Here is a 115,343-nt window from a genome sequence, read left to right as displayed (position 1 = left end):
GGGCGGATATTGCTTTCTGAACTCTTCAATACGTCCAGTTTTATTGGCTTCTTTTAATTTTTGTACTACAGTATCAGCTAAATGGTCACGATTGTCTTCTGGCTCTTTACCTTTCCAGTTCTCCCAACCATGTTCTTCACCAAAAGCAACCATTTTGTTAACCTCAGTAGCGTATGTTTCGCCAATGTTATACCACTCTTGTTGTATTTTTTTGTCGTTTGCGTTACTAGTTTCCATTATATACTTTTAAATATGTTTTTACTTTCTTAAAGCCAATCAGCTTCAATTCCTTTTTCTTGAAAATCTTCTAAAAGTGATTCATTCTCGCTATAAAGAAGAGAGACACTTTTTAAGTTAGGAAGTAGTTTAGCATCAACAGCAGAGTTTACACTAAATACATCATCTTCACCATCCCAAAAAGGAATGATTTGACCGTAAATTTCATCACCTCCATCCATGTGTAACTCTTCAATGTTTTCAACCATTTCAGAAGTAATTTCTAAGTTTTTAAAGTATTGTAATACCTCTGGAATTATTTCATAGCCTTCTTCTTCAATAATATCATAAGCTTCTGAAGAAGTTAAGTTCCGCTGTTTTTCTATAAACTCATATACCTCTAATTTAGGTTGTAACACTTCTTGAACGTACATTAACTCGTTAATTATAGCTAGTTTAAAGTTTAATTCTTTAAAATTTAATTGATTGTTCATAGTCTACTTTTTATATTTATTTAATGAGAAGTTAAGTGTAAGAAACACTTAATAGCTTTTTTTGGTGAAATTATTTACAAAAGAAAAAGTAATCGATATGAAATTTGTTAAAAAAAGTATAAGGTTGGTTTTTGGGAAATAATTGAAGTTTTGAAAGAAACGCAATAGTGAAAACAATCACTATTGCGTTTTAGGTTTATTTAGTTATTTGATGTGTCCAAAACGCACCACTAATATCTGTTATTTTTACGGTATATGTTCCGTTAGAAAGGTTTGAGAAGGTAGGGTTTTTAAAAGTCATTTTTGCTTTAGCTCCCAAAGGAACAATTAAACTATGTTTACCAGGTTTTATTTTAGCAACGTAATAATTTAATATATTTTGATTAGCTAAAGAAGCTAATTCTTTTTGCGAATATTGAGCAATACTATTGTTATTCTGATCTAATAAATCTATTGCAATAACCCAAGAACCATATACATCAACTCCTTCTGTTCTAAAAACATCAAAAGAAAGTGTATCGTTATTAATTTTTCCTTTTGTTATTTCTAATTTAGGTTTAACCGATTTATTATGAAGCGTTCCCCAAACTCCACCATGAAATACTTGATTTGTAAATAAAGTTATTCCTAAAATTGCTAAGGAACCTATTAAAACAAATCTTGGGAAAAGATGGTTTTTAATCGGTAAAATACCTGATCCTAACCATGCAAACCATTTCTTTTTAGTGAAGTATAAGTTGTTTTTTATAAAGTAGTTATCTAGTGAGTATTTACCGCTTCCTGTTAAAAAGAGTACATGTCCTGTAGCTATTCCAAGCACACCAATTTGCCATTCGTCAAGGCATGTTGTTCCTATCCAACCAGAACCCAAAAGAATTCCCATAGCAAGACCGAATACACCAATACTCATTATTCTGGTAAATAAACCAAAAATGATGAATAGTCCTACAATTCCTTCAATAATGGTAAATATTACCATATTTAACCATAGAATGTCTGGGTTTTCTACTAAATATTGAATTAGAGGTTTAATACCTAATGCATTAGGGAGGAAATGGTTAAACTTCTCTCCAATGTATCCTGCTACTTCAGGATCAAGTTTATCGGCTAAAACTGTTCTTCTCCAAAAAGCAGAGAAGTAGGTCCAACCAATAACTAACCGTATTGCCAGAGCCAAAAGCCCTGAATCGTTTTTTATATTGTTGTTAATCATTATATTTTTGTATTAAGACTGATACTATTTGTAGTTTTATAGTACAAGTGATAGCTACATAAGTAAGTATTATGTAGGTTATTATTTTTATTTGTTAAGAAGAGGAGGCTAAAGGTGGGCTTTAAAGTTTTTAAATAAAATATAAAGAGGAATTAAAGATGTTACATGTCTCTTTTTTTGATAATTGCTTATTGTTTTTCTAGGGAGGCTCTCAATAAGGCGAGGAGAGAAGTTAAAAGCTTTATTCAGAAAAGCTGGTGAAGTTTTACTATAAGATACTATTTGTACTAATGAAGCATCAGTAATTTCACTATCATAGCAGTTTATTTGACTGTGTGTTGTTTGACTTTTGTTAGAAACCTCTGTTTGAGGAATATTAAGTTCTGCTTGTATAAAGTTTCTAACTTTACAAGGAGAAAACAGTAATAAAATAACTAACCCTATTGCAGAGAATAGAGTAGATATATTAAAAGTTTTGTAAAGTTTTCTCATATTGTTGTAAACTTATAAAATAAACCGAGTGTAGTTTGTTATAGTTTTCTTAATAAAGTTATTGTATTTGCAAATGTTCCATTTCTTTACCTGCTAATACTTTTTCACCAACAACTTTAAAGCCAAGTTTTAAATATAATTTTCTAGCATTAGGATTTTCTTTATCTACTAAAAGACCTAATGTTTCGTTCTTTTTATGGACATATTCATTGATTAAGAATTGTAATATTTTAGAACCAATGCCTTTACCTTGGTAGTTAGGGTTTACACCAATACAATCAATATAATATTCTCCAGACTGGGTTTCGTCTTCATATGTTAGTTCTTGGTTAAACATCTTTTTTAGCAATGAAGCTACTGGTTTTCTCAGCTCTTTTAAATCTGCACCATTATAGATGTTAGTTGCGGCAATAGTTTTATTGTCGCTATCTATAACCCAACAGTTTTCGTAAGAGTACTGATTGTTTTCTTGAATAATTAACGATTCTAAAAAATGAAGTGCTTTCTCTGTAGAACTTTCTCCTATAAATTTATAAACAATGTCTTCCATTGCTAATAACATATAAGAAGCAATTTCTTTGGTGTCTTTGGTAGTAGCTTTTCTAACAATCATTGTGAATATTTTAATTGACTTTATTTCTAACTAATCTAACACTCATACCAAACGATTTTCCTTTATCCTTTTTTGTGTATGTTATAATTTTTTCTCTGTTTCCAGATACAGCAAACCCTTCTTTAAAACTTATGTAGCTGGCAGTGTTTTTATTAGGTGTTGTTGAACTCCAGAAAGCATAAGCTCCTTTTCCCCAAAAAAAAGTAGAGTCAATTTCTGTAAATACTTGTTTATAATTAATTCTGTCTTTTTTATTTTTATTGATAGATCGATATTCTTTTATACTAGGAACTCTCCAGTCGCTGAATCCTGCATAGTTAATAGAGTTCATTTGTTCTTGCCACTCAAAAACTTCATTCCATTTATTTAAAAACCTTTTCTCAATTGTACTAAAATCTTTTTTCATCCAAACCAAGTTTGTAGTAGAGTCTAGCACAATTAGAGTAGAATCAATAGTCTTTTGGTTGTTATCAGCAGTAACTTTTTCTACTTTTACTTCAGGTTTCTTTTTAGCTTCGTTATTTTCTTTTTTAGAGTTCTTACATGAAGAAAAGTTAAGTAGTAAAACAGCAAGGATAAGTATTCTCATTTTCTTAAAATTTCAATTTTTACAAATTTATGAGTCTATAAATTAACTTCTCTTGTTTTATTTAAGTTTATGTGCTAAGATCGGTATCTTCCCATTCAGTACCGTTAGAAAGCATCCATGTTAATGAATGTCTACGTTCATGTATAACTCCTCCATTTCCAATAGGGTCGAAGCTATCAGGAGCAGTGTTTCCTCCTAGTTGAGCACTTCTTACTGCATTGTGTAAGCAGTAAAATAAATCCTCTTTTTCTACCAGTTTTTCTTTCTCTAGAGTGTGTTGCTGAGGAAGCCAATCACTAATTAAAGTATCAAGTGAGCATGTATGATTTATTAAGATTTCCTGCATTTGCTCTCCTGTCATCATTTGACCAGAGATCTCAGGTTCATCATAACCAAAGTACCAAGCAAGTGGCCATGTGTTTTCAAACTTCCAACCAATAGAACTTCTTAACTCAATATCATTTCTAGAAGCATCAAGTATTTCTTTTTCTTCTGTGGTCATGTAACCAAGAAGTTTATTTTGATTAATGAAGTTAATTATTTTTTCGTCAGGTAAGTTTTCTGAAGGCACCATAAGCCATAAAACAAGAGCTTTTATAGCGTGGAGTCTTCCTGCAATTTCGTCAGCAGGTCTTAACTTTGTTTCTCTGATTGTAGGAAGAGAACTTGCAGGACGAAATCCAGCGTCAAGACAAGTAGCAATTGATTGAGATCTAATTGTTGAAGAATCTCTTTGAGTTACTTTAGGTTTAGGGGTATTATTTTTTGAAGTTTTTTTCCTGTTAAACCATCCCATAGTTTGTTTTTTTATGTTTTAAAATTATAGCTTATTTTTTGGTGAAAATATTTATAAAAGCAACAGGTATTGATATAAAGTTTGTTAAAATATAGCAAAGATTGATAAGAATTTTGTGTTACAACTGCCTTTATAAATTGAGATTATTTGGTTACATGCTTTTATTCGTATAAACAAAACTTAAGTTATTTTGCTTGTAATTAGATTAATGTGTTGAAAATGATAGTTCTATGGTTTTAGGAGGATTTACAGTTTCGAGAAAAGTTTGACGCGCTTGTTTAAAGTATCTATATTTGAGCTCTTAATGAAAATGATTTTAGATGTTAGATTTTGTGATTATAGGTGGTGCACAAGCAGGCTTATCCATGGCTTACCACTTAAAAAAGATGGAAAAAAGTTTTATAGTAGTAGATGGAGAAGAAGAAATAGGAGCCTCTTGGCTAAATAGATGGGATTCTTTAAAACTATTTACACCAACAGAATATAATCACTTACCTGGTTTAAAATTTAACGCTCCTAAAGGGCATTATCCATCTAAATATGAGGTTAGCGATTACTTTAAATCGTATGTGAAGAAGTTTGACATTCCTGTACAACTAAACACATTAGTTACTTCTGTAAAAAAATCGACTAAAGGATTTCATGTAATCTATAATGAAGGAGAAATTCTAGCTAAGAATATAATTGTAGCAACCGGACCATTTCATATACCGTACACACCTCCTTGTCATACTAAACTATCTGAAGAAGTATTACAAATGCACAGTAATTACTATAAAAATAGTAAACAGTTACAAGAAGGAGATGTTTTAGTTGTTGGAGGAGGAGATTCTGGATACCAAATTCTGGATGAAATATCTAAGGATAAAAAATCAAAAACGGTTTATTTTTCCGGTGATACAAAGGTGAAAACCTTACCTCAGCAATTTTTAGGTAAAACTCTATGGTGGTGGTTTACGCTTATAGGCTTTTTAAAGTTTAACAAGTACAGTTGGATAGGAAAAAAAATAAGCACATCGTTGCAACCTGTAATTGGTACTGATGTAAAAGAAATTTTATCCCGTGAAAATGTAGTTACTGTAGGAAGAACCAAAGATGCGTTAGATAATGAAGTTGTTTTTGAAAATAAAAAAGTAACATCAATAAAAAATATTATTTGGGCAACAGGATATCGTCCTAACTTTAAATGGATAGAAGGTTTGGAGTTAGATTCAGATAATTATCCAAAAAATTATAGAGGAGTAAGTAATATTGATGGATTGTATTTTATAGGTTTACCTTGGATGTATACACGTGGTTCTGCTACTCTGGGAGGTGTATCAAAAGATGCAAGTTATTTGGCTGATGTAATTAGTAAAAAATAAATTTTAAGTATAATAACAAAACCACTAAAAGTATTATTTAGTGGTTTTGTTAGATAGGTTTATAAAATTAAGGATACTTCTCTTAAAAATAAGTCTAATTACTTAATTAGAATATTTAAAATCTTTGCACTTAAAAATAATCCAAAACCAAATACGGTATGTGTAATTAAGCTCATTACTCTAGCTTTGATTGGGTCAGGAACATTAGAAGCGGCAATACCTAGTCCGAAAGCAGGTTGCATAAAAAAGAAAGGAGCTATAACAGTTACTATCCCTATGATTAAAGCTGGTAAAAGAGTAGGGTTCTCAAGCCATTTTTTATCAAAAATAAGTACTAAAAGTAAAGCGAACATAATTCCAATCGTATAGTGTGCAATCCAGCCAATTATATGTTCGTGTTTTATAGAGGGAGCGGTAAATATTGTATGGTGAGAAAACTTACCATCAAAAAAATATCCAATCCAGCGGCCTAGAAACTTGTAGTTAAGAGTTTTTATACCAAAGTAATTCAAGATTATGGAGTAAATATCCATAGTTGCTGTTGCTCCAATACCTATTAAAATTGTTTGAAATAAATTATTCATGTTGTTTTTTTAGACAAAAGTAAAATGGGTGAAGAATGTGGTGATAGGACAAAACGGAGAAATAATAGGATAAATTAATACAACTTAACTAAATTTAGTAGCTTCTCTTTACTGTTTTGGTTGTTAAAACAAACCAAAATCTTATTACATTCGCAGTATGCAACAAACAACAAATACAATAGTAATGGTTCGTCCTGCAAGTTTTAGGATGAATGAACAAACAGCAGTAAATAATTATTACCAACAAGAATTGTCAGGAATGTTACCTGCATCAATTAATGCTAAGGCACAAGAAGAATTTGATTCTTTTGTAGAAAAGTTGGAAGCTATTGGTGTTACTGTAGTAGTTGTTGAAGATACTAAAGAACCAAATACACCCGATGCATTGTTTCCAAATAATTGGATTTCTTTTCATGAAAATGGAGATGTTGCTATCTATCCAATGTTTGCAGATAATAGACGTTTAGAGCGTAGAGAAGATGTACTAGAGATTTTGGAAGAAAAAGGGTTTGTAATAGAAAATGTTGTAGACTACTCTGAAGCAGAAGAGGAGGAGGTTTTCTTAGAAGGAACTGGAAGTATGATCTTAGATAGGCACAACAGAAAAGCGTATTGTGCTTTATCTCCTCGTGCAGATGAAGAGCTGTTTATTGAATTTTGCGAAGATTTTGAATATACTCCTGTAATTTTTACAGCAAACCAAACAGTTGGGGGAAAGAGAGAAGCTATTTATCATACAAACGTAATGATGTGTGTTGCGGAAAGTTTTGCGGTGGTATGTTTAGATTCGATAGATGATAAAAAAGAAAAGAAAAACTTATTAAAGCACTTAAAGTCGGATGGAAAAGAAGTTATTGCCATCTCAGAACAACAAGTAACACAATTTGCAGGAAATATGTTACAAGTTAAAGGAATGAACGATGAACGTTACTTAATAATGAGTTCCTCTGCTTTTAATTCGTTGAATTCTAATCAAGTTAAAGCTATAGAAAAGCACAGCAAAATACTACACAGCTCTCTAGAAACTATAGAAACCTGTGGTGGTGGAAGTGCTCGTTGCATGATGGCTGAGGTTTTTTTACCAAGAGCCTAAGCAACCATTGTATTTGAAACTTTATAGTTTTTATAGTACTGCATTAAGATAAAAGAACAGATTACTGAAGAAGCAATCCCTTCAATAGCTAATGCAAATACAACTAGTGGTAAACTTAAGTTCTGCCCCCAGAAAGAAGACTGTTCAAGTATTGTCATAAAACCAGCATCTATAAAATCTACATATATAATAAGGCCTAAAATGGTTAAGGCTACAGCAATTATAGAGGTTCCAATTCCTAATAAAAAATTGCTAAAATATAACGATTCGTGGTTTATAATGATATTGGTTTTTATAGCTCTGTTAATACCATAAAGAACGAAAGCAAAGTTTAAAAAACGCAGTTCGGAAACATCTTCCAATCCAAAAATTTTCATAATTAGAAAGAAGCCAACAATGCCCGCAAAAATTAGCAGCGCATTGCTAAATATGATTTTATTGCTCGCCATAATAGTACATTTTAAGAGTTAATCGTCTTAAAAGTACAAAATAATGATATGAAAATCAATTATTTATAGTAAAGCTTCTCTTAAAATTGTTACTGGGTGTTTTGCTATACGCTTTGTTCCGTCATAAATTTGATGGCGGCAACTCGTACCAGCGGCTACTATTTCAGTATCAACCGAACAATTTCTAACTTTAGGAAACAACGTATCTTCCCCCACTTGCATACTTACTTTATAATGCTCTTTTTCATATCCAAAAGATCCAGCCATACCGCAACAACCGGTATTCATAATTGTTACTTTATAGTTCTTAGGAATATTTAATATAGAAAAAGAAGCATGTGTACTAGACAATGCTTTTTGATGACAATGCCCATGTATTTTAAGTTCCTTTGTTTCGTTACTAAACTTAGTTGTATCTATAGAACCATTAGCATGTTCGTTCGCTAAAAACTCTTCAATAGTAAAACAATTTTCAGAAAGCTTTTTGGCAGATACTTTATCATCTGCTAAACGTAAGTATTCATCTCTAAACGTTAAAATAGCAGAAGGCTCAATTCCAACGAGTGGTGTTTCTTCAGAAATTAATTCTTTAAAAATCGTAACATTCTTATTAGCAATTTCTTTAGCATCCTTTAAAAAACCTTTAGATATATAACTACGTCCGCTTTCTTCATGATCTACAGTTTTTACTTCGTATCCTAGCTTTTCTAACACAATTACAGTGTCTTTACCAATTTCAGTATCGTAGAAGTTGGTAAATTCATCATTAAAGAGATACACGGTTTTTTTTGAGTTTGTCGATTGGTATTTTTTCAACCAAGTACTTAATGGTTGTTTAGCTAATTTAGGAACAGAACGTTCTGTAGCAACTCCCATAACTTTTTTAGCTAGGGTAGTATTGGTAAAGAAATTCGTTAGCACAGGGAACTTACTTCCTAATTTATTGTATTTGGAATTGTTAGCAAACAATTTACTGCGGAAAGAATACCCGTTTGTTTCTTGATATTGGTATAAGAATTCTGCTTTCATCGAAGCAATATCTACATTACTCGGACATTCACTAGCACAAGCTTTACAGCTTAAACATAGGTCGAGAATATTTTTTAATTCTTTAGAATCGAACTTGTTTTTACCAGTATTATTGGTTAATACTTCACGTAATGTATTGGCTCTTGCTCGCGTAGTTTCCTTTTCGTTACGAGTAGCTCGGTAACTTGGGCAGAGTGTTCCCCCAGCTTCAGGAGATTTACGACAATCACCTGAACCGTTACATTTTTCAGCTAGTTTTAAAATACCTTCGCTATCTGAAAAATCTTGAATGGTTTCTATCTCAGGTTCATTTCTGTCAATTTCATAACGTAAACTTTGATCCATCGGAAAAGCATCCGTAATTTTTCCTTTGTTGAATACGTTATTTGGATCGAATGCCTTTTTTATTCTTCGTAATAGTTGATAGTTTTTATCACCTATCATCAATGGAATAAACTCTGCACGCACAATACCATCACCATGTTCACCACTAAAGGATCCTTGATATTTCTTAACTAACTCAGCAGTTTCAGTAGTTATTTTCCTAAAAAGTACTACATCTTCCTTTTTCTTTAAATTCAAAATAGGACGTAAATGTAACTCACCAGCTCCTGCATGTGCATAATACACTGCTCTTTGTTGATATTTATCCATAATTTTAGTGAATTCCTCAATATAGGTAGGTAAATCTTCTAGGGCTACGGCAGTATCTTCAATACAAGCTACTGCTTTATCGTCTCCCACTATATTTCCTAATAATCCTAAACCAGCTTTTCGTAGTTGATGTACTTTAGCAATGTCTTCACCATACACTTTAGGGTAGTGGTATCCAAAGTTGTTTGCTTTTAAATCTTCAATAAGTTTATCGGCTAGTATTTCTGCTTCTTCAATGGTATCGGCAGAAACTTCTAACATTAATACAGCTTCAGGATCACCTTGTAAAAAGAAACGATTCTTTGCTTGTTCGCGATTGTTTTTAGTGCAGTCTAAAATTACTTTATCCATCAATTCACAAGCATAGAGTTTGTGTTTCATGGTAGTAACGGTAGCTTTTAAACTTTCATTTACACTAGTAAAATGTGGACACACCATAATACTTTGGATAGGAGGTAAGTCGTCTAGTTGAATGGTAATAGCGGTTGAAAATACTAAAGTACCCTCACTTCCTGATAAAAACTTAGCAGGGTTGATAGTTGGTTCAGTTCCGCCAAATAAATCGGAAGTTAAAAACTCATCAACAGCATAGCCTGTATTTCTTCGGTGAATGCTTTCCTTTGGGAATTCTTTTTTAATTTCTTGCTGAATAGCTTCTTGAGAAAGTTCAGTATAAATAGCACGATAGATGTTTCCTTCTAACGAATTTTCTATTTTCTTTTGGTTGAATTCTGCCGAAGTAATTTCAGAAAAAGTAATTTCACTTCCATCACTTAACAAACCTTGAATAGCAATGACTTTATCACGGGTAACTCCGTAACGAATAGAAGTACTTCCTGAAGAGTTGTTACCTACCATTCCACCAATCATACAACGGTTAGAGGTTGAGGTATTCGGACCAAAAAACAATCCGAATGGTTTTAGGAAGCGGTTTAAATCATCACGAATAATTCCTGGTTCTACGGTAATGGTTTTGTTAATTTCATCAAAAGCCAATATGTTGGTAAAGTGTTTAGAAACGTCAACAACAATTCCATCTCCTACACATTGTCCAGCTAACGAAGTTCCTGCAGTACGAGGAATTAAGGTAATATTGTTCTTGGTAGCAAAATCAATTAACAGTTGAATATCTTGTATATTCTTAGGGTAGGCAACAGCTAGTGGGATTTTACGATATACTGAAGCATCGGTTGCGTAAATGTTTTTATGTAGGTCGTCAAAAAATAGTTCGCCAGTTAATGATTTTTTGAACGTTTCTAGTTGTGTAGTTTGTACCATTATCTTAAATGCCTAAAATGTGGGTAGTGTTGTTAATTATTCTATTGGAATGTGACGCTTAAAACAGGTATCGAAACATATAAAAGTATCGGTTCCTGCCACTCCTTTGATTAAATGTACGTTATCGTATAGTATTTTTTGTAAATGTTCATTGTCTCTAGCAAAGATTAAAATAAAAATAGCGTAGTAACCGGAAACAAAGTTACATTCGGTTATTTCGGGTATTTTTTCCAACTCATGCATTACTTCTTTAGCAAAGCGAGCTTCACGTAATCGGATACCTGTGTATGATTTGGTTTTATAACCTAAGTTCTTTTCTTCTAAAACAAACTCAGCATTTTTAATTACCCCTTCGGCAGTAAGCTTTTTAATGCGTTGATGAATTAAGGAGTTGGAAACTTTTAATTCTTCCGCAATTTGTGAATAGGCTTTACGAGCGTCTAAACGTAATTTTGAAAGTATTTGTTTGTCTATATAATCAAATTGATTTTCCAAAAATAATTTTGTTAGAATAAACTTAATATAAGCTACAAGATAAACAATCGTTTTTAACGAAAAAAAGTGTAGCCGATAATGCAAATATACGGCTACACTTTTTCAATATTCTATTTTATGATTAAGCATTTATTACAGCTAAGCAGTTTTGTATGCTTTCATTTTGCATATCTTCATACCATTTTGTTAACTTATAAACAGGTTCACCTAAATCTTTTTCAAATAATGATTGATTAGAAGTGCCTTCATATTCACGCTTAGCATCATCTGTACCTAAGTTTGAAGCAAAAATTCCTGCTGCACTTACAGGTAAGAAGTCTTCGTAAACCATAGGTTCTATGCTTAAATAACCATCCTCTAATAATTGGTTTACATCTTCTTTTGTGTACACTTTATCTTTAGGTAAGGTTTTTACTTTATCGGTGGTAAAGTAATGGAAGTAAGCCAATTTTTTTGATTGTAACTCTTCGTAGTTATCAGGGAAAACTTTAAAATTTTCTGCTAATAATTTATTGTATTCTGAGGCATTTTCGGCAGTTGGTGATCCACCAATGGCTTTACGTGTTTTACCTAACAGTTCATGATACAAATCAAGTCCTTTTTGAGTTAACGCTACACCACGTTGTTCAATCTCACCAAAACGAGCTTTGTGTTCACCTATTTCCTCTTTTTCAACATTGTTTTTAAAAGTTACTTTTTCGGTCAATGCCTTAAAACTTGTTTGACGTAGTAAAATAGGGCATTTTCTTGCAGGAGGTCCTTCTATATTGTCTTTTGGTGGAATATTACGATCCTCCATACTTACTTGTACCTTGTCTATGTCTAAAGTTCTAGGGGTTAGATGGTTGATGTGAGGTCCTTTGAAAGCAACAACATCAGCAATTAATCTGTGTTGATTTAGTAAAGCTTCGTACATTTCATAATCTACAGTAGCAGTATCGTGCCAACGAAAAGTTTCTAATGCTTCTTGAACAAAGGTTTCGGCATCTTCTTTATTTAAACCTCCTTCTTTTTCGGATTTATCAATGAGTTTTAAAACTTTTTCTGTAAAAATTTGACGTTTTTCTAAAATAGTTTCAACATTGTTACGAAGCTGAGCATCATCAATTAAATCTAAACGTAATAAAGAGGTGAAAACTCTGAATGGAGCTTGGTTAAGAGCTGTACTTTCAATAGCTCTAAACGCCGTAGAGTGAACAGGAACACCAGCTGGGGCTAAATCATAGTAACCAACAGAATACATTCCCATAACCTTAAACAGACGTCTCATTGTAAATAGTTCATAGGGTTTGCCTAGACGGATTGCTCCGTGACGTTCCATATTTAGTCGAGTTAATTCTCCTGTATGTGCTAACTGTTCTTCAATTTCTTTAGACTCTGAAAGAACGTTTTCATTTATGTCATGAACCAAATCAAGTAGATCACCATAAAGTGGTACCTCTTTCTTGTACATATCAGACATAATTTTAGAGAAACGGTTACGAATGTACTCTGGAGAGACAAGTCCTTCAGCCGTATTAGTAAAACTTTCTAGTTTATTTTTTGATGACATAGTTTATTGAGATTTGCTACAAATTAAATGAATTTAATTTTTTTTAGTGTCAATAAAAATGAATTTTGTTTTATTGGTGTTTATTTTGAGTTGATTTGCTTTTGTTAATGCTTTTTTTAAAACCAAAAAGACAACTTTTTACTAAAAAGTGTTTTTTAAAAGTCAATTTGACTTTATTCCAGTTGTATGAGTCTTAGTGAAATATTCTTGAGTTTTTAATTCTATTAGAGAATAAGCATTGAGTGTATGTTGTTAAACAGTAAATTAAATGTTTCTTACCATTGTTAACTTTCAATGATATACGATGTTATTAATTTTATTTTAGCACCTTTTGCCCCTTTGAAAAAATAAAAGTTAGAAAAAGCATACTCTTTTTTTGTTTTCTGTTTTAGTGATTCCATTTACAGCCCCTTCTTTTCCGTGAGATAAGATTTGTTTAAGTGTTAATTCAGTTACATTTTTCTCTTTTGTTTTTTTTAACTCTTTAATAAACTCTTTCTTTCCTTCAATTTTTCTATCGCCAACTATATTCCAAACTATTTCATCGGTAACACTTTCGGTAAGAAAATCCAGTTCTCCTTTTGCTAGGGCGATATTGAATTCTTTTAAGAATGTCATTTTAGGTGAATTTCCGCAGTTAGGGCTTGAAATAATTTTAAGCATAATGTTATTTTTTATGAATAGTCTATGTTATTTCTCTACTTTAAATATTTTTTCAAAAGCATTGTACACGGCTTCATGTAAAGCATCTCCATGGGTTTTGTCTTCTAAAAAATCGAAATAAAGCTTCGTCTTTTTAGTTTTTTTACTCAGTAGTTTATCATGTAGTTCTTTGGCAGTTCTTTCCATGATTGGCCCTTCTTTACCAACTGCAATATATATACTCTTCTTAGTGTCGTACTTTACTGGTGTAAAGATTAAAAGTTTTTCAGCATCCCACCAAAGACTGGGGCTTACAATTATATAGTTATTAAAAAGGTTAGGGGTTTTAAATAAAACTTCTGTAGTTAAAAGTCCTCCAAGTGATTGTCCAATTAGTGTTTTATTATTTGTAGTTCTGTAGTTAGTATCTATAAAAGGAAGGAGTTCTTTTTTAAGAAATTGAATAAACTTTTCAGATTTCCCTGAAGTAGGAAATTCTTTTTGGTCAATTTCTATAGAAGAAGGATATGTAAAGTCTCTTTTTCTATCTACATTTCCAATACCAACTACTATAGCTTCAGGAAGCATATTTATCCATGGAAAAGAACCAAATTGTACAATTCCAGCAATGTGAATAAAGTCTTCATCTTTAGAACCATCTAATAAATAAATCACTGGATACTTTTTTGATTTATCAATAACGTAGCTTGTAGGAAAATAAATATTTAGTGTTCTATCTTCTTTTAAAATAGTCGATTTTATTTGAACAGTTTTTCCGATGGAAAAGTCACTCTCATTAATTTTTTTAGGAATATTTTGAGCAAAGGTTGAAAAAGCGATTAATAGAGCAACAAGTAATAAAGTTTTCTGTTTCATATTGCTAATAATAATGGTTATTGTACAATTATGTAAATATAACAGACTTTTACTCAATAGATACTATATCACCATCTTCAGGAAGGTAAACGTTATAATATAAGTTATTTTGTTTCAATATAGTTTTGAGTTTTTCTCTAGTTAATGGGCAATGATTAATAGCTTCCATATGATTAGCAACTACTAAACCCGATGAATTTCTTATAAATTTTAGAATATCGTCTACGCTCATAATAAGTTGCTTGAAAAGGTCAAATTGAGCAGCTCCACAGGCTAATAAATTAATATCTGGTTTATAATTAGTCAATACTTTATGCACAGCGTCAGTATAAATAGTATCAGAGCTGAGGTAAATAGTTTTTTGATCAGGAAGTTTTATATAGAAACCTAATACATTTCCCATTAGTTTAGCTACAAATCCGTAACCATGTTTTGCAGGAATACCTTCTATTTCTCCTTCTAAAAAGGGTTGTTTTTCCCAGTATTTTAAACTTTGAACAACATTTAGCCCTCTCTTTTTAAAAGCCTTCTCATCCTTTACACTACAGGTAACAGGAATGTTATTTTTGATTAAAAACTCTACACCAGCATTATCTATATGATCTGGATGTTGATGAGTTATTAAGCAATGAGTTACTTTTTTTAGTAGTGCGTGTGTTTTTTGGGGAAGTGGAACAGTTGGGTTTTTTCTAGCTTTATGTCTAAAGAGAGTAAATGGAGGCATAATTCCTTGGTTACCGAGCATTGGATCAACAAGAATAACCTCTTTTTCAGTTTCAATAATTATAGTAGCATTTCTTATTTGGTGTATATGTAACATGGTATAACTTTTTAGTTATACAAATGTCTTTTTTACACTATTTATTTTCATTGATTCAAATCAAGAAATACGTTTTTTAATTCTGCTTAACGTTTCTGGTGTTACGTTTAAGTAAGAAGCTAAATGATATTGAGGTATGTTTTGTATCCATTCGGGTTTGTAAATAAATAGCTCGTTATACAATTCCTCAGGTGATTTTGTTATACGATTAAACTCTAGTTTTTCTTTTTGTTTTAAAAGCTTTTGAAAAGAAGCTTCAACAAAGGTTTTACCACATTGATATTTTTCTAGTAAATCAAAAAAGGGCTGTCTTTCAATACTTAAAATTTCTACAGAGGTTAAGGTCTCTTGGTTTTTCTTGGTAGTGGTATTTTGACTAAAAGTTAGTAAATCGGAAATAAACTGAGGTTTTACATAAAAGTTAATATTGATTTCCTTGTCTTCATTTGCGTAATATTCTCTTACAATCCCGCTATTTAAAAAGCGGAGTTTTTTTTCTTTAGAATTTTCTTGAAGTAAAATAGTTCCTTTAGTATGTTCTTCAACTTTAAATAAAGTAAATAATTCATCAAGCCCATGTTGATTTAAAGGAAACTCAGTTTGGAAGAATTTAGAAATTTCTGAAAATTGTTTCATTAATCGTGTTTTTCGGTTCCAAATGCTAATGGTTTAGAATCTTTATCTAACAAAAATAAAGAAAGGTTTACAAATGAAAATATTATGCTAATAACTGAGAAAAAAGTTAATGACATGTTTATATAGTTTAAGTTGTCAACTTTAAAAGTTATTGCGATTACAGAAGAAAGTCCAATAACATAAACTATTAAACAAAGAAAGTAGTTGAAAAAAGAAAAAGTAGTGTTTTTTAATCTCATATAAACCAATTTTAAATACCATATAAAAAGTATACATATTACAATTAAGGGAGGTAAAAAAATGCCGTAACTTAAAGTAGTTATATTTTTATTAATGCCAAGTAGTAGGGTAATTATGATAAGACCAAAAAGTATTGCTATGTACCATATACCTAACTGTTTAATGAATTGATTAATAGTTAAACTTCCTTTTTTATAAATATCTTTTATATAAGGTTTAGTCCCTTTAAGGATAGAAAGGAAGAGTATTGAACTTATTCCTAAAACAACATAAGAAAGGATGTTAAATGCATGAAAAGCCTTTATTTGATTATCAATTTCTATTTCCATTAAGTCAGAAAATACCCCTAGGCTAGTGGTTGGTTTTAAAAAAACAACATCAAAAAGAAGAAAAATAAGTATTCCAACTAAAGCACCTACCCATAACTTAGAATTTAAGTCTTTTACTCTTTTAATAGTTAAAGTTAAAACACTGTAAAATAAAATAAAACCTACAGGTAAGCTAGGTATAGTAAATGGTCTTATAACTTTATGTGTAGCTAATAGCAGAGCACCTTTTGAGCTTATAATCGACGTAACACTATTAATTATAGTAAAATCAAGAATAAAAATAAAAGCTAAAAAGAATAGAACTATTATCCCAAATAAAAACTCTTCTTTATTAATAGTTTCTCTAGGGTCAAATAGTAGTTTTATTATTTTGTAATTCATAACTGTTTTATTGGGGTTTGACTAAACAGGCTGTGGTTTGTTAAAGTAAAAACTAAATGTTGTTTGTGTTGGCTAGATTATTTTCATTCTTCTCATTTAATTCTAAATAATTATCTTTTCCGAATGATATATAATACAAAGGGTATAGAATGATAATTCCTGCAAGGATTAGAAAAATAAGACTTTTAGAAAACATAAATAAAGCAACAAATACCATCATAACAGCTCTTATAATTCCTTCATATTTAAAACTATTAAGAGTTAAAGTTACGGTTTGATCGTCAGTAACATTTATGTTGATTTTTTGACTACCACACCAAGAGGCTTTGGCGTAAACTTCATATTCACCATTTTCTAACTCATATTCTTTATCTTCCCTTTTTATTAAACCTAGTTCTTTTTCGTTAGCATAGATTTTAGCACCAACTGTGCTCTCAATTTTAATTTTTCCCATTTTAATTTTTAAGTTGTTTAATGTATTGTGTGTTTCTTTTTATAGAATTATTTAACTAATTCTTTTGTTTTGTTCCAGAGGCTCTTTCCTTTATTCTTTAGGTCTTCTGTACTGGCATACTCTTTTAGGTTGTCAATAAAGCTTTTTAGATTATCAATAGTTTTAAATATTTCATTTGTATGTGGTACATTTTGTTCTTTCATTATTTTTTTCCAATTCACCTTTGATAAAATTGAGTACATGTATTTTGTAGCGATTTTACTCAAAAAGAATTTATCATAAAAACCATTTAAGACCTTACCTGACTCTCTGTTCTTAACATATTCAATAGATTCATCTATTCTTTTTTTATCTTCTGAAGAGAGCAGGGTACTTGTTTTAAGTTTGGATAAAGAAGCAATTGCTTTTTTGTTTTCTTCGGTTTTTAAATATAAATAAGTTTCTATTGACCAAGTAATTTCATTATTTAATCCAATTTTATTAGCATCTTTTAAAAATGCTTCAAAATCTTCAAGAGCACGTTTTTCATCAATTTCTCTATCCATCATCAATCGGTCAAAACCTCTGAATAAATGATTTAATGAATGAAGCCCTAAATGAGTATTTTCATTATCTAAATTTCCCCATTGAAAGAAAGCTCTTGTGTAGGGTAAATCCACCTCTTTATTGTTGTTTAACCAGTTAATATTTCTTGAAATTTCATCTTCAGATAAATAATAAAGGCCTTTTTCGAAAAACAAAAATCCTCTAAAGTATTGTAGCAATGTTTTAATTTCAGAATCTGGAAGTAATTCAGGATTTGTTTTTGTGCATTCGTAAAGTGATACTTCCTTACCCAAGTCTTTACTTAATATTACAACTGCACTTAAAATAGCATGCTCTATATTTTGAACATATTCTTTTTTCTTCCCTTTATAGTACTCTCTTTTTTTACTGATAGAATCTCCGTAAATTAGATTAAAAGAGTCTACTAATGTTGGAAAAATATCTTCATCAGTTTTCATAATGAAGTCTTCCATTCTTTTATAGTCACGGTATATTAGAATGTAATCTATGAGTGATAAACTTTCGGGGTTTTCAACATCATATTTTACAACTTTATTAAAAATCCTATCAAGATCTTTTTTAAAAGACTGAAATTCTGTAGAAATAGTATCTTTTTCAGCTGAAGATCTGATTAGAATTTTACCAAATTTATAAGTGGTTATTTTGTATGAATCTAAGTTTTCTTTTAACTCTATTTTGTCTTTTTCAAGTAGTTCTTCGTCTGTTTTTTCTTTGTTAAAGCAACTAACTGTTAAAAGGAATAATAATAGTAAATAGGTGTGTTTTAAGCTCATTTTAAGAAGTATTTAATAGGAGGGAAATGGTTTGAAACTAGGATAAACCTTTCTTTTTTTGCTAATTTTACTTTAAGTTATGTATGGTTAGTTATTAACCTAACTCTTTTGTTAAATAGTGAGAAGAATGTCCTTTAGGTCTATCGTTAATTGTTGCAATATGTTTGTAGCCAACCTTTTCATAAAAAGGTTTAGCTTGCCAACTAGTAGTTTCAACAAAGACTTTTTCGCAACCATTATCTTTTGCGAAGTTTTCAGCAGATTCAATTAACTTTTTCCCTGTTCCTTTTCCGCGGCAATCTTCAGATAACCAAAGTAGCTCAATGTGCAAGGTGTTCCAAAAGCATACAGCTCTTATTCCGCCAACTACATCTCCATTTTGATTTCTAGCAAAAGTAAAAAACTTGATTTCTTCTTCTATTGGTTCAAGATCAGGAATTTTTGAATGATTAAAATCTACAATTCCTTGACTAATAGTCTTAGGGTCTTGCTCATTTGGAGTTGTGGTAGTTTCTATAGTCATTTTTTATTCTTTTTCAATTTTCAAATATAATAAAAACATAAAAGGATAATAAAATTTAACCCGCAGTAAAAAAGAAACCTTTTAATCCACTTAAAATACTTTGTACAGCATAAGAAGCCAAGATAAGCCCCATTACTTTACTAATAACTGTAATACCATATTCGCCAATCCTTTTCTGTATACGACTAGCTAATAAAAGAATTATCATAGTGAGTACTACTACAAAAAGAACGAGTAGGGTAGTAATGGTTTGTTGTTGAATAGTATATATATGGTTGTCAGTTAATAATACTACTGCCATAATAGCACCTGGTGAAGCAATTGAAGGAATTGCTACAGGGAAAATAGTAACATGCTTGTAGTCTGAAATTAAATGTTTTTCAGACTCTGGTTTTCCTTCACCAAAAATCATAGTTAAGGCGAAAAGAAAAAGAATAACACCACCAGAAATTTGAAAGGCATCTAAAGTAACTTTCATTCCTTCTAAAATAATTTGCCCTACTACAATAAAGAATAATAGAATTAAAAAAGCAATGAATGATGCGCGGATAGCTACTTTTTTCTTGTGGTATGTATCTAATTGTTTGGTAGCTTCTAAATATACAGGAACTGTTCCTAAAGGATCAATAACCGCGATTAAAAAAAGGATAGTTGTAATTATTTCTGCTACCATTACTAAAACTTGTCAAATAACGAAGTTACTTTTTTTGAGTGTAGTATCAAATATAAAAAAGAAAAAGCCAAAGCTGTGTAGCTTTGGCTTAACTAATAAAACCAAGTATTAGTATCATCGGAGTTAGCTAAACCAATGAACTAATGTTGTTAGTATCAACTATATTTTTAATGTAGGCTAATAATTTTTGTCATTAACCACTTTGCGTTTTCTTTTTTCCAGATAGCAATAAACTTACTAGGGATAGATTTAGCGTTAGGTTCTCTATTATTAAAAAACTTATGATAACCTATTTGCACTGCTCCATACTTATTAATAGGATATACTTCAATACTTCCTTCTATTAATTTACGAGTAACCTTACCACAAATATTTCTTTCAGTAGCGGCTATAATTTCACTTTTTGAAGTAGATAAGCCTCCTTTATCATGAAAGAACTCAATATCATCACTTAAAATATCTGCTTGTGCTTTCATGTCACAAGTATTGTAAGCGTTAAAAAATATACTATCCATTTTTACAATTTGCTTGTGCAAGTCGATGTCAACAGGTTTATAGTTTGGAATTTCTTGTACTTGTCCATTCATTACCCATGATAGTAAGAGTGTGTATAGCAGGGTAATTATTTTTATAAAAAAGTTACCTTTAAAGAAGAAGTCAAATAAATCGTTCATAGTTTTTCAGTTTATGCACTTACCAAGTTTTAAAGCTCAAAGCTCCTTCTTCATTATACAGTCTACGGAAACCTTTAGATATATTATCTAATGTACCGTTTGAAATAGCTATACTTCCTACATAGCCATCGTTACAATCAATTTCTAAAACGAGATTACTAATTGTTTTATCACTATTAAATTTTGAGTCAACAATATCAATATCTATGTTTTTACGATCTTTAAACCAGTCAATTAATTTGTTAAGCTCATCTTCAGTAGTTGTTTTAGAGATGATAAATTCAGCTTTTACATTATTAATTGTACTATCAAATAAGAAACTTACTTCATCATCATTATCAGAATCCCAATCATCAGAATCTTCATTATTAATGTCTTCTTTATCACAATCTAAACAATCAAAACCTTTAGATGTCATTTTGAAATGATGATTGGCCATGTCACGATCGTATACGTTTTGAACGTTTTTTACATCATCTAAAAAGTTACGAGACGAACCTTCAAAATATACAGTTGTTCCTTCTGGGATGTATAAAACAGCGTCAATTTCTTCATCTTTCCACATGTTTTTGTATTCACTAATAAAAAAGGCGTCAAAAACAATTGTGTTGTTTGCTGTTTTAAAGTTATACAGAATAGCTTCTGCATTACTATTGGCATTATGACGTTTTCTTCCTTCAGAAGTTTTTTTGATTTCTATATAAGCATTACCAGTTTCACTCTTACGAACATCAATATTTATATCATTAGAGTACTTCATTTCTTTATCATTTACATGAACAGATATTGAATTATCTCTATTGCGTAAATTGTGTTGATAGTAAATATTATCATCGTTTACTACTCGTATTTTTAAAGGTTCTTCTTGGTTGTATGTAATACTATGTTTAGAAACATGTGCACCATCGTAAGCATGTGTAGTAAAATATTCAATACCAGAGAATCCGATTGCTAATAAAGAGATTAACCAAAGTCCAAACAATGTTAAAACAGTAGCAATACCAAGTCTTTTAACATTAGGAGATAAAATTCGTAATCCTAAAATAAATAGAACAACAAAAGGAATTCCTATCAAGAAAAATACAAATGTCATTAACAACCATTTAGGCATAGCTGAATCGTAAAAGAAAGGAGGATAATGAATCATGTCTCCATCAAAATTTAAGATTTCTAAGCTACCTACTGAAAATAAAGTTAGTAGTAATGAAATGATTGTAATACCAGCGATAAATATTAATAAAACGCCCATGAACTTACCAAACACTTTGAATATGGCTAGTAAAATTTTACCCATAGTGTCTATGAAATCCTGAAAACCAGATTTAGTTTGGTTGCGTAGTTTTTGATAATCAGCATTTGAAATTTTATCCGATAAATCATGGGCGCCTTCCTTTACCTTTGATGAAAGGTTTTCAAACTCATTACGAATTTTTTTTTCAATGTTATCAATATTTACAGCTTCACCCTCCATTTGCAACTTTTCAGAAGTGGTTTTAGCTTCTGGTAGAATAACCCATAAAATGATGTATCCTATAATTCCAAAACCAAACCCAGCTAGTGTTAAAATTAGAAAGGCTAAACGAATCCAAACAACATCTACATTAAAATAATGTCCAAGTCCAGAACAAACTCCTCCTAAAAACTTATCGTCACCATCTCTAAACATTTTTTTGTTAGAGGTGTTTCTTTTATAGTTGTAAGAAGTATTTTCGTTATAAGCTTCTTCGGCTTCTGCATAATCTTCTGGTTGCCCCATGATAGCAATAATTTCTTCAATATCGCTTTCATTTACTACTTGACGAGCATCGGTAATTCTTTCAGACAATAATTCGCTAATACGAGCTTCAATATCTGCTATGATTTCATTTTTACCTTGCGGGTCATCACTTAACGAACGAGCGATGGCGTCTAAGTATCGTTTTAATTTCTGATAGGCAGTTTCATCTATATGGAAGAAAAATCCGCCTAGGTTTATATTTATTGTCTTATTCATCTTTAGTTGATTTTGTACTTGTTACTTGGTTTACTGCGTTTACTAAATTATGCCATGTTTTGTCTAATTCTTTTAAAAACATTCCGCCATTTTCTGTGAGTACGTAATATTTTCTTGGAGGTCCAGAGGTTGATTCTTCCCATCTGTAACTTAATAATCCTGCATTTTTTAAGCGGGTAAGTAACGGATAAATGGTTCCTTCAACCACAATCATTTCTGCACTTTTTAGGTTAGAGAGTATTTCAGAAGTATAGGCATCTCCTTTTTGTAAAATTGATAAGATGCAATATTCTAAAACTCCCTTACGCATTTGTGCTTTAGTGTTTTCTATCTTCATGTAATGCGGTTTATGGGTTATTTTATAAATTTTATTGTAAGTGGATAATGATACATTTCACCTTTGTTAGCTTTCATAGCCGCTATAATTATCAGCGCTATTTTAATAAGAGCAACAATACTTACTATTGAAGCAAATCCAAAAAAACCGAACAATCCTCCATGTCCATGGTACCCACCAAAGTCAATATCTATACCATCAAATCCGTTAAAAATTCTTCCGAAGAAAAAAGGAATAAAAGAAAGACCTAGTATAAAAATATATAGACTATAGCTTATGTTAAAATTAACAGCTTCTTTACCATGCTCATCTAAAAAAGTACTTCTCTCTTTTAAGGTTTGCCATAATATAAGAGGAGTAATAATACTGCCTAAAGGAAATAAATACCCTGCAAAAGCAGAAATATGTATTAAAAAAGCATTGGTGTTTTGATTGTTATGTTGCATAGTGAAATGATTTATATAATACTTTACATTGCAAATATATATCTTTTAAAAGGTATTATGCAATACATAGTACTAAAAATTAACAAAATTTAACATTTGAATCTAATGATATAATTAAAGAAAAAGCTGTACATTGCTTGTAAATACTGAAAAAAATGAAGTTTACACCTCGAAAAGTTAATATCTTTTTATTATTTAAATTACCATCAGCTTTTTTTACAGGAGTGCGATTAAAGTCTCTTACTAATAATACAGCAGTGGTTAAAGTAACCCATAGATGGGTAAATCAGAATCCTTTTAAGTCTATGTTTTGGGCAGTACAAGGAATGGCATCAGAGTTATCGACTGGTATTTTGGTGATGAAAGAAATAGATGCCTCTAACAAAAAAATTTCGATGTTGGTAACTAACATGAATGGAACTTTTACAAAAAAAGCAGTGGGGAAAGTTCGTTTTGAATGTAATGATGGAGAGTTGATAAGAGAAACAATACAAAAAGCAATTGATACAAAAGAGGGGCAAACGGTAATTGTTAGGTCGGAAGGTTTTAATGAAGAAGGTATTTCTGTTTCGAAGTTTGAATATGAATGGAGTTTAAAGGTAAAATCGTAACAAAAAGAAAGTTTTGATGTCTAATAAATAGAAAAAACAAAAAATTATGAATGCACACGAAATAGATTATCGCATTTTTGGAGAAGAAATGCAGTATGTAGAAATAGAATTAGATCCGCAAGAAGGAGTAGTTGCCGAAAGTGGTAGCTTTATGATGATGGATGCTGATGTAAGGATGAATACAATATTTGGAGATGGATCTAATCAAGAAAAAGGCTTGTTAGGAAAGATTTTTTCTGCAGGAAAACGAATCTTAACAGGGGAAAGTTTGTTTATGACGGTATTTACAAATGATGGTCAAGGAAAAAAGCAAGTTTCTTTCGCATCACCATATCCAGGAAAAATAATTCCGATTGACTTAACTGAGTTTGGAGGTAAGTTTATTTGTCAGAAAGATGCTTTTTTATGTGCAGCTAAAGGTGTGTCTATTGGTATAGAGTTTTCAAAACGTTTAGGAAGAGGTCTTTTTGGAGGAGAGGGATTCATTATGCAAAAAATGGAAGGTGATGGTATTGGTTTTGTTCATGCAGGAGGTACTATGGCAAAAAAGGTTTTACAACCTGGTGAAGTTTTAAAAGTTGATACAGGTTGTATTGTAGGTTTTACCCAAGATGTTGATTATGATATTGAGTTTGTAGGCGGTATAAAAAATACCATTTTTGGAGGTGAAGGATTGTTCTTTGCAAAATTAAGAGGTCCTGGAACGGTATATATTCAATCATTACCATTTAGTCGATTAGCAGGTAGAGTGTTGGCAATGGCTCCACAAACAGGAAAAGGTGATAGAGGAGAAGGAAGTGTTTTAGGAGGCTTAGGAGATATCTTAGATGGAGATAATAGATTTTAAAATTATTGATTTGATTATATAAACTAAAAAAAGCCGCTAAATTTAGCGGCTTTTTTTAGTTTATGATAATAAGGTTTAGATACCTAACTCTTCAAACATATTAATTAATCTCTCTCCTTCTGATGGTGCAGGAGCGTTTGGACTTACAATATTACCATCAGGATCAATGATGATAAATCTTGGTAAACCTTTAATTAAGAAATTTTGAGCCCAGTCTAAATTTAAGTGACTATCTCCAGCCATTAACTGTATACCAGTCATTTCTCTATCTTGAATGGTTTCTTTCCATTTTTCGTCATTCCCTTTAGCATCAACATTAATACTTACAAACTCAATGTTTTTACCATGGTATTCTTGCTCTAATCTCTTTAATAAAGGGATTTCTCTTTTACAATAAGCACACCAAGTAGCCCAAACATCAATATATAAGTACTTTCCGTGGCCTAATAAATCATCTAAAGAAGTTGTACCACCATCATAGTTTACATAATCTTTAAACTTAGGAGCAGGTTGTCCTTTAGCAGTGGTTTTTAATAATTCATAATCTTCAGTAATTTCTTTTTTATGTACTTCATTAGTAGAGTAGGCCATAAACTTTCTATAAAACTCTTTTAAATCACTAGTATATGTAATACTATTTTGAGCACTTTTATATAATAAATCGTTTTTAGCGATAGTATCAGTTACTTCAGTATGAACAGTTTCTAAATAAGTTAAATATAAATCTTCACCTTCTTTGTTTTCTTCTTTAGCTATTTTAGAAAGTTGGTCTCCTAACATTGCTCTGTAGAAGTAAGAAGTTGCATAGTCACCTCCACTGTAGTTAAAGTTTTCTAATGGGTCAGGAAAATCTTCTGAAATTTCAAAGTCTTTATTACCTGTTAATGTTCTATGGTAATCTTGATAGTTGTACAAGTTTCTTAAACATTCATAATCAATGTTTTTAACTTCTTTTTTTAAGAAATCTGCAGGTAATTGTTTAGAAATAGAAGCTTCAGTTACTGCATCTTTGTACTCATTGGTTTTTGCTAAAAATTCATCTTCTTCTAAAGCAAAGTATTTGTTAGCACTAACAAGTATTTCAGGCCAAGTCTTTTGCTTTTCATGAAGATAACTATTAATTTTTTTGTTAGTACCTTCAAAGTTAATGAAGTCAGGGTTATCGTAATCAAATACAATACCTGCATCATCTGTCTTCGTTAAATATAAATTGACAGCTTTAATAGGTTTAGTATTATAAACTAAGGTATAATAACCTTCTCTATTAATTCTAAGGGTATCAACAAAAGAACCAGTTTTTCTGTCAAATTTAATTTTCTTTTCAAATTGAAAACCATTTAGAGTAATATTTCTTTTTTTAAGGTTATCAATTTTACCAGTTAAAACTAAGTAGTCTTTAACAGGTTTTTCTTCTTTTTTACATGAAATTATCGTAACTCCTAAGAGGACTAAAAGTACTAGTTTTTTCATTGTTTAATGTTTAGTGAGAATATGGTGTTTAAGGCGCCGAAGTTACTTTTTTTAACTTTTTAATCAAAAAAATTAACATTTTATTTAAACGATACTCTATTTTTTACAATAAATCACCTTGAAGTTTTATCTTTTTTTTGGTTCTTTGTACACCTTAAAAATATTAAAATGGATACTACACATATAATAAATTCACAACCAGTTGGTTTAGAAGATATTCATAGTATTGTATTACTAGATAAAAAGCTTTCTTTATCAGAAGAGTCAAAAGAGAAGATCTTAAAATGTCGTACATATCTTGATGAGAAAATGAAAACTCATAGCGACCCTATTTATGGAATTAATACTGGGTTTGGTTCGTTATGTAATGTTAAGATTAGTGGAGATAATTTACAACAGCTTCAAGAAAACTTGGTAATGAGCCATGCTTGTGGAACAGGAGACGAAGTACCACAAGAAGTTGTGAAATTAATGTTGTTACTAAAAATACAATCATTAAGCTATGGTCATTCAGGAGTTCAATTGGCAACTGTAGAGCGTTTGATAGAGTTTTATAACAACGATATTTTACCAGTTGTATATACGCAAGGTTCATTGGGAGCTTCTGGAGATTTAGCACCGTTAGCTCACCTTTCATTACCGTTAATTGGTCTAGGAGAGGTACACGTTGCAGGAGAACGAATTTCTGGAGAAAACTTATTAGAAAAATTTGGTTGGGAGAAAATAAACTTACAATCAAAAGAAGGTTTAGCGCTATTAAATGGAACTCAATTTATGAGCGCCTATGGTGTGCATAACTTATTAAAGGCTTATAAACTTTCTTACTTAGCAGATGTTATTGGATCTGTTTCTTTGGAAGCTTTTGATGGAAGAATAGAACCATTTAATGAGTTGATACATTTGGTACGTCCACATAACGGACAATTAGCTACCGCTAAACGTATTAAGGAAGTATTAGAAGGAAGTGAGTTAATTCAACAACCAAAAGAGCATGTGCAAGATCCTTACTCATTCAGATGTATGCCTCAGGTTCATGGAGCAACAAAAGATACATTAGAGTTTGTGAAGAAAACATTTATTACAGAAATAAACTCGGTAACAGATAATCCGAATATTTTTGTAGATGAAGATATTATTGTTTCTGGAGGAAACTTCCACGGACAACCGTTAGCTTTGGCATTAGATTATTTAGCTATTGCAATTGCTGAATTGGGAAATATTTCAGAAAGAAGAACTTATCAGTTAGTCTCTGGTTTAAGAGGGTTACCTGACTTTTTAGTATCTAACCCAGGATTAAATAGTGGATTTATGATTCCACAATATACTGCGGCTAGTATTGTAAGTGCAAATAAACAATTCTGTACACCATCCAGTGTAGATTCTATTGTATCGAGTAATGGACAAGAGGACCATGTAAGTATGGGGGCTAATGCTGCTGTTAAAGCTAAAAAAGTAATAGATAATGTATGTTCAGTATTAGCTATTGAGTTAATGAATGCTTCTCAGGGGCTTTCTTTTAGAGAGTATAGTACTTCTGAGTTTTTAGCTTCTTTTGTAAGTATGTTTAGACAAGATGTGCCTGTAGTGAATGACGACAGGGTGTTGCATAATGATATAAAGAATGCAGAAAACTTTATCAATAACTTAACTATTGAGGTTGATGAACTATTTTAAGTAATCATCAAATAAATTAATATAAAAAAGCTCAAATTGTAAATTTACAATTTGAGCTTTTTATTTGTACTGCTTACACCATAGATTTATTACAATAAGTAGCTTTTTCAAAATCTCTAATATTAATAGAAATAATTGGAACTTCAGGAAACATTAATTTTAATTCAGTAACAATCTTTTCTGAAAGATTCTTTTTTTGAGCAGTGTTTCTTCCTTCCATAATATTAGCAAAAATATGGATAAAATCATCACTAGTATTTCCCACAGTATAGTACTCAAAAGGGTTAATTCTTACCTTAATATCTCTTTTATCAAAAAGATTTGTTGATTCTGCTGTATCATAAACTTTTTGAATAATCTCTTTAGGTGATTTTAATTTGATAATGTTTTCAGAGCAATCAATTACAAAATGTGGCATAATTATTTTTATTTAGTTGTATTGTATAAGGTTATGAATCAAATAACTTTTAGCTACATACTATGTGGCAATTTAATAGTAACTTCAAACGAAGTTGAATCTGTTATAATTTAGGTTGTAAGTGGCTAGATAATTTTTTCTGCTAATAGTTTATTTTTTAGCACGTTCTACCAATTCTAACTGTTCTATTTTAGCTTCCGTAGTAAACAAACCGTAATTAATAAACGCTTTCTTCTTTTCTATTTTATCAATGGTTCCTACAGCGTTTCCGTCAATTAAACGAACTCTGTCATTTACTTTAAAAATATAGGCAGCTCTTTCTTTTGCAATTTTTTCCGCTTCTTTTTTCTTTTCTTCTCGAACCTTTACAACTTTTTGAAGCACTTCCTTTTCTACTTTTTTAATTGCCTCCTGTTGTTTTTGTGTAGCAACTTTGTCTTCTTTCTTTTCTGTTTTGGTTTTCTTTTTAGGTGGATTTTTCTTTATATACTTGGTCTTTTCTGCCATTGCCCATTTAAAAAAACTAGCAGAAAGCTCTTTTTTATTATTTGTTTGGAAGTATTTATTAAGCATTTCATTAATATTCCTTCCTAAAGATAACATACGTTGGTTGTTATCGTATAATTCTTGAAAACCTTCTAGCTTTTCACGTATTTTAAGCTCTTTCTCTTGTAAGTTTTCAATATGCTCTTGTCCTTTAGATTTTTGTTTGTTTAAACTTTCAGAAGTTTTTTGCAAACGATTTCGCTCCTTTTGAAGTTTAGAAATTGTTTTGTCTAAACGAACTTTTTCAGTTTCAACGCGCTTTTTAGCACGGTTAATTAAACTATATGGAATTCCGTTTTTCTGTGCTACCTCAAACGTAAAAGAACTTCCTGCTTGCCCTATGTACAATTTGTATAAAGGTTCTAAAGTACGTTCGTCAAACTGCATATTAGCATTGGTAACATTATCTAACTCATCTGCCAATACTTTTAGGTTGGCGTAGTGAGTGGTTATAATTCCAAAGGCTTTCTTTTCATAAAACTCTTCTAAGAAAATTTCAGCTAAAGCACCTCCTAATTCAGGATCTGAACCCGTACCAAATTCATCAATTAAAAACAAGGTGTTATCGTTACACTTTCTTAAAAAGTAACGCATGTTTTTTAATCGATAACTATAGGTACTTAATTGATTTTCGATAGATTGATTATCACCAATATCAGTTAAGATAGTATTGAAAAGAGTGGTTTCACTACGTTCATGAACAGGAATCAATAACCCACTTTGTAACATGACTTGTAACAAGCCAATTGTTTTAAGTGTAATACTTTTACCACCAGCATTTGGTCCTGAAATAACAATAATTTGTTGTTGTTCACTTAATTGAATGGTCTGCGGAATAGTTTCAATATCCTTAGCCTTATTTTTTTGCCATAAAATAGGATGAAAAGCATTTTTTAGAAAAACCTTTTTTTCCTTCGTAATTTTAGGAAGTAGTCCGTTGATGCTCTTAGCATATTTTGCTTTAGCACCCACCACATCTAAATGTGTTAAAAACGAAACATACTCATTTAATAGCGGAGTATAAGGGCGTATTTCAGTAGCTAGACTCCTTAGTATGCGTACTACTTCTTGCTTTTCTTCATACAAAAGGTTTTGTAATTCTCTACTGTAAGCCAACGTGGCTTGTGGAGCGATATATACAATGTTTCCTGACTTAGAAGAACCTAATAAACTTCCTTTAACCTTACGTCTGTGCATAGCTAAAACAGCTAACACACGTTGATTGTCAATAACGGTTTCTTTAATATCATCTAAATATCCACTCGATATATTTTTACTCAAAGCGCGAGAAAAGCTTTCAGAAATTTTACCTCTTACGGAACCAATTTCTTTTCGTATTTGTTTTAAAGCTGTAGAAGCATTATCCGCAACCTCACCATAGGGGGTAATAACTTTTTTAATATTATCTACAATAACCGTGGTGAACTCAACTTCATCACTTAGAGAAAATAGCGTAGGATAGTAGGTTTGAAACTTCTTTAAAAACTTCTTTTGTTCATTTACTGTTTCTGAAACTGATGAAACTTTTAAGAAACCATCTGTTTCTAAAAAACTATTTTCAATAGCAAGTCGTTTAATTTCCTCAGAAATATCTTCAAAATAATGATTCGGAATTCTGTTTTCGTTTTCAAAAGAAGACAGATATTCATTCACCATATTCAACTCAAAAAATAACTTTTTTTTGTTTGAAATAGGCTGAATTAGCATTGTTTTTTCTTTTCCTAAATTTGAAATACAATGCGTTGCAACTTGTTCTAAAACTGTTGTAAACTCTAAATCTTGAAGTGTTTTTTCTGTAATGTTTTTAGTCAAAATAGTATATTTGAAACCACGACAAAAATAACAAACAATGCAAGTAAAAATTAATGATAGCTGGAAAAATATTTTACAACCTGAATTTGAGAAACCATATTTTGAAAATCTTACTGAATTTGTTAAAAATGAATATTCAAACCATATGTGTTACCCAAAAGGATCAGATATTTTCGCAGCGTTTGATTTTTGTGCGTTAGATGATTTAAAAGTGGTGATTTTAGGGCAAGATCCATACCATGGAGTAGGGCAGGCAAATGGATTGTGTTTTTCGGTACATGATGGTATTACACATCCACCATCATTAATTAATATTTTTAAAGAAATTGAAAAGGATGTAAATATTCCATACCCAAAAAGTGGCGATTTATCCCGTTGGGCAAAACAAGGGGTGTTGTTATTAAACGCAACTTTAACCGTAAGAGCAGGGGAGGCAGGAAGCCACCAAAAGCAAGGTTGGGAACAATTTACTGATGCCGTAATTCAGAAAATTTCTGAAGAAAAAAAGGATGTTGTGTTTTTACTTTGGGGAGGTTTTGCTAAGAAAAAAGCAAAGCTTATTGATAAAAATAAGCATCATATTTTAACCTCGGGCCATCCATCACCATTAAGCGCTAATAGAGGATATTGGTTTGAGAACAAACATTTTTCTAAAACCAACGATTTTTTACAAAGTAAAGGTACATCAACTATTCAATGGTAATTTCGGGTAAAATAGTTTTGTTGTAGTAGGGTAAAATAATAGCATCTAACATATCTTCAGTAACATCAGGGTAATGAACTTCAACAACTTTGTTAGTATTAATCCATTTTTCAATTTTAGGAAGCTGTTTTCTACTCAATTTTTTTACAACAGTAACTCCCATTTCTTTTAAAGTAACAGCATTACATTGTTGTTCGTATTGATTTTTCATAGGAATAACCAATAGTTTTTTACGTAAATACAACGCTTCAGTAGGTGTTGCAAAGCCTGCTCCGCAAATTATTCCTTTTGAAGAAGCCATACTTCGGATAAATGCATCGTCGTTAATTGGTAGGATTGTAATATTATGAAAAAATTGATGTTCTTTTGTTTTCTTAGAAAAGACTTGCCACTTTATGTCTTTTATTTTTGAAAGTACTTTGACTATTTTTTCATCGCTATAAGAAGGTAAATACACAGTATAATGTCCTTTGTTTGTAATATTTCTATAGCGAATTTCTTTACGGATTATAGGCAAGAAAGTAGAAGACGAGTGTGTTTTAAAATGAAAACCGAATTTATTTTTTGCGGGTGCGTAATATTTAATGATTAAACGTTCTAATCTAAACTTTTTAAAAGCTGAGTTTTTCTCATTTAATAAAGCATTTTGGTTGCTTAATGAAATAATAGGTACATTTCTAAAAAGACATGCCCAAGCAGATATTGGTTCAAAATCGTTAATGACCAAATCGTATTCTTTTACAGGTAACGTTTTAATTTCTTTGTAAACTTTCTTTAGGTTTAAGTCTTTTAAGGTGCTAATTAGGTCGATTCCACCCTTTTTACCAAAAACGAAGCCTAATCCATGTAATTTATATTTTATGTCGAAAGGAAGCTCTATTTCGTATTGAGATCCACTAACCAGTACATCAACATCACCACGTCTCTGTAAATGTGGGATTATCTCTAAGGCTCTACTTGCATGTCCATTTCCAGTTCCTTGGAAGGCGTATAATATTTTCATCTTTTTTAATTTTTTATTATTGGTTGTTTTCAGAAAATTACCTATTAAGTAGGTACTGACTATTTCCTAACATAATGCCCATTATTGGCTTCATAGTTATTGGGTTTTAATATTAAACTCTTTGAGGAGCTCTGTAAAAAGTTCGCTATTATTGTGTTCAGAACTAATTAGCTCTAAATCTTTTACAGGGTAGTCTAAATGAATATTTTTAGCTATCTCATCTTTTTCGTATTCATATAAAGACCATGTTTTGTTTTTATATTCTAAAGCTGTTAAATTTTCAATCCAATCGCCAGAGTTTAAGTAAGTGGTGCTTCCTTTTTCAGTTTCGATAGTTCTTATTTCTGGTTGATGAATATGTCCGCAGACTACATAATCATACCCTTCATCAATAGCAATATCAGCAGCAGTAGTTTCAAAATTATTAATAAATTTAATGGCACTTTTTACGCTGTTTTTAATTTTTTTGGAGAAGGAGAGCCTGCCGTATCCTAGTTTATGACTTACCCAGTTTACAACCGTATTAATAAGGATTAAAAAATCATAACCCATTCCGCCTAATTTCGCAAGCCACTTAGAATGTTGCATGGTTACATCAAAAACATCTCCGTGAAAGAACCATCCCTTTTTACCATCGATATCAAGTACTACCTTATTCACAATTTCAAAGCTTCCTAAGCGAAAACCTTTAAACCTGCGTAACATTTCATCGTGATTTCCTGTGATATAGTAAACTTTTGTTCCAGAGGTAATAAAGTTCATCAGTTGCTTGATGACTTTCATGTGAGGTTTAGGGAAGTAACGTTTGTTAAACTGCCAAATATCAATAATATCACCGTTTAGAATCAATATTTTCGGATTGATGGTTTTTAGGTAATTATGAAGTTCTGTAGCTCTGCAACCAAAAGTTCCTAAGTGAACATCTGATATTACAGCAATATCTAATTTACGTTTTTTGTGTTTTTTCATTCTAAGTATACTTCGATATGTATCAAAGTTACTTTTCGAATGTTTTTAAAAAGTGAAGTGATTATAAATTATTGGTAATGAAATCTTTACTAAAAAGTGTGGTAAAGGTTATGTAAAAGTAAAAAGCTCGGTTTTACCGAGCTTTTTATATATAGTTTGTTTAAAAAAGATTACTTGTTGTACAATACCCATTCTCCTTTTTCTAATAAAGGAATAGCTTGCTTGTACTTAACCTCTTTTTCTTCACCAGACATTACATTTTTGATAGTAACTTTTTCGTTACGACCAATTTTTGGTTGTTCACGAACAATAGTTTCTACAGCTTGCTGTTCTTGTGTTTGTTGATTACGAGCATTGCTAATAGCTTGCTGTGTTGAGTTTTGAACCTCGTCTTTACGTAAATCTAATTGCTCACGTTGTTGTTCACGAGCTTCTGATACTTGTGAAGCTTCTTGACTTGGTAATTTTCCTTTGAATAAGAAAGATAATACCTCTTTGTTGATTTTATCAATTGTTTCTTGGAACAATTCGAAAGCCTCAAATTTATAAACTAATAAAGGATCTTTTTGTTCGTACGTAGCATTTTGAACAGTTTGTTTCAACTCATCCATTTTACGTAAGTGATCCTTCCAGTTTTCATCAATAATCGCTAAAGTGATGTTTTTTTCAAAATCATTAACTAATGACTTACCTTCACTTTCGTAAGCTTCTTTTAAGTTGGTAACTACTTGTAGTGTTTTAGAACCATCTGTAAAAGGAACTACGATGCGCTCATAACGATCACCTTCATTTTCGAAAACATTTTTAATTACAGGGAACGCATTTTCAGCATTTCTTTCAGCATCGTTTTTGTAGTGTTCTGTTACTATTTTGTATAGCTTGTCAATTAAATCTTGCTCTGATGTTTTATTGAATTCTTCTTCAGAAAAAGGAGAAGTCATTGCAGAGAAACGGATTAATTCGAATTCAAAGTTTTGGAAGTCTTTTGCTTCTTTGTTTTTTCTGATAATTGAATCACAAGTATCATAAATCATATTTGCAATATCAATTTGTAAACGTTTTCCATCTAAAGCATGACGACGACGCTTGTATACAAACTCACGTTGTGCGTTCATAATATCATCATACTCTAATAAACGCTTACGAATACCAAAGTTGTTTTCTTCTACTTTTTTCTGAGCTCTTTCAATAGATTTTGAAATCATAGAGTGCTGAATAACTTCGCCCTCTTTTAATCCCATTCTATCCATCATCTTCGCAATTCTTTCTGAACCAAATAAACGCATTAAGTTGTCGTCTAAAGCTACATAGAATTGAGAAGAACCTACATCCCCTTGACGTCCTGCACGACCACGTAACTGACGGTCTACACGACGAGAATCATGACGCTCTGTACCAATAATAGCTAAACCACCTGCAGCTTTTACTTCCTCAGATAATTTAATATCGGTACCACGACCAGCCATGTTTGTTGCAATGGTTACCACTCCAGGTTTACCAGCTTCAGCAACTACATCTGCTTCTTTCTTGTGTAATTTTGCATTTAATATATTGTGAGGAATCTTACGGATTTGTAACATTCTTCCTAATAATTCAGAGATTTCAACAGAAGTAGTACCTACTAGTACTGGTCTTCCTTCTCCAACTAATTTTACGATATCTTCAATTACAGCGTTGTACTTTTCACGAGTAGTTTTATAAACTAAATCTTGTTTGTCGTCTCTTTGAATTGGTTTGTTTGTTGGAATTTCAACAACATCTAATTTGTAGATTTCCCAGAATTCACCAGCTTCTGTAATTGCAGTACCTGTCATACCAGATAGCTTACGGTACATTCTAAAGTAGTTCTGTAAAGTAACGGTAGCAAACGTTTGCGTAGCGTCTTCAATCTTCACATTTTCTTTAGCTTCAATTGCTTGGTGTAATCCGTCAGAGTAACGACGACCGTCCATAATACGACCAGTTTGCTCGTCTACAATCATTACTTTGTTATCCATTACCACATATTCCACATCTTTTTCAAAAACAGTGTATGCTTTTAAAAGTTGGTTCATGGTATGAATTCGCTCACTTTTTACACTAAACTCACGGTACAATTCCTCTTTTTGATCAGCTTTTTCTTCAGGAGTAATGTCGCTATTATCTATTTGACCAACTTTTACACTAATATCTGGTAAAACGAAGAATGTTTCATTTTTTGTAATATCAGAAAGGTGTGCAATACCTTTATCAGTTAAATCAATTTGGTTGTTTTTTTCTTCAATAGTAAACCATAATTCTGCATCAACTTCAGGCATTAGCTTGTTGTTGTCTTGCATGTAAAAGTTTTCAGTTTTTTGAAGGATTTGTTTAACTCCTTCTTGAGATAAAAACTTAATTAAGGCTTTATTTTTAGGAAGACCTCTGTAAACTCTTAATAATAAGAAACCACCTTCTTTAGTGTCTCCTTCTTTAATTAAACGTTTAGCTTCTGCTAAAACACCTACTAGATATTTATTTTGAAGTGAAACTAAATCGGCAACTAGAGGTTTTAATTCATTAAATTCGTGACTATCTCCTTGTGGTACTGGTCCAGAAATAATTAACGGCGTACGAGCATCATCAATTAAAACAGAATCTACCTCATCAATAATAGCATAGTTTGGTGCACGTTGTACTAAATCTTTTTTAGAGTTAGCCATGTTGTCACGTAAGTAATCAAAACCAAATTCATTGTTGGTTCCATAAGTGATATCGGCATTATAAGCTTCTCTACGTGCTTCTGAGTTTGGCTGATGGAAATCAATACAGTCAGTAGACAACCCGTGGAACTCAAAAATAGGAGCCATCCACGCGCGGTCACGTTTTGCTAAGTAGTCGTTTACTGTAACAACGTGAACTCCGTTACCTGTTAAAGCGTTTAAGTATACAGGTAGAGTAGAAACTAACGTTTTACCTTCCCCTGTCATCATTTCAGCAATTTTACCTTGGTGTAAAACTGACCCACCAATTAACTGAACATCATAATGAATCATGTCCCAAATAACCTCTTTACCTGCAGCATCCCATGAATTAGCCCAAAAAGCTTTGTCGTCTTCTAGTGTAATATGTTCTCTAGTAGCAGATAACTCTCTATCGAAAGGAGTAGCAGTTACTTCTAATTCTGTGTTTTTGGTAAAACGCTTCGCAGTTTCTTTTACAACTGCAAAAGCCTCAGGCATGATGTCTAATAAAACAGCTTCTGAAGCTTCGTAAGCTTCGTCTTTTAATTTATCAATTTCTGTATAAATGTCTTCTTGACGATCAATATCTGCACTTTTAGCTTCTTCCTCAAGTTCAGTTATCTTATCGTTAAAAGATTTGGTAGCGTCTTTAATTTTCGATTTAAATTCGATTGTTTTTGCCCGTAATTCATCATTTGATAAACTGTTTAATGAATTTTCAAAAGATCGTACCTTTTCGACGATCGGTTGTAGTGATTTTAGGTCCTTTTGTTGTTTGTCTCCAACAAATAGTTTTATAATCGAATTTAAAACGCTCATTTGTAAAATATTGTTTTATAGCTAATTAAGTTGTTTTTAATTAGCGTTTTTTGTGTTTTTTATTGAGTGCTTAAAAGTAAGCAAAAAAAAAGCCTCTGTAAAAGAGACTTTTTATTATTTATTTTTTCTAGTATTCATCTTCATTCCAAAGATAATCTTCTTCAGTAGGGTAATCTGGCCAGATTTCAATAATAGAATCGTATGCCTCACCTTCATCTTCGATATCTTGTAAGTTTTCTACCACTTCTAACGGTGCTCCAGTACGAATAGCGTAATCAATTAATTCGTCTTTAGTTGCAGGCCAGGGTGCATCTGCTAAATAAGATGCTAATTCAAGTGTCCAATACATTTCTTTATCTGTTTAATAAGATTTTCCGCAAAAATAATTTTTTTTTGTAAAAAGTCAAGTTTTTTTTAAAAAATGTGAAATCAATAATTAAAGAACTTAGTTAAAGCTTTTCAGGAATCCATTTAATTTCCTCAGCTTGTAAGTCTTGAGTCAACTTCCGTGCCAACACAAAAAGGTAGTCAGAAAGTCGGTTTAAATACTTTAAAACAGTATCGCTAATTGTTTCTTCTTCGTTTAAAGCCACGGCTAATCGTTCCGATCTACGGCATACGCAGCGTGCTATGTGACAAAATGACACGGTTTGGTGACCGCCTGGTAATACAAAGTGTGTCATTTGAGGTAGATCCTTATTCATAAGGTCAATTTCGTCTTCTAAAAACTGAATTGAGTCTTCATTAATTTTAGGAATGTTTAAGCGTTCTTTACCACTTTTTAAAGTTTCCTTTTCTGGTGGTGTAGCTAACATTGCACCTAATGTGAATAAATCGCTTTGAATTTTTGTTAATTTCTTTTTTAGAGCGTCATCAATGTTTTGATCTCTAATTAAGCCAATATATGAGTTAAGTTCATCAACAGTTCCATAGCTTTCTATTCTTAAATGGTGTTTTGGTACTCGAGTGCCACCAAATAGGGCAGTGGTACCTTTATCACCTGTTTTTGTATATATTTTCATATGTTTTTTACTAGTTTGATTATTTTTTTAAGACAGCTAATTTATCTAAAATATAATCAGGACAACGCATAGGTTTTTTTGTTTTATTGTTAATAAATGCTAACACAGTATTTCCAGTTGAAATTAGTTCGTTATTTTGATTGGTAATTTCATAGTCGAATTCAATTTTTACTGAAGGTGTTTTTTTTAAAATGGTTGTAATGGTTAACTCATCGTCATATAATGCCGACTTTTTAAAGTTACAAGATAAAGAAATAACAGGCAACATGATTCCTGTTTTTTCCATATATTTGTATGTAACGCCCAGAGAACGTAGCCATTCGGTACGACCAATCTCAAAAAATTGTGCGTAGTTTCCATGATAAACTACTCCCATTTGATCAGTTTCAGCATACCGAACACGTATAGATGTGTGATGTTTTTGCAAAAGAATTTTTTGTTTTAATTGCATTAACGATACGCAAAAAAAAAATAAAAGTCAATAGTGATTTGATTTTTTTATACTAAAATTTATTCACACTTTTGTTCGCCCAGACTTTCATGTTTGGTGTCCCCTAAACCTGAATAAAAATTAACAACTAAAATTGTTTTTTACCAATATGACTAAAACAGCCGATTCAGTTTGGATGGAATGCTTGTCTTTTATTAAGGATAACATTAAGCCACAGGCATATAAGACTTGGTTCGAGCCGATAAAGCCTATTAAATTGGCAGGGGAAGCTTTGACAGTTCAAGTACCAAGTAAGTTTTTTTACGAGTGGTTAGAGGAGCATTACATAAAACTGTTAAGAGTAGCTTTGGTTCGTCAGTTAGGAAATGATGCTAAATTAATTTACGATGTACGTATGGAGAATACGTATAGTAGCAATAGCCCTCAGACTGTAAAAATACCTAGTTCAAACCGTAATCCTTTAAAACCGCAAAAGGTAACAGTTCCGTTAGAGTCAAAACGAGAACTTAAAAACCCATTTGTTATTCCGGGGTTACAAAAGGTGAAAATAGAATCTCAACTAAATCCAAATTATAATTTTGTGAATTTTGTTGAAGGAGATTCTAACAGATTGGCACGTTCAGCAGGTATGGCTGTAGCAAATAAACCAGGTGGAACTTCATTCAACCCATTATTAATATATGGAGGGGTTGGATTAGGAAAAACACACTTAGCACATGCTATAGGTGTTGAAATAAAAGATAAATACCCAGATAAAACGGTACTGTATATTTCTTCTGAAAAATTTACACAACAGTTTATTGATTCTGTAAAATCAAATACTAGAAATGATTTTATTCATTTCTACCAAATGATTGATGTCTTGATTATTGATGATGTGCAGTTTTTATCAGGAAAAGCAGGAACACAAGATGTGTTCTTTCATATTTTTAATCACCTACATCAAAATGGAAAACAGGTTATTTTAACTTCGGATAAAGCACCTGTTGATATGCAAGATATCGAACAACGTTTACTTTCTCGTTTTAAATGGGGATTGTCAGCTGAACTACAAGCACCAGATTACGAAACAAGAGTTTCTATTTTACAAAACAAATTGTACAGAGATGGTGTTGAAATGCCTGAAGAAATTGTTGAGTATATAGCAAAAAATATCAAATCTAATGTTCGTGAGCTAGAAGGAGTGATAATTTCAATGATAGCTCAAGCTTCTTTTAATAGAAAAGAGTTTACAATTGAATTAGCAAAACAGATTGTAGACAAATTTGTTAAGAATACGAAAAAAGAATTGTCTATTGATTACATTCAAAAAGTAGTATCAAAATACTTTGATATGGATGTGGCAACCTTACAATCTAAAACACGTAAACGTCATATCGTACAAGCGCGTCAGTTAGCTATGTATTTTGCAAAACGTATGACAAAGTCATCATTAGCAAGTATTGGAAGTCAAATAGGAAAAAGAGATCACGCTACTGTGTTACATGCGTGTAAAACTGTTGATAATTTGACTGAAACTGATAAGCAGTTTAAAAAGTACGTAGAAGACTTAACAAAAAAGTTAACTTTATAAACAACGAACCTCACCTAGTGAGGTTTTTTTATGAGTATGAAAAAAATATTAATGGTTTGTTTAGGAAATATTTGTCGATCTCCTCTTGCTGAGGGAATTTTACAATCTAAATTATCCTCAGAAAATTTTACAGTAGATTCGGCTGGTACTTCGGATTATCATGTAGGTGAATTACCTGATGGTCGCTCTATTGAAGTAGCTAGAAAATACGGGATTGATATTACAAATCAACGTTCAAGAAAGTTTGTAAAAGCTGATTTTGATAATTTTGACATGATTTTTGCTATGGATCAAAGTAATTATGGTGATATTGTAGCTATGTCTGAAAATCAAGAGCAGCATGAAAAAGTAAAAATGATTTTGAACGAATTACATCCTAAAGAAAACAGGAATGTTCCAGATCCGTACTATGGAGGAGATCAAGGTTTTGAAAATGTGTACAAAATGTTAGATGAAGCGTGTGAAATTATAGCTTCAAAATTAGAACAGAAATAATGAAAGGTAAATTATACTTGATTCCTACAACGCTAGGGGATACTGAACCATTGGAGGTAGTGCCGTTATCAGTAAAAAAGGTGGTAGAACAATTAGATTACTTTATTGTTGAAAACGAAAAATCAGCTAGAAGGTTTATTAAAAGAATTACACCAACAAAATCGCAACCTTCATTGGAGTTGATGTTATTAGATAAGTATTCAGATGATTTAGAAACCAAGAATTACTTAGATGCCTGTGAAAAAGGAATATCTGTTGGTTTACTTTCTGAGGCAGGAGTACCAGCAGTGGCAGATCCAGGTGCAAGTATTGTGAAGTTAGCGCATCAAAAAGGAATTCAGGTAGTTCCATTGGTAGGACCTTCTTCTATTTTGTTGGCAATTATGGCTTCTGGTATGAATGGGCAGAGTTTTGCGTTTAACGGATATTTACCTATTGATAAGTCAGACAGAAAAAAAGCAATTAAAGATTTAGAGAAGCTTTCAAAAGAAAAAAATCAGTCACAGCTTTTTATCGAAACTCCTTACAGGAATGAAAAAATGTTAGATGATTTACGCGCTACTTTATCTCCTGATACAAGGGTTTGCGTGGCGTGTGATATTACACTTCCAACAGAGTATATTAAAACACTAACGGTAAAAGAATGGAAACATGTAAAAACTGATTTACATAAACGACCAGCAATCTTTATCATCCATAAATAAAAAAAAGCATCGATTTAATCGATGCTTTTTTTTATTTGTTTTCTTATTAATTAAACCGTTGGTTTTTTATTGGCTTTGATGTTGGAAACATCATAACCAGCAAACTTTTTAAGGTATGATTGTATAGAGGTTCCATAGGCATCATTAAAACGGATAGACCCGTTTGAACGTAAGAACTTTTTTACATTACCTGCACCACTTAAATGTGCTGCTGCTAAAATACCAGATTCGGTTATTTTAACACCATTAATGGTTTTGCCAACACTTCTCTTAATGTCTTTTCTTAAAATCCATTTGTTTAATTTACAATAAGCAACAAATGTACGTTCTTGTAATTCAGGGTTTTTAAGAAAATGAGTGGTGTTGTAAATTCTAAATCTTTTTAGGGTTTCTTTACCAAATTGGTATTTCCCTAAATATCCAAGTGTGTTAACTACTCTATACTTACCTTGTGATTCTTTAAAAGCTAAAGCTTCTTTAAATCCTACAAAATCATTTAATAAAAAAGGAATGTTAACCTTTTCTACCTTATGAATTGGTATTGGCGTTGTTGTAGTAGTTTTTTCTTTTTTAGCTGTAGCCTCTGTAAAACTGGTTAATAATACAAATCCTAAAAATACTAATACTAAATGTCTGATAATTAAATACTTTCTGTTTAGCGCTGCAAAGATACGGCATTTTTTTACAACAGACTATAAATCAATAATTTACAGTTTTTTAACTATTGATGATAAAGTTGTTTTCCTGTGTTTTTTTTAGGTAAAAAACAAAAATAAATATCTTTTATTAATCTTTTGGTAATGTTTTGTTGAAATTGATAAGAATAAAATTTTGTTAATTTATCTCTTTATACCTTGTTGATTTATCCATTGTTGATATTTCACTGCATTTCTATTATGTTGTGCTAAAGAATTCGCAAATTCATGAAAACCAATCTTATCAACACTTGCGCACATATAGTAATAATTGTGTTTTTGATGGTTTAAAACAGCATCAATAGATGAAATATCTGGCATTGCAATCAGAGTAGGAGGAAGTCCTGTGTTTTTATAAGTATTGTAAGGGGAGTCTATTACTAAATCTTTGTTTAAAACCCTTTTTACAACAAAATCTTGCCCTTTAACTTCTTTAATTGCATATATAACTGTTGGGTCGGCTTGTAAAGGCCAATTATCTTTTAATCTATTTAAATATAAACCAGCAACAATAGGACGTTCTACTTTTTTAGCTGTTTCTTTCTGAACGATAGAAGCTAGAGTAATTACTTCTTCTTTTGAAAGGTTTAGTTTTTTAGCTTTATCTAATCTAGCAGAAGTCCAAAAACGATTGTATTCGCGTAACATTTTATCACGGAAGTTTTCAGCAGAAGTATTCCAATAAAACTCGTAGCTATTAGGGATGTACATTCCTAATGCAGATTTTTTAGAAAACTTATTGGTAGCTAAAAAAGAAGGATCTTGCATAGCTTGTAATAAAGCAATAGAGTCTGCTTCAATTTGTTCAGCAATTCTTCCTGCTAATTTTTCTAAAGTATCTTGATTATTGAATGATAAGGTAATTGGAGTTTGATTTCCACTACGTAAAAGGTTTACAACATCATTCATGTTCATCCCTTTTTTTAATAGATATTTTCCACCTTTAGGTTTGGTGAATTTTTTCTTTTCTGCAACCCAAACAAAATTTTCAGGATGTTTAACAAAATCAGAAAGTTGTTTTTTTACATCTACAAAAGAAGCATTAGAACCTATATATATAGCCCCATCTTTAGTAACTGCTTTACCAAATATTTTTTGATAGTAGTTAAATCCAATAATTCCACCAATTAAAAAAATGGTGGCAATACCTCCTAAAATAATTTTCTTATTCATTTATTAATTGAAATAATAGTTCGTCTTTGTATGTTCCGTTGTAAAAAATCCAATCTTTCTTTACTCCAATTAGCTTAAAATTTTGCTTTTCAAAAAGGTGTAAGCTATTGGTATTATCATTTGTAATGTTTGCATATAATTGGTGTAAATGCAAATGTGTAAAGCAATAGTTAATTAGTAATTGTAAAGCTTCAGAGGCAAATCCCTTCTGCTGAAAGTCAGGATGGATCAAAATTCCGATACCAGCTCTTTTATGTTGCGGGTTAAAATCGAACAAATCTATCATCCCAATAGATTTACCAGTCACTTTATCTTCGATAACTAATCGTAACTGTTTAGCTTCAAAAATATCTAAGTGAGCGTTTTCTAAATATTGTTTTAATAAAAATTTAGAAAATGGAGCTTGTGTATGACTTACTTCCCAAAAAGACTCATTGTTTTCTATTTGAAATAAAAACCCTAAATCTTCAGGTTCTAAAGCTCTTAACTTGATATATGTTCCAGTTAACGTATGCACTAAATATTTATTTTGCCTTTAAATACAAAAGTAGCTGGTCCTTTTAAAAAGACCTCAGAATAGATTCCGTTTTGTTCTTTAAAAGAAACTTCTAATTCTCCACCCTCAACAGGTAAAATAATAGAAGAGCTATTTGTTTTTTTGGTTGCATGCATGGCTATGGCAACGGCAGTAACACCAGTACCACAAGCTAAAGTTTCATCTTCAACTCCTCGTTCGTAGGTACGTACTTTAAAAGTGTTGTTAGCTATTTGTTGTACAAAGTTAATATTACTTCCTTCAGAACCATAAATTTCATTTCTAATTTCTTTTCCGTTTGAAAAGACATCATAATTAGCAAGATCGTTTACCAACTGAACATGGTGTGGAGACCCTGTATTGGTAAAAACGTATTTGTCAAAAATATTCACCTTGTCAACATCAATCATTTGTAAAGAAACCAGGTCGTTAGAAATAGAGGCATGATGCAATCCATCAATAGCAATAAAAGTAGTTTCAGTTTCGAAAAGTCCAAGTTTATGAGCAAAAGCTACAATACAACGACCTCCGTTACCACACATAGTACTTTCATTACCATCAGAGTTGTAATATACCATCTTAAAATCGGTAGTATTATCTTCTTCAAGTAAGATAAGACCATCAGCTCCGATACCGAAATTTCTATCACATAATTTTGCAATTATGTCAGTTTTATTTTTTGGAAAGGTTTTTGAACGATTATCAATCATGATAAAATCGTTACCAGTTCCTTGGTATTTGTAAAATTCTAAATCCATAATAATGGACAAAGATACATATTTTATGAAGTAAAGAGGATTGTTAAATAGCGGTTAAAATCAGTTAAATAGAAGTTAAACACATTTACTTGAAATGTTAAAATTGTATATTTGGAGTATAAAATTTTGTAAGCATATGAAGAAAATTATTGGAACTTTAGGAATTGCGATTTTAGGAGGCGCAATAGCACTTGCAGGATATAAAGCATTGATAGAAGAACCGCAGGTGATTGTAGAAAAAGCGGTAGAACCAACAATGCAAACCGTAAAGGCAAGCTATACGCCAACAGTAATAAACTCAACATCAATACCAACCGATTTTACAGAAGCAGCAGATAAAACAGTACATGCGGTGGTACATGTTAAAAATACCTCAATAAGAACACAACAAAACCCGTTAGCAGAATTATTTTATGGTAGAGGAAGTGGAACGAGAAAGTACCAACAAGTAGGTACAGGAAGCGGCGTAATTATTTCTCCTGACGGGTATATTGTAACCAACAATCATGTAATTGAAGGAGCAAGCGATATTGAAATTACGTTAAATAATCAGAAAAAGTTAAAAGCAACTTTAATAGGAGCAGATAAAAGTAACGATATCGCTTTATTGAAAGTAGAAGCTGATTTTGAATTGCCTAATTTACCTTTTGGAAATTCTGATAATATTAAGGTAGGAGAATGGGTCTTAGCAGTAGGGAATCCTTATAATTTAACATCTACTGTTACTGCAGGTATTGTAAGTGCAAAAGGACGTGATTTGGATGGAAACACCAATATAGACTCGTTTATTCAGACAGATGCAGCTGTAAATCCTGGTAATAGTGGAGGAGCATTGGTAAACACACGAGGTGAGTTAATAGGAATTAACACAGCTATTTCATCAAGAACAGGTTCTTTTATAGGGTATTCGTTTGCTGTGCCGTCAAACATAGCTAAAAAAGTAGTAGATGATTTGTTAGAGTTTGGAGCGGTACAACAAGCTGTTTTAGGAATTAGTATAGATCCAGGAACAAAAGACATTGAAGGAGTAAGAATAGGGGAAGTTTTAGAAGAAGGAGGTGCTAAAAAAGCAGGATTAAAAGAAGGAGATGTTATTACGAAAGTAAACAATGTGAAGATTTCTAAGTTCTCAGACTTAAAAGGACAGTTAACAGCAAAAAGACCTGGAGAATACGTGAATGTAATAATTGACAGGGATGGAGAAGAGCTTACCAAAGTAGTTAAGTTAACTAAACTTATAAAGTTGCCTGTAAGTAGAGTTTTAAAAACCGAGTTTGAAGATCTTACAAAAGAGGATAGAAAAAAGTTTAAATTGGACGGAGGAGCGAAGATAAAGAGTACTCAAAATATGGCATTCAAACAGTTTGAAGTTGGAAAAGGGTATATTTTAACTAAAGTTAACGGAAAGAAAGTTATGTCAGCAAAAGAGGCTGTTAATATGTTAGATAGTGTGTACGGAAGTGGAAATAGACTTTTGTTAGAAATGGTTAGCCCTTCTGGTCAAATAGAAAGATTTAGATACTAGTTACAGGTTAAAAAACTCTAGAATATATATACTTAAAGAAAAAGCCTTGTTAAAATCGTTTTAACAAGGCTTTTTCTTTTATAAAACCAACAAAAAATAAAGAAGAAATACCTATTTTTGCACAAATTTTTTAATTTTAGTTAACACACAACTATGTCAACAATAACAAATTACGAAAAAGAAGTAGTAAATCAAGCGCAAGTTCGAAGAGCTACGGTTGAGTTTATTAATATCGTTAACGATTTATGGTACGATAAATCTATCGAGTTAGTATTATTTAGAAATCCATTAGTAGATAAAAGAGCTAGTGAGGTTTTAAACTTAATCGATTACGCTAAAGAGTTTGTAGCGAAGCCAATAACAATAGAAGATGCTTTAGAAATAGCTAAAGCAATTCAATCGATTGATTTACCACCATCAAAATTAGATATTGGTAAATTAGCTTACGAATTTCACTTACAAGATGATGCATCAGCAGATAAGGTAGCTTTTGTAAAAGAGCAACTAAAAGATGCAACTGAAGCAGAAAACATTCAACCAAAAGATGTAGTATTATACGGTTTTGGACGTATTGGTCGTTTACTAGCTCGTGAGTTGAGTAGTAAGATGGGGAAAGGTTCTCAATTAAGATTAAGAGCAGTAGTTACTCGTGGTAAAATAGATCAAACAGTATTAGAAAAAAGAGCTTCTTTATTAAGTGTAGACTCTGTTCATGGAGATTTCTTAGGAACAGTTCAAGTAGATGCTGATAATAATGCATTAATCATTAATGGTACAACTGTTTACATGATTTCTGCAGCACAACCTGAAGATATTGACTATACGAAATATGGAATTAACGATGCGTTAATTATTGATAACACAGGAGCTTTTAGAGATGAAGAAGCATTAAGTCGTCACTTAAAAGCAAAAGGAGCAAGTAAAGTATTATTAACAGCTCCAGGAGCAGGTGTGCCAAACATTGTGCACGGAGTAAATCATGAAGAAAATAATCCTGATAATATAGATATTTTCTCAGCAGCTTCATGTACAACTAATGCTATTACACCAGTATTAAGTGTGTTAGAAGATAACTTCGGAATTAAAAAAGGACACTTAGAGACAATTCATGCATATACAAATGATCAAAACTTGGTTGATAATATGCATAAGAAATACCGTAGAGGTAGAGCAGCAGCTTTAAATATGGTAATTACCGAAACAGGAGCAGGTAAAGCAGTAGCAAAAGCATTGCCAGCATTAGCAGGTAAATTAACTTCAAGTGCCATTCGTGTACCAGTACCTAACGGATCATTAGCTATCTTAAACTTACAATTAAAAACTCCGGCAACAGTTGAATCTGTTAACGCTATTATGAAGCAATACGCTTTAGAAGGAGATTTAGTAGAGCAAATTCAATACTCATTAAGTAATGAATTAGTGTCTTCTGATATTGTAGGGACAACAGCTCCTTCTATTTTTGATAGTAAAGCAACTATTGCTGATGGAGATACTATTGTAATCTACGTATGGTATGATAACGAATATGGTTATTCACACCAAGTAATGCGTTTAGCAAAGCATATTGCTAAAGTACGTCGTTATACTTATTATTAAAATAAAGTTAAAAACAGATAAAAAAAGCCGAAGCATTGATTTGCTTCGGCTTTTTTGCTATATTTGACTAAGAGTAACCCCTTAAACATGTCCCCTCAATGAAAAAAGTAATAATATTACTGTTCCTACTACTTGGCACTACTTCGCTAAGTTATTCTCAAGAATTAAAAACACTAGTTTCTGGAAAATGGTTTGTAGATTCAATGAAAATTGGAAATGAAAAATTTGAGTTCTCAGAAGGAAAGAATTGGTTAGAACTAAGTCCTGATGGAAGGTATCAGGTTGTGATGAGTAATAAGGAAGAAAACGGGACTTGGAAATTAATTACAGAAGCAAAGGAGTTAGAATTTGACAACGAAAGCTTTGAAGAGAATTTAAAAATTGAAAAAATTAGCGAAACAATGTTATTAGTTTCAGCAAGAAATAAAGAAACCATCTATACTATGTGGTTAAAAAAATAAACTATCATTCATAGTTTGTTTTTTAACGACCGAGGTAAGGGATTGCCTCGGTTTTTTTATTTTAGTAGATCATACTTTACATGTATTACTCATAAATCTTTTCCTTAAATTAGCATCAAAAAATAAGATTAAATGAGAGCAGTACTTACACCAATATTATTGCTATTTGCAGCATTAACAACAAGCGCACAATCCAAATTACCATATTACGAAATACCAGAAGAAGCTGAAGAGTTTACAGCAGGAACCATTGTGAGTAGGATGATTGATGGATTAGGGTTTCGTTATTACTGGGCTACAGACGGTTTAACCGAAAAAGACTTAGAATATAAACCGAGTAAAGACGCAAAAACTACCGAAGAAACAATAGATCATGTGTTAAGTTTATCGCAAGTAATTAAAAATGCAGCATTAAAAGTTCCTAATAAAGAAGCAAAATCAGGAATGACATTTGTTGAAAAAAGAAAAGCAACTTTAGAAAACTTAAAACAAGCTAGTGATATTTTAAGAAGTAGTGATGATGTGTCACAATTCAAAATAATCTTTGGAGAAAAAGAATTTCCTTTATGGAACGCTATTAATGGACCTATTGCTGATGCTATTTGGCATGCAGGTCAGTTAGCTTCATTTAGAAGAGCCTCAGGAAACCCAATCAATTCAAAAATCAATCATTTTACAGGTACCGTTAGAAAATAATTTAATGACAGTTAAGGAGAAGATACAACAGTTAAGAGAAGAGTTACATACACATAATCACAGTTACTATGTGTTGGATGCGCCAACTATATCAGATTATGAGTTTGATATTAAATTAAAAGAGCTTCAGCAGTTAGAAGACGAAAACCCAGAATATTTCGATCCGAATTCACCTACGCAACGAGTAGGAGGAGAAGTTACTAAAAACTTTGAAACGGTTACTCATAAGCATAGGATGTATTCATTAGATAATTCATACTCTAAAGAAGATTTGTTAGATTGGGAAAAACGCGTTCAGAAAATTTTAGGAACCGATCAAGTAGAATATACATGTGAGTTAAAATATGATGGAGCTTCTATAAATCTTACTTATGAGAATGGTGAGTTTGTACAAGCAGTTACACGTGGAGATGGATTTCAAGGAGATAATGTAACAACCAATATCCGCACCATAAAATCTATTCCATTATTACCAAATAACGACTTTGTTTCTGATTTTGAAATGCGAGGAGAAATCATTTTACCGTTAGATGGATTTCACAAAATGAATGAAGAGCGTGTTGCAAATGATGAAGAACCTTATAGAAATCCGCGTAATACCGCTAGTGGAAGTTTGAAGTTACAAGATAGTGCAGAAGTAGCGAAACGCCCGTTAGATTGTTTGTTGTATCAGTTAGTAACTAGAGAGCGTAAGTATGCTTCACATTTTGAAAGTTTAGAAGCGGCAAGAAAAGTTGGATTTAAAATTCCAGATACAATTGTTTTAGCCAAGTCGATAGAAGAGGTGTTAAACTTTGTAAATGAATGGGATGTTAAGCGTCACACATTACCTTATGAAACAGATGGAGTAGTGGTAAAAGTAAATTCGTTTCAACAACAAGACGAACTAGGGTATACTTCAAAAGCACCTCGTTGGGCAATTGCTTATAAATTTAAGGCAGAGCAAGTTTCAACTGTGTTAAATGAAATTACTTACCAAGTAGGTCGTACAGGAGCCATTACTCCTGTAGCAAACTTAGAACCTGTGCAATTGGCAGGAACAATTGTAAAAAGAGCTTCACTACACAATGCTGATCAAATAGCAAAATTAGATGTACGAATAGGAGATACGGTTTTTGTAGAAAAAGGCGGAGAAATTATCCCGAAAATTATTGCTGTTGATTTAACAAAACGACCAGTAGATTCTGTTCCTACAGAGTATGCTACACATTGCCCTGAATGTAATACTGAATTAGTCAGAACTGAAGGAGATGCAAAGCATTATTGTCCGAATGAATTTGGGTGTGCACCACAAATTACTGGAAGAATCAAGCATTTTATCAGTAGAAAAGCGATGGATATTGATGGCCTAGGAGGAGAAACTGTAGATTTATTGCGCAAAGAAGGGTTGATTAAAAACTATGCGGATTTATATGACTTAACGGTAGAACAAGTAATCCCGTTAGAGCGAATGGCGGAAAAGTCAGCGCAAAATATGATTGAAGGAATTAAAAAATCAAAAGAAATTCCGTTTGAAAAAGTATTATTTGCGTTAGGAATTCGATTTGTAGGAGAAACTGTAGCAAAAAAACTAGCCAAACATTTTAAATCCATAGATAATTTGATGCATGCAGATTTTGAAACATTGATTGCAGTTGATGAAATTGGAGATAGAATAGCACAAAGTATTATTGATTTTTCGAACAATTTAGGAAACATCGATTTAATTAACCGATTAAAATCGCACGGAGTTCAGTTAGAGGTCTCTGCAGAGAGCTTAGAAGGACAGACAGATAAGCTAGCAGGAAAAGTATTTGTGGTTTCAGGAGTTTTTCATCAAATGAGTAGAACTGAACTAAAAAAAGCAATTGAAGATAACGGAGGGAAAGTATCGAGTTCTATTTCTAAAAAGACAACATACATCATTGCTGGTGATAATATGGGACCAAGTAAACTTACAAAAGCTGAAAGTTTAGGAATTCCAATTATCTCAGAACAAGAGTTTATTGATATGATAGCTTAATTTTTAATTAAAAAAGGAAAACATGACCAAACAAACTAAAATAACTTTAGCTTCTATCTTTTTTTTATTGGTTGCTATTGCTGATGTGTATGCAGTAATTACACAAAATAAAACAATAGAAATGATTTTTAAACCGTTATTAATGACATCACTAGCGGTAGTGTATTTAGTATCGGTAAAAAAGCCTAGTTTTTGGTTGTTATCGGCCTTGTTTTTTTCGTTTTGGGGTGATGTTTTCCTGCTAGATAAAACAAACTTTTTCGTGTTTGGTTTAGCCTCGTTTTTAGTAGCACATGTTGTCTATATTAAAATAACGACAAGCTTTTTGTATAAAGATTCAGTAGTTAAAATACTAACATCAGCAATTCCTTTTGTATTGTTATTTGTGGGACTCTTAGGTTTAATTTATAATAACTTAGGAGATATGTTGCTACCTGTTATGGTGTATGGAATAGCTATTTCAACATTTGGAACAGCAGCATTACTAAATTATCGTCAGCAAAAAAACACAGCTAATTCATGGTTATTATTAGGGGCTATTTTGTTTATTGCTTCTGATAGCCTTATAGCTTTAAATAACTTTTATACACCTAAAAGGTTGTTTGATATTGCTATAATCATCCTATATATCGTTTCTCAATACTTAATTGTTAAAGCAATCATAGCTAAAGAAAATTAAAAGCCCCTGACATAGCGTTGACACAACGGGCTTTATTTTTGTGTAAAACTTAAAAATAAAAGATGAATACAGAACAAAAAGAGCCGTTTTACGTTGTTGGTATCTCGGTAAGAACTACCAACGAGAATCAACAAGCAGCAAAAGATATACCTGCTTTATGGCAACGATTCATGTCTGAAAATATAGCCGAGAAAATCCCGAATAAATCTTCGAATGAAGTATATGCTGTGTATACCGATTATGAGTCAGACCATACGAAACCATATACAACAATCATTGGCTGCAAAGTAAACGAGGTAGATAATGTACCTGAAGGGTTTGTGAGTAAAAAAATAGAAGCACCAAACTATAAAGCATATGTAGCAAAAGGAAGTTTAACTGATAATATTGTTTACAACAAATGGTTAGAGATTTGGAATGAAGATATAAATAGAGCATATACTTCCGATTATGAGGTGTATGAGGCAAGAGCATCAGACCCAGCAAATGCAGAAGTAGAAATATTTATAGGAATAAACTAATAACAAAAAGAGCAGTTTTAAAACTGCTCTTTTTGATTTATAAAGTTATAATTTGTCCCCAACTATTGGAATGTTTTTTCTGTTGAAAATTAATAAAATCACTCCAGAGATAAAAGTTACGATAGCACTTATAAACAAAGTACCACCGTCTTTGTTATGTTCAATACCTAAAATAGTTAAGTGACTCATAATTGCTCCAGTCATTAAACCTGTAGTTAGCAAAGCACCCAACCAAGTTTTTTTTGGAGTAAATAAAAGTATAGAAGCAATTAATTCAAAAACACCAGTTCCTATTCGCATATAAGCTTCATTATTTCCGGCTATTTTAGTAAATAAATCAATACTTTCTTGTGCGCCAGTAAATTTAAAAAACAGTGTCTGAAGCATTATAATAGCCGCTATCAGTTTTAAAATTAAAAGAATATATTTTTTCATGATTAATTGAATCTATTAAGTTAGACGTTGCAATTTTTAATGCTTACATAAACTAAAAACAATACTTTTGTGTTTATGAGAAAAATAGCATTTGTTTTATCGGTTGTGGGTTTGGTAGCTTGTAAAAAGCAAACAGTTTCACTTAAATTTTTAAATGAATATGTGGTAAAAGATTCTTTGATAATCGATAATACTGTTGTTGGAGGAATTTCTGGAATCGATTTTTACAATAACAATTACTACATGGTAGTGGATGATGCTACAAATCCAAGAATACTAATAGGTGATATTATTGTTAAAAGTGACTCAATTCAATCGGTAAACTTTGAAAAAGTTATTGTAGTAGATACTACAAGTCAGTTTACTAAAAACCATGTACTAGATTTAGAGTCTATTTTTGTAGATAAAGGAACTATAAATTTAGTAAGTGAAGGATCTATTCGGTATAAAAAAGACCCAAGTATATTTGAAATTAATGCAGATGGAAGTTTTAAAAGTCAGGTAGAAATACCGAGTTACTTCAAAGCAACATCAAAAGCAAAACCAAAACATAATGGTGTTTTTGAAAGTTCTTCAAAAAGTTTTGACGGAAAAGGCTTTTGGGTAGCAATGGAAGCTCCTTTAGAAGCAGATGGAGAAGAACCAACATTCCATGAAACACAATCTCCTATCAGAATTACCTATTTTGATAACGAATCAAAAAAGGCGACGAAGCAATTTGCTTATCAGTTAGAAAAAATTGATAAACCTGCGAAAGGAAATGTAAACCTAAACGGAACAACAGCTATTTTAGAATATCAAAAAAATCACTTTTTCATAATTGAAAGAGCTTATCAAAGTGGTTATGGAAGTCATGGAAATGTAGTTAGAATTTTTAAAGCATCTATTAATGATACTTCAACAAATACTTTGGAAATACAATCTTTAAAAAACGAAAAATATACACCGTTAAAAAAAGAACTATTATTAGATTTTAGTACTGTTGAAAATCAATTAACAGATGGAATTATAGACAATATTGAAGCAATTACTTTTGGACCAATATTGCAAAACGGAAACAAATCGTTAATCTTAGCGGCTGATGATAACTTTCAGTTGTATGGAAAGCAGTTAAATCAGTTTTTATTATTAGAAATTGAAGAGAAATAATATAAATTAGCTATTCGTAATTTTTACAGATGATAAGTACCCTAAAGAAAAAATCTATTCAGAAAGTATACGACAAACTTGTTGTAAAAAAAGAGAATACCCCACATAAAGAAACCAAAGTTAAAAATGTAGCAATTTTGCTAGATAATGAAGCTTTAGTAAATGTAGTAATAGCCAATTTAACAAACATTTTTCCTTTTCAAAAAACTGACATAAGAGTACTAGTTTACAAAGAATACTCGAAGAAAGAAGAGCCATCTCCAGAGTTCTTTACCGAAAAAGATTTTGGTTTCAAAGCGAGTTTAAAATCCGACAATTTAAAAGATTTCGTTAAAAACAAATATGACCTACTCATAAACTATACAAAAACGTCAAACTTATTAACGAATATGGTAACTTTGTTGTCGCAAGCAGATTTTAAAGCTGGTTTTGCAGAAATTGATGACAGATTGTACGATATAGTAGTGTCTGATACTAGTTTTAACGAAGCAGTTTTAAATCAAGAATTAAAAAAATACCTAACGATTTTAAATAAAATATAATGCAAAAGTTTGTAGGAACTGGAGTAGCTTTGGTAACTCCCTTCAATGAAGATTTAAGTGTAGATTTCGAAGCACTTAAAAAGTTAGTAAATTACAATATTGAAAACGGTACAAACTATTTAGTAATAAATGGAACTACTGGAGAAAGTGCAACAATTACTAAAGAAGAAAAAATAGAAATAATTAAAGTAATTGCTGAAGAAAATAAAGGACGTTTACCTTTAGTTTTAGGAGTTGGAGGAAACAACACACAAACTGTTGCAGAAGAATTACAATCTTTAGACTTATCTGAAATAGATGGGGTTTTATCAGTAGCTCCATACTATAGCAAACCAACGCAAGAAGGATTCTATCAGCACTATAAAGCAATTTCTTTAGCGAGTCCTAAGCCAATTATTATGTATAATGTTCCTGGCAGAACAGCAAAAAATATGGAGCCAGCAACAACTTTACGATTAGCAAGAGATTTTGAAAACATTGTTGCAGTTAAAGAAGCAGGAAACAATCAACAACAATACTATGAGTTGTTAAAAGACAAGCCAGAAGATTTTTTAGTGATTTCTGGTGATGATGATTTGGCTGTTGGAGTAGCTTTAGCAGGTGGAGCAGGAGTTATTTCTGTAATTGGGCAAGCATTACCTAAAGAGTTTTCAAAAATGATTCAGTTAGGGTTAGAAGGGAAAGCCAAAGAGGCTTACGATATACACTACAAATTAATGGATATCGTAAATCTAATTTTTGAAGAAAATAATCCTGCGGGAATAAAAGCGGTATTACAAAAGTTAGGAATCTGTTTAGATGAAGTACGATTACCATTAGTAACAGCCTCAGAAGAATTACAAACAAAAATATCAGACTTTATAGATAATCTATAAAGAGGTATAAAGAAAACAAGGAGTTAAAAAGGCCATAGTTTCATATATTATGGTCTTTTTTTAGTTAGAATATTATTTCCATTGTTTTTAAAAACTATAAATTATTAAATAAATAAGTTTTTAATAGTTTTTTACTAATTAAAAAAGCCCCTAAAAAGGGGCATCTGAAATTGTAAAATATAGAATAGGATTAGTTTGGGTTATCTTCACAAACTACCTCCATAACCCAACCCCAACCGTCATGAACCATTCTTTCATAACAACATACAGGTTCGTCACAAGCTTCTTTGAGATAATCTAAACCACCATGCACGGCTTTTTGCTCATTACTGTTTAAAATTTTCCCTAAACTTTTTAAATTTTTCATATTAAAGTTTTTATAATTAGATATGCTTTGGTCATTTTAAGGCACCCAAAGTTTATGCCTATAATTTTCAAAACCCATTTATCATAAAATAAATAAGTTTTGCTAGGTTATTCTTTTATTAAAATTTGTTCCCAGAAAATAATTTTTGATTATTTATATTCTTCAAGAAAGCAATTTTGTTTCGATAAATTTATGGAAACAAAATGAAAGTTTTTCTATTTTTAATAAATTTTAACATTTGTTTAAAAGATTAAAATAAAGTAAATTACTTCTATTTTTAAGCCAATACAAAAGGCCTAATAACAGATGTATTAAAAAAAAAAGTATACTTTTTATAACTGTAGAGTATGGTATTTGCTTTTCAACTAAGCATTTTTTTAGCATCTTTGTATAAAGAGTAATTTTTAAAGTAGAAAATATGTTATCAAAAGTAATAGAGCAGGCATTAAACGACCAAATAAGAGTAGAAGCAGAGTCATCACAAGTATATTTAGCTATGGCATGTTGGGCAGAAATTCAAGGTTTTGAAGGTGTTTCACAATTTATGTATGCACATTCAGATGAAGAGCGCATGCACATGTTAAAATTAATAAAGTTTGTAAATGAACGTGGCGGACACGCACATATTTCTGATTTGAAAGAACCACCAGCAAAGTTTGGGTCTTTTAAAGATATGTTCCAAACATTATTTGATCATGAGGTAATGGTATCTAAGTCAATAAACGATTTAGTACATATTACATTACAAGAAAAAGACTATGCAACGCATAACTTTTTACAATGGTATGTATCTGAACAAATAGAAGAAGAAGCATTGGCACGCAATATTTTAGATAAAATTAACCTAATTGGAGACGATAAGGGAGGATTGTATTTATTTGATAATGATGTTAAGCAAATAGTAGCTCAATCTGCCGCTGGAGCTCAGCAATAAGATTAACAAACATTTAGGAGTTCTTTGGAAAAATTATAACAGATTTTGTAGTTTCTTGTTAATCTCATTTATGAGATAAAAAATCGTTTTAATAATCCATAATTAATCACTAATTTTGCCAGATGCAAAAAATGAAAAATCTAGCGTATATTGCTGTAATGCTTTTAGTACTTTCTTCATGTGGAGAATATCAAAAAGTATTGAATAAAGGAACTGTAGAAGAACAATACAAAATGGCTGTAAAAATGTACGAAGCTCAAAAGTACAGTAAAGCTTTACGCTTGTTCGAAAAAATAACACCTTCATACAGAGGTAAACCTCAAATGGAGCGTATTCAGTTTATGGTTTCTCAATCTAACTTTAATGAGAAAAATTACGGGTTAGCAGGATATTACTTTAATAGATTTACAGGAAATTATCCAAAAAGTTCAAAAAGAGAAGAAGCCGCTTTTTTATCAGCTTTAAGCTATTACAAAGCAGCACCTAGTTATAGTTTAGATCCAACGGATACAAACAAAGCGTTAGAGGCTTTTCAAAAATTTATAGATAATTACCCAGATTCAGATAAGATAGAAGAGGCTAACAAGTATCATGCAGAGTTAAGAACAAAACTTGAAAAGAAATCTTTTGAAATAGCAAAAACATATTATAGAACTGCTGATTATGACCCTAGAAATTACAAGGCGGCAATCGTTGCTTTTGATAATTTATTAGAAGACTTTTTAGGAACGAAGTATAAAGAAGAAGCTTTATACTATCGTTTAAAAGCAGCACATGATTTAGCTATAAAAAGTAGACAAAGGAAAAAAGCAGAAAGGATTAAAAATGCTATCAAAGCATACCAAAAATTAAAAAGAAATTTTCCTGAATCAAAATTCATGGAAGAATCAAACGAAATGTTAGCAACATTAAACAAAGAACAAGAACAATTAGCTAAAAGTTAAAAAATGGATTATAAAGAAACGAAAGCGCCGTTAAGTACTATAACTTATAATAAAGAAGCTATCGAGGCTCCAACGCATAATATTTATGAAGCTATTTCTATCATAGCAAAGAGAGCTACACAAATTAATTCTGATTTAAAAAAGGAATTAGTTGATAAGTTAGATGAGTTTGCTACTTATAACGATAGTTTAGAAGAAGTTTTTGAAAACAAAGAGCAAATCGAAGTTTCTAAATTTTATGAGCGTTTACCTAAACCACATGCTATTGCAGTAGAAGAGTGGTTAAACGACAAGGTATATTATAGAACTCCAGAGACAAAATAATATGTCTGTACTAAGCGGTAAAAAAGTTTTACTTGGTGTTACCGCCGGTATAGCGGCATACAAAACAGCGAACTTAGTTCGTTTATTTATAAAATCAGGCGCAGAAGTCAAAGTAATTATGACTCCTGCGTCTAAAGATTTTATAACACCTCTTACACTTTCCACCTTATCAAAAAATCCAGTTCATTCTACTTTTTATGATAAAGAAGATGAAAATGAATTGTGGAATAACCATGTAGATTTAGGTTTGTGGGCAGATTTAATGTTAATTGCCCCAGCTACAGCAAATACCTTGTCTAAAATGACAAATGGTACATGCGATAATTTATTATTAGCAACCTATTTGTCAGCTAAATGTCCAGTATATTTTGCTCCCGCGATGGATTTGGACATGTATCAACATCCGTCAACGAAAGCAAGTTTAGATAGTTTACAAAGTTTTGGAAATATTTTAATTCCTGCTACTTCGGGTGAGTTAGCAAGCGGATTGGTTGGGGAAGGTCGTATGGCTGAACCAGAAGATATTGTTGACTTTATAGAAAAAGATATAGTATCTAAATTACCACTCCGTGGGAAAAAGATGTTAATAACAGCAGGGCCAACCTATGAAGCTATAGATCCTGTACGTTTTATTGGAAATCACTCTTCAGGTAAAATGGGATTTGAAATAGCAAAAACAGCAGCTAATTTAGGAGCTGAGGTGTTTTTAGTAGCAGGTCCATCACATCAGCAGGTAAATCATTCTTTTATTCATAGAATAGATGTTAAGTCTGCACAAGATATGTATGAAGCATGTCATAAGTATTTTGCTGAGGTTGACATAGCTGTATTATCGGCAGCAGTTTCAGACTATCGACCAAAAAATGTAGCTACTCAAAAAATAAAAAAGAAAGAAGCAGCGTTAAGTATTGAGTTAGAACCAACTAAAGATATCTTAAAATCTCTAGGAGAAATTAAGAAAAAACAGTTGTTAGTTGGGTTTGCATTAGAAACGAACGATGAGGTACAAAACGCAAAAAGTAAGCTTACACGCAAAAATTTAGATTTTATTGTATTAAATTCGTTACGTGATAAAGGTGCTGGTTTTGCAACCGACACTAATAAAATTACAATTATTGATGCTGATTTTAACGAAAAATCGTTCGATTTAAAATCGAAAAAAGCAGTATCAAAAGATATCGTTAACGAAATAATACAAAAATTAAATGCGTAAGTTTTTCTTTATACTTTTTCTTCTTTTAGTTACTTTTTCTTCTTATTCACAAGAGTTGAATGCTACTGTAATTATCAATTCAGATAAAGTACAGAGTAGTAACAAACAAGTTTATCAAACGCTACAAAAAGCGTTAACTGAGTTTATTAATGATAAACAATGGACGAATAGAAACTTTAAGCAACAAGAACGTATCAATTGTGCATTTAACATCATTATAAATGAGCAAAACGGGAGTAATTTTTCAGCTACTTTGCAAGTACAGTCAACTAGACCTGTATATAATTCAACCTACGCTACACCTGTTTTAAACATTAATGATACAAACTTTAACTTTCGCTATAATGAGTTTGATCCGTTAATTTACAATCCAACTATCTACGAATCTAATTTAATCTCAACAATTGCTTTTTATGTGTATACAATATTAGGAGTTGATGCAGATACTTTTGCTTTAAAAGGAGGAGAGAATTACTTGAAACAAGCAGAAAATATTATGTTGTTAGCACAGTCTAACGGAGAGTCTGGTTGGCAAAATCAAGTAGGGAAACAAAATCGCTTTGCTTTAATAGATAATTTACTGTCTTCTAAATTTAGTGTTTTACGAAGTATCTACTACAATTACCACCGTAACGGTTTCGATAATTTTGCAGACAATAAAAATTCAGCTAAAGAAGCAATTGAAAAAAGTGTTTTAGATTTAGATAAACTACATAATATTACTATTGGTAATTATATGATTCGCGTTTTCTTAGATGCCAAAGGAGATGAAATAGTAAATGTTTTTTCTGATGGAGTTACTTCAAGAAATCAATCACAAATGATTACGGTTTTAAATAAAATTGCTCCAACTTATAAAGATAAGTGGAAAAATCTTCAGTAAAAGAGTTCCGTTATTAAATCGTTAAATACAACGTTTATAAGCTGTTGAAAAGTCAATAGACTTCCTTTGTTTTAGCTTGATTTAATTCATTCAAAATCCTTACTTTTATTCTTCACAAAAGAATAGAATTTGCTTACACATTTATCTATACATAATTATGCATTAATCAATCAGTTAACGATTGATTTTACAAAAGGTTTATCTATCATTACTGGTGAAACTGGAGCAGGAAAATCCATTTTATTAGGAGCTTTAGGTTTGGTAATGGGTAATCGTGCTGACTTATCTTCTTTAAAAGATACTGAGAAAAAGTGCATTATTGAAGCACAATTTTCGGTAGAAGGATATGCTTTACAAGAGTTATTTGAAGAGTTAGATCTCGATTATGAAAAAGAATCCATAATTAGAAGAGAAATTTTGCCATCTGGTAAATCAAGAGCTTTTGTTAACGATACGCCGGTTACATTATCGGTGTTAAATGCTTTGAAAACAAAGCTTATTGATATTCATTCGCAACATCAAACTATGCAGTTGTCAGATGTATCTTTTCAATTCTCTGTTATTGATGCCTTGGCAAAAAATCAAGCTAAAATAGCATCTTATAAAAGAGGCTTGCGTACGTATAACAAATTACGAAAAGAACTGAAAGCACTTCAAGAAGAAACTGAAAAATCAAAAGAACAATACGAGTACAATTTGCACTTGTTTAATGAGCTTGAAGAAGCGAACTTAAAAGAAGGGGAGCAAGAAGTTTTAGAAGAAAAGTTAGATAAATTAAATAATATTGAAGAAATAAAATTGAATTTATCAGAAGCTTTAGGTGTTTCGATTAATGAAGAAATAGGTATTCAAACTTTGTTAAATTCTTTGGAAAGTAAACTACAAAAAATCAGTTCTTTTTCTAAACAATATGAAGAGTTAGCCAATCGAGTAACGAGTGTGAAAATTGAATTAGATGATGTAGTTACCGAGTTAGAAAGCGCAAATGAAGAGGTAGAGTTTAATCCTAACGAAATTGAAGAGCTCAATGATAGGTTACAATTAATTTATAACCTTCAAAAGAAACATTCAGTATCAACAATAATAGAATTGCAAGAAATTCATGTATCATTATCAGAAAAGGTAGCACAAGTTGAAGATGCTGGAGGAATAGTGGCTCAAAAAGAAGGAGAAATTAAAGATGTAGCTAAAAAGTTAGATGAAGTAGCGAAGATGATTACTACTTCGAGAAATAAAGTAATTCCAAAGTTGAAAAAAGAATTAGAATATCTTTTATCAGAATTAGGAATGCCAAATGCTCGTTTTGCTATAGAATTGCTATCTTCAGAAGAATACTTATCAAACGGAAAAGACAACTTACAATTTTTATTCTCAGCAAATAAAGGAGGTAACTTTGGAGAGTTAAAGAAGGTAGCATCAGGAGGGGAATTGTCTCGAATTATGTTATCTATCAAAAAAATACTATCAGAAAACATACAATTGCCTACGATTATTTTTGATGAGATTGATACCGGAGTTTCAGGAGAGGTATCTAATAAAATTGCAAAAATAATGCAAGATATGAGTGCTCATATGCAGGTAATAACCATAACGCATTTACCTCAAATAGCTTCAAAAGGAGTGCAACACTATAAAGTATTTAAAGGAGAAGAGAAAGGAGTAACCACCTCTAATTTAAAGTTATTGTCAGAAGACGAACGTATTAGAGAAATAGCAGAGATGTTAAGTGGAAAAGACGTTTCTGAAAGTGCATTGACCCATGCAAAGGAATTATTAAATTAAGAGTATATTTGCTTTCAGAACAAACAACGATAGACTAAAATATTTTAAATATGTATAATTTATTAAAAGGAAAAAAAGGAATTATTTTTGGAGCATTAGATGAAAATTCTATTGCATGGAAAGTAGCTGAACGTGCTCACGAAGAAGGGGCAGAGTTTGTATTAACCAATGCACCAATTGCAATGCGTATGGGAGGTATTAAAGATTTAGCAGCGAAGACAGGATCTGAAATTATTCCAGCTGACGCAACTTCTATGGATGATTTAAACAACTTGGTTGAAAAGTCTATGGAAATTTTAGGAGGTAAAATAGATTTCGTTTTACACTCAATCGGTATGTCAGTTAATGTACGTAAAGGACGTCATTATACAGATTCTAAATACGATTTTACAACTAAAGGATGGGACGTTTCAGCGGTATCTTTTCATAAAGTAATGAACGTTTTATATAACAAACAAGCCATGAATGAGTGGGGAAGTATTGTTGCATTAACTTATATGGCAGCACAACGTGTATTCCCAGATTACAATGATATGGCTGATAACAAAGCGTATTTAGAAAGTATCGCACGTAGTTTTGGATATTTCTTCGGAAGAGATCATAAAGTACGTGTAAACACAATATCTCAATCACCTACGCCTACAACTGCAGGACAAGGAGTAAAAGGATTTGACGGATTTATTTCATATGCTGAAAAAATGTCTCCATTAGGAAATGCAACAGCATTAGAATGTGCGGATTATACAATCTCATTATTCTCAGATTTAACTAAGAAAGTAACATTACAAAACCTATTCCATGATGGAGGTTTCTCTAATATGGGAGTGAGTGATGCGGTAATGGAAAGATTTACTGAAGAATAAGATCTTTATAGAAATAGAATTATAGATAAAAAGCAAATCGTTAGATTTGCTTTTTTTATTGATAGTTATCATATGAGCAATATTTTACACATAGAAAAAGAGTTAGCACCGTTAAGGAAGCAACTGAAGGAACATGAACTATATAACTCGTTAGAGCATATTGACGATGTAAAATTATTTATGGAATCGCATGTATTTGCTGTGTGGGATTTCATGTCACTATTAAAAGCGTTACAACGAGAACTTACCTGTGTGAATTTACCTTGGTTACCTGCTGTAAATACCAAAACGGCACGTTTTATCAATGAAATTGTTTTAGGTGAAGAAACTGATATTAATGAATTAGGAGAACCAAAGAGTCACTTTGAAATGTATATTGATGCGATGCGTCAAGCAGGAGCAAGTATCAATGAAATTTCAAACTTTATTTCAGGTGTTATTGACGGAAAACCAGTTGAGGAAGTAATGCAGAATAGTTCAATTATTGAAGAAGTAAAAGACTTTGTAAACTTTTCTTTTGAAGTAATTAGAACAAGTCAGCCACATATTATAGCATCGAGTTTTACTTTTGGTAGAGAAGATGTAATACCAGATATGTTTTTAGAAATTGTAAAAAATACTGAAGAAAAAGAAGGAAGTTCTTACAGTAAACTTACCTATTATTTAAACAGGCATATTGAATTAGATGGAGATGAACACGGACCGTTATCGTTACAAATGATAGAGGAGTTGTGTGGTCAAGATCAACAAAAGTGGGATGATGTGTTGTTTTATGCCAAGGAATCTTTACAGAAAAGAATACAGCTTTGGAATGGAATAGCTCAACAAATTAAACAAAGAGCTTAGGTTATAATGGACTTAAAGTTTTCAGTAATAGTACCTGTTTACAATCGACCACAAGAGGTTGATGAGTTGTTAGAAAGCTTAACTAAACAAGGTTTTCAAGACAGTTTTGAGGTGTTAATTGTTGAAGATGGTTCTGAAAATTCATCTGAAGAAATTGTAAAAAAGTACACTTCACAACTCAATCTAAACTATTTTTATAAAGAGAATAGTGGGGCAGGAGCAAGTCGTAATTATGGAATGCAAAGAGCATCAGGAAACTACTTTATTATTTTAGACTCCGATGTTATTGTTCCTCTTCAATACCTTTCTGAAGTAAAAAAAGCATTAGAAGAGAATTATACAGATGCTTTTGGAGGTCCAGACGCAGCACATCCTAATTTCACTGCTTTACAAAAAGCTATTAATTATTCGATGACTTCGGTGTTAACAACTGGAGGAATTAGGGGAAAGAAAAAATCCGTAGGAAAATTTCAACCCAGAAGCTTTAATTTAGGTTTATCAAGAACTGCTTTTGAAAAAACAAATGGCTTTTCAAAGATGAAAGCTGGTGAAGACATCGATTTAACCTTCCGCCTTTGGGAGAATGGTTTTGAAACACAATTAATAGAAAAGGCTTTTGTGTACCATAAACGTAGAAGTACCGTTAAACAGTTTTTTAAGCAAACTTTCGCTTTTGGTACAGCTAGACCTATTTTAAATAAAAAGTACCCAGAAACGGCAAAATTAACCTATTGGTTTCCGAGTTTGTTTATTGTAGGGATTGATGTTGCTATCATAGGAACTTTCTTTGGGTACTGGCAGTTGTTTGCTTTTTACGGATTTTATTTTGTTTGTATTTTTTTAGACACTTTACTGCAAAACAAAAACCTAAAAGTAGCTTTGTTAAGTATCGTTACAACGATAACCCAATTTTATGGTTACGGGTTAGGTTTTCTAGGATCTAGGTTTCTAAAAAAATAAAAGCTCCCAATTTCTTGAGAGCTTTTTGTTAGTTATAACTTATTTTGAATTATTTTTCAGGGTTTAAAACACCTAAGATATATCCATCAGTTAAATATTTCTTAGCTACTTTTTGAATGTCCTTTTTAGTTAAAGAGTTTACTCTATCTTCAAAAGAAGCTATGTCTGAAACATCGTTATTTTGATAGTCTACATTTTTAATTGTGCTTAACCAAAAACGATTCTTTTTAAGATCTTCTTTGTAGTCGGCAATCATTCCTTTTTGAGCTTTCATTAAGTCTTCTTTAGTAGGTCCATTTTTAACAACAGAAGCAACTTCAGCAACAGAAATGTTTTTTAATTTTTCAACATTTTCAGGAGCACAAGGATACGAAATCGTAAAGTTATACCAACCGTAAGGCATTTTTGAGATACTACCACGAGTTCTTGAAGAATACACCCCACCTTCTTGTTCACGTAACTTTTCAGTTAATTTAATCCCAACAACTTCACCTAAAATTTTAAAAGCTAAGGCATCTTTTTTATTGTATTTAGCTTTTCCTTGATAAGTGATACGTACATTACTTTTAGGATCTTTACCTTTAGTAACAGTTTTAGAATGAGAACCAGATAAAGGTCTAAAATCTGACACTTTGTATATCTCATTAGAATTTTTTCCTGGTAAACTAGCAATATATTTAGTTGCATATTCAGCAAGTTTCTTTTCATCAACATTACCAACAAAATAGAAGTTGAAATCACCTGCGTCAGCAAAACGTTCTTGGTATTTTTTATAAGCTAAGTTATAATCAGCGTTCTCATATTTTTCTGGAGAAGGGAAGCCTGTATAACGAGGATCTTTTCCATAAACAAACTCACTCATTTCTTTTTGAAAGAAGAAATTAGGACTAGCTAATAAGTTTCCTAAGAAGCTTTTTTGTTTGTTTACATAAGAGTTAAAAGCTTTTTCATCTTTATTTAAAGAAGTAAAGTATAAATGTACCATTTGGAATAACTCTTCTAAGTCTTTAGGAGTAGCAGAACCTCTAAATCCTTCACTTAAGCTACCAATGAATGGAGAAACACGAACAATTTTACCAGACATCATTTTAGATAAATCTGTTTTAGAAAAACCATTAATTCCTGCTTCAGCAAGCCCTCTGTTAGCAAAAGAAGTGGCTTTTAATTCCTCATCAGAGTATAAAGAAGTTCCTCCGAAACTAAATGCTTCAAATAATACTTCATCATTTTTAAAATCGGTTTTCTTATAGGTAACTTTAGCTCCGTTACTTAAAGTCATAGTTTTTGTTCCTAAATTCTTGTTTTCAGTAACATTTACAATAGATCCAGGTGTTGGTTGTTTTGTTATTAATGAAGCAGCAACAGCTTTGTCTTCATAGGGCTTTAATTCTTTTGTTTTAACATTATTTAAAGCATCAATAACTTGTTGTTCAGTAACAACCTTTTTAGGACCTGTAATAACAACTACACGATTGTCATCATGTAAATAACTTTCAATAAGCTTATTTACTTCTTCTAGTTTTACCGAAGGTAATAGTGTTTGATTAGCTTTGTATTCCCATTCAATACTTGGAATTGGTTCTTGCTCTAGGAAGTTGTTTACATATTCACCAACAATTCTTCTAGACTCTCTTTTATCTTTGTCTTTAAAAGCTTTTTCCATACGAGCAGATATATTCATTTTTGCTCGGTCTAATTCACCTTGTTGAAAACCATATCTTTTAACACGTTCGCTTTCGTCTAATAAAGCTTGTAAACCTTTTAATTGTCCGTCAGCACTTACACTAGCTCTTGATTGGTAAGCTTCTTTACCACGAGCCCATGTTCCACCATGATAGCTAAATCCGTATACAAAAGGAGGGTTTTCGCTGTTACGTAACTCATTCAAACGATTGTTAATCATTTGAGTAAATAAAGACTTTACAATTGAATTTCTATAATCAGTAATTGTAACATCTGGTGTAGCTTCTCCATAATCTTTGTACATTAATTGCACACTAGAAAAAGGTGCTTCCTTATCAGCTTCAATTGCGATAAAAGTTTCTTTGTGGTTTTTTAAAGAGCCAACTTCTCTTTTACGAGGATTTTTAACAGCAGGAATCTTATTAAAGTGTGATTTTATCTTTTCTTCTAAAATATCAACACTAACATCACCCACAGCTACAACAGCCATTAAATCTGGACGATACCAATCTTTATGAAAACGACGAATACTTTCATGTTTAAAGTTTTCTAAGTTTTCTTTAGTTCCGATAGGTAATCTTTCAGCGTACTTAGAACCGTGCATTACTTTTGGTAAGTATTTTTCTAACATACGGCTGTCAGCTCCTCTACGAGAACGGTATTCTTCTAAAACAACACCACGTTCTTCATCAATGTCTTTCCCTTCTAACAAGGCACCGTGTGCCCAATCTTCAAGAATTTGAAAACCTTTTTCAAGTTTTTCTTTGTCATCACTTGGAATAGGTAAAATGTATACAGTTTCATCAAAACCTGTATATGCATTTAAGTGAGCACCAAATTTTACCCCAATTGACTGTAGGTAATCTACCAGTTCATTCTTTTTAAAGTTTTTTGTTCCATTAAAGTTCATGTGTTCCATGAAGTGAGCTAACCCTAATTGGTCATCATCTTCTAAAATAGAACCTGCATTTACAACTAATCGTAACTCTACTTTGTTGGCTGGTTTTGGGTTTTGTTTGATGTAATAAGTCATCCCATTTGATAGTTTTCCTATCTTAACCGAAGGGTCGGTTGGGATTTTCATAGCGCTTACTTTTCCTTTTTTGGGTAGCTTTTGTTGTGTTTCTTTTAAAGCTTGACTATACCCCGTAGATATAAAGAAGGCCAGGGATAGTCCTAATAATGTTTTTTTCATAGTATATGAATTTTAATTTTGTAGGCAATTTACGGTGAATTATTAATAAACTAAAAAATTAGTTATTTAAATTGTGTTAAAATAAAAAAGCTCCCAATTTCTTGAGAGCTTAAAAAAATTAAATAATTTCTTTTATATTTTCTGGAGGTCTTCCTACTACGGCTTTATTCCCATTAATAACAATAGGTCTTTCGATTAACTTTGGATTTTTAACCATTGCTGTAATAATTTCAGCATCTGATAGATCTTTTCCTTTATATTCCTCTTTCCAAATTTTTTCATTTTTACGAACTAAATCAATCGGAGAAATATTTAAAAGATTAATAATTTCTTTTAATTCTTCTTCAGAAGGAATAGTATCTAAATATTTTACGGTTTTAAACTCTTTACCAGAGTTTTCTAAAATTTCTAAACCTTGTCTTGATTTAGAACAACGTGGATTGTGATATATTTTAATCATTATTAAGAGTTTTATAGTGTTAATCTTCTTTTTGTCCCATCATCATTAAATAAGCTTTTAAAAAAGGATTGATATTTCCGTCCATAACAGCATCTACATTTCCTGTTTCATGAGCAGTACGTACGTCTTTAACTAATTTATATGGGTGCATTACGTAATTACGAATTTGGCTTCCCCATTCATTTTTCATTTTGTTTGCTTCAATTTCATCACGAGCAGCTAAACGTTTTTGTAATTCAATTTCATACAATTGTGATTTTAACATTTGCATAGCTGTAGCTCTGTTATCGTGTTGTGAACGAGAGTTAGAACACTGAATTTGAATTCCTGTTGGTTTATGTAATAATTGAACTTTAGTTTCAACTTTATTTACATTCTGTCCACCAGCACCACTAGAACGAGCTGTGGTAATTTCAATATCAGCCGGATTAACTTCTATTTCAATTGAATCATCAGCAACAGGGTATACATATACAGAAGCAAAGGAAGTATGACGTTTTGCGTTGCTATCAAAAGGAGAGATACGAACCAAACGATGTACGCCGTTTTCGCCTTTTAACCACCCAAAAGCATAATCACCATCAAACTCTAAAGTAACCGTTTTTATACCAGCAACATCACCTTCTTGATAGTTGAGGGTTTTTATTTTAAAACCTTGCTTTTCTGCCCACATAGTATACATACGAGTAAGCATTTCTGCCCAATCACAACTTTCTGTTCCTCCAGCACCAGCTGTAATTTGTATCGTGGCACTTAAACTATCACCTTCTTCAGAAAGCATATTTTTAAATTCAATATCTTCTAAGAAAGTAGCTGTTTTTTCAAATTGTTCTTCTACTTCGCTATCCTCAACATCACCCTCCTTGTAAAAATCATAAAGCACAGTTAAGTCATCATTCATGGCTACAACAGCATTGTAATCTTCTACCCATTTCTTTTTAAATCGAAGTGACTTCATCACAACTTCAGCCTCTTTTGGATTGTTCCAGAAATCAGGGTTAGCCGTTTTTTCTTCTTCATTTGAAATTTCAATTAACTTCTTGTCAATTTCTAAATATCCTTTTAACTTGCCAATTCGTTCAGCGATATTTTTAAGCTGTTCGTGTGTAATCATAAATGCAAAAATACATTTTATAAATCGTAGTTAGAAATGGAAATAAACTTAATAAGTGATACTGTAACTAAGCCAACTAAAGGAATGTTGGAAGTGATGATGAATGCTAAGGTAGGAGATGATGTTTTTAAAGCAGATCCAACAGTAAATTTACTGCAAGAAAAAGTAGCTGATATGTTTGGAATGGAAGATGCTTTATTTTTTCCTTCGGGAACCATGGCAAATCAAACTGCGATAAAAATTCATACACAGCCAGGAGATAGAATGTTTTGTGATAAATGGGCGCATGTATATAACTATGAAGGTGGAGGAGCTGCATTTAATGCGGGGGTAACTTCTTGTTTGATTGATGGAGATAGAGGAATGTTTACAGCTGAACAGTTAGATAGCTTAGTTGGAGGAAGAAATGATATCCATACTCCATATAGTAGATTAGTTTGTGCTGAAAATACTACAAATAAAGGAGGTGGTGCTTGTTGGAATTTTGAAGAATTGCAAAAGATTCAAAAAGTAGCTAAAGCAAATGATTTAGCATATCATTTAGATGGAGCACGTTTGTTTAACGCGTTAGTAGCAAAAAATGAAACACCAAAACAATATGGAGAGTTATTTGATACGATTTCAATTTGTTTGTCAAAAGGATTAGGAGCTCCTGTAGGATCTGTATTAGTGGGTAGTAAAGCTCATATTGAAAAAGCATTACGTGTACGTAAGTTATTTGGTGGAGGAATGCGTCAAGCAGGTTTTTTAGCAGCAGCGGGAATTTATGCTCTAGATAATCAGGTAGAACGTTTAGCTGAAGACCATCAGAAAGCAAAGGAAATAGGAACTGTTTTAGAAAAATGTTCGTACGTAGTAAAAGTGGAACCTATAGAAACGAATATTGTTATTTTTTATGTTGAAGATTCAATAAATCCAGATGACTTTATGAAAAAGATGGCAGAAAGAGGTGTATTACTAATTTCGATGGGTGAAGGAAAAATCCGTATTGTAACACATTTAGATTATACGAATGATATGCATGAAAAGCTACTAGAAGAATTGAAAGCGTTTTTTTAAAAGAAGACTCTTACCACAGGAGTAAAGGCTGAAGCATATATGCTTTTGTTTTCTTCATATAAAACATCATATTGTACACCTAAAGAAACAACACCTATTCTGTAAGAAACCCCAATGTTTAAAGCAGGGTAATTATATTTTTCAGAAAATGAATCCGACTTTCTATGAACGTACATTTGTTGTAAATCTGAAGAAAGCTCTATTTCTCTAATAGGCCTGTATAGTATAAATATGTTTGGACTAAAAATATTTGATTTAAAAGAATCTTTTTTATTATAAGAATACCCAATACCCACACCTAGAGAAAAACTATCGTTAAAATCATATACAGCTGCAGGAGATATGGAAAGCGTTGTATTGTTAGAACCAAACCCAAAACCAACACTACCTCCAAAGCGAACATTATTCCAAAAATTATCTTCTTGAGTAAAAGCAATAGTAGAACAAATTAAAAATCCAAAAAGTATTAATTTTCTCATATATAAAAGGTTAACTCAGCTAATATAGGAAATAGTCATCACAAAATGTTAAGAGAAGTTTATAAAATAGTTAGTAAGTTTTTAGTTTAATTCTTCAAGTTTAGCTAACTCTTTATAGTTTTTGTTAAGTTTTCGTAGTAAAATACCATAGAGTAGTTGGTAAAATAACCAATATAGACCTATAATGATAATTATAAGGAAGATAGAAACAATAGTTATAGTTATATAAAAAGTAGCTGTGTGAGCATGCTCTTCTTTTAAAAGAGTTTGTGTTATGGTAATTAGAGCAACGACAAAAACAAAACTTAAATTGATAAAAACATAAGCTTTAACTGTTTTACGAGTTTTTAAAATTTTAGACATTAAAACTTTAGTATTGTCTGAAGTAGAAATGCTTTTGTAGTTTTTATAAAAACGTATTAAGAAATAAATGATTATTAAATAAGAAAGTATCTCAATTTCGAGCATGTAATTTCCTATAAAATGACCTTTTAAAGCATCATAATCATCAGGATTGACTCTAAAGGAACAATTAATAACAGCTACAAAAATGAACTCTAAAAGGCCAATAATAAAAATCCATTTTACTATTGATGATGACTTGGAGTGTGCCATTCTATAGATATCAACCCTAGAAACTTTGTTAGTTTCTTCTGATTGATTACCCCAAGCTTTTTTATATTTATCTAAATCTAAATCCATTTATAACTATGGGTTTAATACTTTTTTCAATTTATCTTTTGCTCTATTCATTTTCACACGAGCATTTACCTCACTAATACCTAAAGTTTCAGAGATTTCTTTGTAAGGTTTATCTTCTAGGTATAAAAAAATTAATGCCTTATCAATATCATTTAATTTACGGATAGCACCATACAGAGCTTTTAACTGTACCTCCTCAGTATCATCATACTCTTCAGCTTTAATTTTAAAAGAATAGTCTGTAAAATCTTGTGTTTTTATACTTCTTGTTGATTTTCTATATAAAGAAATAGCAGTATTTAATGCTACTCGATACATCCAAGTGCTAAACTTTGCATCTCCTCTGAACTTACTATAGTTTTTCCATAACTGAATGGTGATTTCTTGAAACAAATCATTATGAGCTTCTTGGTTAGTAGTATAAATCCTACAGACCTTATGCACAATGTTTTGATTGGCTTCGAAATCAGCTAAAAATTTATTTTCTAGTTCTTTTTTCACTAAGTTTAGTAGAGTTGATATGTTATAAGTAGCTCAAAAATATAAATTGTTACAACTCATCCTAAAAATAATACAACTCAGTTTGTTTTTATTTCAGAAATAAAGTCTTTGATAAATATTTGTGTCATCATTAACCATAAAAAATAACACGATGAAAATCTTAATACACATTTTTGTTATAGCAATTTTGTTTACTATTGAAACAGTGTCAGCTCAAAACAAAACAGTTACAGCAACAGTTGTAAACGTTACTTCTGACAAAGGAAAAGTAAAGTTCGCTTTATACACTAAAGAGAATTTTAGAAAAGAACCATTAGAAGCTAAAGAATCACTAATAAAAGAAGGAAAAAGCACTGTGGTTTTTGAAAAAGTACCTGTTGGTGAGTATGCGATTATTTGTTTTCATGATGCAAACAATAATAATAAAATGGATTTTGAACCTAATGGAATTCCTTTAGAAGATTATGGTGCATCAAATAATAATTTATCACGTTTTGGACCACCTCAATATGAAGCCGCAAAGTTCTTAGTTAAGGATAAAGATGTATCTTTCGATATTAAATTTTAATGAACTAAAGTAAACTTAAGTTAGTAGTAAGTAAAAGAGAAAAAATGAAGACACCATTAAAAAAAAGACTTAACAACTTAAAAAATGATATTTGGATTTGTACAAAACTTACAATCATTTTTGGTGTTGTTTTTACTTTAATAAATCAAGCATTTACGTTAAAAGAAGCTGGGTCGGTGTTTTTATTTTCTGCAATGTATTCTTTTGTTTTAGGTTTAGGAAATGGAATTATAAATGACTACTTAAGTGAAAAGTGGGATTGGGTTTTACAAACTAATCAAAGAGTATGGGCTGGTATTGTTGCAACAATAAGTTACACGGTAGTAGCGGTATTATTAATCCATTACGTGCAATACTTTGTTATTTTTAATAACAATATAGATAACTTTTTTAAAGGTCAGTTTTTATGGATGCATTTATTTGCAATTATACTTTCATTAGCTATCGCTGTGTTTTTCCATGCGAAAGATTTTATGGTAAACTGGAAGGCATCAGTAAAACAAGAAACCACACAGCATGAAATAGTAGCAAAAACAGAAACAGCAAAGTTTGAAACTTTAAAAAGTCAAATAGATCCACACTTCTTGTTCAATAGTTTAAATGTACTAACCTCTTTAATAAGTGAAAACCCAAAGCAAGCAGAAAAATTTACCACAAAATTATCTAAAGTATATAGGTATGTATTAGAGCAGCGAAATAAAGAGTTAGTACCTATACAAGAAGAGTTACAATTTGCTAAGACGTATATGGAATTATTACAGATGCGTTTTGAAGAAGCTGTACAATTTAATATTCCAGAAGAAGTAAGTAATCCCGATTTAAAAATAGTTCCGTTATCTCTTCAATTATTACTAGAGAATGCAGTAAAACACAATGTAGTTTCTTCAACTAAACCTTTAGAAATAAACATTTTTGAAGAAGAAGGCTTCTTAAAAATTCAAAATAATATTAATCCAAAAGAAGCTATAGGAAAAAGTACAAAAGTTGGATTAAGAAATATAGCAGATCGTTACGGTTTAATAACTGATAAAAACGTTCAAATAATTAATAACAATAAAACATTTACAGTGTGTTTACCACTGTTAATTAATATAAAAGATAGTATCATGGATACAAAAAGTTTAGAAAATAGTAACTACGTAAAAGCAGTAGAAAAGGTAGAAAAACTAAAAGAGTTTTACCAAAATTTAGTTTCGTATTGTATAGTCATTCCTTTTTTAATATTTATAAACCTTAAAACATATTCAAAATTTCAATGGTTTTGGTTTCCAATGATAGGTTGGGGAATAGGACTAGTTTTTCATTATTTAGAAGTAAATAATTATAGTTTATTTTTAGGAAAAAACTGGGAAGAACGCAAGATTAAGGAATTAATGGATGATGATAAAAACTATAAGTAAAATGAAAAAAGATCATACAATAGAGTATAAATATGCAAAAGCAAAAAAGAAAGTAGAAAAAATTAAAGGTTTTTATGTTCACCTTATAGTAACAGTACTAATTATACCCGTTTTGATTTTTATAAACTTAAAGTTTGTACCCAGTTATCATTGGTTTTATTACCCAATAATAGGAATGTTAATAGGTGTGTTTTTTCATTGGCTAGGAGTTTTCGGAATAGAAAAAATAGGGTTAGGAAAAGATTGGGAAGAACGAAAAATTAAAGAATTTTTAGAAAGCAATAACAATGGAAGATAACTATATAGAAGAAAAAAAGTATTTAGAGGCAAAAAAGAAAGTAAAACAAGTAAAAGGATTTTATGCTCATGCTTTAGTAAATATAATTTCAGTGATTATTATTGTTTTAGTGAATTTAAAATTCTCACCTTATTATCACTGGTTTTGGTTTCCAGTTATAGGAATAGTATTAGTTACTTTTATTCATTGGATGCTAGTTTTTGGAGTTAATATATTAGGTTTTGGGAAAGATTGGGAGGAGAAAAAGATAAACGAATACCTAAATAAAAAGAATTAGTATGGAAAATGATTATAAAGAAGAACACAAGTATTTATTAGCCAAAAAAAGAGTAGAAAAAATAAAAGGATTTTACTGGCATTTAGCAGCGTATGTAATTGTGAATATATTTATTTCAATCGTAATTATTATGGGGTTGATGAATGAAGATAAATTAACTTTTACAAAATCAATAACCAATTTTGGGGTGTATGCTACTTGGCTTTTTTGGGGGATTGGAGTCTTTTTTCATTGGTTAGGGGTATTTGGAACTAATATATTTTTTAATAAAGATTGGGAACAACGCAAAATACAAGAGTATCTAGATGAACTAAAAAAGAAAGAAAATGGAAAGTTTAAATAGAGAACAGCAATATATAAGAGCACAAAGAAGAGTAAACGAAATTAAAAAGTTTTACAAACATTTAGTGGTTTACATACTAATAAACCTAGTTTTTATAGGAAGAAGAATATATAAAGATATTGTTTATAGAGACGAATCAGTAATGGAAGCTTTCTTAGATGTAAACAACTATAATTTGTTCTTTTGGTGGGGAGTTATAGTATTTTTACACGGATTTAATGTTTTTTCGAAAGGAAAACTTTTTTCTAAAAAATGGGAAGAGCGAAAGATTAAAGAATACATGAACAAATAATTGCTAAAAATAAACCAAACTATGAAGGTTATAATTATAGAAGATGAAAAGCCAGCTGCAAGAAGGTTAAGTAGAATGTTAGCGGAACTAAACATAGAAGTTCAGCAAATGTTACATTCTGTAGAAGAGTCGATTAACTGGTTTCAAAATAATACTCATCCAGATTTGATTTTTTTAGATATTCAGCTTTCAGATGGGTTATCATTTGAAATTTTTGAAGAAGTAACTGTAAAATCAGCCATCATTTTTACCACTGCTTATGACGAGTATGCATTAAAAGCATTCAAGTTAAATTCAATAGACTATCTATTAAAACCAATAGATGAAGATGAATTAAAAATATCTGTAGATAAGTTTAAAGAACATCAACCTTTACAAAGCAACATTCAAGTCAATATAAATGACATCCGTAAGCTATTAATTAATCCTGTAGATAGAAAGTATAAAAAGCGATTTACTATAAAAGTAGGACAGCACTTAAAAATAATCAATACAGAAGATATTGAATGCTTTTATTCGGAAAATAAAGCAACTTATATACAGACCAATTCCAACAGAAACTATTTGATAGATAATTCTTTAGAATACTGGCAAGAAGAGTTAGATCCGGAGCAGTTTTTTAGGGTAAATAGAACATTTATAGTACATATAAATGCGATAAAAGATATTGTGTCTTATACAAACTCACGCTTACAACTAAAATTAGAATCTTATGAAGACTCAGAAATAATTGTAAGTAGAGAGCGTGTAAAAGATTTTAAAAACTGGATTAACTAGCTTAAAGGTTTATAGTAAAAATGATTGTCAAAGTTTTTAGTTACAAAATACTGGGAAGGTTTAAGATTTGTAAAACTTTGAAATTCTTTAATAAAATGACTTTGGTCGTAATAACCATTATCTAAAGCAGTAGACAAATAATGTTTGTTACTCGATAGCAATACTTGTTTTACAGTTTTTTGAAGCCTAGTGATTCGTTGAAATTTTTTAGGAGAAACGCCAAACTTTTGTTTGAATAGACGTTCAAATTGACGATAACTTAAGTTGCTATGATAGGCTAATTCGTGAAGAGATATTGAATTAAAGTTTTTGTATAGAGTTTTAATTATCAAATCCCAATTAACTATAGTAGAAAAATGATGTTTTTTTAATTGATTGCATAGAAAGAAATCAATTAGTTTAATTTTTTCTTCTATACTTGGTAATGAATAAAGAATATCTAAAAGCTCTCTACCTTCATTATTCCATATTTCTTCTACAGACAAATATTGATTAACAATTTGTGTATGTGGAATAGAAGTAAAGTGCCTAAAACCACCACTATGAAAACGTACTGAAATATAATTTACGTTGTTTGTTGAATCAAAAATTAATTTATCTCTAGGACAAATAATATGAGCAGTATCTAATTTGTTGTTATTGATAGATAAAGGAGTATCAATATGAAAAAGTACTTCTAAACCAGTGCCTGGTAAAATTAAAGGAAGACTTTTGGTTTGAGAACAAACAAAATACCTATCAATATAAGGAGATAGGTATTTTGATGGTTTATAGTGTTTTACACTCATTTAGGTTAATAAATGTTTATAATAGGCTCTTTGGTAATTAAAGCAGTAATATCCTTTATAAATTGATGAAAGTGAGTAGAGTTATTATGCGCATCTACAGCTTTTCTATCAATATACTCTTCATAAAACAAATAATTACCTTCACTAAATAAATCTTTATGTAATTGATAAGTAATGCATCCTGTTTCAGAGTTACTCGTTTTTACCATTTCCTCAGCCAATTTTAAAAAATCGCTTTCTTTTCCTTGTTGAATTGCTATTTGAGCTATAATTACTTTTTGCATTATAATGAATTAAAATTAAAACTCAAAAATACTGTCAAAGGTTTCTTATAAATTGTAAAAAAACGACATCTTAAAATTCTAACGGGTTAAAACATCCTTAAAATTTTTAGTAGCTAAAATATTTCTAAATTCATTAATTTTAACTCTAGCATCAGGATGTATGTCATTTCCATCTTCAGTAAACCAGGCATGGGCACTACCAAGATAGTTCATGCCTAAATATTTAGCACTTTCAATAAAAGGCATTTCAAAACCATTTCTACGGTCATTAGCTCCTGAGTTACTAATCATAGCCATGTTTTTACCTCGTAATTGTCTTCCTAAATCTTTCTTATATTTTAGTAAGTCAGACAATCTGTCAAAAAAAGTTTTTAAAGTAGCACTCATGGTATACCAGTAAACAGGAGTAGCAAATACAAGGGTATCGTATTTGTTAATAATTTCTTCCATTAAGGGAATAAAGTCATCACCAGCATTAGAGAAGTCGTATTCAAACACACCAATATTTTTGGTTTTTAAGTCAACAAAATCAAAAGATTCATTGTTGTTGAGGTAATTAATCACTTTATTAGTGTTTCCTGTACTTTTAGAGCTAGCTTGTATAATAATTGTTTTATTCATCTGTTGTTTATTTGAAAGTAAATCTCAAAAAAATAAATAAAGAAATATTTTAGATTTAATTGTAATAATTGATAATAACCAAGAAAAAATCAATTAAAAAACTCTATATTTTTGTACTTTTATACTATATAAAAAGCGAATGAACACAAATACCTATAAATTTTCTAAAAAAAGAGAGTTAAAAGAATTTACTACTAAAGAAGTTGTCGATAATGCTAAGAAAAAGCTAAAAAAATCAAGAAAAAAGATTAGTGATTTACAAGATACTATGTATGCAGAAGGTAAGTATAGTGTTTTATTGTGCTTACAAGGAATGGATACAGCGGGAAAAGATAGTTTAATTCGCGAAGTTTTTAAAGATGTAAATGCGCGTGGAGTAGTGGTACATAGTTTTAAAGTACCAACAGATTTGGAGTTGAAGCACGATTTTTTATGGCGTCATTATATAGCATTACCCGCAAAAGGAAAAATAGGTGTTTTTAATCGTACACATTACGAGAATGTTTTGGTAACAAGAGTGCATCCAGAGTATATATTTGCAGAAAATATTCCGACAGTAAAAAGTTTAGATGATTTAACTGATGCTTTTTATCATAGTAGAATGGAACGTATTAATCAGTTTGAAAAACACATATCAGAAAACGGAACTATTGTTTTAAAATTCTTTTTAAATGTATCTAAAGAAGAACAAAAAAATAGGTTACTACGTAGGTTAAATATTGAAGAAAAAAACTGGAAATTTTCTGCAGGTGATCTTGAGGAACGAAAGTTGTGGGATAAATATCAAGAATGCTATGAAGATATGTTACAAAGAACATCTACAGATAACGCACCTTGGTATATAATACCAGCTGATGATAAACCAACAGCACGTTACATTGTAGCAAAAACGTTAGAAAAAGAGTTAGAAAAATATAATTTTAAAGAGCCTACACTTCCGCAGAAAGTGTTAGACCAAATAGATGAATTCAAAAAAGAATTAAATAACGAATAAAGAGTTAGAAAGTACAAAGTTGTAAAGTATAGATAGAGGATATACCAACTTTTAAATATTAAAAACTTTCAAACTAGAGAAACAATATACATGAAATTAAACTTAACAAAACCAATCGTATTTTTTGATTTAGAAACAACAGGAGTAAACATAGCTAAAGATAGAGTAGTTGAAATATCTATTTTAAAAGTATTTCCTAATGGTAATAAAGAAAGTAAAACGTGGTTGGTGAATCCAGAAATAGAAATACCAAAAGAAGCATCAGAAATTCATGGAATTACTAATGAAAAAGTAGTAACGGAACCAACTTTTAAAGAATTAGCACCGCAAATAAATGAGTTAATTGGCGATGCAGACTTAGCAGGATTTAATTCAAACCGATTTGATATCCCTTTATTAGCAGAAGAATTATTACGAGCAGGAATTGATTTCGATATGAATAACCGTAAAGCTGTAGATGTACAAACTATTTTTCATAAAAAGGAACAACGAACGTTAGGAGCAGGATATCAGTTTTATTGTGGAAAAGAACTAGTAGGAGCACATGGAGCAGAAGCAGATACCAATGCAACTTATGAAATCTTATTAGCACAAGTTGAAAAGTATGAAGATTTAGAAAATTCAATAGAAGCACTAAGTGAGTTTTCAACACATGGAAAAAGAGCTGATTTTGCTGGGTTTATCTTATTTAATGATAATGATCAAGAAATTTTTTCTTTTGGAAAGTATAAAGGAAGAACTGTAGAAGAAGTACTAAAAGAGAACCCAGGATATAATGCTTGGATTCAAAACGCCGACTTTCCGTTATACACCAAAAAAGTATTACGAGAAATAAAAGAAAGAATGTCAGCGCCAAAAGATACCATGACAGATGAAGAAAAGCTACAAGCTTTACAACAGAAATTTAATTTAAGGTAATCTTTAACATTTATTTTTAGTAATTATCTCAGTTGTTCTTTAATTTAGATATTACGAAAACAAACAATACAACAATGTTTACAGAATATAAAAAACTACCTCAAAACTCAAGAGTTTGGGTGTATCAGTCAGATAGAGAGTTTACACAAGAAGAAATAGAATTTATTAGTGCAAAAGCATTACTTTTTATAGATAATTGGACGCGTCATGGTGATGATTTAAAAGGATCTTTTACTATCAAGTACAATCAATTTTTAATATTGGGAGTAGATGAGAATTTTAACAACGTTTCAGGGTGTTCAATAGATGCTTCTGTACGTTTTATACAAGAATTAGAAAAAGAGCTAGAATTAGATTTAATGGATAAAATGAATGTTTCTTTTAAAGACGGAGATAACATTAACATCGTAAAACTTCCAGAGTTCCAAAATTTTGCCAAAGAACAAAAAATAACAGCAGAAACAGTTGTGTTTAATAATATGGTAAATACTAAAGAAGATTTTGAGAAAAAATGGGAAGTGCCAGCAAATGAGAGTTGGCATGCACGATTTTTGGTATAACTATTGATTTTATTTAAAAGGAATTAAAACTTTACACGAACGAGTAAAGTTTGTATAGAAGTATGATATATATGAAGAGAAAAGTATTTACGGTACTAGCGTTTGTTTTTTTACAAATAACTCAAGCCCAACAACAAGATCCTTTGTTGGCAAAAGATTCTACAGCACAAAAAGTTTGGGTAGATAGTATTATGAAGAGCATGTCTGTTGATGAAAAAATAGGACAGTTATTTATGATACAAGCGTATTCAAATAAAGATAAAAAACACGAGGATTTTATTTCAAGTATGGTTACAAAATACCATGTTGGAAATATTATTTTTATGCAAGGAACACCAGATAAGCAAGTAGTTTTAAACAATAAATATCAAGAATTAGCAAAAGTACCTCTAATGGTAGGTTTTGATGGTGAATGGGGCTTGGATATGCGTTTAAAGAACACGTATCGTTTTCCTTGGAACATGACTTTAGGAGCAGTAAAAGACACGGTTCTACTTCAAGAAGTCGGTAAAAGAATAGGAGAACACTGTAAGAGAGTAGGAATTCATATGAATTTTGCTCCAGTTGTAGATGTAAATACAAATCCGAATAACCCTATTATAGGAAACCGTTCTTTTGGTGAGAGTAAAGAAAATGTGGCAGAAAAAGCTATAGCTTTTACAAAAGGAATGCAAGGGGTAGGCGTGTTAGCTAATGCGAAGCATTTTCCAGGACATGGAGATACTGAAGCAGATTCTCATCACACATTACCAACAGTTAATTTTAGCGAACAACGCTTAGATTCGATAGAGTTATATCCATTCAAAAAAATATTTGAAGCAGGAGTAGGAAGTGTAATGACAGCACACCTAAGCATCCCAGCATTAGAAACCAATCCCAAACTACCATCATCACTATCAAAAAGTGTAGTGACTAATCTGTTACAAAATAGACTAGGTTTTAAAGGATTAGTTATTACCGATGGATTGAATATGAAAGGAGCTGCAAATTATTCAACACCAGCAGAAATTGATTTAGCAGCAATTTTAGCAGGAAATGACGTGTTGTTGATTCCACAAGATGTTCCTGGTTCAATTAGACTGATTAAAAAAGCTCTTTTAGAAGGGAAATTAACAGAGGCGCGCTTAAACCATTCAGTTAAAAAGATTTTAAAGGCTAAATACTTAGTAGGATTGAATAAGTATAAGCCTATTGTAACAGAAAATGTTCTAAAAGATATAAATAGTCCTTATGATGAGGTTTTACATCGTAAGTTGATAAAAAGCTCTATCACAGTTTTAAAAAATGAAGGAGCTATTTTACCAATTAAAAACCTTAAGGATAAAAAAGTAGCTTATGTTTCTTTAGGAAGTGATAATGGATCAGATTTTTATGAGATGCTTAAAAATTATACTAAAGTAGATAAAGTTTCAGATAAGCATTTAAGTGTCTTAAAGAAGAAGTTAGAAAAGTATAATCTTGTTGTTATTGGTTTTCATAAATCAAATAAAAACCCATGGAAAAGTTATAAGTTTTCTAATAAAGACCTTGTGTGGTTACAAGAAATAGCTAGAAGTAATAAAGTAGTGTTAGATGTTTTTGCTAGCCCTTATAGTTTACTTCAAGTTTCTTCTTTTACCAATATAGAAGGAGTTGTTATGTCATATCAAAATAGTAAGCTAGCTCAAGAACTTTCAGCGCAAGCTCTTTTTGGAGCTTTCGATTTAAAAGGAAAATTACCAGTATCTATAAAAAATGAGTTTAAAGTTGGGTATGGATTATTGGTAGACGGATTGGATGTGTTACAGTATACAATTCCTGAAGAGGCTGGAGTTTCATCAGAAAAACTTTCAATTATAGACAAAAGAATTGATACCATTTTACAAGAGAAAATGTCTCCAGGAGGACAAATTTTAGTAGCTAAGGATGGTAAAGTAATTTATAATAAAAGCTTTGGTTATCATACTTTAGATAAAAAACGACTTGTTAAAAATTCTGATATTTATGATTTAGCATCTTTAACCAAAATATTAGCATCATTACCTATGATAATGAAGGCTGAAGAAGAAAGGAAAATTAGTTTATTTTCAAATTTAGGGGATGTCTTACCAAGGTATAGTAAATCAAATAAAGATACTTTATTGTTAAAAGAGGTATTGTCTCACTATGGACGTTTACGTTCTTGGATTCCATTTTACTTGCATACAAAAGATAGCGTAACAGGAAAAAATTCTACAAAATTTTATAGAAAAAAGCGTACGCCAAGGTTTAGTATAAAAGTCGCAAGAAACTTATATCTAGCTAAAGAATATAAAGACTCAATATATAAGCAGATAGTAGATTCTGAACAACGAAAAAGGATAGGCTATAAGTACAGTGATTTAGGATATTATATTTTTAAAGAAATTATAGAAAGAAAATACAAAAGACCGTTAAATAAACTCGTTGATGAGCAGTTTTATCAATCTATTGGAGCAGATAGAATGACTTATTTACCTTTAACTAAGTTCACAAAGGACGAAATTGTTCCTACTGAAAGAGATAATTACTACAGACATCAATTAGTCCATGGCTATGTTCATGATATGGGAGCAGCAATGCTTGGAGGTGTTGGTGGACATGCAGGTTTGTTTGCAAATGCAAATGATGTAGCTAAAATTATGCAAATGTTTTTACAAGATGGTTCTTATGGAGGAAAAAAGTACTTAGAGCCTGAAACAGTACATAAATTTAACAAACGTTACTACGAAAATAAAAAAGTACGTAGAGGTTTAGGTTTTGATAAACCACAATTAAATCCTAAAGTTAAAGCTACTTGTGGCTGTGTGTCAGATGTAAGTTTTGGGCATAGTGGTTTTACAGGAACTTATACTTGGGCAGATCCAGCAACTGGTGTCGTATATGTGTTTTTATCAAACAGAATTTACCCTACAATGAGAAATTACGGTTTAGTAAAAAGTAATATACGTACTAAAATTCAACAAGATATTCAAGATGCTATTTTGATGGCGGAGTAGTAGATAGTTTGGTATATAAAAGAATAAGTAAGAAAGAAGTGAAAAAATAGAATAAAGCTGGTTTCCATCCCCAAAAGATATTAATTATCCAACTTTGGATACAGTAAAACAAAGGGAACAAAATAGCATTTACGCCAAATCTAAAGGTGTCTATAAACTCTATTTCGTCTACTTTTTTACTTAAAAATTTCCAGATTGAATATGGAATCAAACTATTTAAAATAATTAATAGAAATAAAGGAAGAGCGTAGTTTATACTGCGCTTTTTTTGTGGAAGTACTTTTTTGTCTTTTATAAGAGTATTTACATAATTAACTTTAGTAAAATCAACTTGAGCATTGTTAAAGGTAGACAAAGTAGTTTTATAACCTTCATCTTGCTTTATATGAACACTTAAATCTTCTAGTTGATTTGAAACAAGTTCCTTTATGTTTTTTACTGATTGATTTATGTTTTGTTTATCGTAATAATTGTTAGCCAGAATTGGAGAGCCAAAATGTATAGCAGTTTTTGAAGGGTAACTAGATATATTCTGATATGTAATTCCTACAGGAACTATATTAATTTTAGTGTCAGGGAAATTATCTAAAGTTTTAAAAATAATCCTTGTAAAACCTTTACTTAAAGGTCTAACAGTTCTGTCTTTATTATGAGTTCCTTCAGGAAAGATTAGTAAGGTTTTGTTATTTTTTAATATCAACTGACATTTATTAAAAATTTCTTCGTTTTTACTAAGCTGTTGCACACCATCTCTAATACGGTATATAGGCATCATTCCAAGTAAGTTAAAAAACTTAGCAATAATAGGGTTATTAAATACTGCAGCGCGTACTAAAAAGTTTGTTCTCCTTTTTATTTGGGTGGCTATGAGCAAAGGATCAATTAAGCCATTTGGATGATTAGCAGTAAAAATTACAGCTTCATTTTTTGGTATACGTTCACTACCAATCACTGTTGTTTTTTTAGAGTAAAAGAATAAACTAGTTTTTACAAAGAGTTTAAAAAAGTAGTATAAAAGTGTTTTCATTTATTATTTATTTCTTCCCCAGTAAGTAGCTAAGATCATTCCTGAAAAAATATCCCAAACACCCCAGAACGCAGCAAGAAGAGCCATTCCGCCTAAGCCGTCAAAAAAGCTAAAAATAAGAAGTAACCCTAAGCCTCCATTTTGTATTCCAGTTTCCATAGAAATCGTTTTACAATCCTTTTTATTTAACTTAAAAGATTTAGCAGCAGCATAGCCTATAACAAACGCACAAATGTTATGAAATATTACAAGAAATAATACTAAATGTATGTAGTTTTTAAAAACATCCGCATTATCATACAATGCTATTACAATTAATAAGAGGAAAAAGAAAATAGAAAACGGACGTAAAAGTTTATTTATTTTTTTAGCCATTTCGTGATGATAATGATTAACTAGCATTCCTAAAACTATTGGAATTCCTAAAATAAGAAGTACAAGTTTAAAAAGCTCAAAAGGATTTAATGAAACACTTTTTAAAATTTCATTAGTAGGCTCATATAAGCTACCCCATAACTGTAAGTTTAATGGAGTCATTATTAAACAAATAATTGTAGAAAAAGCCGTTAAGCTAACAGATAGTGCAGCGTTACCTTTTGCCATTTTACTAAAAAAGTTAGAAACATTTCCACCTGGACAAGCAGCAATCATCATCATACCTAAGGCAAAACTGGGATATGGATTAATGATGTTAACAAGAACAAAAGTTAAAAAAGGAAGCAGGATAAATTGTGATAATAGTCCAACAAATAATATTTTAGGGTTGTTAATAAGTCTTTTAAAGTCATTTATTTTTATATCTAAGGCAATACCAAACATAATTATTGCTAGAGCAATATTTAGCATCCATAAAGCCTCTGTGTCAAAATTAATTTTAATGTTATCAATTTGTAAAGTGTTAATGTTTAAAAGCATACTCTATTATGTTGGCTCCCATTTGTAGCGCTTTAGTTCTAATTTCTTTTGGGTCGTTATGTACTGCTGTATCTTCCCAACCATCACTTAAATCACTTTCATAATCATAAAAAACAACAAGTCTTCCTTCGTAGAATAAACCAAAACCTTGTGGTGGTTTTTTATCGTGTTCATGAATTTTTGGCAAGCCTTTAGAAAAAGAGAATGTTTGATGGTAAATAGGATGATTGTTAGGAATTTCTTGAAGTTTCAATTCGGGAAAAACTTTTTTTAATTCTCTTCGTATATATTTATCAAGACCATAGTTGTCAGATATGTGCAAGAACCCTCCAGAAATAAGATAGTTTCTTAGTGTTGATACTTCATTATCTGTAAATAAAATATTACCATGTCCTGTTATAAAGACTATAGGATAGTTAAGGATGGTTTCATCATCAAGTGTAATGCTTTGTATGTCCTTATCAATTTGTGTTTTTGTGTTTAGATTAGTAAACCTTACAAGGTTAGGTAATGCGGTAGGGTTTGCATACCAATCACCACCTCCTTTATATTGTATTACTGCTATTTCTTGTGAAAAAATATTGAGGTTTAATAGGAGGAAAAAAAACAGGATGAAATTTTTCATTAATTAACTTGAATTTAAAAAGCAATATAGTAAAACAACAACAAAAAACACCAACAAACGTGTTGGTGTTTTTTTCCCCTTAAAAAATAAAATAAGCTTTCTATTCAGAAAATTCCCCAATTTTAAAGAAAGCCTTTTTTATATGTAATAAAAATATAATAAGCTTATCTATTTGTAGTTCAGTTACATCCAAAAAGGTGTTTTAAAACCAACTTTTTATAAAAAGCATGATTGATGATGATTTGTTAATAAGTTGTATTTGGGTTGTAAAAGGTAAAAAACACCAATAATATTATTGGTGTTTTTAAGCTATAGCTTTTCCTTCTTCGCATTGAGAAATAAGTGTTCTCAATAATTTTATTAGAAATCTTAATTATAAATTGAAAACCCCTTCAACTATTTTCAATTACTAATTTTTTAATTTCACTTAGTAAATATACTTTAGAATAAGGAGATAAAGGTTCGAAAACGTCCATTTTGGATGTTTTCGAACTGTCTTTTTATAAAATGAAAGTTAGTTTTAATTTAAAACAGCTAATGATAAGCTTTTAAATTGGACAGGTGTATGTCCCGTATGTTTTTTAAAAACAGTATAGAATGTAGATTTAGAATTGAACCCAGACTCTAGCCCAATAGAAGTTATTGTATAGCTGGTGTAATCGGGATCTAACAAGAGTGTTTTAGCTAAATCTATCCTCATTTCGTTTAAATAATCGGTAAAAGATTTTTTAGCAATATTATTTATAACAAGAGAAAGAGTGCTAGAACTTAACTCTGTGTCTTTTGACAGGTCTTGTAGTGTGTATTTATTTAGTAAATACTTCTTTTTAGATCTAATAAACTTATCTATTTCTATAAATTGTTCCTTTTGTTTTTCGACATGATTTTTAGAGAAGTTTTTCTCGGTGTTTAAATTAATTGTATCAACGCTAAAGTCACCATTTAAATCAAGTAAAAGAGATTCTCTAATTCTTTCACGCTCTTTTAGTACACGAATTTGTTTCAATCCCTGATATCCTAACCAATAAATTAATACAGTAGTATAAACTCTTAAAGGATAATATGAGAATAAGAAACCAGTAAAGTTCATTTTTACTTTAATAAATAAAGCTAAAATCCAAAGAGCATATCCGATAGAAGTTAATATAAAGAATGTATAAATCCATCTAAGATTGTCAAATGATAGAATTTTAGGAAAAAGTTTTTCCTTTTTGTACAAAATGTAAAATGAATAAATAAAAATACCTAAAGATGTAATCAAACTAAATATCTCTTCGATAGAAGTATATCTTTCGTAAATAAAATTTAGATACTCTCTAGAAGCTGAATCACTGTAGTAAAGAACAAAACTAATTTGACTGGCGACAAGAATTAAAAATAGCGGAATAATTATCTTTAATATTTTGTATGATTTTTCAGCAAGATTTAGATAGTGAATTAAAAACATATACAAAAAAGGCATTGCTAAAAAGTGCCAAGGGATTTGTACATAGTCTAAAGCAAACTTATGCTGAAACAATTCTTTTTCTAAGGCCCAAGATTGTATGTTGTTTAATGATATAGCTAATATTAAAAGATTTAAGTATATCATACTTTTTTCTCGTCCATTTTTAGAACAAAAAAGTATAATACTAAAAGCGAAACCGTGAACGGCACTAATTAACAAAAAGAGATTAAAAAAATCTGCTGTAGTCAAAATAAAAAACCTTTAAGAGTAGCTAAATATACAAAAAATGAATTACTGGTGTAAATAGGCTATACTCTGTACTACATTTAAACCAGCTGTTTCTGTTCTAAGTCTATTATCTCCTAAAGAAATAGGAGTGAATTTTTTATTTAAAGACTGTTGGATTTCTTCATGAGAAAAATCTCCTTCAGGGCCTATAAGAATTGTGTATTTTGATTTAGGAGAAGCAATGTTTTTTAAAAACTTTTTTTCAATACTTTCTTCACAGTGTGCAATGAAAGTTTCTTCTGAAAAATCATTTTTTATAAAGTCAGAAAAATTTACAGGAGGGTTAAGCTTAGGTAGCGTAAACTGTAATGATTGTTTCATACCAGATTGTATAATCCTCTCTAAACGATCAATTTTTACAACTTTTCTTTCTGAGTTTTTACAAATGATAGGAGTAATTTCATCAATACCTATTTCTGTAGCCTTTTCTAAAAACCATTCTAAACGATCATTATTTTTTGTAGGAGCTATAACTACATGTAAATAATAATCTCTAGTACAAGGTTTTTCTTCATATTTAATGATTTTAGCAATACACTTTTTATCGCTTCCAATAATTATTTCGGCAAAAAATAGGATTCCTTTACCGTTAGTAATGTGTAATATATCTCCTTCTTTTTTTCGCAATACACGAATTATATGACGACTTTCATCTTTATTGAAAGTAATTTCTTTTGAAGTAGTTAATAAATCTGAATTATAAAAGAGTTGCATTATAAATCGAGTTTGTATGTTCTTCTTCTTTTATGAATTTTAGGGTCAAAATCTTTCCAGATTTGATGAATTGCTTGGTTTTCTTCAAGCTCTGGTGTTCTAATACAGTTTTGAATCCCTCTAGCTAAAAATATAGGATGAAATTGCTCAAAAACAATAGCAGTTACTCCTTTGTTTTGGTATTCGGGGTCAACACCTATTAGATAAAATGTAACATCTTTTGAGTTTTTCCTGGCATTAAGTAAGTGGAAAATTCCAAAAGGAAAAAGTTTTCCTTTTGCTTTTTGTAAGGCTTCAGAAAAAGAAGGCATTACAATAGCAAAGGCTACTAATTTATGATTTTCATCGACAACAAATTTTATATACTCAGGGTTTATAAAGCTTATGTATTTCTTTTTAAAGTAAGCTATTTGAGCATCTGAAATAGGTACATATGTAGATAGTTTTGAATAGGTTTTACTAAACAAATCAAACATCTCATCTACATAAGGCATTATTTTATCGGTTGAAGTAAAATTCAAAGGAGTTAAGTTATACCTTCTTTGAATTATATTGCTTGCTTTTCTATATTTTTTAATATCAACATTACTGAAAGAGAATATACTTTCAATGTATTCTTTTTCTTTTGTAAAGCCTAACTGCTCTAAATGTTTAGCATAGTATGGATGATTGTACCAAGTAATCATGGTGCCGATATAATCAAAACCTTCAATAAGAACACCAGTTTTATCCAAATTATTAAAACCAACAGGACCTTCCATATACTCTAGGTTGTTTTCACGACCTATTTCCGCAACTTTATTTAACAAGGCTTTAGATACTTCTATGTCATCAATAACATCAAACCAACCAAAGCGTATCTTTTTTATGTGCTGTTTTTCTATTTCGTAAGAATTGATGATTGCTACAACTCTACCAACTATTTTATTGTTTTTTAAGGCTAAAAAAAAGTGAGCGTTTGCATATTCAAAAACAGGGTTTTTATTTTTGTCAAAACTTTCAATTTCATCCTTAATAATAGGAGGAACCCAATACTTATTGTCTTTATAAAGAGAAAAAGGAAATTTAACAAATTGTTTCATTCCCTTTTTGGTAGTTATTTCTTTAATTTGAATCATTTTACAAATTTAAGGCTTTTAATTATCCTCCTTTTCTTTTTCCTTCTCTTTCTCTTCTTGTTCTTCTTTTTTTATTTCTTCTTCTAGCTTTTTAATCTCCTTTTCAAGTTTTAAACGTTCTTTTTCTTTACGTTTCGCTTCTTTTTCTTCTTCTTTTTTAATTTGTTTTTCAAGCTTTAAACGTTCTTTTTCTTTACGTTTAGCCTCTTTTTCTGCTTTCTTTTTAGCTTTTTTAGCGGCTTTTCTTTCTTCTTTAGCAGTCTTTTTCTTTTGTTTTTTGTCTTCTTTAACAATCACATCAACTAAAGATCCTTGACGTTCTCTCTTAGGTTTTTCATTTAAAAGCTCTCCATTATTAGAGTCGGTATCTAAATCTACTTTTCGTTTGTCTTTTTTAGAAAATAATTTACCTACTTTACTAAACATACGACCAAAGAAGTTTCTATCCTCGTCATATTTAACAGGCTTTTCTTTTTCAATTTTGTTTCCGAATTCATCTATTTCAACAAAATCGTCTTTATGCCTATTAAGCCTGTATGATACTCCTAAAGAACTATAAATTCCAATTTCATCTTGTTGTAAATTAGCTCTTAGTGAAGCATTAAACTGTAAGTTTTCACTAAAAAGATAGGCAGCTCCAGCTCCTATGTTAGTTTTTTTCTCGTATTCTTCAAATATACCTTGTATTTCAGCAAAACCAGACCAATAATCATCAAAGTTATAAGTACCTGTTACTATGTAAGAAAATTGAGAAAAATCAGTACCAATATAATCATAATGAAGGTTGGTAATAACATTTAGCTTGTCAGAAAATTCATTTTGTAATAAAATACCAACTTTAGGACTAAACCCACCTCTTTCATGGTAATCGGTTAAAAAGCTTCCAATATTTATTCCAGCAGAAACACCAATATGTGGTATCCACCTTTTCCAGTCGAAAGAATGTCTTTTTTTCCAACTTCTTATTTCTTTGCTTTTATCATCATATTTAGGAGCATAAATCATATACTTAGCACCTAAGCTAAATTGGCTTAACCCAGTTTTATTATAAGATGATTCAAAAATATTTTTAAAAGCAACTTTATCTCTTTGTAAAGAAGTATTAAAATTAAGTTCTAGCTTTTCAGAAATAAAACTGGTTCTAAAAAATAAATTTAAACCTAGTGCTTCAGGGTTACTAAAGGTAGGTGTAGCATTCATTTTTCTATAAAAAACACTTGTTTCAAACTGATAAACTCCCGAGCCAACACTATAAGGGCTTTCAGAGAAACCTGGCCTATTTGAATTTATAACAGGTGTATATTGCGCGTTAGCAGTTAAAATTGAGCAAAAAACAAAAAGGATAAGAAGTTTCTTAATCATATAATAAATCCAAATTTTCAGGTTGTACAAACATACGTAAAAATACAATTACCTATATAATATAAGTTTTGTAAACTCTTAACGCTTCCTTTTGCTTCAAATTGTTATTTTTGATTGATTTTTTTATTTTAAGAAAAAAGATGACATATATAAATGAAGCTGGACCTGTGAATTTTTTAAAAACCATATTAATTATTCTGTTAGTTTATTATGCTATTAAGTTTTTAGCAAAACTTTTTGGACCATACTTAATAAAAAAAGCAGTAGACAAAGTACAAAAGAAAGCTGAGCAACAGTATAGAAACCAACAACAAGCATCTGATGTTGAAGTTGGAAAGACTGTTATTGATAAAAAGCCAAATAATTCGAAAGAAAGTAATAATTCTGTTGGCGAGTACGTTGACTATGAAGAAATAGACTAACCATGAACTTAAAGAAATTTTTACCGTTTGCAATAGCAATTATTGTTTTTGCAATAGCATCCGTATTGTATTTTAATCCGGTTTTAAGCGGAAAACAAATTAAACAAAGTGACATTACCCAGTTTATAGGAATGTCAAAAGATGTAAAAGAGTATAGAGCTGAAAAAGGAGAAGAGCCGTATTGGTTAGATAATGCTTTTAGCGGAATGCCAGCATATCAAGTAAGTGCTTATTATCCTAATGATTTTGTGCGTTATATTGATAAAGCTATTCGTTTTTTACCTAGACCAGCAGATTATCTTTTCTTATATTTTTTAAGTTTTTTCTTGCTGTTAACAGCTTTAAAGGTAGATTGGAAGCTAGCTGTTTTAGGAAGTTTATCCTTTGGTTTTTCTACTTATTTGATAATTATTTTTGGAGCAGGTCATAATGCAAAAGCACATGCTATAGGTTATATGCCCATGGTTGTAGCTGGAGTTATTTATATTTTCAGAAAACGATATCTATTAGGATTTGTTTTAACAGCTTTAGCAATGGCTTTAGAAGTTTATTCAAATCACCCACAGATGACTTATTATTTAGGGTTTTGTTTGTTGATTTTAGCTATTGTAGAGTTTGTAGAAGCTTTCAAAGCTAAAACACTACCTATATTTTTTAAACAAGCAGCTATTTTGGTCGCAGCAATGTTAATTGGTATTGGAGCCAATTCTACTAGGTTGTTAGCTATGAAAGAATATGCTGATTATAGTACACGAGGTAAATCGGAGTTAACAATTACTCCTGATGGGATGCCTAAAGAAAAATCTTCTGGATTAGATAAGGAATACATAACAGAGTATAGTTATGGTATTGCTGAAACATTTAATTTAATGATTCCTCGTTTTATGGGAGGAGGAACAGTTGAAGAGTTAGGTGAGAGCTCTAATTTTTATCAAGTTTTAGAACAAAATGCAGGTAGAAGTGTAGCAAAAGATTATTCTAGTCAAGTTTTAACTTATTGGGGAAAACAACCTATTGTTGAAGCACCAGCTTATATTGGTGTAATTGTTTTTTTCTTATTCTTTTTAGGAATTTTCTTAGTAAAAGGACGATTAAAATATTGGTTGGTTGCAGCCACTATTTTTTCCATTGTATTAAGTTGGGGTAAAAATTTCTCTATAATAACGAACTTTTTTATCGACTATGTTCCTTTGTATAATAAGTTTAGAGCAGTTTCGTCTATTCAAGTAATTGCAGAATTATGTGTTCCGTTGTTAGGAGTTCTAGCATTGAAAGAATTTTTCTCTTCTGAGAATTCTTCTGAAGAAAAAGAAAATGCAATAAAAAAGGCTTTTTATATAGTAGGAGGAATTTCGTTGTTGTTTTTGTTGTTTGGGGCTAGCTTATTTGCTTTTGAAGGATTACGTGATGCGCAATATCAACAACTTCCAGAATTAATTGATGCTTTAATTGCAGATAGAAAATCAATGTTATTTAACGATAGTTTACGTTCTCTTTTATTAGTTTTAGCTGTTGCAGGAATGTTATGGGCTTATTTAAAAGGAAAACTGAAGCAAGTGTCTGTGTTAATTGTATTGGGGGGACTCATAATTTTTGATTTAGTATCAATAGATGCTAATTATGTTAATAAAGAAGATTTTACATCAGCAAGAAGAGTGCAAAAGCCATTTACAGCAACAAAAGCTGATATAGAAATTTTAAAAGATAAAGAATATTATAGAGTTGTTAATTTTAGTGTAAGTCCTATGCAAGATGGTAGAACTTCATATTTCCATAATTCAATAGGAGGGTACCATGCTGCAAAAATGAAACGTTATCAAGAGTTGTTTGATTATCAAATAGCTAAAAATAATATGGAAGTACTAAATATGTTAAATACCAAGTACTTTATTATTAGTGATGAACAATTTCAAGAAAACCCTAAAGCGAACGGAAACGCATGGTTTGTAAACTCTTTAAAAGAGGTTAATTCAGCTAATGAAGAAATTGTAACATTAGATAGTTTGAATACTAAATTAGAAGCGGTTATTAACTCAAAGGAGTTTAAAGTAGAAGTTGATACATTTCAAAAAGATTCAACAGCTACTATTTCTTTAGTAAAGAAAGATCTTACTGAATTGGTGTATGAGTCAAATACAAATTCAAATCAATTTGCTGTATTTTCGGAAATTTATTATAAAGATGGATGGAATGCTTATATTGATGGAAAAAGTGTACCATACTATAGAATAAACTATGTTTTAAGAGGAATGGAGGTTCCTAAAGGAAAACATACTATAACTTTTAAATATGAGCCTAGAGTAATAAAAAGAGGAAGTTTATTGTCTTTATTCTGTTATGCTTTATTACTGATAATCCCTATTGGTTGGTTTGTAATAAAAAGAAAGAAGAACTAATTCTCAATACTTTTTAAAAAAGCAGAAGGAGTTATACCAATGTGTTTTTTAAATGCTCTTGTAAAAGCAGATGCATTGGTATAGCCTATTTCTTCAGCTATGGCTTGTATAGAATATTTTCTAAAGTTTTTGTCTGTCTTTAACTTTTCTACCACATAGTTAATCTTTAGCTTAGTACAGTATTGCTTAAAAGATTCATCATGATGTTTATTAAAAACAAATGAAATATATGTAGTGTTAGTATCGAGCTTTTCTGCAATGTAATTAATTGAAAATTCAGGTTTTAAAAAGTCTAAACTTTCAGTTACGTTTTTAAATTCATTAAGAATTTTGGTTTCTAAAGCCTCATCAATATTGTACTCTTTTCTTTCAGTTTCTATAGGTTTGTTTTTATTCATTATTAAAATAAGCTCTTTTTTCTTTTCTTTCTCTTTATTTAATAGATAAAAGGTGATAATAATAAAAGTTAATAGTAATACTATAAAAGAAATAATAAGATTTCGTTGCTTTTTAGCTTCTCTTTTTTCTATAGTTTTGTTGAGTTGTTGAGCTTGTTCAAAGTTATTATTGTAAAATAAATTAAAAGTTTTATCCTTAGTGTTTTTTGCGAGGTTATACTGATCTAAAGTAAGTTTAGAATATTTATAAGCGCTATCTAATTTATTTAAGTTGTTATATTCCTTTGAAAGTATATCGTAAATGGTAATAAGTTTACTTGTTTCGCATTTTTTATGATTCTTTAAGAGTTTGTTTGAATAATAAATAGCAGAATCAGGTTTTTTCAAGTTGTGAAAGCAGATAGCTTTTTGAAAATACTCTCTGTGAAAATAAGGGTATCCGTTACTTATATTTTTATAATTGTTAATTAAATCAATGGCTTTGGAAAATTCTTTTCTAGCCATTAAAACTTCAGTTTTTCTTAAGTTATAAAAGATTTTAGAGTCCTTATGCTCAGGTATAAACTGTTGAGTTATTTTATAAGCTTTGTTAAAATAGTAATCAGCCGAATCTAGATAAGCTTTATTTGGCTTTTTATTGTTAATAGACATATAAGTGTTTCCTAGGCAATTAAAAGAATTAGCCTTCCATTGAAGAAAAAAGCTATTCTTTTGAACACTTTTTAAAATAGGGTTTTTAGATTCAGAGATAGTGTTTAATAATATAGCTTTCGATTTTTCTTGCATGTTAAGCTTATTTTTTATCACAGCTTTACTGAGTGCAAGACCTAACTTATTTCTAATCCATTTTTGATCTTGAATAGGATGATTTAATATTTCATGTTCATACTTTATGAGAATAGAGTATGCTTCTTCATATTTTTCTTGGTTTTTTTTAAGCCAAAAAAGTCTATTTAAGGCAGCAATCTTCCTGTCAATAAGGCAAGTCAAATTTTCCACCTTTAACAAAGAGTCTACTTGTTTTATTACATTGATAGATATTGTTTCAGCCTTATCATATTTTTTTAATCTATAAAAACCATAAGCTCTACCAGTAGAGGCCACTATTTTTTTACAGATATCGTTAGAGTTTTCTAATTTATCACAATAAAAAAATAAGCTATCACTATTAATGTTTTTATAAAAGTCAATTTTACTATGATTTATAGAGTCTAAATACTTTGTTTGGGAAATTATTTTTAAAGAAGAGAATAAGGTTATAAGTATTATAATTATAAATCTGGTCATCTTAATATAAATAAGTCAAATAAAGAAAGTTCTTTTTCTAAAAAACATATGCAACAACTCCAAATATACATTATTTTAATGATGCTTTTTATAAAATACGGTATATAATGTTTTTTTTATAAGTGAAACAATAATATGTTTGTAGCATGTAAAACGTACTAATTAATATAAGTACGAGTTGCTATGGAAAACTAAATAGTTAAAAGCGAAGGGGTAATCTTTCGCTTTTGTTTTTTATGGAATGTTACTCAATTCTATTTTAAGCATTGTTGTTCGAAATGATAAAATAGTAATACATTTGTTATTAAAATAATGTTCATGTATTCTAAACTACCTCAAAAAAGATATAAGCACACACTTGAGTTTTTACAAAAGCATCTTCCTGCACCTGCTATCATACTAGATTTAGGAGTTCGTAACCCCTTTTCTGAAATAATGGAAGAGAACGGTTACACAGTTTATAATACTAATGGGGAAGATTTAGATTTGTTACCAGAAATAGTAAAAGAGTATAAAGTAGATGCTGTAACAGCTTTTGAAATTTTTGAGCATTTGTTAGCTCCTTTCAATGTGTTAAGAGAAATTGAGGCAACAAAAATAATAACAACTATTCCGTTAAAATTGTGGTTTACGAGTGCTTACAGGAGTAAAACAGATATGTGGGATAGACATTATCATGAGTTTGAAGATTGGCAGTATGATTGGTTATTAGAAAAATCAGGATGGAATATTGTTGATACGAAAAAATGGACTAGCCCAATTAATAAGTTTGGAATTAGACCTGTTTTAAGAAAATATACTCCTAGATATTATGCTGTATACGCCGAAAAAGCTAATGTGAAATGAGAATAGGAATGATTTTAGATAAAACATTTCCTCCAGATCCTAGAGTGCAAAATGAAGCTATAGAGCTTATAAAAGCAGGTCATGAGGTTTTTTTGTTTTGTTTAACCTATACTAATGAACCTTCAGAAGAGTTTATAAATGAGATAAAGGTAAAGAGATATAAATCTAATAAGTTAGAGTATAAATTATCAGCTTTAGCTTATACTATACCATTATATTCTATTCTAATGAAAAAAAAGATAACTCATTTTCTTAATAAATATGCTATAGAAGCGATTCATGTGCATGATATAGTTGTTGCAGAAGCAGTTTTATTAGCTAATAAAAAAAAGCAAATACCATTTATATTAGATTTACATGAGAATAGGCCTGAGATAATGAAGTTTTATCCTCACTTAAAAAAGTTTCCACAAAGTATTTTAATATCAACTAACAAATGGAAGAAGAAAGAAGAGGAGTTTATTAAAAGAGCCAGTAAACTAATAGTTGTTACAGAAGAGGCAAAAAATGAAATATTAGGAAGAGTTAAAATAGCATCAAAAAAAATTTTTATAGTTCCTAATACTGTTAGAAAATCTTTTTTTAAATCATTAAATAAACTTAAAGAACATACAATAAAAAATAGTTTTAACTTATTGTATATTGGTGATACGGGTGAAAGACGAGGATTAAAAACAGTAATAAAAAGCTTACCTGTTTTAAAAAAGGATATAAAAAACATCAAAATAGTTATAGTAGGAAACGTAAATGACGATTTAAAAGCATTAGTAAAGGAGTTAGATGTAGAGAAATACGTTAGTTTTGAAGGTTGGCAGAATGAAGTGACATTCCCAAGTTATATAAGTAATAGTGATATTTGTTTATCCCCACTACATAGAAATATTCACCATGATACTACACATGCAAATAAGTTATTTCAATATATGAGCTTAGGGAAACCTTTATTAGTTAGTGATGCCACAGCTCAAAAAAATATAATTGAAAAAGTAGAAGGAGGATTAGTACACGAAGAAAAAAATGTGGCTGATTTTACAAAGAAGGTTTTAACTCTGTACAAAGAGGAACAATTAAGAGAAAGACTAGGGAAGAATGGTGAAGCTTTTGTTAGAAATGAATTCACATGGGATAAAACTTCTAAAGAATTAATAAACTTATACAATAGTTTATAATTTGAAAGTATTAATAATTACATATTATTGGGTGCCTTCTGGAGGTTCTGGTGTACAACGATGGTTGAAGTTTGTAAAATATTTAAGAGATTTTAATATTGAACCAGTAGTTTTTACTGTTGACGGGGCAACATACCCGATTATAGATGAATCACTAAAAAAAGATATCCCTAAGAATTTAGAAGTATTTAAAACTCCGATATGGGAACCTAATGATTTATTATCTGTTTTTAAGAAAAAAGAAACAAAAACAAGTGCAGGATTTCTAGATCCTAATCCAAGTTTTACAGGGAAGGTTATGCAGTATATTCGTGCTAACTATTTTATTCCTGATGCACGTAAATTTTGGGTAAAACCTTCAGTTAAAAAGCTAAAAAGACATTTAAAAGAAAATAATATTGATGCTATTATAACTACTGGACCACCTCATAGTTTACATTTAATTGGGTTGCAATTAAAAAAAGAATTAGGAGTAAAATGGATTGCAGATTTTAGAGACCCCTGGACAGATATTGATTATTTTCATCAATTACCTTTAACTGAAAAATCTAAAATAAAACATTATAAGCTAGAGGAGGAAGTCCTAAAATATGCTGATGCAAGTTTGGTGGTGGGGGAAACAATGAAAATGAATTATCAAAAATTTTCCAAAAATATTCACGTTATAACCAATGGATTTGATTCTGAATTGAATGATAAAGAAAACGTTGTTCTAGATAAAAAATTTTCAATAACGCATATAGGCTTGATGAATGCTGATAGAAATCCTAAGGTTTTGTGGAAAGCTTTATCAGAGTTATGTGTAGAAAATAATGAATTTACAGAAGACTTAGAAATTAAACTTATAGGAAAAGTAGCTAAAGAAGTTGAAAAAACTTTAGAACGATATCAGTTTAAAAATATTACAAAAATTGCTTATGTTCCTCACCAAGAAGTACAGCAACACCAAAGAAAATCACAGGTCTTATTGTTAGCAGTAAATAAAGTGCCAAGTGCTAAAGGGATTATAACAGGTAAAATTTTTGAATATTTACAAGCAAAACGTCCTATCTTAGCAGTAGGTCCAGAAGATGGTGATTTAGCAAAGATATTGGCTAAAACTAATTCAGGGACTATTGTTAATTTTGATGATGTAGTAAAAATGAAAAAAGAAATTAAACTTTTCTATAATCAATATAAGAAAGGAATTTTAGAAGTTAATTCTGAAAACATAGAGCAATATCATCGAAAAAAGCTAACTGAAAAATTATCTATCATATTAAAACAAGTCGTTAATTCTTGAAAAAAATAGTAACTATATTAGGTGCACGTCCGCAATTTATAAAGGGAGCCGTGTTAAGTAGAGTGGTTCAAAAACACAATGAAGTTGAAGAAGTAATAGTGCATACAGGACAACATTTTGATGCAAACATGAGCGCTGTTTTTTTTGAAGAAATGCAAATTCCGAAACCGAAATACAATCTTAACATTAATGGACTGAATCATGGGGCAATGACGGGGCAAATGCTAGAAAAAATTGAAGAAATTTTACTAACGGAAAAGCCTAATGTAGTTGTTGTATACGGAGATACTAATTCAACTTTAGCTGGAGCTTTAGCAGCAAAAAAACTTCATATCAAAGTAGTGCATATTGAAGCAGGATTACGTTCATTTAATATGCTAATGCCTGAAGAAATTAACCGTATTTTAACTGATAGAATAGGAGATTTACTAAGTTGCCCAACAGATATTGCTGTGTCAAATTTAAGAAATGAAGGCTTTGATAGTTTTGATATCTTGATAGAGAAGCACGGTGATATAATGAAAGATGCTGTAGAGTTTTATAGTCAAGTTTCAGAAGAGAAGTCAACTATTATTAAAGACTTAGGTTTAAAGAAAAAAGAGTTTGTGTTAGCAACAATCCACCGTCAAGAAAATACAGATAGTGAAGGTAAGCTAACTAATATTTTCTCTGCTCTAGAAGAGATTCATAAAACAAAAGAAGTGATACTTCCTTTGCATCCGAGAACAAAAAAGATGTTAGAGAAATACCAATTGCAACCAAACGTTACTTTTATAGAACCTGTAGGTTATTTTTCAATGTTAGAGTTGTTAAAAAACTGTAGCTTGGTTATTACTGATAGTGGAGGATTACAAAAAGAGGCTTTCTTTAATAAGAAGTTTTGTATAATAATAAGGGATGAAACAGAGTGGAAAGAATTAGTAGATAATGGTTATGCAACTATAATTGGAGCTAATGCAAAAAAAATAGAAAATTATTTCCAACAGTTTTTAGCGACAACAAAAGATTTTAAAGAGCAGTTGTATGGAGAGAATGTAGGAGAAAAAATATATCAATCAATACTAAAGTTAATAAAAGAATAAATTGGGAATTGTATTTAAACAATCATTCAGAAACACCTTAATAATTTATTTAGGATTTTTAATTGGAGGTATTAATACCCTAGTATTATATACACGATTTTTAGGTGATGAGTATTATGGGTTAGCAACCTATGTATTTTCTGCTTCAAATTTAATAATGCCCATAACAGCTTTCGGAGTTCATTTTACTATAATAAAGTTTTTTTCAGGGTATACATCGAAGGTAGAAAAAGATAAGTTTTTAAGCACCATAATTTTTTTACCATTATTCATAGCAATTCCAATAGGGTATTTTTGGAATTTCTTTCATGATTGGATTATGAGTTATGTAGTAGAAAGTGGAGCTAATGAGAATTTAATAATTGAAGACTACACAATCTATATTTATATAATAGCTGTTGCATGTGCTTATTTTGAAGTGTTTTACTCTTGGGCAAGGGTACAAATGCAGTCAGTTTTTGGAAATCTTTTAAAAGAATTATACAATAGAGTGGCAGTAATGGTTTTGCTTTTAGCTGTGTACTTTAATGTAATATCTAAAGAAGAGTTTTTAATTTATATGTCGGTAGCATATATATTTAGAGTTTTACTAATGATGACATACGCTTTTCGTTTGTATACACCAAAATTTACATTTAGTTTACCAAGTAACTTTAAAGAAGTATTGAGATATACTTTTTATATTATTTTAGCAGGTAGTGCTGGGGCTATTATTTTAGATATAGATAAAGTAATGATACCAGGCAAAGAAGGTTTTGCTACAGCTGCATATTATACAGTAGCTGTGTTTATAGGATCGTTTATAGAAGCCCCAAGCAGAGCTATGGGACAAATTTTACAGCCATTAACCTCTAAGGCACTTAATGAAAATAATCCTAAAGAAACAGAGAATTTATACAAAAAAAGTTCTATTAACTTATTGTTGATTGGTGGACTGTTTTTTGTCCTAGTGAATTGTAATGTGGAGGAATTATTCAGGCTGATGCCGAATAAAAATTATGGAAAAGAAGGAGTACTAGTAGTATTATTAATCTCGTCTGCAAAGTTATTTTTAATGTCATTAGGTAGTAATGGTGCTATTATAAGCAATTCTAAATTTTATCGTATTACTTTACCTGTAGGTTTAGGAATGGCCTTTTCTGTATATTTTTTAAATATTTACTTTTTTAATGATTTAGAAATGGGAACGAAAGGATTAGCACTAGCAACGCTTATTACAGTTTTAATATTTAATACATTTAAACTATGGTTTGTAAAAGAAAAGTTTAATATGACGCCTTTTACTAATAAAACATTTTTAATGATTCTTATTGTCTTAATAATGTTTTTAGGATTTAATTTTTGGAACTTTTCAATACCTGAGTTTTACTTTTCAGACTTTCCAATTCACCCCATAATAAACATTATTTTAAAAAGTATACTAATTATTACAGTTTATGTTTTTGTAGTAGTAAAGTTATCCATTTCAGAACAGATAAATAATTTAGTAAAAAGGTATATAAAATAAAAAGACCTGCACACAAAGGGAACAAGTCTTTTCTTAATAATAAGGGGGAATGAAACATTAAAAAGGGGGAAATGTTTCGCTGACAAATATATATAAAATAAGTAAACAGCCTCTTAATTTATGTTAAAAAATTATTGATTTTTTAGTTTTTTCTTGATTCTACTGAGTTGTACAGGAGAAATGTTTAAATATGAAGCAATGTGTCGTTGTGTAATTAGTTTATCAATATTTGGTATTCTTTTTTTTAGAGCTATATATCTTTCTGTTGAAGTAAGTGTGGAAATATTCAAAAGTAGTTCTTCAGCTATTAAATATGCGTTTTCTAGTGCTTTTATGTAGAATAAACTAAATTCTTTATGTTTTAATGTTAGCTTTATAAGCTTATTAAAATCTCCCTTATAACCTTTTATGTTTGTTAAGGCTTGATAGTTAACTTCCGAGGGGATTTTTTGCATCATTGCAGAGTTTGCTCCAGAAATATCACCAGAAATAAAAAAAGCCCTAGTGGTTTCTGTTCCTTTTTCATTCAATAAATAAGACCGCATAATTCCTGTTTTGATTATAAAAAAATCATTTGAGTATTCTCCTTCTTTCGTGAGAATTTCTTTAGGTTTTAACTCTGTAAATGTAACTATGCCTTCAAATAGAGAAACTAAATAATCGGGCAAGTCAACGTAGAGATGAACAAAGTTTTTTATATCATCATTCATAATTAACAAGTTATATGATAATAGTGAGGGTAAATTACTAAGTTAATAAAAAACTTTTAGTTATTGAAGTAAAAATACAGACCTAACTTTAAGGGGAAATTAGGTCTGAATATGATAAGGGGTATGTAACTTGTTAAGTACAAAAACAAATTTAGAACAGTTTTATAGTATAACCATTAACATATGTTAATAAATAAAACTAGATCTAATTCTACTAAGTTGAACTGGTGTAATATTGAGGTAAGAAGCTATATGGTATTGACTAATGAAATTATCAATGTTTGGATAGTTTTCTTGGAGTTTTTTGTACCTCTGAGTAGCATCCAACATCTGTAACTCTAAAATTTTGGATTCTTCCCTAATATATATGTTTTGTAGTATTTTGTAGTGAAAAATAGAAATCTCATGATATTGTAAAGAAAGACTATAAAAATCTTGATAATTACATTCTAAAACTTCACAGTCAGTTAAGCATTCATAAATTAATTCAGAAGGCTCGTTTTTAATTAAAGCACCCAAATTACCTGATGTAATTACGGGAGTGTAAAGAGTTTTTGTGTGTTCTTTTCCTTTGGAGTCTACGTTATATGACCTTATAATTCCTTCTTTTAAGATATATACATTTGTGGGCATCTGACCTAAAGAAACTAGCTCATAATTTTTAGGAAACTTCTTTATAGATAAAATAGCAAATATTTTATTTAAAGCAGCTTCAGATAAAGGATGAAAATTTTGCGAAAACTCTCTAAAAAACTCCATAAGTAAAATAATGAAAGAATGAAATAACTAGAGGGGGTTATTCCAAATTTACATTAATTTTTTCTAAAAAGCTAATAGTATTAGGGCCTTCCATGAAAAGGAGATCCAAAATAGATAAATTTGGTATGAACCCATATTTATCATCAAACATTTGAACATAAGAATCCATTTCTATTTCAACCCCTTTTTTAGCAATTGCTAAAGATCTGAAATCAGTTTTTTCAGGGCTTAATTCGTAACTAGTTGTTTTACTAAATTGTTGATCAATTTGTAAGGCATCTGCTACAAATAAATGAGTATCAATATTTAGGTCTTGTAAAAAGGTGTATTTTTTACTGAAAATAGTGTGTAAATCATCTTCAAAAAATTCAAAAAAAGGAGAAGAGCGATAGGCTGATTGTAACGACTTAAAATGTTGCTGTTGCCAAGGAAAATCATTTTCCACTAACGTGTCTTTTGTCTTTTTTCTACCGTCTTTTGTTTTGTGTTTAACAGGAATATTTAAGGCAAGTTTACCGTTAGCTCCATAAATATAACAGCGATTACGGTAGGTTTGCTTTTGATAATTATCTTCTACTTCAAAAGTTATTACGTCTGATTTATAGATTGCAGCATACTGTGAAATAGGAGCAAAGTACGTAGGGATAAAAAGTGACATTACGCTTTCTTCTTTTTACTTTTTCTAAAACTATATACAGTATAACCTCCAATTAATAATAAAACTAACCAAAGATAAGAAACAGGCTTACCACTACCTCCAACAGTAGTAAACATTCTATCCCAACGAATAGAGTTTAATTTGGCAATAAAATTAGGTGCGTTAGCATCCCAACTTAACCAAATCATTACAGGTTTACCAACCACGTGGTCAAAAGGTACGTATCCCCAATTTCTAGCGTCTAATGAGCGTTGACGATTGTCACCCATCATCCAGTAGTAATCTTGCTTAAAAGTATATTCTTTTGCCTTCTTACCATTAATGTAAATGTCATCTCCAAAGATTGTTAAGTTGTTATTCTCATATCTACGAATAATTTGCTCATAAAAAGGTATGGTTTTAGAGTTTAGTTCTACCGTAGCTCCTTTTTTAGGGATATATATAGGTCCAAAGTTATCAGTAGACCAAGCATATCTTGGGTCGTGAGGAAAAACAGATTTATCATAAGTTCCTTTTGGAGTTATGTGCTTTTCAATGTTTTTTACAATAGGGTTTTTAGCTATTAAAGCAGCTTCTTCATCAGTTAAATTCAATACATATTTATCTCCTTGCATTCCCCATTCTCTGATGTTGTATCTCTTTACAGAACCTTCACTAAATTTTTCACCGTTAGTGTCCACAATATGTAACCATTGTGGCTTTGCTCTATCAGGTAATACCGTTTTTTCTCCATTAATAAACACATAACCATCACGCACTTCTAAGCTATCACCAGGAGTACCTACAGCACGTTTTACATAGTTAGTACGTTTATCAATAGGTTTATAAGTGAATTTTCCAGAATTATCACCCCACATTGTAGCTAAGGAATCTGAAGGCCAGCTAAAAACAACTATATCGTTACGTTTAATTTTTTGAAAACCAGGAACACGCATGTAAGGTAATGACAGTTTATTTAGTAAACCATCTTTATTTTTATCATCAGATAAAAATGATTTTACACCTAATCCAGGAATTGTGTCATGTGCCATAGGTGCTGCGATTGTAGTCATAGGAACACGTGCACCATAATGAAATTTACTTACAAACAAGTAATCACCAACTAATAAGGTTTTTTCTAACGATGATGTAGGGATGGTGTAAGGCTGCATAAAATAAGTATGCACTAAAGTAGCAGCAATAATAGCAAAAGCAATAGAACTTACCCATTCACCTAAAGGAGATCTAGGTTTTAAACTTCTGTTTTCTATATGCTCTGCATTTGTAAAGTAGTTGATATAATAGATGTATAACCCTAAAGTTAGAATAGCTAAGATGGTGTCAGGTCTTTTATTAAAGCCAAAACTTCTACATGTTTCAACCCAAATAATAGGAAACATTAATAGGTTAACGATAGGAATAAACAATAAAACTACCCACCATTTTGGGCGATTTATTATTTGCATTAGTACTATTGCATTATATACAGGCACAGCTGCTTCCCAAGCTTTTTTACCAGCTCTAGTATATAGTTTCCAAGTACCTAAAAAATGAATAACTTGTATAAGTAAGAAGAATAAAAACCATTCAGTAAATGTCATAATCTATATATTTTGTATTTCCTTGCAAGGAATAAATTCAATATTATTTGTGTGCTTTTAGAGTTTTTTGTTACGCTATTAACCTAAGTTTAACACATCTCGCATAGTAAAAACACCTGTTTTACCATTTAACCATTCAGCAGCAATTACTGCACCTAAAGCAAAACCTTGACGATTATGAGCGGTGTGTTTAATATCAATTGTATCTACTTCAGAGTTATAAGTTACAGTATGAGTACCTGGAACATCTGGAGTTCGGATAGCTTTGATAGAAATATTTTCGTCTGATGTTTTTTTATCTAGCTCCCAAGCTTTTTTGTTTGTGTTTTCAATAACACCTTCAGCTAATGTAATTGCAGTACCACTAGGGGCGTCTAGCTTCTTAGTATGATGGATTTCTTCAATAGAAACATTGTATTGCTCTAAAGTACTCATCATTTTAGCAAGTTGTTTGTTTAGCTCAAAGAAAACATTAACACCTAAACTAAAGTTAGAGGCATAAATAAAAGCACCGTTTTTTTTATTACATAAATCAACAATATCGTTGTATTTATCTAACCAGCCAGTAGTTCCAGAAATAACTGGTACATTATTTTTAATACAGTTGCTTATGTTGTCATATGCAGAAGAAGGAATACTAAAATCAATAACTACATCAGCTTTTGTAATGTCGTAATTATTTTCTCCTGTAGATTTAATAACGATTTCATGTCCTCTTTGTAAAGCAATTTTTTCAATTTCTTTACCCATTCTACCATAACCAAGTAAGGCTATTTTCATTTTAAAAAGAATATTTTAGTGTTAAACCAACCTTTGGTGCTTCAATAAATAATGGATCTGGAGTTATTACTGGTTTTACAGATAAGCTATCATCTGTGTCAAATTGTAATAAGTGTGCGTTAACACTAGCTTCAACAATTTGTAAAACGTATAAAAGTACACCAGTTAATAATGATAAATCTCTATTTTTTCGTAAAGTTTTTTGAGCACTTTCTAAACCAGCAGTAGAAATAAGAACAGTTCCATCCTCTCTGGTAAATTCGTCTTTTAACCCTTGTTTACGAAGCTTAAAAGCTGTTCGGTAACGATCATATTGATCACTATTATCAATATAAAAATAAGCACTGGCGCCCATTGCTGCCCATACTATTGGAGCTTTCCAATATTTTCCATTATAAATTTGTCCACCTCCAGGAAAAATAGCCGAATAAAAAGCTGCTTTTGAAGGAGATAAAGGGTTGTATTTGTCGCTAGTTAATTGAAGCTGTTTTGCCCTAACGGCAATAGAATCTTTTTGAGCAAATGTATTTTGAAACAAAAAAAGACTAAAAAAAACGAATATGATTGTACGTATGTTCAATTACTTTAATAAGTTTTTAATACGATTAAAGTCTTCTTCTGAATGAAAAGGGATAGAAATTTTACCTTTTCCACGATTGTTCACCGTAACGTCAATTTTATGTCCGAAATAGTCGCTAATATCCTTAACACTTTCAGAAATATAATTAGGTAAAGCTTTCTTTTTAGCTGTTTTAGCAACCTTACCAGCTTTTAAGTTTTTTACTAGCTCTTCTGTTTGACGTACCGATAGTTTATCACGAACAATTTTTTCATAAATGTTTAATTGATCAGAATTACTATCAACATTAATTAAAGCACGACCGTGTCCCATTGAAATAAACCCATCACGCATTCCTGTCTGAATAATTGGGTCTAACTTAAGTAAACGCAAATAGTTAGTAACTGTAGAACGTTTTTTACCTACACGAGTACTTAATTCTTCTTGTGTAAGTTGAATTTCATCAATTAAACGTTGATAAGAAAGAGCAACTTCAATTGGGTCTAAATTTTTACGCTGGATATTTTCTACCAACGCCATTTCTAACATTTCCTGGTCGTTAGCTAAACGAATATAAGCAGGAACTGTTTTGTTACCAATAAGTTTAGAAGCTCTAAAACGACGCTCTCCAGAAACTAATTGGAATTTATCACTAGATAGTTTACGTACAGTAATAGGCTGAATAACTCCTAATTCTTTAATAGAACTAGCTAGTTCGCGCAACGCTTCTTCATCAAAATAAGTTCTAGGTTGGTATGGGTTTACGTCTATTGAGTTTATATCAATCTCAATAATATTTCCAACTAACTTATCTGCATTTTTGTCTTCTGCTGAATTTACTTCTGCAGTTTCTTTTAATAATGCTGATAAACCTCTACCTAAAGCTTGTTTTTTTGTTGCTTTTGCCATTTACAGTGATTATACGTTTTTAGTTAAAATTTCGTTCGCCAAATTTAAGTAATTTACGGCACCTTTACTCGTTGCATCGTATGAAATTATACTTTCTCCATAACTTGGTGCCTCACTTAAACGAATGTTTCTATGTACTATTGTTTCAAAAACCATAGAACTGAAGTGTTTACGTACTTCATCTACCACTTGGTTTGACAAGCGTAAACGAGAATCAAACATGGTTAATAATAAACCTTCTATTTCTAGTTCTTGATTATGTATTTTTTGAACACTCTTAATAGTATTTAATAGTTTTCCTAAACCTTCTAAAGCAAAATATTCACATTGAATAGGGATAACAACAGAGTCAGCTGCAACAAGAGAGTTTAAGGTAATTAAACCTAAAGATGGAGCGCAATCAATTAAAATAAAATCGTAATCATCTTTAATGTCCTCTAACGCATTTTTTAACATGTACTCGCGTTGTTGCTTGTCTACCAATTCAATTTCAATGGCTACTAAATCAATATGAGCAGGGATTAAGTCAACGTTAGGAGAGTCTGTTTTTAAAACAGTATCCTTAGCAGGAATTGTATGTTCTAATACCTGATAAGTTCCAATTTCTACACTTTCAACGTCTAAACCTAAACCAGAAGTAGCATTTGCTTGGGGATCAGCATCAATTAATAATACTTTTTTTTCTAAAACACCTAAAGCCGCAGCTAAGTTTACAGATGTAGTAGTTTTACCTACGCCACCTTTTTGATTTGCAATTGCAATAATTCTACCCATTATAATTTATAAAGTTTGAAAGAGGTAAATTTACAATTATTTATCATTTTTGAAAGAGAAAGACGTTAATAAAATTACAAAAGCCACAGAGTTTTGATTCTGTGGCTTTTGTAATTTTATATATTAAGAATTTATTACCCGTTTAGCATCACAGGCATAACAAGCATAGTTACTAGTTCACCTTCTTCAGTTCCATCAATTGGAGTTAAAATTCCAGCTCTATTTGGTAAACTCATTTCAATTAAAACATCGTTAGAGTTTAAGTTGTTCAACATTTCACTTAAAAAACGAGAGTTGAATCCAATTTGCATGTCATCTCCTTGATAATCACAATTCAATCGTTCGTCAGCTTTATTAGAGTAATCTAAATCTTCCGCAGAAATATTTAACTCGGTACCAGCCATTTTTAAACGAATTTGATGTGTAGTCTTACTAGAGAAAATAGATACACGACGAACAGAGTTTAAAAAAGAAGCTCTATCTACTGTTAATTTATTTGGGTTTTCTTTTGGTATAACTGCTTCGTAATTAGGGTATTTTCCATCAATTAATCGACAGATTAATACTACGTTGTCAAAAGTAAACTTAGCATTGGTATCGTTATACTCAATAGTTACGTTATTTTCTGAACCTCCTAAAATACCTTTTAATAGGTTTAAAGGTTTTTTAGGCATGATAAACTCAGCCGACTTATCAGCAGTAATATCAGTACGGGTATATTTTACTAACTTATGAGCGTCAGTAGCTACAAAAGTTAATTCTTTTGAATTGAACTGAAAAAACACACCACTCATTACTGGACGTAAATCATCGTTACCAGCAGCGAAAATAGTTTTTGATATAGCTGTAGCTAAAATGTTTGATGGAATTTCCGTACTACTTGGAGAAGGTAATTCTACAGCCTTAGGGAATTCATCACCACTAAAATAAGCCATGTCATATTTTCCTTGCTCAGAAATAATTTCAATAGTATTATCTCCTTCAACCTTAAAAGTAAGTGGTTGCTCAGGAAATGTTTTTAAAGTATCTAATAATAAACGAGCATTTATAGCAATCGCTCCAGTATCAGTACTTTCTACCTCAATAACTGAAGACATAGTAGTCTCAAGGTCAGAAGCAGATATTTTTAATTCGTTTTCAGATAGTTCAAATAAAAAGTTATCTAAAATTGGTAACGTGTTATTGCTATTTATAACCCCACCTAAAACTTGTAGTTGTTTTAATAATTGTGAGCTAGATACGATAAATTTCATTTAGTAATTTTTCTATTTATTAGACTTACAAATATATCTTAATTTGATGATTTTAAAAATTATTTTTTTATGGGTGTGCAATAAGCTTAATTAAACTGATAATTTAACTGTATTGTGCCGTAAAAATTCCCTTTAGGAACACGCGAACTTTTAAGTTTTTTAGTATGATAATTTATAGCATAACCAAAATTAAAACGATTACTTGTAAAACGAATTCCAAACTCTGTTGTAAACTTAAAAGGTTCTACGTCAAATGTAACAGGACTATTGTTGTTAAAAAAGCTACCTTCTATAGTGGCGTCATAGGCTACATAATGTATCATTGGTTTTAAGTATAAAAAGACTTCAGCTTTATTCTCGAAGTTTGTGTTTTGATTATTTAGATTTCCGTGAAAAGCAATAGAGTTAATAATACTTTCTAAAGGTTTGAAACCAATACGAGTGTATAGACCGGTTGATAAATCAGTATAAACAGTACCTAATCTGGCAGAGTTAGTCCAATTAAGATCAAAAACATTGTCTTTAGTTATTTTTTTTATATAATCAGCCTTTAAGTTAAGAGCAAAAGCATCTTTTATTTGGTACTCCCATCCAGTAGCTTCTCTAAAACCATACATTTTATGAATAATGCCTTGCAGTTCTTCGCTTAAAGAAGATGAACCGATGACACCTATTTGTATGGTTGTTTTTAAAATAGATTCATTTGTGTAAAACCTGTTTATGCCTATGCTACCAAATAAATAACCAGCAAAGGGACGATCATGTTCTTCAACGGTTTCTACGATAGCTTTATAAGGAGTGTACATATGATGCCCTAATTGAATTTCATATACTTTTTTATCAAGGTTTTCTACCTGTTGTTTGCTTAGAAAGCGGTATGTTAAAAAAGCTCCATTGGTATAATATCTGTCTTGGTAAGTAGAGGTGTATAAATCATTATCATTTATAAAACTGAACTCTTTTGAATATTTGTTTTGTGAGAAAGAAGAAAGACAAAATAAGATAAATAAAAGTAGTATATTTTTTTTCATAGCTGTAAATATCGTATTATTTTAGCACAACCTTGGTTAAATTATTAAGAAGAATAATTAATAGACTTATGAAAGAAGAACCTGTATTAACAATTGAAGATTTTGAAAATGTTTCAACAAATAAAGAGTTGTTGGCTATAATTAAAGAAAAGGGAATTTCTATAAGTAAGGTTAAGGTTAAATTAGATTATGAAGAAGAGTTAAGGAAATTACAGATAGAATTGGTAAAACTTCAACGATGGATTGCGAAAAATAAAAAAAGAGTAGCAGTAATTTTTGAAGGAAGAGACGCAGCAGGGAAAGGAGGAAGTATTCGACGTTTTATGGAACATATGAACCCGCGTTCTACTCGTTTGGTAGCTTTAAATAAGCCTACAGAAGTAGAAAAAGGGCAATGGTACTTTCAGCGTTACATTAAAGAATTGCCAAATCCAGGTGAAATAGTTTTTTTTGATCGTAGCTGGTATAATAGAGCAGTAGTAGAGCCTGTAATGGGGTTTTGTACCGATGATCAGTATCAGAATTTTTTGGTGCAAGTACCAGAGTTTGAACATATGTTATATGAAGATGGGGTGGTGGTTATAAAGTTTTGGCTTTCAATTTCAAAAGATGAGCAATTACGTCGTTTCAATTCTCGAAATAACAACCCATTAAAACGTTGGAAGTTTAGTCCTGTAGATAAAAGAGGACAAGAATTATGGGATAGATATAGTTACTATAAAAACGAAATGTTTAGTAAAACACATACAGCTTACAGTCCGTGGATAGTAGTAAAGACGAATAATAAAAAAGAAGCAAGAGTTGAGTGTATGCGTCATGTATTATCTCAGTTTGATTACGACGGAAAGGAAGAAGCTCAAACGATTTTAACACCAGATCCAAATATTGTAATGCGTTATTATCGTTCAGTAAAACATTTAGATTAAGAATGGGAAAGTTAACTCAAAGAGACGTAAATAAACTAAATACAACTAGAGGCTTAAAAGCTTTATTGTCGAAATCTTTTAATTTAGAAAGAGCAATTCGATATGTTGATTATGAAAGAAAACTAAAAAAATTACAAGTTGAAATAATTCGTTTACAGGCTTGGGCAATAAAAGAAAATGAACGAATAATTGTAATTTTTGAAGGAAGAGATGCTGCGGGAAAAGGTGGAGCAATACGTAGAATAACAGAGCGTATTAACCCTCGTCATATGCGAATTGTAGCACTTCCAAAACCAAATGAAGATCAAAAAACTCAGTGGTATTTTCAGCGATATGTAGAGCAGTTTCCTAAAGCAGGAGAAATAGTTTTTTTTGATAGAAGTTGGTATAATCGAGCGGTTGTTGAACCTGTTAATGGTTTTTGTACGCAAGAAGAATATGAGATTTTTATGAATCAGGTAAATGATTTTGAACGTATGATCTTAGAATCAGGTATTCGTTTGGTGAAAATTTACATGTCTATCAATAAAAAAGAACAAGCGAAACGATTTAGTGATATAAAAAACAATCCATTAAAACAATGGAAAATGACACCTGTAGATGAAAAAGCTCAAGAGCTTTGGGATGATTATACAGAATACAAAAAGGCCATGTTTTCAAAAACAAACACAGAAATATCTCCTTGGAAAGTTATTCGAGCAAATAGAAAAACAATAGCAAGAATAAATGTGATTAATTACATACTAGAAAGAATACCTTACGATAAAAGTATAGAGGTATAAAAACTAAGATAATTTTTGTTGAATATTTTCAAAAATAAAAAACAACTCACCAGCAATTTGTTTGCTTGTTTCTAGATATGTTTCTTCAGTTAAATCAGTATTGTCTGATGCTTTAGGGTCGTTATAAGGTAGGTGAAAACGCTCAATTGCATCAGGAATATACGGGCAATTTTGATCAGCGTTATCACAAGTGGTAATAGCGATAAAAGGATAACTGTTTTGAGGGTGATCGTATAATTTTGAAAAACCTAAGATAGATTTTTTAGTTCCGTTAAAGGAAACCAAATATCTTGGGTTTTGATGAGAAAAATCAACTACACTAAAAGTAAAACCAGTTTTTTGTAAGCATTTCACAGTATTTCTATGAAAAGAAGTAGTTTCTGTTCCGCCAGAATAAGTAAACATATTCTTTAAGTTGAAATATTCAATAGCAAAGAAACTCCATACTTGTGCTAATTGACTTCTACGAGAATTATGAGTACAAATAAAGTTTAAATTTATTTTCTCTCTATCAAGATACTCTTCAAGAATAGTATCAGTTATTTCAAGTAATAAATCTTTTCGCTCTTCAGTAAGGATTAACTCTTTTCTTGCTTCCTCAAAAAAAATTTTTGTATTAATATTCTTAGTGTTTATCATTTATTTGCAGTTCTTTTGCAGAGTATAATTATTTGCAAAAATACAAGCTAATACCCTTTTAGCTAATTAAATAAAGGTTAAGGATGTGTTTAGAAATCGGTAATAAAGTGGCAGTAATTGATGCTGATATTAGAGGATTTGTAACAAAAATTAAAAATGAAGAGATTTTTGTTAAAGATGAGGACGGAATGGAGTATTGTTTTCTTAGGAAAGAATTGGTAAAAGTTGAAGTAGATCAAAATGAGTTAAGCAAGTATTTTGACATCAATAATCCAATGCTAAAAGCAAAAATTCAATCCAAAGAAAAGAAGAAAAAAACATCTTTTGTAAAAGATAAAAAAGAAATAGTAATGGAAGTAGATTTACATGCTGAAAAGTTGGTTAAGTCTACAAGAGGAATGGATAATTTTGATATTTTATCAATACAAATCAATACAGCAAAACATAAATTAGAATACTGTATATCTAAAAGAATATCAAAACTAGTTTTAATACATGGAGTAGGAGATGGGGTTTTAAAAACTGAGTTACAATACTTATTAAATAACTATCCAGTTAAATATTATGATGCTTCTTATCAAAAATATGGACAAGGAGCTACCGAGGTATATATTTTTCAAAATCAGTAATTTTTTGAAAGCTTAACTATCAGAAAGAAAACCTTATTTTTGCCCTATGAAATCTGTTTACTTAGACAATGCAGCAACAACACCTATGTTGCCTGAAGTTATTGAAGCTGTTCAACAATCAATGCTAACAAATTTTGGTAACCCATCATCTACTCATCAATATGGTAGGAAAGCTAAAGCTGCGGTAGAAACAGCTAGAAAAAATATAGCAAAACATTTTAATGTGTCTTCAAGTGAAATTATTTTTACAGCTGGAGGAACAGAAGCAGACAATCTAATTTTATTTAATGCAGTTTTAAATTTAGGAGTTGAAAGAATTATTACTTCTAAGATAGAGCACCATGCAGTTTTAAATACAGTTAAGTTTTTAGAAAGAGAATACAAAATAACTGTAGATTATGTTAGGGTAAATGAAAACGGAACTGTTTCAATGGAGAGTCTGGGGGACTTACTAAATAAATCAAAGAAAAAAACTCTGGTGAGTTTAATGTATGTAAATAACGAGATAGGTAATTTACTGTCTATAGAAGATGTGGTAGTATTATGTAAAGAGCATGAAGCGTATTTTCATTCAGATACAGTACAGGCTATAGGGCATTATCATTTAGATTTACAAAAAACACCAATAGATTTTATTGCAGCAAGCGCTCATAAATTTCATGGACCTAAAGGAGTAGGATTTGCTTATTTTAAAAAAGGTATAGGAATACTACCGATGTTACATGGAGGAGAGCAGGAAAAAGGAGCTAGGTCAAGCACAGAAAATGTACACTCCATAGTTGGTATGGAAAAAGCGTTAACTATAGCTTATGAAGATTTAGAAAAAGATAAAGAGTATATTTTAGGATTAAAAAAGTACTTTGTAGATAAAGTAAAAGAAATAATTCTAAATGTAAAGGTTAACGGAGAGTCAGTAGAAAAAACAAGTTATACAATATTGAACTTACAATTTCCTATTGAAGATAAAATGTTGTTATTTAATTTAGATTTGTCTGGAGTAGCTGTTTCTGGAGGTAGTGCTTGTCAAAGTGGAAGTAGTAAAGGATCTCATGTGTTACAGGAGTTTTTAGATGAAAAAGAAGAAAAGAAAACATCTGTACGGTTTTCTTTTAGTAAATTAAACACAATTGATGAAATCGATTATGTCATAAGTCAGTTAAAAAAGTACTAAAAAAATAATAAAGTCTTTTTTATTTGTATTTAAGGCGTTTTTTTATTTCTTTGCTAGAGAATTATTCTTATTAGAAATTAAGTCTTTATAAAGCGTTTCTAGAGAGTTTTTAAAATAGGTTTTATTTATAGATTATCACTAGTGTGTTTTTTTTATCTATAATGTGACCTAAATTGTTAATTTTACGTCTAATATTTTAGTGAAAGTAAAAATAGTTTACTTTTGCACACTAAAAATAATTAGAAGCCCCCCACAAGAAATAAGTTGTAAAAGAGCAACTTAACGTTTTGTGTGGGGTTTTTTATATCCCACCGTATTGTTTATTAAAAAATAAATAGCCTCGAAGAATTTTGGGGTACAACATTGTATATAAAATAAAATGTATTAATATGGGGGAAAGCTACGTTTCTAAAATCAGTACATATAAGAAGGTCTTCTTTTTAGTACTAATCCTTTTATTTTCAGTTAAGTCTTTTGCGCAGGATACTTTTGCTGATAATTTCAATACACAATCTTATTCTGTAAATGATGGTAACCAAAATTGGTCTACTAATTGGATTGAAACAGACCCTGATGGTAGTGCAGGGCCTAATGGTGATTATGTAGGAATTACAGGAGGGAAGTTGTTTTTTCATTGGGCTTATCAAAATAATGAATCCATAAGAAGAAGCGCAAATCTATCAGCTTATTCTTCAGCAATATTATCCTTTGATTGGGAAACAGTTGGTTTGGGTAATAATGAATCTTTACGTGTTCAAATTTCAAATAATGGAGGAGCTTCTTATACTCAAATAGGTTCTCTAGAAGGAAATACTATAGGGGCTTTTAGTTTAGATGTATCGGGATACATTTCTTCTAATACTACTATTAGATTTATTAATACTCAGCAAAATTGGGAAAGTAATGAGTATGTTTACATAGATAATTTTTTAATAACAGCAACATCATATACATTTGAATGTGATAAAGTCTATGCTACTTCTTCGACAACTGGAAGATCATCAGTTTATGAATTAACAGGAGCTACTATGACACCTGTGTATACAGCTCCTCAAAATGTAGGCGGTTTGGGTATAAGTTCAAACGGAAATGCATATTATGATAACGCAACATTTACTAATCCTCCACTTTACATTTCAAATGGGGGAATACAAACTACTAATGGTGCTACCATGCCTAATTTACGTGTGGGGCAAGCTGCAGATGCGTTAGGGAATGTTTATTATATAGATAGTTCATATCATTTACGAAGAGTTAACAATGGTGCTACGGGGGTAGCAACGGATTTGGGAGCTTTAGTTTTTGATGGAGGAGATACAATAGGACCTTCGTTAGCTTTTGGAGATATGACGTTTGACGGTAATGGGAGGCTTCATTGGTACGCTTCAGTAGGTGGTTCAGGAGCATCTTATTTGTATGTGATAAATACAAATACTTTAGAAACTAAAAGTTTAGGTAATGTAGGGCCAAATACAGCAACAGGTATTGCATTTGATAGTAGTGGAAATATGATTACGAGTACATCTAATGGAGATGGAACTAGTGATATTTACTCAATAGACTTTTCGTCACCAACATTATCAGGAACTCTTATCGGTACAGCATCACCAGGGGTATATGATATGGGGTCTTGTTCAACTCCAACCTATAACCCTAATTTAACAGCAACAAAGTCTGTTAAAAATATAACAAAATCAGCAGATCCAGCTGTTATAGCGTTAAGTGGAGATGTATTAGAGTATACTATAGTAGTAAATAATATAGGTAATTTATCAGCTTCTAATGCCACATTTATAGATGCAATACCGATCTCTACAACTTATGTAGCAAACTCGACTCAGTTAAACGGAGTTTCGGTAGCTGATGTAGGTGGTAATATGCCATACATTACTGCTACAGAAATACATTCTGATACACAACCAGACGGGGTAGTTACTATTGGTAGTCCTGTTACTATTACATTTAGAGTAACAGTAGATAACGGAATATTACCAGCTAATATCGATAATACAGGAACAGTAGAATATCCTATTGTTACAGGAGGTGTTACTACTAATCAATCAGTTAATTCAAATACAGTTAGTACACCTACAGGGGATATATGTACACTCGGTATAAATGACTCAGATGGAGATGG

Annotated in this window: 120 protein-coding genes (2 of these 120 running past the window's edge); 52 read left to right on the top strand and 68 right to left on the bottom strand. The window is 30.8% G+C overall.

The features are described from left to right. The 7 genes from ACTPNM_RS12525 to ACTPNM_RS12495 all read right to left on the bottom strand — a co-directional run. Nucleotides 1–237: the 5' end (the start) of a hypothetical protein gene (locus tag ACTPNM_RS12525; RefSeq protein ID WP_440122144.1), read on the bottom strand. 1,023 nt of this gene lie to the left of the window's left edge; 237 of the gene's 1,260 nt are visible here — the first part of the coding sequence; its start codon is at nt 235–237; its stop codon lies off the left edge, out of view. Between the two features lie 29 nt (nt 238–266). Beyond that, entirely contained in the window at nt 267–710 is a 444-nt protein-coding gene (locus tag ACTPNM_RS12520; RefSeq protein WP_440122143.1) for a DUF6892 domain-containing protein, read from the bottom strand. Nucleotides 711–906: 196 nt separating this feature from the next. After that, on the bottom strand, nt 907–1,923 hold the full coding sequence (locus tag ACTPNM_RS12515) for a TQO small subunit DoxA domain-containing protein (RefSeq protein ID WP_440122142.1): 1,017 nt from the start codon (nt 1,921–1,923) through the stop codon (nt 907–909). A 108-nt stretch (nt 1,924–2,031) separates the two neighbouring features. Next, entirely contained in the window at nt 2,032–2,415 is a 384-nt protein-coding gene (locus tag ACTPNM_RS12510; RefSeq protein WP_440122141.1) for a hypothetical protein, read from the bottom strand. 58 nt (nt 2,416–2,473) lie between these two features. After that, the gene (locus tag ACTPNM_RS12505; protein ID WP_440122140.1) at nt 2,474–3,028 is read right to left on the bottom strand and encodes a GNAT family N-acetyltransferase; all 555 of its coding nucleotides are present in this window, start codon (nt 3,026–3,028) and stop codon (nt 2,474–2,476) included. A gap of 10 nt (nt 3,029–3,038) precedes the next feature. Then, nucleotides 3,039–3,617, bottom strand: a complete 579-nt coding sequence (locus tag ACTPNM_RS12500) for a DUF1566 domain-containing protein (RefSeq protein ID WP_440122139.1) — start codon at nt 3,615–3,617, stop codon at nt 3,039–3,041. A 67-nt stretch (nt 3,618–3,684) separates the two neighbouring features. Further along, a complete protein-coding gene (locus tag ACTPNM_RS12495; RefSeq protein ID WP_440122137.1) occupies nt 3,685–4,413 on the bottom strand; it encodes a DUF4272 domain-containing protein in 729 nt (242 codons plus the stop codon). 320 nt (nt 4,414–4,733) lie between these two features. Between ACTPNM_RS12495 and ACTPNM_RS12490 the strand changes: the two genes are divergently transcribed. After that, nucleotides 4,734–5,777, top strand: a complete 1,044-nt coding sequence (locus ACTPNM_RS12490; protein ID WP_440122136.1) for a flavin-containing monooxygenase — start codon at nt 4,734–4,736, stop codon at nt 5,775–5,777. A gap of 98 nt (nt 5,778–5,875) precedes the next feature. Here the strand turns inward: ACTPNM_RS12490 and ACTPNM_RS12485 are convergent, their stop codons facing one another. Next, nucleotides 5,876–6,361: a DUF2938 domain-containing protein gene (locus ACTPNM_RS12485; protein WP_440122134.1), complete on the bottom strand. Its 486-nt coding sequence runs from the start codon at nt 6,359–6,361 to the stop codon at nt 5,876–5,878. Nucleotides 6,362–6,518: 157 nt separating this feature from the next. Between ACTPNM_RS12485 and ctlX the strand changes: the two genes are divergently transcribed. Further along, entirely contained in the window at nt 6,519–7,454 is a 936-nt protein-coding gene (gene ctlX, locus ACTPNM_RS12480) for a citrulline utilization hydrolase CtlX (protein WP_440122133.1), read from the top strand. Here the strand turns inward: ctlX and ACTPNM_RS12475 are convergent. From ACTPNM_RS12475 to ACTPNM_RS12395, 17 genes are all read right to left on the bottom strand, one after another. Next, nucleotides 7,451–7,831 carry a hypothetical protein gene (locus ACTPNM_RS12475; RefSeq protein ID WP_440122131.1) on the bottom strand — a complete coding sequence of 127 codons (381 nt, stop codon included), beginning with the start codon at nt 7,829–7,831 and terminating at the stop codon, nt 7,451–7,453. The genes ctlX and ACTPNM_RS12475 overlap by 4 nt on opposite strands. A gap of 135 nt (nt 7,832–7,966) precedes the next feature. Then, nucleotides 7,967–10,864, bottom strand: a complete 2,898-nt coding sequence (locus tag ACTPNM_RS12470) for an FAD-binding and (Fe-S)-binding domain-containing protein (protein WP_440122130.1) — start codon at nt 10,862–10,864, stop codon at nt 7,967–7,969. A gap of 36 nt (nt 10,865–10,900) precedes the next feature. After that, on the bottom strand, nt 10,901–11,359 hold the full coding sequence (locus tag ACTPNM_RS12465; RefSeq protein WP_241210203.1) for an Lrp/AsnC family transcriptional regulator: 459 nt from the start codon (nt 11,357–11,359) through the stop codon (nt 10,901–10,903). Between the two features lie 121 nt (nt 11,360–11,480). Continuing rightward, the gene (gene hglS, locus ACTPNM_RS12460; protein WP_440122128.1) at nt 11,481–12,911 is read right to left on the bottom strand and encodes a 2-oxoadipate dioxygenase/decarboxylase HglS; all 1,431 of its coding nucleotides are present in this window, start codon (nt 12,909–12,911) and stop codon (nt 11,481–11,483) included. 354 nt (nt 12,912–13,265) lie between these two features. Next, a complete protein-coding gene (locus ACTPNM_RS12455) occupies nt 13,266–13,574 on the bottom strand; it encodes a nuclear transport factor 2 family protein (RefSeq protein ID WP_440122127.1) in 309 nt (102 codons plus the stop codon). 27 nt (nt 13,575–13,601) lie between these two features. Next, the gene (locus ACTPNM_RS12450; RefSeq protein WP_440122126.1) at nt 13,602–14,429 is read right to left on the bottom strand and encodes an alpha/beta hydrolase; all 828 of its coding nucleotides are present in this window, start codon (nt 14,427–14,429) and stop codon (nt 13,602–13,604) included. 49 nt (nt 14,430–14,478) lie between these two features. After that, the gene (locus ACTPNM_RS12445; RefSeq protein ID WP_440122125.1) at nt 14,479–15,249 is read right to left on the bottom strand and encodes an MBL fold metallo-hydrolase; all 771 of its coding nucleotides are present in this window, start codon (nt 15,247–15,249) and stop codon (nt 14,479–14,481) included. A gap of 60 nt (nt 15,250–15,309) precedes the next feature. After that, on the bottom strand, nt 15,310–15,885 hold the full coding sequence (locus ACTPNM_RS12440; protein WP_440122124.1) for a Crp/Fnr family transcriptional regulator: 576 nt from the start codon (nt 15,883–15,885) through the stop codon (nt 15,310–15,312). Then, entirely contained in the window at nt 15,885–16,835 is a 951-nt protein-coding gene (locus tag ACTPNM_RS12435; protein ID WP_440122122.1) for a hypothetical protein, read from the bottom strand. Before ACTPNM_RS12435 ends, ACTPNM_RS12440 begins: the two co-directional genes overlap by 1 nt. 52 nt (nt 16,836–16,887) lie before the next feature. Further along, nucleotides 16,888–17,289, bottom strand: a complete 402-nt coding sequence (locus tag ACTPNM_RS12430; RefSeq protein ID WP_440122120.1) for a hypothetical protein — start codon at nt 17,287–17,289, stop codon at nt 16,888–16,890. 47 nt (nt 17,290–17,336) lie between these two features. Continuing rightward, entirely contained in the window at nt 17,337–18,629 is a 1,293-nt protein-coding gene (locus ACTPNM_RS12425; RefSeq protein WP_440122119.1) for a short-chain dehydrogenase, read from the bottom strand. Between the two features lie 94 nt (nt 18,630–18,723). After that, nucleotides 18,724–19,152, bottom strand: coding sequence for a GNAT family N-acetyltransferase (locus tag ACTPNM_RS12420; RefSeq protein ID WP_440122118.1), 429 nt, complete (start codon nt 19,150–19,152; stop codon nt 18,724–18,726). A gap of 55 nt (nt 19,153–19,207) precedes the next feature. Continuing rightward, nucleotides 19,208–19,825 (bottom strand): MarC family protein, encoded by a 618-nt coding sequence (locus ACTPNM_RS12415; protein ID WP_099216476.1) that lies wholly within the window; start codon nt 19,823–19,825, stop codon nt 19,208–19,210. A gap of 167 nt (nt 19,826–19,992) precedes the next feature. After that, a complete protein-coding gene (locus tag ACTPNM_RS12410) occupies nt 19,993–20,499 on the bottom strand; it encodes a nuclear transport factor 2 family protein (RefSeq protein ID WP_440122116.1) in 507 nt (168 codons plus the stop codon). A gap of 19 nt (nt 20,500–20,518) precedes the next feature. Further along, nucleotides 20,519–22,492, bottom strand: a complete 1,974-nt coding sequence (locus tag ACTPNM_RS12405; protein ID WP_440122114.1) for a PspC domain-containing protein — start codon at nt 22,490–22,492, stop codon at nt 20,519–20,521. After that, nucleotides 22,485–22,829 carry a PadR family transcriptional regulator gene (locus ACTPNM_RS12400; RefSeq protein WP_047789417.1) on the bottom strand — a complete coding sequence of 115 codons (345 nt, stop codon included), beginning with the start codon at nt 22,827–22,829 and terminating at the stop codon, nt 22,485–22,487. The genes ACTPNM_RS12405 and ACTPNM_RS12400 overlap by 8 nt, the downstream gene beginning before the upstream one ends. A gap of 17 nt (nt 22,830–22,846) precedes the next feature. After that, on the bottom strand, nt 22,847–23,275 hold the full coding sequence (locus tag ACTPNM_RS12395; RefSeq protein WP_274640484.1) for a DUF4870 domain-containing protein: 429 nt from the start codon (nt 23,273–23,275) through the stop codon (nt 22,847–22,849). Between the two features lie 155 nt (nt 23,276–23,430). On the opposite strand from ACTPNM_RS12395, the gene ACTPNM_RS12390 reads away from it, so the two are divergent. Both ACTPNM_RS12390 and ACTPNM_RS12385 read left to right on the top strand, forming a co-directional pair. Beyond that, nucleotides 23,431–23,886 (top strand): DUF4442 domain-containing protein, encoded by a 456-nt coding sequence (locus ACTPNM_RS12390; protein ID WP_274640483.1) that lies wholly within the window; start codon nt 23,431–23,433, stop codon nt 23,884–23,886. 46 nt (nt 23,887–23,932) lie between these two features. Next, the gene (locus ACTPNM_RS12385) at nt 23,933–24,733 is read left to right on the top strand and encodes a TIGR00266 family protein (protein WP_274640482.1); all 801 of its coding nucleotides are present in this window, start codon (nt 23,933–23,935) and stop codon (nt 24,731–24,733) included. A 75-nt stretch (nt 24,734–24,808) separates the two neighbouring features. On the opposite strand, the gene ACTPNM_RS12380 is transcribed toward ACTPNM_RS12385, so the two are convergent. Beyond that, the gene (locus tag ACTPNM_RS12380; RefSeq protein ID WP_440122112.1) at nt 24,809–26,203 is read right to left on the bottom strand and encodes a TlpA family protein disulfide reductase; all 1,395 of its coding nucleotides are present in this window, start codon (nt 26,201–26,203) and stop codon (nt 24,809–24,811) included. A 168-nt stretch (nt 26,204–26,371) separates the two neighbouring features. Here ACTPNM_RS12380 and hutH point away from each other — a divergent pair, with 168 nt between their 5' ends. After that, nucleotides 26,372–27,877 (top strand): histidine ammonia-lyase, encoded by a 1,506-nt coding sequence (gene hutH, locus ACTPNM_RS12375; protein WP_440122110.1) that lies wholly within the window; start codon nt 26,372–26,374, stop codon nt 27,875–27,877. A 73-nt stretch (nt 27,878–27,950) separates the two neighbouring features. Here the strand turns inward: hutH and ACTPNM_RS12370 are convergent, their stop codons facing one another. Then, nucleotides 27,951–28,295, bottom strand: coding sequence for a 5-carboxymethyl-2-hydroxymuconate Delta-isomerase (locus ACTPNM_RS12370; RefSeq protein ID WP_440122109.1), 345 nt, complete (start codon nt 28,293–28,295; stop codon nt 27,951–27,953). Between the two features lie 150 nt (nt 28,296–28,445). Further along, nucleotides 28,446–30,653 (bottom strand): endonuclease MutS2, encoded by a 2,208-nt coding sequence (locus tag ACTPNM_RS12365; RefSeq protein ID WP_440122108.1) that lies wholly within the window; start codon nt 30,651–30,653, stop codon nt 28,446–28,448. A gap of 37 nt (nt 30,654–30,690) precedes the next feature. Here ACTPNM_RS12365 and ACTPNM_RS12360 point away from each other — a divergent pair, with 37 nt between their 5' ends. After that, nucleotides 30,691–31,356 (top strand): uracil-DNA glycosylase, encoded by a 666-nt coding sequence (locus tag ACTPNM_RS12360; protein ID WP_440122107.1) that lies wholly within the window; start codon nt 30,691–30,693, stop codon nt 31,354–31,356. Here ACTPNM_RS12360 and ACTPNM_RS12355 read toward each other — a convergent pair. The 6 genes from ACTPNM_RS12355 to ACTPNM_RS12330 form a co-directional block, all read right to left on the bottom strand. Then, a complete protein-coding gene (locus tag ACTPNM_RS12355; protein ID WP_440122106.1) occupies nt 31,343–32,359 on the bottom strand; it encodes a glycosyltransferase family protein in 1,017 nt (338 codons plus the stop codon). The genes ACTPNM_RS12360 and ACTPNM_RS12355 overlap by 14 nt on opposite strands. A 96-nt stretch (nt 32,360–32,455) precedes the next feature. Next, complete coding sequence (locus tag ACTPNM_RS12350) at nt 32,456–33,328, bottom strand: UDP-2,3-diacylglucosamine diphosphatase (protein WP_440122105.1); 873 nt, start codon at nt 33,326–33,328, stop codon at nt 32,456–32,458. A gap of 170 nt (nt 33,329–33,498) precedes the next feature. After that, entirely contained in the window at nt 33,499–36,849 is a 3,351-nt protein-coding gene (secA, locus tag ACTPNM_RS12345) for a preprotein translocase subunit SecA (protein ID WP_440122104.1), read from the bottom strand. Nucleotides 36,850–36,976: 127 nt separating this feature from the next. Beyond that, nucleotides 36,977–37,198, bottom strand: a complete 222-nt coding sequence (locus tag ACTPNM_RS12340; protein WP_047789198.1) for a DUF2795 domain-containing protein — start codon at nt 37,196–37,198, stop codon at nt 36,977–36,979. Between the two features lie 100 nt (nt 37,199–37,298). Then, nucleotides 37,299–37,871, bottom strand: a complete 573-nt coding sequence (locus ACTPNM_RS12335) for a cob(I)yrinic acid a,c-diamide adenosyltransferase (protein ID WP_440122102.1) — start codon at nt 37,869–37,871, stop codon at nt 37,299–37,301. Nucleotides 37,872–37,890: 19 nt separating this feature from the next. Further along, nucleotides 37,891–38,298 (bottom strand): acyl-CoA thioesterase, encoded by a 408-nt coding sequence (locus tag ACTPNM_RS12330; RefSeq protein ID WP_274640472.1) that lies wholly within the window; start codon nt 38,296–38,298, stop codon nt 37,891–37,893. Between the two features lie 172 nt (nt 38,299–38,470). Here ACTPNM_RS12330 and dnaA point away from each other — a divergent pair, with 172 nt between their 5' ends. From dnaA to ACTPNM_RS12315, 3 genes are read left to right on the top strand one after another with little or no spacing between them, the layout of a single operon-like run. Beyond that, entirely contained in the window at nt 38,471–39,895 is a 1,425-nt protein-coding gene (gene dnaA / locus ACTPNM_RS12325; RefSeq protein WP_274640471.1) for a chromosomal replication initiator protein DnaA, read from the top strand. 36 nt (nt 39,896–39,931) lie between these two features. Further along, the gene (locus tag ACTPNM_RS12320) at nt 39,932–40,390 is read left to right on the top strand and encodes a low molecular weight protein-tyrosine-phosphatase (protein WP_440122101.1); all 459 of its coding nucleotides are present in this window, start codon (nt 39,932–39,934) and stop codon (nt 40,388–40,390) included. Further along, on the top strand, nt 40,390–41,094 hold the full coding sequence (locus ACTPNM_RS12315; RefSeq protein WP_440122100.1) for an SAM-dependent methyltransferase: 705 nt from the start codon (nt 40,390–40,392) through the stop codon (nt 41,092–41,094). Before ACTPNM_RS12320 ends, ACTPNM_RS12315 begins: the two co-directional genes overlap by 1 nt. 50 nt (nt 41,095–41,144) lie before the next feature. Here ACTPNM_RS12315 and ACTPNM_RS12310 read toward each other — a convergent pair whose 3' ends face one another. The 4 genes from ACTPNM_RS12310 to dapF form a co-directional block, all read right to left on the bottom strand. Next, a complete protein-coding gene (locus ACTPNM_RS12310; RefSeq protein WP_440122838.1) occupies nt 41,145–41,735 on the bottom strand; it encodes a peptidoglycan-binding protein LysM in 591 nt (196 codons plus the stop codon). A gap of 198 nt (nt 41,736–41,933) precedes the next feature. After that, entirely contained in the window at nt 41,934–42,962 is a 1,029-nt protein-coding gene (mltG, locus tag ACTPNM_RS12305) for an endolytic transglycosylase MltG (RefSeq protein ID WP_440122099.1), read from the bottom strand. Next, a complete protein-coding gene (locus tag ACTPNM_RS12300) occupies nt 42,955–43,479 on the bottom strand; it encodes a GNAT family N-acetyltransferase (protein ID WP_440122097.1) in 525 nt (174 codons plus the stop codon). The genes mltG and ACTPNM_RS12300 overlap by 8 nt, the downstream gene beginning before the upstream one ends. Continuing rightward, entirely contained in the window at nt 43,479–44,255 is a 777-nt protein-coding gene (dapF, locus tag ACTPNM_RS12295; RefSeq protein ID WP_440122095.1) for a diaminopimelate epimerase, read from the bottom strand. The genes ACTPNM_RS12300 and dapF overlap by 1 nt, the downstream gene beginning before the upstream one ends. Before the next feature lie 136 nt (nt 44,256–44,391). Here dapF and ACTPNM_RS12290 point away from each other — a divergent pair, with 136 nt between their 5' ends. The 7 genes from ACTPNM_RS12290 to ACTPNM_RS12260 all read left to right on the top strand — a co-directional run bounded on the left by ACTPNM_RS12290 (nt 44,392) and on the right by ACTPNM_RS12260 (nt 51,735). Then, a complete protein-coding gene (locus tag ACTPNM_RS12290) occupies nt 44,392–45,780 on the top strand; it encodes a trypsin-like peptidase domain-containing protein (protein ID WP_440122093.1) in 1,389 nt (462 codons plus the stop codon). A gap of 153 nt (nt 45,781–45,933) precedes the next feature. Further along, the gene (locus ACTPNM_RS12285; RefSeq protein ID WP_274640459.1) at nt 45,934–47,376 is read left to right on the top strand and encodes a glyceraldehyde-3-phosphate dehydrogenase; all 1,443 of its coding nucleotides are present in this window, start codon (nt 45,934–45,936) and stop codon (nt 47,374–47,376) included. 98 nt (nt 47,377–47,474) lie between these two features. Then, nucleotides 47,475–47,837 (top strand): hypothetical protein, encoded by a 363-nt coding sequence (locus tag ACTPNM_RS12280; protein WP_440122091.1) that lies wholly within the window; start codon nt 47,475–47,477, stop codon nt 47,835–47,837. Between the two features lie 132 nt (nt 47,838–47,969). Next, entirely contained in the window at nt 47,970–48,533 is a 564-nt protein-coding gene (locus ACTPNM_RS12275) for a hypothetical protein (protein ID WP_440122090.1), read from the top strand. A 4-nt stretch (nt 48,534–48,537) separates the two neighbouring features. Next, nucleotides 48,538–50,535, top strand: a complete 1,998-nt coding sequence (gene ligA, locus ACTPNM_RS12270; protein WP_440122088.1) for an NAD-dependent DNA ligase LigA — start codon at nt 48,538–48,540, stop codon at nt 50,533–50,535. 22 nt (nt 50,536–50,557) lie between these two features. Further along, on the top strand, nt 50,558–51,214 hold the full coding sequence (locus ACTPNM_RS12265) for a lysoplasmalogenase (protein ID WP_440122086.1): 657 nt from the start codon (nt 50,558–50,560) through the stop codon (nt 51,212–51,214). A gap of 62 nt (nt 51,215–51,276) precedes the next feature. Beyond that, nucleotides 51,277–51,735, top strand: coding sequence for a GyrI-like domain-containing protein (locus ACTPNM_RS12260; protein WP_440122084.1), 459 nt, complete (start codon nt 51,277–51,279; stop codon nt 51,733–51,735). 45 nt (nt 51,736–51,780) lie between these two features. Here ACTPNM_RS12260 and ACTPNM_RS12255 read toward each other — a convergent pair whose 3' ends face one another. Further along, on the bottom strand, nt 51,781–52,170 hold the full coding sequence (locus tag ACTPNM_RS12255) for a DoxX family membrane protein (RefSeq protein WP_440122082.1): 390 nt from the start codon (nt 52,168–52,170) through the stop codon (nt 51,781–51,783). 75 nt (nt 52,171–52,245) lie between these two features. On the opposite strand from ACTPNM_RS12255, the gene ACTPNM_RS12250 reads away from it, so the two are divergent. Genes ACTPNM_RS12250 through dapA form a run of 3 tightly spaced genes read left to right on the top strand, consistent with a single transcriptional unit; the run spans nt 52,246 to nt 54,736 of the window. Beyond that, a complete protein-coding gene (locus ACTPNM_RS12250; RefSeq protein WP_440122080.1) occupies nt 52,246–53,319 on the top strand; it encodes an esterase-like activity of phytase family protein in 1,074 nt (357 codons plus the stop codon). 29 nt (nt 53,320–53,348) lie between these two features. Further along, a complete protein-coding gene (locus ACTPNM_RS12245; protein WP_440122078.1) occupies nt 53,349–53,861 on the top strand; it encodes a DUF6913 domain-containing protein in 513 nt (170 codons plus the stop codon). Next, a complete protein-coding gene (gene dapA, locus ACTPNM_RS12240; protein ID WP_440122077.1) occupies nt 53,861–54,736 on the top strand; it encodes a 4-hydroxy-tetrahydrodipicolinate synthase in 876 nt (291 codons plus the stop codon). Before ACTPNM_RS12245 ends, dapA begins: the two co-directional genes overlap by 1 nt. A gap of 190 nt (nt 54,737–54,926) precedes the next feature. Here dapA and ACTPNM_RS12235 read toward each other — a convergent pair whose 3' ends face one another. Continuing rightward, nucleotides 54,927–55,103, bottom strand: coding sequence for a hypothetical protein (locus ACTPNM_RS12235; protein WP_164723450.1), 177 nt, complete (start codon nt 55,101–55,103; stop codon nt 54,927–54,929). 418 nt (nt 55,104–55,521) lie between these two features. Here ACTPNM_RS12235 and ACTPNM_RS12230 point away from each other — a divergent pair, with 418 nt between their 5' ends. The 9 genes from ACTPNM_RS12230 (at nt 55,522) to ACTPNM_RS12190 (ending at nt 63,852) form a co-directional block, all read left to right on the top strand. Continuing rightward, nucleotides 55,522–56,037 carry a ferritin gene (locus tag ACTPNM_RS12230; protein WP_440122075.1) on the top strand — a complete coding sequence of 172 codons (516 nt, stop codon included), beginning with the start codon at nt 55,522–55,524 and terminating at the stop codon, nt 56,035–56,037. A 131-nt stretch (nt 56,038–56,168) separates the two neighbouring features. After that, nucleotides 56,169–56,981 carry an outer membrane protein assembly factor BamD gene (locus tag ACTPNM_RS12225; RefSeq protein WP_440122073.1) on the top strand — a complete coding sequence of 271 codons (813 nt, stop codon included), beginning with the start codon at nt 56,169–56,171 and terminating at the stop codon, nt 56,979–56,981. Between the two features lie 3 nt (nt 56,982–56,984). Continuing rightward, nucleotides 56,985–57,305 (top strand): DNA-directed RNA polymerase subunit omega, encoded by a 321-nt coding sequence (locus ACTPNM_RS12220; RefSeq protein ID WP_274640446.1) that lies wholly within the window; start codon nt 56,985–56,987, stop codon nt 57,303–57,305. Between the two features lies 1 nt (nt 57,306). Then, complete coding sequence (coaBC, locus tag ACTPNM_RS12215; RefSeq protein WP_440122071.1) at nt 57,307–58,518, top strand: bifunctional phosphopantothenoylcysteine decarboxylase/phosphopantothenate--cysteine ligase CoaBC; 1,212 nt, start codon at nt 57,307–57,309, stop codon at nt 58,516–58,518. Beyond that, nucleotides 58,511–59,401, top strand: coding sequence for a DUF4835 family protein (locus ACTPNM_RS12210; protein ID WP_440122069.1), 891 nt, complete (start codon nt 58,511–58,513; stop codon nt 59,399–59,401). Before coaBC ends, ACTPNM_RS12210 begins: the two co-directional genes overlap by 8 nt. 129 nt (nt 59,402–59,530) lie before the next feature. Continuing rightward, the gene (recN, locus tag ACTPNM_RS12205; protein WP_440122067.1) at nt 59,531–61,183 is read left to right on the top strand and encodes a DNA repair protein RecN; all 1,653 of its coding nucleotides are present in this window, start codon (nt 59,531–59,533) and stop codon (nt 61,181–61,183) included. A gap of 50 nt (nt 61,184–61,233) precedes the next feature. After that, complete coding sequence (locus ACTPNM_RS12200; RefSeq protein WP_099216418.1) at nt 61,234–62,046, top strand: enoyl-ACP reductase FabI; 813 nt, start codon at nt 61,234–61,236, stop codon at nt 62,044–62,046. A gap of 72 nt (nt 62,047–62,118) precedes the next feature. Then, complete coding sequence (locus ACTPNM_RS12195; RefSeq protein WP_440122065.1) at nt 62,119–62,892, top strand: DUF3050 domain-containing protein; 774 nt, start codon at nt 62,119–62,121, stop codon at nt 62,890–62,892. Nucleotides 62,893–62,898: 6 nt separating this feature from the next. Continuing rightward, the gene (locus ACTPNM_RS12190; protein ID WP_440122063.1) at nt 62,899–63,852 is read left to right on the top strand and encodes a glycosyltransferase; all 954 of its coding nucleotides are present in this window, start codon (nt 62,899–62,901) and stop codon (nt 63,850–63,852) included. 49 nt (nt 63,853–63,901) lie between these two features. Here the strand turns inward: ACTPNM_RS12190 and ACTPNM_RS12185 are convergent, their stop codons facing one another. From ACTPNM_RS12185 to prfB, 3 genes are all read right to left on the bottom strand, one after another. After that, nucleotides 63,902–66,730: a M16 family metallopeptidase gene (locus ACTPNM_RS12185; RefSeq protein WP_440122061.1), complete on the bottom strand. Its 2,829-nt coding sequence runs from the start codon at nt 66,728–66,730 to the stop codon at nt 63,902–63,904. 118 nt (nt 66,731–66,848) lie between these two features. Further along, a complete protein-coding gene (gene arsC, locus ACTPNM_RS12180; protein ID WP_440122059.1) occupies nt 66,849–67,190 on the bottom strand; it encodes an arsenate reductase (glutaredoxin) in 342 nt (113 codons plus the stop codon). 19 nt (nt 67,191–67,209) lie between these two features. Beyond that, nucleotides 67,210–68,304: a peptide chain release factor 2 gene (prfB, locus tag ACTPNM_RS12175; RefSeq protein ID WP_440122058.1), complete on the bottom strand. Its 1,095-nt coding sequence runs from the start codon at nt 68,302–68,304 to the stop codon at nt 67,210–67,212. Nucleotides 68,305–68,340: 36 nt separating this feature from the next. On the opposite strand from prfB, the gene ACTPNM_RS12170 reads away from it, so the two are divergent. Then, complete coding sequence (locus ACTPNM_RS12170; RefSeq protein WP_440122057.1) at nt 68,341–69,363, top strand: threonine aldolase family protein; 1,023 nt, start codon at nt 68,341–68,343, stop codon at nt 69,361–69,363. Here the strand turns inward: ACTPNM_RS12170 and ACTPNM_RS12165 are convergent. The 3 genes from ACTPNM_RS12165 to ACTPNM_RS12155 form a co-directional block, all read right to left on the bottom strand. Beyond that, complete coding sequence (locus ACTPNM_RS12165; RefSeq protein WP_440122055.1) at nt 69,360–69,842, bottom strand: hypothetical protein; 483 nt, start codon at nt 69,840–69,842, stop codon at nt 69,360–69,362. The genes ACTPNM_RS12170 and ACTPNM_RS12165 overlap by 4 nt on opposite strands. 81 nt (nt 69,843–69,923) lie before the next feature. Continuing rightward, complete coding sequence (locus ACTPNM_RS12160; protein WP_440122053.1) at nt 69,924–70,544, bottom strand: hypothetical protein; 621 nt, start codon at nt 70,542–70,544, stop codon at nt 69,924–69,926. Between the two features lie 6 nt (nt 70,545–70,550). Then, a complete protein-coding gene (locus ACTPNM_RS12155) occupies nt 70,551–71,045 on the bottom strand; it encodes an RNA polymerase sigma factor (RefSeq protein WP_440122051.1) in 495 nt (164 codons plus the stop codon). Between the two features lie 151 nt (nt 71,046–71,196). Between ACTPNM_RS12155 and ACTPNM_RS12150 the strand changes: the two genes are divergently transcribed. The 7 genes from ACTPNM_RS12150 to ACTPNM_RS12120 are packed head-to-tail and all read left to right on the top strand — an operon-like array spanning nt 71,197 to nt 75,000. Then, on the top strand, nt 71,197–71,613 hold the full coding sequence (locus tag ACTPNM_RS12150; protein ID WP_440122049.1) for a DUF2141 domain-containing protein: 417 nt from the start codon (nt 71,197–71,199) through the stop codon (nt 71,611–71,613). A gap of 44 nt (nt 71,614–71,657) precedes the next feature. Then, nucleotides 71,658–73,013 carry a 2TM domain-containing protein gene (locus ACTPNM_RS12145; protein ID WP_440122048.1) on the top strand — a complete coding sequence of 452 codons (1,356 nt, stop codon included), beginning with the start codon at nt 71,658–71,660 and terminating at the stop codon, nt 73,011–73,013. 1 nt (nt 73,014) lies between these two features. Continuing rightward, the gene (locus ACTPNM_RS12140) at nt 73,015–73,311 is read left to right on the top strand and encodes a 2TM domain-containing protein (RefSeq protein WP_440122046.1); all 297 of its coding nucleotides are present in this window, start codon (nt 73,015–73,017) and stop codon (nt 73,309–73,311) included. After that, on the top strand, nt 73,301–73,588 hold the full coding sequence (locus tag ACTPNM_RS12135) for a 2TM domain-containing protein (RefSeq protein ID WP_440122044.1): 288 nt from the start codon (nt 73,301–73,303) through the stop codon (nt 73,586–73,588). The genes ACTPNM_RS12140 and ACTPNM_RS12135 overlap by 11 nt, the downstream gene beginning before the upstream one ends. A 1-nt stretch (nt 73,589) precedes the next feature. Further along, nucleotides 73,590–73,931, top strand: a complete 342-nt coding sequence (locus ACTPNM_RS12130) for a 2TM domain-containing protein (protein ID WP_274640431.1) — start codon at nt 73,590–73,592, stop codon at nt 73,929–73,931. Then, nucleotides 73,915–74,223 carry a 2TM domain-containing protein gene (locus ACTPNM_RS12125; protein ID WP_440122042.1) on the top strand — a complete coding sequence of 103 codons (309 nt, stop codon included), beginning with the start codon at nt 73,915–73,917 and terminating at the stop codon, nt 74,221–74,223. Before ACTPNM_RS12130 ends, ACTPNM_RS12125 begins: the two co-directional genes overlap by 17 nt. 21 nt (nt 74,224–74,244) lie before the next feature. Then, on the top strand, nt 74,245–75,000 hold the full coding sequence (locus tag ACTPNM_RS12120; RefSeq protein ID WP_440122040.1) for a LytR/AlgR family response regulator transcription factor: 756 nt from the start codon (nt 74,245–74,247) through the stop codon (nt 74,998–75,000). On the opposite strand, the gene ACTPNM_RS12115 is transcribed toward ACTPNM_RS12120, so the two are convergent. From ACTPNM_RS12115 to ACTPNM_RS12105, 3 genes are all read right to left on the bottom strand, one after another. Further along, complete coding sequence (locus ACTPNM_RS12115) at nt 74,997–75,788, bottom strand: helix-turn-helix transcriptional regulator (RefSeq protein WP_274634420.1); 792 nt, start codon at nt 75,786–75,788, stop codon at nt 74,997–74,999. The two genes, ACTPNM_RS12120 and ACTPNM_RS12115, sit on opposite strands and share 4 nt — an antisense overlap. A 5-nt stretch (nt 75,789–75,793) precedes the next feature. Further along, nucleotides 75,794–76,072 carry a putative quinol monooxygenase gene (locus ACTPNM_RS12110; RefSeq protein WP_274634419.1) on the bottom strand — a complete coding sequence of 93 codons (279 nt, stop codon included), beginning with the start codon at nt 76,070–76,072 and terminating at the stop codon, nt 75,794–75,796. Between the two features lie 78 nt (nt 76,073–76,150). Beyond that, on the bottom strand, nt 76,151–76,693 hold the full coding sequence (locus tag ACTPNM_RS12105; RefSeq protein WP_440122037.1) for a flavodoxin family protein: 543 nt from the start codon (nt 76,691–76,693) through the stop codon (nt 76,151–76,153). Between the two features lie 139 nt (nt 76,694–76,832). Here ACTPNM_RS12105 and ACTPNM_RS12100 point away from each other — a divergent pair, with 139 nt between their 5' ends. From ACTPNM_RS12100 to ACTPNM_RS12085, 4 genes are all read left to right on the top strand, one after another. Further along, nucleotides 76,833–77,687: a PPK2 family polyphosphate kinase gene (locus tag ACTPNM_RS12100; RefSeq protein WP_440122035.1), complete on the top strand. Its 855-nt coding sequence runs from the start codon at nt 76,833–76,835 to the stop codon at nt 77,685–77,687. A 90-nt stretch (nt 77,688–77,777) separates the two neighbouring features. Further along, nucleotides 77,778–78,605: an exonuclease domain-containing protein gene (locus ACTPNM_RS12095; RefSeq protein ID WP_440122033.1), complete on the top strand. Its 828-nt coding sequence runs from the start codon at nt 77,778–77,780 to the stop codon at nt 78,603–78,605. Nucleotides 78,606–78,679: 74 nt separating this feature from the next. Next, nucleotides 78,680–79,165, top strand: coding sequence for an ABC transporter ATPase (locus tag ACTPNM_RS12090; RefSeq protein WP_440122031.1), 486 nt, complete (start codon nt 78,680–78,682; stop codon nt 79,163–79,165). A gap of 71 nt (nt 79,166–79,236) precedes the next feature. After that, a complete protein-coding gene (locus tag ACTPNM_RS12085; protein ID WP_440122030.1) occupies nt 79,237–82,161 on the top strand; it encodes a glycoside hydrolase family 3 N-terminal domain-containing protein in 2,925 nt (974 codons plus the stop codon). Here the strand turns inward: ACTPNM_RS12085 and ACTPNM_RS12080 are convergent. From ACTPNM_RS12080 to ACTPNM_RS12050, 7 genes are all read right to left on the bottom strand, one after another. Continuing rightward, nucleotides 82,142–83,188 carry a lysophospholipid acyltransferase family protein gene (locus ACTPNM_RS12080; RefSeq protein ID WP_440122028.1) on the bottom strand — a complete coding sequence of 349 codons (1,047 nt, stop codon included), beginning with the start codon at nt 83,186–83,188 and terminating at the stop codon, nt 82,142–82,144. The two genes, ACTPNM_RS12085 and ACTPNM_RS12080, sit on opposite strands and share 20 nt — an antisense overlap. Nucleotides 83,189–83,191: 3 nt before the next feature. After that, nucleotides 83,192–84,103, bottom strand: a complete 912-nt coding sequence (locus tag ACTPNM_RS12075; RefSeq protein WP_440122027.1) for a bile acid:sodium symporter family protein — start codon at nt 84,101–84,103, stop codon at nt 83,192–83,194. After that, nucleotides 84,087–84,728, bottom strand: a complete 642-nt coding sequence (locus ACTPNM_RS12070) for a DUF4159 domain-containing protein (RefSeq protein WP_440122026.1) — start codon at nt 84,726–84,728, stop codon at nt 84,087–84,089. The genes ACTPNM_RS12075 and ACTPNM_RS12070 overlap by 17 nt, the downstream gene beginning before the upstream one ends. Before the next feature lie 520 nt (nt 84,729–85,248). Next, the gene (locus ACTPNM_RS12065) at nt 85,249–86,319 is read right to left on the bottom strand and encodes a helix-turn-helix domain-containing protein (protein ID WP_440122025.1); all 1,071 of its coding nucleotides are present in this window, start codon (nt 86,317–86,319) and stop codon (nt 85,249–85,251) included. A 147-nt stretch (nt 86,320–86,466) separates the two neighbouring features. Continuing rightward, nucleotides 86,467–87,177 carry a 16S rRNA (uracil(1498)-N(3))-methyltransferase gene (locus ACTPNM_RS12060; protein WP_440122024.1) on the bottom strand — a complete coding sequence of 237 codons (711 nt, stop codon included), beginning with the start codon at nt 87,175–87,177 and terminating at the stop codon, nt 86,467–86,469. Next, a complete protein-coding gene (locus tag ACTPNM_RS12055; RefSeq protein ID WP_440122022.1) occupies nt 87,177–88,295 on the bottom strand; it encodes a GTP cyclohydrolase in 1,119 nt (372 codons plus the stop codon). Before ACTPNM_RS12055 ends, ACTPNM_RS12060 begins: the two co-directional genes overlap by 1 nt. 18 nt (nt 88,296–88,313) lie before the next feature. After that, entirely contained in the window at nt 88,314–89,657 is a 1,344-nt protein-coding gene (locus ACTPNM_RS12050; RefSeq protein WP_440122021.1) for a transporter, read from the bottom strand. Between the two features lie 140 nt (nt 89,658–89,797). Between ACTPNM_RS12050 and ACTPNM_RS12045 the strand changes: the two genes are divergently transcribed. Both ACTPNM_RS12045 and ACTPNM_RS12040 read left to right on the top strand, forming a co-directional pair. Then, on the top strand, nt 89,798–90,079 hold the full coding sequence (locus ACTPNM_RS12045) for a DUF4834 family protein (RefSeq protein WP_440122020.1): 282 nt from the start codon (nt 89,798–89,800) through the stop codon (nt 90,077–90,079). 2 nt (nt 90,080–90,081) lie between these two features. Beyond that, nucleotides 90,082–92,475, top strand: coding sequence for a YfhO family protein (locus ACTPNM_RS12040; protein WP_440122018.1), 2,394 nt, complete (start codon nt 90,082–90,084; stop codon nt 92,473–92,475). Here ACTPNM_RS12040 and ACTPNM_RS12035 read toward each other — a convergent pair. Next, nucleotides 92,472–94,160, bottom strand: a complete 1,689-nt coding sequence (locus tag ACTPNM_RS12035) for a helix-turn-helix domain-containing protein (RefSeq protein WP_440122017.1) — start codon at nt 94,158–94,160, stop codon at nt 92,472–92,474. The genes ACTPNM_RS12040 and ACTPNM_RS12035 overlap by 4 nt on opposite strands. Before the next feature lie 318 nt (nt 94,161–94,478). Here ACTPNM_RS12035 and ACTPNM_RS12030 point away from each other — a divergent pair, with 318 nt between their 5' ends. Genes ACTPNM_RS12030 through ACTPNM_RS12010 form a run of 5 tightly spaced genes read left to right on the top strand, consistent with a single transcriptional unit; the run spans nt 94,479 to nt 100,046 of the window. Beyond that, complete coding sequence (locus ACTPNM_RS12030) at nt 94,479–95,006, top strand: methyltransferase (RefSeq protein WP_415269760.1); 528 nt, start codon at nt 94,479–94,481, stop codon at nt 95,004–95,006. Then, complete coding sequence (locus tag ACTPNM_RS12025; protein WP_440122016.1) at nt 95,003–96,175, top strand: glycosyltransferase family 4 protein; 1,173 nt, start codon at nt 95,003–95,005, stop codon at nt 96,173–96,175. The genes ACTPNM_RS12030 and ACTPNM_RS12025 overlap by 4 nt, the downstream gene beginning before the upstream one ends. Before the next feature lies 1 nt (nt 96,176). Beyond that, complete coding sequence (locus ACTPNM_RS12020; RefSeq protein ID WP_440122014.1) at nt 96,177–97,457, top strand: glycosyltransferase family 4 protein; 1,281 nt, start codon at nt 96,177–96,179, stop codon at nt 97,455–97,457. Next, nucleotides 97,454–98,539, top strand: a complete 1,086-nt coding sequence (gene wecB / locus ACTPNM_RS12015; protein WP_440122012.1) for a non-hydrolyzing UDP-N-acetylglucosamine 2-epimerase — start codon at nt 97,454–97,456, stop codon at nt 98,537–98,539. The genes ACTPNM_RS12020 and wecB overlap by 4 nt, the downstream gene beginning before the upstream one ends. Nucleotide 98,540: 1 nt before the next feature. Beyond that, nucleotides 98,541–100,046, top strand: coding sequence for a lipopolysaccharide biosynthesis protein (locus ACTPNM_RS12010; protein ID WP_440122011.1), 1,506 nt, complete (start codon nt 98,541–98,543; stop codon nt 100,044–100,046). A 131-nt stretch (nt 100,047–100,177) separates the two neighbouring features. Here ACTPNM_RS12010 and ACTPNM_RS12005 read toward each other — a convergent pair whose 3' ends face one another. The 10 genes from ACTPNM_RS12005 to ACTPNM_RS11960 form a co-directional block, all read right to left on the bottom strand. Next, the gene (locus ACTPNM_RS12005; RefSeq protein ID WP_440122010.1) at nt 100,178–100,756 is read right to left on the bottom strand and encodes a Crp/Fnr family transcriptional regulator; all 579 of its coding nucleotides are present in this window, start codon (nt 100,754–100,756) and stop codon (nt 100,178–100,180) included. A gap of 186 nt (nt 100,757–100,942) precedes the next feature. Further along, a complete protein-coding gene (locus tag ACTPNM_RS12000) occupies nt 100,943–101,515 on the bottom strand; it encodes a Crp/Fnr family transcriptional regulator (protein WP_440122009.1) in 573 nt (190 codons plus the stop codon). Between the two features lie 37 nt (nt 101,516–101,552). Then, nucleotides 101,553–102,173, bottom strand: coding sequence for a WbqC family protein (locus ACTPNM_RS11995; RefSeq protein WP_440122008.1), 621 nt, complete (start codon nt 102,171–102,173; stop codon nt 101,553–101,555). Further along, nucleotides 102,173–103,753: a signal peptidase I gene (gene lepB / locus ACTPNM_RS11990; protein ID WP_440122007.1), complete on the bottom strand. Its 1,581-nt coding sequence runs from the start codon at nt 103,751–103,753 to the stop codon at nt 102,173–102,175. Before lepB ends, ACTPNM_RS11995 begins: the two co-directional genes overlap by 1 nt. 78 nt (nt 103,754–103,831) lie before the next feature. After that, on the bottom strand, nt 103,832–104,533 hold the full coding sequence (dapB, locus tag ACTPNM_RS11985; protein ID WP_440122006.1) for a 4-hydroxy-tetrahydrodipicolinate reductase: 702 nt from the start codon (nt 104,531–104,533) through the stop codon (nt 103,832–103,834). Nucleotide 104,534: 1 nt separating this feature from the next. Continuing rightward, on the bottom strand, nt 104,535–105,071 hold the full coding sequence (locus ACTPNM_RS11980) for a DUF5683 domain-containing protein (protein WP_440122005.1): 537 nt from the start codon (nt 105,069–105,071) through the stop codon (nt 104,535–104,537). A 42-nt stretch (nt 105,072–105,113) separates the two neighbouring features. After that, nucleotides 105,114–106,001, bottom strand: a complete 888-nt coding sequence (locus ACTPNM_RS11975) for a ParB/RepB/Spo0J family partition protein (RefSeq protein WP_047789667.1) — start codon at nt 105,999–106,001, stop codon at nt 105,114–105,116. Between the two features lie 9 nt (nt 106,002–106,010). Further along, nucleotides 106,011–106,775, bottom strand: a complete 765-nt coding sequence (locus ACTPNM_RS11970; protein ID WP_274640403.1) for a ParA family protein — start codon at nt 106,773–106,775, stop codon at nt 106,011–106,013. Nucleotides 106,776–106,909: 134 nt separating this feature from the next. Further along, on the bottom strand, nt 106,910–108,028 hold the full coding sequence (dnaN, locus tag ACTPNM_RS11965) for a DNA polymerase III subunit beta (RefSeq protein WP_115900742.1): 1,119 nt from the start codon (nt 108,026–108,028) through the stop codon (nt 106,910–106,912). Nucleotides 108,029–108,114: 86 nt separating this feature from the next. After that, a complete protein-coding gene (locus ACTPNM_RS11960; RefSeq protein WP_440122002.1) occupies nt 108,115–109,059 on the bottom strand; it encodes a lipid A deacylase LpxR family protein in 945 nt (314 codons plus the stop codon). A 68-nt stretch (nt 109,060–109,127) separates the two neighbouring features. On the opposite strand from ACTPNM_RS11960, the gene ppk2 (ACTPNM_RS11955) reads away from it, so the two are divergent. After that, nucleotides 109,128–109,985, top strand: a complete 858-nt coding sequence (ppk2, locus tag ACTPNM_RS11955; RefSeq protein ID WP_440122000.1) for a polyphosphate kinase 2 — start codon at nt 109,128–109,130, stop codon at nt 109,983–109,985. 2 nt (nt 109,986–109,987) lie between these two features. Beyond that, entirely contained in the window at nt 109,988–110,767 is a 780-nt protein-coding gene (ppk2, locus tag ACTPNM_RS11950; protein ID WP_440121999.1) for a polyphosphate kinase 2, read from the top strand. A 3-nt stretch (nt 110,768–110,770) separates the two neighbouring features. Here the strand turns inward: ppk2 (ACTPNM_RS11950) and ACTPNM_RS11945 are convergent, their stop codons facing one another. Continuing rightward, the gene (locus tag ACTPNM_RS11945) at nt 110,771–111,406 is read right to left on the bottom strand and encodes a hypothetical protein (protein WP_440121998.1); all 636 of its coding nucleotides are present in this window, start codon (nt 111,404–111,406) and stop codon (nt 110,771–110,773) included. A gap of 83 nt (nt 111,407–111,489) precedes the next feature. On the opposite strand from ACTPNM_RS11945, the gene ACTPNM_RS11940 reads away from it, so the two are divergent. The 3 genes from ACTPNM_RS11940 to ACTPNM_RS11930 all read left to right on the top strand — a co-directional run. Continuing rightward, entirely contained in the window at nt 111,490–112,035 is a 546-nt protein-coding gene (locus tag ACTPNM_RS11940; RefSeq protein ID WP_440121996.1) for a Smr/MutS family protein, read from the top strand. A 46-nt stretch (nt 112,036–112,081) separates the two neighbouring features. Beyond that, nucleotides 112,082–113,206: a cysteine desulfurase family protein gene (locus ACTPNM_RS11935; protein ID WP_440121995.1), complete on the top strand. Its 1,125-nt coding sequence runs from the start codon at nt 112,082–112,084 to the stop codon at nt 113,204–113,206. Between the two features lie 389 nt (nt 113,207–113,595). Next, nucleotides 113,596–115,343: the 5' portion of a gliding motility-associated C-terminal domain-containing protein gene (locus tag ACTPNM_RS11930; protein WP_440121994.1), read on the top strand. The gene runs 12,055 nt beyond the window's last position; 1,748 of the gene's 13,803 nt are visible here — the first part of the coding sequence; its start codon is at nt 113,596–113,598; its stop codon lies beyond the right edge, outside the window.

Source organism: Tenacibaculum sp. Ill, assembly GCF_051938915.1.
GTDB classification, from domain to species: Bacteria; Bacteroidota; Bacteroidia; order Flavobacteriales; family Flavobacteriaceae; genus Polaribacter; species Polaribacter larymnensis.
The sequence above is the reverse complement of the archived record's forward strand: the minus strand, read 5'-3'. Positions and strand labels throughout refer to the sequence as shown.

What these genes read in the sequence shown, in the direction of transcription:
- ACTPNM_RS12520 (WP_440122143.1), bottom strand. Translation starts at nt 710, where the DNA reads ATGAACAATCAATTAAATTTTAAAGAATTAAACTTTAAACTAGCTATA.
- ACTPNM_RS12515 (WP_440122142.1), bottom strand. Translation starts at nt 1,923, where the DNA reads ATGATTAACAACAATATAAAAAACGATTCAGGGCTTTTGGCTCTGGCA.
- ACTPNM_RS12510 (WP_440122141.1), bottom strand. Translation starts at nt 2,415, where the DNA reads ATGAGAAAACTTTACAAAACTTTTAATATATCTACTCTATTCTCTGCA.
- ACTPNM_RS12505 (WP_440122140.1), bottom strand. Translation starts at nt 3,028, where the DNA reads ATGATTGTTAGAAAAGCTACTACCAAAGACACCAAAGAAATTGCTTCT.
- ACTPNM_RS12500 (WP_440122139.1), bottom strand. Translation starts at nt 3,617, where the DNA reads ATGAGAATACTTATCCTTGCTGTTTTACTACTTAACTTTTCTTCATGT.
- ACTPNM_RS12495 (WP_440122137.1), bottom strand. Translation starts at nt 4,413, where the DNA reads ATGGGATGGTTTAACAGGAAAAAAACTTCAAAAAATAATACCCCTAAA.
- ACTPNM_RS12490 (WP_440122136.1), top strand. Translation starts at nt 4,734, where the DNA reads ATGTTAGATTTTGTGATTATAGGTGGTGCACAAGCAGGCTTATCCATG.
- ACTPNM_RS12485 (WP_440122134.1), bottom strand. Translation starts at nt 6,361, where the DNA reads ATGAATAATTTATTTCAAACAATTTTAATAGGTATTGGAGCAACAGCA.
- ctlX (WP_440122133.1), top strand. Translation starts at nt 6,519, where the DNA reads ATGCAACAAACAACAAATACAATAGTAATGGTTCGTCCTGCAAGTTTT.
- ACTPNM_RS12475 (WP_440122131.1), bottom strand. Translation starts at nt 7,831, where the DNA reads ATGAAAATTTTTGGATTGGAAGATGTTTCCGAACTGCGTTTTTTAAAC.
- ACTPNM_RS12470 (WP_440122130.1), bottom strand. Translation starts at nt 10,864, where the DNA reads ATGGTACAAACTACACAACTAGAAACGTTCAAAAAATCATTAACTGGC.
- hglS (WP_440122128.1), bottom strand. Translation starts at nt 12,911, where the DNA reads ATGTCATCAAAAAATAAACTAGAAAGTTTTACTAATACGGCTGAAGGA.
- ACTPNM_RS12455 (WP_440122127.1), bottom strand. Translation starts at nt 13,574, where the DNA reads ATGCTTAAAATTATTTCAAGCCCTAACTGCGGAAATTCACCTAAAATG.
- ACTPNM_RS12450 (WP_440122126.1), bottom strand. Translation starts at nt 14,429, where the DNA reads ATGAAACAGAAAACTTTATTACTTGTTGCTCTATTAATCGCTTTTTCA.
- ACTPNM_RS12445 (WP_440122125.1), bottom strand. Translation starts at nt 15,249, where the DNA reads ATGTTACATATACACCAAATAAGAAATGCTACTATAATTATTGAAACT.
- ACTPNM_RS12440 (WP_440122124.1), bottom strand. Translation starts at nt 15,885, where the DNA reads ATGAAACAATTTTCAGAAATTTCTAAATTCTTCCAAACTGAGTTTCCT.
- ACTPNM_RS12435 (WP_440122122.1), bottom strand. Translation starts at nt 16,835, where the DNA reads ATGAATTACAAAATAATAAAACTACTATTTGACCCTAGAGAAACTATT.
- ACTPNM_RS12430 (WP_440122120.1), bottom strand. Translation starts at nt 17,289, where the DNA reads ATGGGAAAAATTAAAATTGAGAGCACAGTTGGTGCTAAAATCTATGCT.
- ACTPNM_RS12425 (WP_440122119.1), bottom strand. Translation starts at nt 18,629, where the DNA reads ATGAGCTTAAAACACACCTATTTACTATTATTATTCCTTTTAACAGTT.
- ACTPNM_RS12420 (WP_440122118.1), bottom strand. Translation starts at nt 19,152, where the DNA reads ATGACTATAGAAACTACCACAACTCCAAATGAGCAAGACCCTAAGACT.
- ACTPNM_RS12415 (WP_099216476.1), bottom strand. Translation starts at nt 19,825, where the DNA reads ATGGTAGCAGAAATAATTACAACTATCCTTTTTTTAATCGCGGTTATT.
- ACTPNM_RS12410 (WP_440122116.1), bottom strand. Translation starts at nt 20,499, where the DNA reads ATGAACGATTTATTTGACTTCTTCTTTAAAGGTAACTTTTTTATAAAA.
- ACTPNM_RS12405 (WP_440122114.1), bottom strand. Translation starts at nt 22,492, where the DNA reads ATGAATAAGACAATAAATATAAACCTAGGCGGATTTTTCTTCCATATA.
- ACTPNM_RS12400 (WP_047789417.1), bottom strand. Translation starts at nt 22,829, where the DNA reads ATGAAGATAGAAAACACTAAAGCACAAATGCGTAAGGGAGTTTTAGAA.
- ACTPNM_RS12395 (WP_274640484.1), bottom strand. Translation starts at nt 23,275, where the DNA reads ATGCAACATAACAATCAAAACACCAATGCTTTTTTAATACATATTTCT.
- ACTPNM_RS12390 (WP_274640483.1), top strand. Translation starts at nt 23,431, where the DNA reads ATGAAGTTTACACCTCGAAAAGTTAATATCTTTTTATTATTTAAATTA.
- ACTPNM_RS12385 (WP_274640482.1), top strand. Translation starts at nt 23,933, where the DNA reads ATGAATGCACACGAAATAGATTATCGCATTTTTGGAGAAGAAATGCAG.
- ACTPNM_RS12380 (WP_440122112.1), bottom strand. Translation starts at nt 26,203, where the DNA reads ATGAAAAAACTAGTACTTTTAGTCCTCTTAGGAGTTACGATAATTTCA.
- hutH (WP_440122110.1), top strand. Translation starts at nt 26,372, where the DNA reads ATGGATACTACACATATAATAAATTCACAACCAGTTGGTTTAGAAGAT.
- ACTPNM_RS12370 (WP_440122109.1), bottom strand. Translation starts at nt 28,295, where the DNA reads ATGCCACATTTTGTAATTGATTGCTCTGAAAACATTATCAAATTAAAA.
- ACTPNM_RS12360 (WP_440122107.1), top strand. Translation starts at nt 30,691, where the DNA reads ATGCAAGTAAAAATTAATGATAGCTGGAAAAATATTTTACAACCTGAA.
- ACTPNM_RS12355 (WP_440122106.1), bottom strand. Translation starts at nt 32,359, where the DNA reads ATGAAAATATTATACGCCTTCCAAGGAACTGGAAATGGACATGCAAGT.
- ACTPNM_RS12350 (WP_440122105.1), bottom strand. Translation starts at nt 33,328, where the DNA reads ATGAAAAAACACAAAAAACGTAAATTAGATATTGCTGTAATATCAGAT.
- secA (WP_440122104.1), bottom strand. Translation starts at nt 36,849, where the DNA reads ATGAGCGTTTTAAATTCGATTATAAAACTATTTGTTGGAGACAAACAA.
- ACTPNM_RS12340 (WP_047789198.1), bottom strand. Translation starts at nt 37,198, where the DNA reads ATGTATTGGACACTTGAATTAGCATCTTATTTAGCAGATGCACCCTGG.
- ACTPNM_RS12335 (WP_440122102.1), bottom strand. Translation starts at nt 37,871, where the DNA reads ATGAAAATATATACAAAAACAGGTGATAAAGGTACCACTGCCCTATTT.
- dnaA (WP_274640471.1), top strand. Translation starts at nt 38,471, where the DNA reads ATGACTAAAACAGCCGATTCAGTTTGGATGGAATGCTTGTCTTTTATT.
- ACTPNM_RS12320 (WP_440122101.1), top strand. Translation starts at nt 39,932, where the DNA reads ATGAAAAAAATATTAATGGTTTGTTTAGGAAATATTTGTCGATCTCCT.
- ACTPNM_RS12315 (WP_440122100.1), top strand. Translation starts at nt 40,390, where the DNA reads ATGAAAGGTAAATTATACTTGATTCCTACAACGCTAGGGGATACTGAA.
- mltG (WP_440122099.1), bottom strand. Translation starts at nt 42,962, where the DNA reads ATGAATAAGAAAATTATTTTAGGAGGTATTGCCACCATTTTTTTAATT.
- dapF (WP_440122095.1), bottom strand. Translation starts at nt 44,255, where the DNA reads ATGGATTTAGAATTTTACAAATACCAAGGAACTGGTAACGATTTTATC.
- ACTPNM_RS12290 (WP_440122093.1), top strand. Translation starts at nt 44,392, where the DNA reads ATGAAGAAAATTATTGGAACTTTAGGAATTGCGATTTTAGGAGGCGCA.
- ACTPNM_RS12285 (WP_274640459.1), top strand. Translation starts at nt 45,934, where the DNA reads ATGTCAACAATAACAAATTACGAAAAAGAAGTAGTAAATCAAGCGCAA.
- ACTPNM_RS12280 (WP_440122091.1), top strand. Translation starts at nt 47,475, where the DNA reads ATGAAAAAAGTAATAATATTACTGTTCCTACTACTTGGCACTACTTCG.
- ACTPNM_RS12275 (WP_440122090.1), top strand. Translation starts at nt 47,970, where the DNA reads ATGAGAGCAGTACTTACACCAATATTATTGCTATTTGCAGCATTAACA.
- ligA (WP_440122088.1), top strand. Translation starts at nt 48,538, where the DNA reads ATGACAGTTAAGGAGAAGATACAACAGTTAAGAGAAGAGTTACATACA.
- ACTPNM_RS12265 (WP_440122086.1), top strand. Translation starts at nt 50,558, where the DNA reads ATGACCAAACAAACTAAAATAACTTTAGCTTCTATCTTTTTTTTATTG.
- ACTPNM_RS12260 (WP_440122084.1), top strand. Translation starts at nt 51,277, where the DNA reads ATGAATACAGAACAAAAAGAGCCGTTTTACGTTGTTGGTATCTCGGTA.
- ACTPNM_RS12255 (WP_440122082.1), bottom strand. Translation starts at nt 52,170, where the DNA reads ATGAAAAAATATATTCTTTTAATTTTAAAACTGATAGCGGCTATTATA.
- ACTPNM_RS12250 (WP_440122080.1), top strand. Translation starts at nt 52,246, where the DNA reads ATGAGAAAAATAGCATTTGTTTTATCGGTTGTGGGTTTGGTAGCTTGT.
- ACTPNM_RS12245 (WP_440122078.1), top strand. Translation starts at nt 53,349, where the DNA reads ATGATAAGTACCCTAAAGAAAAAATCTATTCAGAAAGTATACGACAAA.
- dapA (WP_440122077.1), top strand. Translation starts at nt 53,861, where the DNA reads ATGCAAAAGTTTGTAGGAACTGGAGTAGCTTTGGTAACTCCCTTCAAT.
- ACTPNM_RS12235 (WP_164723450.1), bottom strand. Translation starts at nt 55,103, where the DNA reads ATGAAAAATTTAAAAAGTTTAGGGAAAATTTTAAACAGTAATGAGCAA.
- ACTPNM_RS12230 (WP_440122075.1), top strand. Translation starts at nt 55,522, where the DNA reads ATGTTATCAAAAGTAATAGAGCAGGCATTAAACGACCAAATAAGAGTA.
- ACTPNM_RS12225 (WP_440122073.1), top strand. Translation starts at nt 56,169, where the DNA reads ATGAAAAATCTAGCGTATATTGCTGTAATGCTTTTAGTACTTTCTTCA.
- ACTPNM_RS12220 (WP_274640446.1), top strand. Translation starts at nt 56,985, where the DNA reads ATGGATTATAAAGAAACGAAAGCGCCGTTAAGTACTATAACTTATAAT.
- coaBC (WP_440122071.1), top strand. Translation starts at nt 57,307, where the DNA reads ATGTCTGTACTAAGCGGTAAAAAAGTTTTACTTGGTGTTACCGCCGGT.
- ACTPNM_RS12210 (WP_440122069.1), top strand. Translation starts at nt 58,511, where the DNA reads ATGCGTAAGTTTTTCTTTATACTTTTTCTTCTTTTAGTTACTTTTTCT.
- ACTPNM_RS12200 (WP_099216418.1), top strand. Translation starts at nt 61,234, where the DNA reads ATGTATAATTTATTAAAAGGAAAAAAAGGAATTATTTTTGGAGCATTA.
- ACTPNM_RS12195 (WP_440122065.1), top strand. Translation starts at nt 62,119, where the DNA reads ATGAGCAATATTTTACACATAGAAAAAGAGTTAGCACCGTTAAGGAAG.
- ACTPNM_RS12190 (WP_440122063.1), top strand. Translation starts at nt 62,899, where the DNA reads ATGGACTTAAAGTTTTCAGTAATAGTACCTGTTTACAATCGACCACAA.
- ACTPNM_RS12185 (WP_440122061.1), bottom strand. Translation starts at nt 66,730, where the DNA reads ATGAAAAAAACATTATTAGGACTATCCCTGGCCTTCTTTATATCTACG.
- arsC (WP_440122059.1), bottom strand. Translation starts at nt 67,190, where the DNA reads ATGATTAAAATATATCACAATCCACGTTGTTCTAAATCAAGACAAGGT.
- prfB (WP_440122058.1), bottom strand. Translation starts at nt 68,304, where the DNA reads ATGATTACACACGAACAGCTTAAAAATATCGCTGAACGAATTGGCAAG.
- ACTPNM_RS12170 (WP_440122057.1), top strand. Translation starts at nt 68,341, where the DNA reads ATGGAAATAAACTTAATAAGTGATACTGTAACTAAGCCAACTAAAGGA.
- ACTPNM_RS12165 (WP_440122055.1), bottom strand. Translation starts at nt 69,842, where the DNA reads ATGAGAAAATTAATACTTTTTGGATTTTTAATTTGTTCTACTATTGCT.
- ACTPNM_RS12160 (WP_440122053.1), bottom strand. Translation starts at nt 70,544, where the DNA reads ATGGATTTAGATTTAGATAAATATAAAAAAGCTTGGGGTAATCAATCA.
- ACTPNM_RS12150 (WP_440122049.1), top strand. Translation starts at nt 71,197, where the DNA reads ATGAAAATCTTAATACACATTTTTGTTATAGCAATTTTGTTTACTATT.
- ACTPNM_RS12145 (WP_440122048.1), top strand. Translation starts at nt 71,658, where the DNA reads ATGAAGACACCATTAAAAAAAAGACTTAACAACTTAAAAAATGATATT.
- ACTPNM_RS12140 (WP_440122046.1), top strand. Translation starts at nt 73,015, where the DNA reads ATGAAAAAAGATCATACAATAGAGTATAAATATGCAAAAGCAAAAAAG.
- ACTPNM_RS12135 (WP_440122044.1), top strand. Translation starts at nt 73,301, where the DNA reads ATGGAAGATAACTATATAGAAGAAAAAAAGTATTTAGAGGCAAAAAAG.
- ACTPNM_RS12130 (WP_274640431.1), top strand. Translation starts at nt 73,590, where the DNA reads ATGGAAAATGATTATAAAGAAGAACACAAGTATTTATTAGCCAAAAAA.
- ACTPNM_RS12125 (WP_440122042.1), top strand. Translation starts at nt 73,915, where the DNA reads ATGGAAAGTTTAAATAGAGAACAGCAATATATAAGAGCACAAAGAAGA.
- ACTPNM_RS12120 (WP_440122040.1), top strand. Translation starts at nt 74,245, where the DNA reads ATGAAGGTTATAATTATAGAAGATGAAAAGCCAGCTGCAAGAAGGTTA.
- ACTPNM_RS12115 (WP_274634420.1), bottom strand. Translation starts at nt 75,788, where the DNA reads ATGAGTGTAAAACACTATAAACCATCAAAATACCTATCTCCTTATATT.
- ACTPNM_RS12110 (WP_274634419.1), bottom strand. Translation starts at nt 76,072, where the DNA reads ATGCAAAAAGTAATTATAGCTCAAATAGCAATTCAACAAGGAAAAGAA.
- ACTPNM_RS12105 (WP_440122037.1), bottom strand. Translation starts at nt 76,693, where the DNA reads ATGAATAAAACAATTATTATACAAGCTAGCTCTAAAAGTACAGGAAAC.
- ACTPNM_RS12100 (WP_440122035.1), top strand. Translation starts at nt 76,833, where the DNA reads ATGAACACAAATACCTATAAATTTTCTAAAAAAAGAGAGTTAAAAGAA.
- ACTPNM_RS12095 (WP_440122033.1), top strand. Translation starts at nt 77,778, where the DNA reads ATGAAATTAAACTTAACAAAACCAATCGTATTTTTTGATTTAGAAACA.
- ACTPNM_RS12090 (WP_440122031.1), top strand. Translation starts at nt 78,680, where the DNA reads ATGTTTACAGAATATAAAAAACTACCTCAAAACTCAAGAGTTTGGGTG.
- ACTPNM_RS12085 (WP_440122030.1), top strand. Translation starts at nt 79,237, where the DNA reads ATGAAGAGAAAAGTATTTACGGTACTAGCGTTTGTTTTTTTACAAATA.
- ACTPNM_RS12080 (WP_440122028.1), bottom strand. Translation starts at nt 83,188, where the DNA reads ATGAAAACACTTTTATACTACTTTTTTAAACTCTTTGTAAAAACTAGT.
- ACTPNM_RS12075 (WP_440122027.1), bottom strand. Translation starts at nt 84,103, where the DNA reads ATGCTTTTAAACATTAACACTTTACAAATTGATAACATTAAAATTAAT.
- ACTPNM_RS12070 (WP_440122026.1), bottom strand. Translation starts at nt 84,728, where the DNA reads ATGAAAAATTTCATCCTGTTTTTTTTCCTCCTATTAAACCTCAATATT.
- ACTPNM_RS12065 (WP_440122025.1), bottom strand. Translation starts at nt 86,319, where the DNA reads ATGATATACTTAAATCTTTTAATATTAGCTATATCATTAAACAACATA.
- ACTPNM_RS12060 (WP_440122024.1), bottom strand. Translation starts at nt 87,177, where the DNA reads ATGCAACTCTTTTATAATTCAGATTTATTAACTACTTCAAAAGAAATT.
- ACTPNM_RS12055 (WP_440122022.1), bottom strand. Translation starts at nt 88,295, where the DNA reads ATGATTCAAATTAAAGAAATAACTACCAAAAAGGGAATGAAACAATTT.
- ACTPNM_RS12050 (WP_440122021.1), bottom strand. Translation starts at nt 89,657, where the DNA reads ATGATTAAGAAACTTCTTATCCTTTTTGTTTTTTGCTCAATTTTAACT.
- ACTPNM_RS12045 (WP_440122020.1), top strand. Translation starts at nt 89,798, where the DNA reads ATGACATATATAAATGAAGCTGGACCTGTGAATTTTTTAAAAACCATA.
- ACTPNM_RS12040 (WP_440122018.1), top strand. Translation starts at nt 90,082, where the DNA reads ATGAACTTAAAGAAATTTTTACCGTTTGCAATAGCAATTATTGTTTTT.
- ACTPNM_RS12035 (WP_440122017.1), bottom strand. Translation starts at nt 94,160, where the DNA reads ATGACCAGATTTATAATTATAATACTTATAACCTTATTCTCTTCTTTA.
- ACTPNM_RS12030 (WP_415269760.1), top strand. Translation starts at nt 94,479, where the DNA reads ATGTATTCTAAACTACCTCAAAAAAGATATAAGCACACACTTGAGTTT.
- ACTPNM_RS12025 (WP_440122016.1), top strand. Translation starts at nt 95,003, where the DNA reads ATGAGAATAGGAATGATTTTAGATAAAACATTTCCTCCAGATCCTAGA.
- ACTPNM_RS12005 (WP_440122010.1), bottom strand. Translation starts at nt 100,756, where the DNA reads ATGAATGATGATATAAAAAACTTTGTTCATCTCTACGTTGACTTGCCC.
- ACTPNM_RS12000 (WP_440122009.1), bottom strand. Translation starts at nt 101,515, where the DNA reads ATGGAGTTTTTTAGAGAGTTTTCGCAAAATTTTCATCCTTTATCTGAA.
- ACTPNM_RS11995 (WP_440122008.1), bottom strand. Translation starts at nt 102,173, where the DNA reads ATGTCACTTTTTATCCCTACGTACTTTGCTCCTATTTCACAGTATGCT.
- lepB (WP_440122007.1), bottom strand. Translation starts at nt 103,753, where the DNA reads ATGACATTTACTGAATGGTTTTTATTCTTCTTACTTATACAAGTTATT.
- dapB (WP_440122006.1), bottom strand. Translation starts at nt 104,533, where the DNA reads ATGAAAATAGCCTTACTTGGTTATGGTAGAATGGGTAAAGAAATTGAA.
- ACTPNM_RS11975 (WP_047789667.1), bottom strand. Translation starts at nt 106,001, where the DNA reads ATGGCAAAAGCAACAAAAAAACAAGCTTTAGGTAGAGGTTTATCAGCA.
- ACTPNM_RS11970 (WP_274640403.1), bottom strand. Translation starts at nt 106,775, where the DNA reads ATGGGTAGAATTATTGCAATTGCAAATCAAAAAGGTGGCGTAGGTAAA.
- dnaN (WP_115900742.1), bottom strand. Translation starts at nt 108,028, where the DNA reads ATGAAATTTATCGTATCTAGCTCACAATTATTAAAACAACTACAAGTT.
- ACTPNM_RS11960 (WP_440122002.1), bottom strand. Translation starts at nt 109,059, where the DNA reads ATGAAAAAAAATATACTACTTTTATTTATCTTATTTTGTCTTTCTTCT.
- ppk2 (WP_440122000.1), top strand. Translation starts at nt 109,128, where the DNA reads ATGAAAGAAGAACCTGTATTAACAATTGAAGATTTTGAAAATGTTTCA.
- ppk2 (WP_440121999.1), top strand. Translation starts at nt 109,988, where the DNA reads ATGGGAAAGTTAACTCAAAGAGACGTAAATAAACTAAATACAACTAGA.
- ACTPNM_RS11945 (WP_440121998.1), bottom strand. Translation starts at nt 111,406, where the DNA reads ATGATAAACACTAAGAATATTAATACAAAAATTTTTTTTGAGGAAGCA.
- ACTPNM_RS11940 (WP_440121996.1), top strand. Translation starts at nt 111,490, where the DNA reads ATGTGTTTAGAAATCGGTAATAAAGTGGCAGTAATTGATGCTGATATT.
- ACTPNM_RS11935 (WP_440121995.1), top strand. Translation starts at nt 112,082, where the DNA reads ATGAAATCTGTTTACTTAGACAATGCAGCAACAACACCTATGTTGCCT.